Genomic DNA, 113,475 nt, shown 5'->3' with positions numbered 1-113,475 from the left:
AAGCGTGACGAAACGTGCGGGGGGTCAGACCCCGACGTGCTTCTGGAAGCGGATGATCGCCGAGAACTCATCCACCAGCAGACTGGCGCCGCCGACGAGTGCACCGTCGACGTCGGGCTCGCGCATGAAGCTCGCGATGTTGCCTGATTTCACCGAGCCGCCGTAGAGCACACGCGTGCGCTGTGCCGCGTCGGCCCCGAGCTTGGCAGCGATGACGGCACGAAGCTTCGCGCAGACCTCCTGCGCCTGCTCCGGGGTGGCTGCCTGGCCGGAGCCGATGGCCCAGACCGGCTCGTAGGCCACGACGATGTCGGCATCCGCCGGGAGCGACTCGAGCGCGACCTCGAGCTGACCGACCGGCACCGCACTGGCGCCATGGGTCTCGAGGTCCTCGGCCGTCTCGCCGACGCAGATGACCGGGACCAGCCCGTGCCGCAGCGCCGCCTTGACCTTCGCCGCCACGACCTCATCGGTCTCGGCGTGGTACTGCCGGCGCTCCGAGTGGCCGATGATGACGTACCTGCAGTCCAACTTGGCCAGGAATGCGCCCGAGATCTCCCCGGTGTATGCCCCGGAGTCGTGCGCGGACAGGTCCTGTGCACCCAGCTGGAAAGCGATCTTGTCGGCATCCAGCAGCGTCTGAACGGCGCGCAGGTCGGTGTACGGCGGGAAGACCGCCACCTCGACGCTGCCGTCCTCGTGCTTGGCGTCCTTCAACGTCCACGCAAGCTTCTGCACGAACGCGATCGCCTGCAGGTGATCGAGGTTCATCTTCCAGTTGCCTGCGATGAGGGGCGTACGGTTCACTGCCATCCGAGGATCTCCAGTCCGGGCAGGCGCTTGCCCTCAAGGAACTCCAGGCTCGCCCCACCGCCGGTGGAAATGTGCCCGAACTCGTCGTCGGCGAAGCCGAGCTGACGCACTGCCGCAGCCGAGTCGCCGCCGCCGACGACCGACAGGCCCTCGACTTCGGTGAGCGCCTTGGCGACGGTCTTCGTGCCGGCGGCGAATGCCGCCATCTCGAACACGCCCATGGGGCCGTTCCAGAACACCGTCTTGCTGCTGCGGATCGCGTCGGCGAACAGCTCCGCGGTCTTCGGTCCGATGTCCAGACCCATACCCTCGGCACCGAACGGGGTGTCCTCGAGCGAATCGGCGTCGGCCACGACGTGGTCGGCGTCTGCCGAGAAGGATGCCGCCACGACGGCGTCCACGGGCAGCACGATCTCCACGCCGCGCTCGGCGGCCTGCGTGAGGTAGCCGCGGACGGTTTCGAGCTGGTCCTGTTCCAGGAGGCTCTTGCCGACCTTGTGGCCCTGTGCGGCCAGGAAGGTGTACATCATGCCGCCGCCGATGCACAGCTTCTGCACCCGAGGCAGCAGGTGCGCGATGACGCCCAGCTTGTCGCTGACCTTCGACCCGCCCAGCACGACCGTGTAGGGCCGTTCGGGGTTCTCGGTGAGGCGGTCGAGGACGTCGACCTCCTTCTCGATGAGGTACCCGGCCGCGGACGGCAGGATCTCGGCGAGGTCGTAGACCGAGGCCTGCTTGCGGTGGACGACGCCGAACCCGTCGGAGACGAGCACGTCGCCCAGTTCCGCGAGCTCCTCGGCGAAGGCGCGGCGAGCCGCGTCGTCCTTCGCCGTCTCACCCGGGTTGAACCGCAGGTTCTCGATGATCGCGACGTCGCCGTCTTCCAGCGCCGCGACGGCGTCGTGCGCCGACGGGCCGACGGTGTCGCGAGCGAACGCGACGGGCTTGCCCAGCAGTTCGGACAGCCGCTGTGCCACCGGGGCCAGCGTGTACTTGTCGTCGGGGGCGCCGGCGGGGCGGCCCAGGTGCGAGCACGCGATGACACGCGCGCCCTGGTTGATCAGATGGTTCAGCGTGGGGAGCGCGGCCCGCACGCGGCCATCGTCCGTGATGACTCCGTCCTTGAGAGGAACGTTGAAGTCAGCACGAACGATGACGCGCTTGCCAGCGAGCGAACCCAGCGAATCGAGGGTGCGCAGAGTCATGATCAGAGCTTGTCGGCGACCAGCTTGGTGAGGTCGACCAGGCGGTTCGAGTAGCCCCACTCGTTGTCGTACCAGCCGACGATCTTGACCTGGTTGCCCATGACACGGATCAGGCCGGCGTCGAAGATGCACGAGTGCGGGTCGGTGACGATATCGCTCGAGACGATCTCGTCCTCGGTGTACTTCAGGATGCCCTTGAGGGGACCCTCAGCGGCGGTCTTGAATGCAGCCTTGATCTCCTCGACCGTGACACCATCGCGGGTCTCGATCGTGAGGTCGGTGGCCGAACCGGTGGGCACCGGCACGCGCAGCGCGAAGCCGTCGAGCTTGCCCTTGAGCTCGGGCAGCACGAGGCCGATGGCCTTGGCTGCACCGGTCGAGGTCGGCACGATGTTCACGCCTGCGGCGCGGGCGCGGCGCAGGTCCTTGTGGGGACCGTCCTGCAGGTTCTGGTCCGCGGTGTACGCGTGGATGGTGGTCATGAGACCACGCTTGATGCCGAACGTGTCGTTGAACACCTTCGCCATGGGGGCGAGGCAGTTCGTGGTGCACGAGGCGTTCGAGATGATGTGGTGGTTCGCGGGGTCGTAGTCGCCCTCGTTGACGCCCATCACGAACGTGGCGTCTTCACCCGATGCCGGTGCCGAGATGAGCACCTTCTTGGCGCCGCCGGCGATGTGCTTGCCCGCATCCTCAGCGTTGGTGAAGCGGCCCGTCGACTCGATGACGATGTCCACGCCCAGCTCGCCCCAGGGGAGGTTCGCAGGGTCGCGCTCTTCGAAGACCTTGATCTTCTTGTCGCCGACCGTGATGGAATCGGCGTCGTACGACACGTCGGCGTCGAGGCGGCCGAGGATGGAGTCGTACTTCAGCAGGTGCGCCAGAGTCTTGTTGTCGGTGAGGTCGTTCACCGCCACGATGTCGAGGTCAACACCCTGCGCCATTGCGGCGCGAAGGTAGTTGCGTCCGATGCGGCCGAAGCCGTTGATACCGATCTTGACAGACACGATGTCTCCCGTTTCCGTCGCGCCGGCCGCGCCTTGTCGGCGCTCCAGTCACGCGATCTCTCTAGACAGAAAGGATGCCCTCTCCAGACAGAGAGGATGCCGGAATCCCGCCCCGTTCCCAGGAGGATTCAGGCATCCTCACCTGTCTTCGACACTACAGCAGACCGGCGGTCTTCTCACGAGCAGTCGTGAACCGCTCGGCCACGTTGGCCCAGTTCGCGATGTTCCAGAACGCCTTGACGTAGTCGGCGCGCACGTTGCTGTAGTCGAGGTAGTACGCGTGCTCCCAGACGTCCAGCAGCAGCAGCGGCACAGTTCCCGCGGCCAGCTGGTTCTGCTGGTCGAAGAACTGCTGGATGATCAGGTTCTCACCCAGCGAGTCCCAGAACAGCCCCGCCCAGCCCGATCCCTGCACGCCGAGCGCGGCAGCGGAGAAGTGGGCCTGGAACTTGTCGAACGAGCCGAAGTGGTCGTCGATCGCGGAGGCCAGATCGCCGACGGGCTTGTCGCCACCGTCCGGCGAGAGGTTCGTCCAGAAGATCGAGTGGTTGACGTGTCCGCCGAGGTTGAACGCGAGGTCCTTCTCCAGCTTGTTCACGTTCGCGAAGTTGCCGGTCTCGCGGGCCTCCGCGAGCTGCTCGAGCGCCGTGTTGGCCCCCGTCACATAGGCCTGGTGGTGCTTGTCGTGGTGCAGCTGCATGATCTTGCCGCTGATGCTCGGCTCGAGCGCGGCATAGTCGTAGGGCAGCTCGGGCAGGGTGTATTTCGCCATGTTCGCTTCTTCCTGTCGGCGCCGCGCCGAAGTCCTCAGCGCGGAGTGGGGACGTGGATCATCCTAGTGAGCGGCAACACCGCGGGCACGGGGTTGCTTCCCGGTGCGACAGGGGGTAACGAAAGGTCAGTCTTCGTCGCCGGCCGGCACAGCCGATTCGGTGTCGGGGATGCCGTCCACTTCGGCCTTCTTGTCCGCCATGGCCAGCAGGCGCCGGATGCGGCCGGCGACGGCATCCTTGGTCAGCGGCGGGTCGGCGTGGTGACCCAGTTCGTCCAGGCTCGCGTCCCGGTGGGCCAGGCGCAGCTCGCCGGCCTGCTTCAGGTGCGGCGGGACCTCGTCTCCGAGGATCTCCAGCGCGCGCTCGACACGTGCGCACGCAGCGACTGCGGCCTGCGCGGAACGGCGCAGGTTGGCGTCGTCGAAGTTGACGAGCCGATTGACCCCGGCGCGCACTTCGCGGCGCTGACGCAGCTGCTCCCACTCGCCGGCGGTGCGCACGGCACCCATCTCGGCCAGGGCGGCACGGATCGCTTCGCCGTCACGCACCACCACACGCGGCACGCCGCGCACTTCGCGCGCCTTCGCCGCGATGCCGAGCCGGTGTGCGGCGCCCACGAGCGCCATGGCAGCTTCGCCGGACGGGCAGGTGATCTCCAGCGCCGCGGAGCGACCCGGGTCGCTCAGGGTGCCTGCAGCGAGGAACGCACCGCGCCAGATGGCGGCGAGGTCCGGACGGGCACCGGTGGTGAGCTTGTTGGGAAGACCGCGCACCGGACGGCGGCGCTGATCGAGCAGACCCGTCTGGCGTGCCAGTGTCTCGCCGCCCTCGATGACGCGCACGGCGAAGTGCCCACCGGCGCGACCACCGGAGGCCTGCACGTGGGCGAGCTCGGGGCGCACGCCGTAGATCTCCATGAGGTCACGAGCCACCCGACGGGCCAGGCCGTCGGACTCCAGTTCCGCCTCGACCGCGACACGGCCGGCGATGGAGTGCAAGCCGCCGGAGAAGCGGAGCAGCGCCGTCAGTTCGGCAACGCGCGCCGTGGGGCGCGGATCGCGGATGGCGGCCAGCTCGGCCTTCACGTCAGCGGTCAAAGGCACGGGATTCCTTCCAAGAGAGCGCAGGGGACGATCGTCCAGCCTACTCCCGGCCGAGGTCCCGATGCTTCACACGTACCGCGACACCGGGCAACGAAGCGAGCCGGCGCGCGAGTTCTTCGGCGGTCGCGACCGACCGGTGCTTGCCGCCGGTGCACCCCACCGCGATCGTGGAATGCGGCTTGTTCTCCCGCTGAAAACCGGCGAGGACAGGCTTCAGCGCGGTGGTGTACGCATCGAGGAACTCCTTGGCGCCGTCCTGCGAGAAGACGTAGTCGCGCACCTGCTCGTCCTTGCCGGTGAGCGCCTTGAGATCTTCCACCCAGAACGGGTTCGGGAGGAACCGCATGTCCGCGACCAGATCGGCATCCGCCGGTAGCCCGTACTTGAAGCCGAAGCTCATGACGGTGAGGGTGTGCCGCGCGGCGCCCTCCGCGGAGAAGAGATCCACGATGCGCGTCGCGAGCTGGTGGATGTTGTTCTGCGAGGTGTCGACGATGAGATCGGCACTCTCCCGCACGCGCGCCAGACGCACCCGCTCGCGATGGATGCCGTCCAGCAGCGTGCCCTCGCCCTGTAGCGGGTGGGGGCGGCGAACCGATTCGAAGCGTCGCACCAGCACGTCGTCGGAGGCGTCGAGGAACAGCACGCGCAGGTGACGGCCGTCGCGCAGCGCCTGGGTGATGCGAGGCAGCTCCGTGAACAGGTCGCGGCCGCGCACATCGACGACGGCGGCGACCTTCGGCAGGGAACTGCCGGCCAGCTCGCTGAGCTCCAGCAGCGGCCGCAGCATCTGCGGCGGCAGGTTGTCCACGACGTACCAGCCGAGGTCCTCGAGCGCGTTCGCGGCGGTCGTGCGACCCGCCCCGGACATGCCCGTGACGATAAGGACCTCACCCGCGTCCTGCGTGCCCGCCATCAACCGACCCCCGTCGTCGGTACCAGCCTACCGGCGGGCAAGGTGCTCGTGGACCGTCGCGGCGAGCTTGGGACCGATGCCGGGCAGCTCGGCGATCTCCTCCGGGGTGGCATTGGTGAGGGCTGCGACGGAGCCGAAGTGACGCAGCAGCGACTTGATGCGCGTCGCTCCCAGCCCTGGAACCTCGCTGAGCACGCTCTGGATGTCGCGTCGGCGGCGTTTGCGCTGGTGCGTGATGGCGAACCGGTGCGCTTCGTCCCGCAGCCGCTGCAGCAGGTACAGCGCCTCGGAGGTGCGGGGCAGGATCACCGGGAACTCCTCCCCCGGCAGCCACACCTCCTCGAGGCGCTTGGCGATGCCGCACAGCGCGATCTCCTCGTGCCCGGCATCGGCCAGCGCCCGCGCGGCGGCTTCCACCTGCGGCTTGCCGCCGTCGACGACGAGCAGCTGCGGGCGATAGGCGAACCGCGGCTTCTTGCGCGCCGGCGCGACCACTTCGCCGTCCGCCGTCGGCTCCGGCTCGGGCTCGTCCTGTTCCTCGGGCCGGTCCAGGTAGGCCACGCGGCGGGTGAGCACCTGGTAGATCGAGTCGGTGTCGTCGGTCGTCTCCGGCACGCCGAACGTGCGGTACTGGTCCTTGCGGGGCAGGCCGTCCTCGAAGACGACCATCGAGGCGACGACGTTCGTGCCGCCGAGGTGCGAGACGTCGAAGCACTCGATGCGCAGCGGCGCCTCGGTCAGCTCCAACGCCTCCTGCAGGTCGGTCAGCGCCTGCGAGCGGGCGACGTAGTCGCTCGTGCGCCGGGTCTTGTACAGCATGAGCGCCTGCTGCGCGTTGAGCGTCGCGGTCTTCATCAGGTCGGCCTTGCGGCCGCGCTGGGCCACCTGGATCGACACGCGCTTTCCTCGCCGGTCCTGCAGCCACTCCTCGAGGTCTGCCGCGTCTTCCGGCATGGTCGGCACCAGCACCTGGCGCGGGATGTCTGCGGGCGCGGCATCCCCGTAACTGCGCTGCAGCACCTGATCGACCAGGTCGGCGCCGGAGATGTCGATCTCCTTCTCGATCGTCGTGGCGCGCACGCCGCGCACGCGCCCGCCCCGGATCACGAAGTGCTGCACGGTGGCGGCCAGTTCGTCCTCGGCGATGCCGAACAGGTCGGCGTCGGTGTCGTCCGCCAGCACCAGGGCGCTCTTGCCCAGCACCGCCTCGATCGCCTGCAGTTTGTCGCGGTACACGGCAGCCGCTTCGTAGTCCATCGCCGCGGCGGCTTCCTTCATGCGGGCCGTCAGCGACCGCGCGAAGCGCTGGTCGCCGCCCGACATGAACGCGACGAAGTCGTCGACCATCGCCCGATGCTCTTCGATCGTCACCTTCATCGAGCAGGGTCCGCCGCACCGCCCGATCTGCCCCGGGAAACACGGCCGGCCGCTGGCCATCGCCTTCTTGTACGACGAATCCGAGCAGGTGCGGATCGGGAAGACCTTGATCATCAGGTCGATCGTGTCGTGCACCGCCCACACCTTGGGGTAGGGCCCGAAATACTTCGCCCCCGGGATGCGACGGTTGCGCGTGACGATGACCCGCGGGGCCTCGTCGGCGAGGGTGACCGCCAGGAACGGGTAGGACTTGTCGTCCCGGTAGCGCACGTTGAACGGCGGATCGAACTCCTTGATCCACATGTACTCCAGCTGCAGCGAGTCCACGTCACTGGCCACCACCGTCCACTCGACGGATGCCGCGGTGGTGACCATGCGTCGGGTGCGCTCGTGCAGGGTGTGCAGCGGGGCGAAGTAGTTCGACAGCCGGGCGCGCAGGTTCTTGGCCTTACCGACGTACAGCACCCGGCCCGCGGCGTCACGGAAGCGGTAGACGCCGGGGTTGGTGGGGATCTCCCCCGGTTTCGGTTTGTACGCGACGGTCGGAGCAGAGCGCGCCATGCGCTCAGCCCGCCTTGCGGACCGCCTGCGCGTCCCCGAGCACTTCGGCCAGGAACGTGCCGGTGTGGCTGCCCGCGGCACGAGCGACCTTCTCGGGCGTGCCGGTGGCGACGATCTGACCACCGCCGGACCCACCCTCGGGTCCCAGGTCGATGACCCAGTCGGCGGACTTGATGACGTCGAGGTTGTGCTCGATGACGATGACCGTGTTGCCCTTGTCCACGAGACCGTTCAGCACCTCGAGCAGGCGACGCACGTCCTCGAAGTGCAACCCGGTGGTGGGCTCGTCGAGCACGTAGATGCTGCGGCCGCTGGAGCGGCGCTGCAGCTCGGTGGCCAGCTTCACGCGCTGCGCCTCACCGCCGGAGAGGGTCGTGGCCGACTGACCGAGCCGCACGTAGCCGAGCCCCACCTCGACCAGGGTCTTCAGGTACCGGTGGATCGACTGGATCGGCTCGAAGAACTCGGCGGCCTCGGAGATCGGCATCTCGAGCACCTCGGCGATGTTCTTGCCCTTGTAGTGCACCGCGAGCGTGTCGCGGTTGTACCGCTTGCCGTGGCACACCTCGCAGTCGACGTACACGTCGGGGAGGAAGTTCATCTCGATCTTGATGGTGCCGTCGCCGGAGCACGCGTCGCAGCGGCCGCCCTTGACGTTGAAGCTGAACCGGCCGGGCAGGTACCCGCGCACCTTCGCCTCCGGGGTCTCGCTGAAGAGCGTCCGGATGCGGTCGAACACACCGGTGTAGGTCGCCGGGTTCGACCGCGGCGTGCGACCGATGGGCGCCTGGTCCACGTGCACGACCTTGTCGAGGTCGTCCAGACCGGTGACGCGGGTGTGCTTGCCTGCCACGCGACGCGCGCCGTTGAGGCGGGTCGCGAGCACTTCGTAGAGGATGCCGTTGACCAGCGAGGACTTGCCGGATCCGCTGACGCCGGTCACGGCCGTCATGACACCCAGCGGGAACTCCGCCGTGACGTTCTTGAGGTTGTTCTCGCGCGCGCCGACCACCGAGATCATGCGCTTCTTGTCGATCGGGCGCCGCTTGGTGGGCGTCGGGATGAAGCGGCGTCCGGACAGGTAGTCCGCCGTCAGCGACGAGCGGTCCTCCAGGAGGGATGCCAGCGGGCCGGAGTGCACGACGTAGCCGCCGTCCACGCCGGCGCGCGGGCCGATGTCGACCACCCAGTCGGCGGCGTGGATGGTCTCTTCGTCGTGCTCGACGACGATGAGGGTGTTACCCAGGCCCTTCAGCTTCAGCAGCGTCTCGATCAGTCGGCGGTTGTCCCGCTGGTGCAGGCCGATCGACGGCTCGTCGAGCACGTACAGCACACCGGTCAGGCCCGACCCGATCTGCGTGGCGAGCCGGATGCGCTGCGCCTCACCGCCGGAGAGCGAGCCCGCCGCACGGCTGAGCGTGAGGTAGTTCAGTCCCACCTGGATGAGGAAGTCCAGCCGCGCACGGATCTCGCGCAGCACCGCCGCGGCGATCTGCGCCTCGCGTTCGGTGAGCTCGAGCGTGGCGAAGTACTCCTGCGCCTCGGCCAGGCTCAGCCGCGATGCGTCGGCGATGGAGTGGCCGTGCACCAGCACCGCGAGCACCTCGGGCTTGAGCCGGTCGCCGTTGCAGACCTGGCAGGGCACCTCGCGCAGGTACTCCGACCAGCGCTGGCGCTGCGAGTCGGTCTCGGCCTGCGCGTACTGGCGCTCGATGTAGGGGACGACACCCTCGAAGCCGGAGGCGTAGCGCATCTCACGGCCGTAGCGGTTCTTCCATGAGACGGTGACCTTGTAGTTCTCCCCCCGCAGCACGGCATCCTTGATCTCCTGCGGGAGCTTGCGCCACGGCGTGTCGAGCGAGAACTTCAGGTCGCGGGCGAGACCCTCCAGCAGGCGCTCGTAGTACTGGTAGAGCCCCTTGCCCTGCGTCGTCCAGGGGATCAGCACGCCCTGACTGATCGACAGGTCCTCGTCGCCGACCATGAGGTCGACGTCGACAGACATCTTGGTGCCGAGCCCGGAGCAGGCCGGGCACGCACCGAACGGCGCGTTGAAGGAGAAGGTACGCGGCTCGATCTCGGTCAGCTGCAGGGCGTGCCCGTTGGGGCACGACAGCTTCTCGGAGAAGGACTGCCAGGCGTCGTCGCCCTCGTGGTCGACGAAGTTGACCTGCATGATGCCGCCGGCCAGGCGCAGCGCGGTCTCGACGGAGTCGGTGATGCGGCTGAGGATGTCGGGGCTGGCGACCAGGCGGTCGACGACCACGGCGATGTCGTGCTTGTAGCTCTTCTTGAGCTTCGGCGGCTCGGCCAGCTGCACCAGGTCACCGTCGACCACGGCGCGGGCGTAGCCCTTGGCGCTGAGCTCTTTGAAGAGGTCGGCGAATTCGCCCTTCTTCTGCGTCACGACGGGGGCGACGATCTGGTAGCGGGTGCCGTCGGCGAGTTCCATCAGCTGGTCGGCGATCTGCTGCACCGTCTGTCGCTGGATGCGTTCGCCGCACTCGGGGCAGTGCGGCACCCCGATGCGCGCCCACAGCAGTCGCATGTAGTCGTGGATCTCCGTGATCGTGCCGACCGTGGACCGCGGGTTGCGGTTGGTCGATTTCTGATCGATCGACACCGCCGGGCTCAGCCCCTCGATGAAGTCGACGTCGGGGCGGTCGACCTGGCCCAGGAACTGCCGCGCGTAGGAGCTCAGCGATTCGACGTAGCGACGCTGACCCTCGGCGAAGATCGTGTCGAATGCGAGGCTGGACTTACCCGACCCCGACAGCCCCGTGAACACCACGAGCGCATCGCGAGGGATGTCCAGGTCGACGTTCTTCAGATTGTGGACGCGGGCGCCGCGAACGCTGAGCGTTCCGCTGGAGTTTCCGGGCGCGGGGACAGAGACGATGGGCACCATCCAAGTCTAGGTCGGGCCTCGGACACCGGCTCGGAAACCCCTGGAAGCCTCAGCCCCGCCCGGCCGCGAAGGGTGCCAGGCCGTCGCGCAGTGCCGTGAGCTGCGCGGCATCCATCCCCACCCGCGCCATGATCTGCTCGGGGACGCGCAGCGCGTCGGTTCGCAGCGCGCGGCCGGCATCGGTGAGCGCGATGTCGAGCACCCGCTCGTCGTCGCGGCGGCGCGTGCGGCTCACCCGCCCCTGCGCCTCCAGCCGTTTGACGATGGGCGACAGCGTCGCCGGTTCCATCGCCAGCTGGTCGGCCAGCTCCCCCAGCGACTGCGGTGCGCTCTCCCACAGCGCGAGCAGCACGAGGTACTGCGGGTGGGTGAGACCGAGGGGCTCGAGCACCGGCCGGTAGATCGCGATGACGTTGCGCGCCGCCGTGACGATCGCGAAGCACAGCTGGTTCTCGAGCTTCAGCGGGTCTGTGCCGACGTCCATGCGGTGCAGTCTACCGAATTGCTTTGTACACTAATGATCATGACGCAAAGCAACCCGGAGCGGCCTCCCCTGCGCGAGCGTGTGCGTGAAGCCGGCGGGTGGTACGCATACCTCAACTCGCGTCTGATCAAGGTCGCCGGCCCCGCGTCGGTCGGTCCCTACGACGTGGACCCCGAACCGTCGCGCACCGAGCGCGCGTGCCCGCTGTGCGGTCACCCGATGTCGCAGCACACGTTCGACCGGAGCGGCCCCAAGCCCCTCATGACCTGCCCCTGACGGAGACGCTCAGCCCAGCCGCACCGAACCGTCGGGGCCGAGCGGCCACCCGGAGTTCACCGCGATCTCCCACGGGTGCCCGTCAGGGTCGGTGAAGACCCCGGAATAGCCGCCCCAGTCGGTGGCCGCTGCCTCGCGCACGATGGTGCCGCCGGCGTCGCGTGCGGCGATCAGGATGCCGTCGACGTCGGTCTCGGATTCGACGTTGTGCGCCAGGGTCACCCCGCCCCAGCCGCCGGAGTCGGACACGCCGGAATCCGCCGCCAGCGCGGCGCGTGACCACAGTCCCAGCACCATCCCACCGGCCTGGTAGAACGCGATCTGACCGGCGACGGATGAGGGGTGCGGTTCCCATCCGAGCACGCGGTAGAACGCGATCGACCGCTGGAGGTCCGCCACCCCCAGCGTGATGAGGGACAGTCGCTGTTGCATGATCGCTCCGATCAGGCGTGGCCGGCGCGCTCCATGGCGCGCAGTTCCTTCTTCATGTCCTGCACCTCGTCGCGCAACCGCGCAGCCAGCTCGAACTTCAGCTCGGCTGCCGCTGCGAGCATCTGGTTGGAGAGGTCCTCGATCGTGGACTCCAGCTGCATCGCGCCTTCGGCGGCGATGCCCTCCCGGCGCAGCTGCGGGGTGGGGCTCTTGCCCTTGCCGCTCTTCAGCGCGCCCCTGGACCGCTTCGAGAGCAGTTCCTGGGTGTCGGATGCCTCACGGTTGAGCACATCGGTGATGTCGGCGATGCGCTTGCGCAGCGGCTGCGGATCGATCCCGTGCTCGAGGTTGTAGGCGACCTGCTTCTCACGGCGCCGGTCGGTCTCGTCGATCGCCTTGCGCATGGAGTCGGTCATGTTGTCGGCGTACATGTGCACCTCGCCGGAGACGTTGCGCGCCGCGCGACCGATGGTCTGGATGAGGGAGGTGCCCGACCTCAGGAACCCTTCCTTGTCGGCATCGAGGATCGCCACGAGTGACACCTCCGGCAGGTCGAGCCCCTCGCGGAGCAGGTTGATGCCCACCAGCACGTCGTACACGCCCGCCCGCAGCTCGCTCAGCAGTTCGACCCGGCGCAGCGTATCGACGTCGGAGTGCAGGTACCGCACGCGCACTCCGTGCTCGCTGAGGAAGTCGGTGAGCTCCTCCGCCATCTTCTTGGTGAGGGTGGTCACCAGCACCCGCTCATCGCGCGCGGCCCGCACCCGGATCTGCTCCAGCAGGTCATCGATCTGTCCCTTCGAGGGCTTCACGATGATCTGCGGGTCGACCAGCCCGGTGGGGCGGATGATCTGCTCGACGATGCCGTCGGCGATGCCCATCTCGTAGCGGCCGGGGGTGGCGGAGAGGTAGACGGTCTGGCCGACGCGCTCCTTGAACTCATCCCACCGCAGCGGCCGGTTGTCCATCGCGCTGGGCAACCGGAAGCCGTGGTCGACGAGCGTGCGCTTGCGCGACGCGTCACCCTCGTACATGGCGCCGATCTGCGGCACCGCGACGTGGGACTCGTCGATGACCATCAGGAAGTCGTCGGGGAAGAAGTCCAGCAGCGTGTGGGGAGGATCCCCCGGCATCCGTCCGTCCAGGTGGCGCGAGTAGTTCTCGATCCCGGAGCAGAACCCGAGCTGCTGCAGCATCTCGAGGTCGAAGGTGGTGCGCATGCGCAGCCGCTGCGCCTCGAGCAGCTTGCCCTGCCCCTCCAGCTCCTTGAGTCGCTCGGCGAGCTCGTGCTCGATCGTGCCGATCGCCCGCTGCACGGTGTCGGCACCGGCAACGTAGTGGGAAGCAGGGAAGATCGGGACGCTCTCCATCTTCTGCACGATGTCCCCGGTGAGCGGGTGCAGCATGTACAGCGCTTCGATCTCGTCGCCGAACAGCTCGATGCGGATCGCGTACTCCTCGTAGACGGGGATGATCTCGATCGTGTCGCCGCGCACGCGGAAGTTGCCGCGGGAGAAATCGACGTCGTTGCGGTTGTACTGCATCGCGATCAGCTTGCGGATGAGCGCGTCGCGGTCGTACCGCTCCCCCACCTGCAGCGCCACCATCGCCCGCAGATACTCCTCGGGAGAACCCAGGCCGTAGATGCAGGAGACCGTCGAGACGACCACGACGTCACGCCTGCTCAGCAGCGAGTTGGTCGTGGAGTGGCGCAATCGCTCGACCTCGGCGTTGATCGACGAGTCCTTCTCGATGAAGGTGTCCGTCTGCGGCACGTACGCCTCGGGCTGGTAGTAGTCGTAGTAGCTGACGAAGTACTCCACGGCGTTGTGGGGCATCAGCTCGCGGAACTCGTTGGCCAGCTGCGCGGCGAGGGTCTTGTTGTGCGCGAGCACCAGGGTCGGCCGCTGCACCTGCTCGATGAGCCAGGCGGTCGTGGCCGACTTGCCCGTGCCGGTCGCACCGAGCAGTACGACGTCGGTCTCGCCGGCGTTGATGCGGGCGGTGAGTTCGGCGATGGCCTGCGGCTGGTCGCCGCTGGGAGTGTAGTCACTCACGACCTCGAAGGGCCGGACGGCGCGCGTGGTCTGCATGCTTCCAGCGTAAGCGGCACTCCCGACAGCGGGCCGTGCGTTCGCCTCCGGCATACCGCCCGGAGGTTGATCACGTCAAGCCTGACCGGTCAGCACCCCCCGCTCGCGTACGATGGCCGCGAGAGCGAGGCGAGAGCGTGCATCGGACGGCAGTGGTACTCGAGGACGAAGAAGACATTCGGTCGCTCATCACGACCGTGCTCTCGGGCGCCGGCTACGAGGTCTTCGAGACCGCCAACGGGCTGGACGCCGTGGAACTGGTCAGCATGCACAACCCCGTCCTCACCACGCTCGACGTCAACGTGCCGGGGATCGACGGGTTCGAAGCAGCCCGGCGGATCCGGGCCGTCAGCGACACGTACGTCATCATGATCTCGGCCTTCGTCGAGGAGTCGGATGCCGAGCGCGGCCGGCTCGCCGGAGCGGACGAGTACCTGGGCAAGCCTTTCCGACCGCGCGAACTGCGCGCGCGGCTCGAGATGGTGCCCGACCGGCGCGGCGCCAGCTAGGCGCTCGCGTCCGCCACGAGCACGGCGGACGCCGCGCTGGATGCCGCTCTGGCCGCCGCCGTCCTGGCATCCTGCAGGAGCGCGTCCGGGTCCTGCCGACTCGCCGAAGTCACCGAGACCCCGACGCCCAGCGAGGGCAGCACGCCGCCGCTGACGGCGTTGAACGCGTCGAACAGTTCGCGGTACAAGGTCATGCCCAGGCGCCGAGCCTCGCCGGCGGAGCGCACGGTGGCGATCACCGCGAGGCGTTCGTCGCCGTCGTCGCCCACGACGGCCAGGGGCGGGGCGCCCCTGCGCACGGCGTCGCGGCCCGCCGCGATCAACTGGTCGGCCAGTTCGAGCCCGAACGCGGTCGCGATGTACTCCAGCTCCTCCAGCCGGATGACCAGCACCGCCACGTGATCACCGTGTCGGCGCGCGGCCTTCACGACCTCGTCGAGGGTGCGGGCGAACACCGCGGCCGGCTGGATGTCCCGCAGCGATCCGCCGTCCGCGGGCAGGAGCGTGCGGCCGCGAAGACCCGTGCGGGTGGCGCGAAGTACCGAGGTCGCGACCACCGACGTGATCATCAGGATGACGGTCAGCGATGAGGCCGGCACCGTGCCGAGCCAGACGCTGAACACCGGACTTTCCGGCCCGGCGGCGACGAACACGATGATGCGACCCAAGTAGAACGCCGACTGCAACGCGAACACCAGCGTCAGCATGGTCGCGTTGGTGGCCCGCCGCATCGATCCCCGGCGTGTCTCCACGGCGGCAGCCATCGCGAACAGGCACAGCGGCGTGAACATCCACAGCGCGCCCGCCCACCCCCCGCCGTCGGGGCCGGCGACGATGACGCTCACAATCGCGGCGACCGAGGCTGCGGCCACGAGCACGGCCGGTATCCGCATGGAGCGCTCGTTGAAGCGACGGCATCCCAGCCACATGAAGCCCGTGGCGGACACGAATGTACCGTTGCCCGCCGCGACCGCCCACACCGCGCCGGGGTCGCTCGCCCACACGAGGTAGCTCAGTGTCGTCAGCATGGCGCTGAGGAAGCCCAGTGCCCACAGCCGACCGGCGGCGTCATCACGGCGCAGGAAGGTCTCAGCGATGAACAAGACGCCGCAGACGATGACCACCAGCGCGGTGATGGCTGCGAGGTACCCCTCGGCGGTCATGTCAGGGCCCCCGTACCGCGCGCGGCATCGGCCGCGGTCTGGGTCGCGACCCCCGGACGCACCGCCGGAATCGACACGGTGAAGGTCGAGCCGACGCCCAGCGTGCTGTTCACGTAGATGTCGCCACCGAGGCGGCGCACAATGTCACGGCTGATCGACAACCCCAGACCGCTGCCTTCCACCCCTGCCCGCCGCACGGCTGCACCGCGGTAGTAGCGCTGGAAGACATTCACGAGGTCCTCCTCGTCCAGACCCACACCGGTGTCCTCGACGAGGATGAGGGTCTTTCGCCCGCGTGTCGCCGTCATCAACGACACGCGGCCGCCTTCGCGGTTGTATTTGATCGCGTTCGACAGCAGGTTGTCGACGACCTGGCGCAGCCGCAGCGGATCGACGTAGCCGCGCGCAGGCATGGCCCGCGACAGGTCGATCGTGACGTTCCGGCTGCCGTCCCCTGTCACGATCGACTGCGCAGAGGCCTTGACGATCTCCAGCACGTCCACATCCTCCGGCGTCATCGGCAGCGTGGCGGCATGGCTCGACGCGGCAAGCACGTCGCCGACGAGGGCCAGCAGGCGGTCGGCGTTGCGGTCGGCGATCGCGAGGCTCGATGCCGCGCTCGGCGGCAGGCCCGGGGAGTCCAGCGCCAGCTCGATGTGCCCGATGATCGAGGTCAGTGGCGTGCGCAGTTCGTGGGATACCGACGAGACGAGCAGGTCGCGCGCCTGCAGCGCCGACATCTCCGCCGTGACCTCTCGGCAGACCACCACCGCACCGGCGTGGGATTCCGAGTCTGTATTTGCCAGCCGGTGGGCGGTGACGCTCAGTGCGCGCCGCTCCCCCGCGACCGGCTCGATCCACACCCGCTCATCGTCGAACTCCTCGCCGCGCAGCGCCCGTGCCAGCGGAAGCTGGTCGGCGGAGATGCGTGTCCTGCCGTCTCTTTCGTACGCCGTCGGCGCTGCGCCGTCGGGGTCGGTCAGGAGGTGCTGCAGGTGCCCCTCGCCGTCGTTCAGGATCGAGATGGCACCGCCGTGTTCGATGTGCAGCACGCCGAGGTCGGCGGTGTCCAGCACCTCTGACAGCAGCTGCTCCTGGTGGCGCGACCGTTCCAGCGCCTGGGCGAGGATCTCGGCCTGCCTGCGCAGCAGGCGTCGTTGCGCAGCGGCCCGCCGCGCACCGGTGTACGCCGTCGCCCCGATCGCGATGAGCATGACCGGCAGGAGGAAGACACCGAAGTTGGTGAACTGACGCGGTTCCACCGCGACCGATGCCGAGAAGCCGACGACTGCCATGCTCACCCCTCCGGCGAACCCGGCAAGGCCGAAACTCGCCGACAGCCACAGCACGGGGAACGCGAAGAGCATACCGGTGCCGGCTGCGGGGTCGGCGAAGCGCATCAGCGAGATCGCGATGATGTCGCCCACCGGAACGACGGCGGTCCATGCGAGCGGGACCCTGCTCCAGGGCGCAGCGATCGCGACCGCGGTGAGCACGAAGACGATCACGACGCCGGCGAAGAACAGCGGCACGTTGCCGGTGAATCCGTGGTGGAACATCAGGAAGGTGAGAACGAGCACCACGCCGGCCAGCACCAGCTGACTCAGCGCGGCACTGCGCATCTCCGCTCGGTCGGCGAACGCGGCGTCCAGCCGGGGCCACCGCGTGGAGCGAGTGCGCACGCCGCGCGTCGGGGAGGGGAGCGACTGCATGTCTCGACGTTATCGTTCCTGCGGGCCTGCCCCGTTGCGGCTGGCCGCACCGCCCTGCAGGTGGGTCACGGTCTCCCAGAGGGCATCGGTCTGCGCCAGGGTGGATGCGAGTGTCCCGGACGTGTCCACCACGACGTCGGCTATCGCCAATCGCCGCTCGTCGGGCACCTGCGAGGCGATTCGCGCCTGCGCGTCGGCCTCGGTCATCCCGCGTAACTCCACCAGACGTCGCGTGCGCAGCGTCGCCGGGGCGTGTGCGACGACGATGAGGTCCCAGGGATCGTCCACCCTGGCCTCGACCAGCAACGGGACGTCGTAGACGATCACGGCGTCGGGATCGGCTCGCAGCGCCTCGGCGAAACGACGGGCCGATTCCGCCCGCACCGCGGGGTGCACGATCGCGTTCAGCCGGGCGATCGCGTCGTCGTCACCGAAGACGACGGATGCCAGCCGGGCGCGGTCCAGCGCGCCGTCCGGCGTGAGCATGTCGGCGCCGAACGCGGCGGCGATGTCGGCAAGCACCGGCGAACCGGGCGACTGCACCTCTCGGACGATGCGGTCCGCATCGACCACGGTGGCGCCGTGCTCGGCGAGACGGTGGGCGATGGTCGACTTGCCCGACGCGATTCCGCCGGTGAGTGCGATGAGCGGCATGTTTCGAGCATGCCAGATCCGACGTCGCCGAGAGCGCGCCGGGTACGGCGAAGGGCCGCCACTGCGAACAGTGGCGGCCCTTCGCTGCGGATCAGCGGCCGGAGAGCTTCTCGCGGAGAGCCGCGAGTGCCTCGTCGTCGGCCAGCGTGCCTGCGGAGCCACTCTCGGACGAGTAGGTACCCGCACCGGAGTCGACACCGGCAGCGGCTTCGGCCTCGAGAGCCTTCGCCACGGCGGCCTTGTGAGCCTCCCAGCGACCCTGGGCAGCGGCGTACTCGGCCTCCCAAGCAAGACGCTGCTCGTCGAAGCCTTCCTTCCACTGGTTGGTCTCGGCGTCGAAGCCCTCGGGGTACTTGTACTCCCCGTTCTCGTCGTACTCCGTGACCATGCCGTACAGCGCCGGGTCGAACTCGGTGCCGTTGGGGTCGACCGACTCGTTGGCCTGCTTCAGCGACAGCGAGATGCGGCGACGCTCGAGATCGATGTCGATGATCTTCACGAAGACCTCTTCACCGACCGAGACGACCTGCTCAGCGAGCTCGACGTGCTTGCCGGACAGCTCCGAGATGTGCACGAGGCCCTCGATGCCGTCTGCGACGCGAACGAACGCACCGAACGGAACCAGCTTGGTGACCTTGCCCGGAGCGACCTGACCGATCGCGTGGGTGCGGGCGAAGACCTGCCACGGGTCCTCCTGCGTCGCCTTCAGCGACAGCGAGACGCGCTCGCGGTCGAGGTCGACCTCGAGGATCTCGACGGTGACCTCCTGGCCAACCTCCACGACCTCCGAAGCGTGCTCGATGTGCTTCCACGAGAGCTCGGAGACGTGCACGAGGCCGTCCACGCCGCCCAGGTCGACGAACGCACCGAAGTTGACGATCGACGAGACCGTGCCCTTGCGAACCTGACCCTTGTGCAGGTTGTTGAGGAACGTGGTGCGCGACTCGGACTGCGTCTGCTCGAGCAGGGCGCGGCGCGAGAGCACGACGTTGTTGCGGTTCTTGTCGAGCTCGAGGATCTTGGCCTCGATCTCCTGACCGAGGTACGGCGTCAGATCACGGACGCGACGCAGCTCGATCAGCGATGCCGGCAGGAAGCCGCGCAGCCCGATGTCGACGATCAGACCGCCCTTGACGACCTCGATCACCTGACCGGTGACGACGCCGTCGCTTTCCTTGATCTTCTCCACATCGCCCCACGCACGCTCGTACTGCGCGCGCTTCTTGGACAGGATGAGGCGGCCTTCCTTGTCCTCCTTCTGGAGAACCAGGGCCTCGACGTGGTCGCCCACGTTGACGACCTCGTTGGGGTCGACGTCGTGCTTGATCGAGAGCTCGCGCGAAGGGATGACGCCCTCGGTCTTGTAACCGACGTCGAGGAGCACCTCGTCACGGTCGATCTTGACCACGGTGCCTTCGATGAGGTCGCCGTCGTTGAAGAACTTCAGGGTCTTTTCGACCGCGGCCAGGAAGTCTTCGGCAGATCCGATGTCGTTGATCGCGACCTGCTTGGTGGCCGGGGCGGTCGTTGCGGTAGTCATGTAGTGGGTTGTCCTTGTTGGGGTGGGTATCGGGCCTAGACCTGTCACAGGCACCCGTGCGCGCAAAGGCGAACGGAAACCTCCAGCCGAGGCGAAAGCGGATTGTTGTGCGATGCCACTCGCGGGCGCCGAAAGATCGGCCACACGAATGACACTTCAGAATACCAGAGAACCGGCCGTTTCGTGGTGGTCGGGCGGGACCTCAGCCCTGCGCCGCCGCGGCGCAGGCGATGCAGCGATCGGCCGTCGGCCGCGCACGCAGCCGCTCGAGTGGAATCGCCGCACCGCAGGACACGCACACCCCGTAGGTGCCGTCCGCCGTGCGGGCCAGGGCCGCATCCAGCTCGGCCCGCTCGACGAGGGCGGCCCGGCGCAGCGCATCCAGCTGCAACCACTCCCCACTGAGGGTGGAACCCTCGGGGTCGTGCTCGTCATCCGCCGTGCCGTCGGCCCGATCGCGACGCAGCAGCGCGTCGTCGCGATCGAGCCGGTCGATGCGGTCGTCGATGTCGCGTCGGCGCCGCGCGAGCTCGTCCGCCAATGCGGCCAGCGCCGCGGCGCGCCCGCTCACCGCGCGTGCAGGGCCTCGGCGATGGGCACGTCGCCGCCGCCGAACCGGATGGTGCGCCCGACGGTCGCATCGTCGGTGAGGGATGCCGCGATGACCGCCGCGACATCGGCGCGCGGGACGGCGCCGTCGCCCTGGGGGTCCACTTCGATCCGCCCGGTGGGCGCGTCGAGCGTGAGCGCCCCCGGCGCGACGATCGTCCAGTCCAGTCCACTCGCGCGCAGGTGCTCGTCGGCGGCCCACTTCGCGTCGGCATACGCGAAGAACCCGTTGTCGGGCGAGACGCCGTGGTCGGCGCGGGACCCGATCCACGACACCATCACGAAGCGACGCACCCCGGCGGCGACGGCCGCGTCGATCGTGCGGATCGCGGCGTCGCGGTCGACGGCATACGTGCGCTCAGGGCTGCCACCCCCGGCACCCGCCGCCCACACGATCGCGTCGTTGGCGCTGACGAGGTTTGTCAGCTGGTCGAGATCGAACGTCTCGATGTCGGCGACGACCGGCGCGGCACCGGTGGCCGCGACATCGCCCTCGTGATCGGCGTTGCGGATGACGGCGCTGACGGTGTCACCCCGCTCGACGAGGAGGGGTTCCAGGTGCAGCGCGACCTTGCCGTGTCCGCCGATGATCAGAATGCGGGCCATGAGAGGTTGTCCTTCCGGTGACGAGCTTCCACGCTACCTCCGGTCGCAGCCTCAAGCGCCGGCAGCATCCTTCACGTCGTTCTTCGCCAGCGCGCTGTGCTGCCGCCCCCACAGCAGGTAGAACGCCAGCACGACGGCGATCCAGGCGCCGAACCACACGTAGGTCGACCAGCCGAGGCCGCTGATGAGGTAGATGCAGGCCAGGATCGACAGCGCGGGGGTGACCGGGTAGCCGGGCACCTTGAAGGCGCGCGGAAGGTCGGGGCGCGTGCGGCGCAGCACCACGACCCCCACCGACACGACGATGAACGCCACGAGCGTGCCCATCGAGACGAGGTCCCACAGGCTCGTCAGCGGTACCAGGCCCGCCAGCAGCGCGACTGCCGCCGACACCACGACGGTGGAGAACACCGGCGTCTGGGTGCGGGGGTCGACGCGTGCGAACGCCGACGGGATCAGACCGTCGCGGCCGATCGAGTAGAGGATGCGGGTCTGACCGAACAAGATCACCAGGGTGACCGAGAAGATCGACACCACCGCACCGGCGGCGAGCACGGTCGCCGGCCACGAGGCGCCCAGCACGTCGGAGAGGATCACTGCCAGACCGGCGCTCTGCTGCGCCGGGTCGGAGAAGTCGCCCCACGGCTGGGCGCCGACGGCGGCGACGGCGACGAACAGGTACACCGCCACGACGACGGCCAGGGCGATGAGGATCGCACGCGGCAGCGCGCGCTGCGGGTCCTTCACTTCGTCGCCCGCCGTCGAGACGGCATCCAACCCGATGAACGTGAAGAAGATCGTGCCGGCGGCCGCGGTCACCCCTGCCGCACCGTGCGGGGCGAACTCGGCGAAGTGGTCGACGCTGAACGCCGTGATCGCGATCCCCGCGAACATCAGGAGCACGGCCACCTTGATGACGACCATGACGGTGTTGACCGCCGCCGACTCACGGGTGCCGCGAACCAGCAGCACGGCGCACATGGACACCAGCAGCACGGCGGGCAGATTGATGATGCCGCCCTCCATCGGTCCCGCCGTCAGCGCGGGCGGCAGATTGAAGCCGAACAGCGCGCCCAGCAGGTGATCGAGGTACCCGCTCCAGCCGGAGGCGACGGCGGCGGCGGAGACGCCGTACTCGAGGATGAGGCACGCGGCCACGCCCATCGCGACGATCTCGCCGAGCGTCACGTAGGCGTACGTGTACGTCGAACCCGAGATCGGTACAGCCGAGGCCATCTCGGCGTAGCAGACCGCCGAGAGCCCCGCGGCGATCGCCGCGATGAGGAACGAGACCAGCACCGCCGGGCCGGCAAGGGGGACCGACTCGTGCATCACGAAGAAGACGCCGGTGCCGACGGTGGCCCCGACCCCGAGCATCGCCAGCTGGAAGGTGCCCAGGCGCCGCGGCAGACCGCCCTCAGTCGGGGTCTGCGCGTTGATCGGCTTGCGCCGGAAGAGTGTGCGGACCGCGCTCATGCGAGGCGGCATCCGGGAGTCTGACAGTGGAAGAGCACTAAGAGATTCTAAGCCGCGTCGACTGCGACGGCCGACGTGATGCATTCACAGGAATAGACCGCGCGACCCGGCGTTGCACCTGGGGATCGCGTCGACCGCAGGAGCCTTGATGACCACGCACACAGAGGAACGCCACCTCAACGCCGCCACCTCGATGGGCGCCGTGACGCTGCGCGTCTCGGACCTCGAGTCGATGAGCGGCTACTACGCGAACGCGTTCGCGATGGCGCCGATTCAGGAGCGCACCCGTGGGCGCGAGGTGCACCGCGTGCTCGGCCTCGGCGAGACCCCGCTCGTCCGGCTCGTGCACACCCCGGGTCTTCCCGCCGCCGATCGGCGTCAGGCGGGACTGTTCCACACCGCGTTCCTCTTCGACGATGCCGAGGGCCTGGCGGCGACGGTCTTCCGCGCGGCGCAGGACCCGCGCAGCCGCTTCACCGGCTCCGCGGACCACCTCGTGAGCGAGGCCTTCTACTTCACCGACCCCGAGGGCAACGGCGTCGAGCTGTACACCGACCGTGACCGCGACCTGTGGGTGCATGTCGACGGCCAGGTGCAGATGGACTCGCTCGCACTCGACCCCAACGAGTACCTGCGCCGCCACCTCACTCAGGATGCCATCGACACGGCGCCCGCCCGCGCCGGCACAGTCGGGCACGTCCACCTGCAGGTCGGCGACGTCGCCACCGCGCAGGCGTTCTACGTCGACGCTCTCGGTTTCGAAGCGACCCTCACCGGCTACCCCGGCGCGATCTTCGCGTCGGCCGGCGGCTACCACCACCACGTCGCGATGAACTCCTGGAACAGCCGGGGCGCCGGCCCCCGCGCCGCGGCGCTCGGACTCGGCGACGTGTCTATCACCGTGCCCGATCGCGAGGATCTCGACGCGCTCATCGCACGGCTGCGCGAGCGCGGCCTCAGTTACGACAGCGACGGGCGGTCGGTACGCCTCACCGATCCCTGGGGCACACAGGTGACCGTCGCACTGCCGGACCTCTCCCCCGACGAGTTGCTGTCCCGCTGACCGGCCGCGTGTTTCCCCGGCCGACCCGCTGACGCTGCCGCGTCCTGCGCCGTAGCGTGGAACATATGGCCCTCACCGCCGCCGTCCGCGCCGACCGCCGCCTGCCCCTGCTGCAGGTCGCGAAGTCGGCGCTGGCCACGATGCTCGCCTGGCTCGTCGCCGGGTGGCTGCTGCCGGGGCCGCCGCCGGTGTTCGCCGCCATTGCGGCGCTGCTGGTCGTGCAGCCGAGCCTGAACCAATCGGTGCTGAAGGCGATCGAGCGCAGCGTCGGCGTCATCGCCGGTGTCGCGATCGCGTCGGCGCTGGGATTGCTGTTCGGCGCGGCGACGTGGGTGGTGCTGACCGCGATCGTCGTGTCGCTGGTGGTCGCGTGGGCCCTGCGCATGACCACCGGCGTGAGCAACCAGGTCGTCATCAGTGCCCTGCTGGTACTCGCCCTCGGCGTCAGCACCCCCGGATACGCCGGCGCCCGCATCATCGAGACGATCATCGGAGCGGCGCTGGGACTGGCCGTCAGCGTGCTGCTGGCCCCGCCGGTGCACGTCGCTCCGGCGCGGGAGCGGGTCGACGCGCTGGGGCGGGAGACCGCCGCCACCCTCGACCGGCTCGCCGGTGCGTTCGTGGAGCACCGCACCGCCGGAGAGCTGGAGGAACTGCTGCTCACGGCACGCCTGCTGCGCCCGATGCGCGACGCCGCGGCATCCGCCCTTGCCGCTTCCACCGACTCGCTCGAGCTGAACCCGCGCGCGCCGAAGTTCCGGCCGCAGATCGATGAGCTGGAGCGGCTGCTCGAGCGGTTCGACGGAATCGTCACCCAGGTGATCGGAATGACCCGGGCGGTGCGCGACTACGGGACGGACGAACTCGTCGATGAGCCGTCGGCGCCCGCGATCGCGGAGCAACTGCGCCGCGCTGCCCACGACCTACGGTTGCTGACCACCGCCAGCGTCGGCGAGGTCGTCGTCCACGATGAGCCGGCGCTGACGCGGCCGCTGGAGATCCATTCGCCTTCGTCGCTGAACTGGGTGCTGATCGGCTCGATCCTCGTCGACCTGCGACGCGTGCACGAAGGCATCACCGAGCCGCTCTGACTCACGGGTCGATCACACCGTCGAGGTACCACCACCGCCCGCTCTGCCGCACGAAGCGACTGCGCTCGTGCAGCACGCCGCGCGTGCTCCCCTCGGCGAAGCGGGCGCGGAACTCGACGTACGCGCGCTTGTCGCCTTCGTCGGCGGCGACGATCTCCAGGCCCTGCCAGCGCATTCCCGGGTCGAGGTCGAGGTGCTCGGGACGGGTGCCCGGGTGCCACGTCTGCTCGAGATACCGCGCGTCGCCGATCGCGAACGCGGTGTACCGCGATCGCATGAGCGCCTCGGCGGTGGGAGCGGGGTCGCCGGCGAGGTAGCGACCGCAGCAGTCGGCGAGCGCGGCGGGCAATCCGCAGGGGCAGGCGTCGTCGGGCATGGTTCCGCCAGTCTCGCACCCCGCGTTCGCCCGCGAGTGAGTATTCGCGGTGCCGAGTGAGTATTCACGGTCTCGAGTGAGTATTCATTCTTCGCCAGGCTGTGCACCGCGTTGCCGGAACGAGGGGATCTGCCCGAATGCGGTGCCGTACCGGCATCCGATCCGCATTCCGGCAGATCCCCGCAGCACGGGCGACGGATGCCGGGCGCGCGGCGGGCAGCGAGGCCTTCGACCCGGACGTGGCTTTGACACTGCCCGTTTGCCGATCTAGCGTTCAGGGGCCGCGCGAGAGGAGCCCTGATGACCGCAGCGCCTGGTGCCCGCGTCGCCGGCACGCCCCAGTTCTGGTGGCGCGTCGCGATCATCGTGGTGTGCCTGGTGGGGCTGTCCAGCGGCAACCACCGCTTGGTCTTCTTCACCACGCAGAGCAACGTGATCGTCTTCGCCTACTTCGCCGGAGCGCTGTACTGGATGCTCCGCCGGGGCACCTCGGATGCTCCGGCCCCGCGACTGCGCGGGGCGATGACCGCGTGGATCCTGACCACCGCACTGGTGTCGCACGTGCTGCTCAACTACGGCGCGAGCCCGCTTCCCGGCCTCTTCGTCACCGATCCCGCCGAGGCGCTGGCCAACCGGTCGCTGTTCATCCTGCACTACGTCGTGCCTGGGATGGTGCTCGTTGATTGGCTGGCGTTCGGCCCGCGGCGCGCGGTGCGCTGGCGCGACGGCCTGGTGTGGCTGCTGTACCCGTTCCTGTACGGCGTCATCACGCTGGCTCGTGCCATCGCGTTCCCCACCATCGCCGACCGGTTCCCGTATCCCTTCCTCAACATCGACTATCTCGGCATCGGCGGCGCCCTGCTCGGCCTGCTGCAGGTCGTCGCGGTCATCGCCGTCGTGGCCGCGATCGTCATCGGACTCGACCGCGCCGTCGCGGCGCTGAGCGACCGGCGGCGTCGGGCGCGGACCGCACCGGGCGCATAACTCAGGAGGAACGGCCTGTTTGCCCGGGCCCAAGCCCGTGCCGGCGGTGTTCTTCCTGAATTGTGCGCCGGGCCGCGTGCGTTGTGGATAACCGGATGCCGCGCAAGGACCGAGCGGTAGCGTGTGCGCATGATGTCACGGCGAGCGGTCGGGGCCGTCACTGCGGCCCTCCTGCTCCTGCTTGCCGCCAGCACCACCGGTTGCGTGCCCGAGCCGGCGCCGAGCCCCACTCCCGCGGGGTTCGCGACCGAGGAAGAGGCATTCGCCGCCGCCGAGGAGACGTATCGCTCCTACGTCGACGCACTCAATCAGGTGGACCTCAGCGACCCGGACACGTTCGAGCCCGTCTTCGCCTGGACCAGCGGCGAAGCGAACGCGAATGAGCGAGAGACGTTGTCGCAGATGCACGCAGAAGGCTGGGAAGTATCGGGGCTAACACAAGCTCCCGTCGTCGAGTTGGGCCGCGTTGAACTCCCGAGCAGTGTCGAGCTTCTGGTGTGCCAGGACGTTAGCGACGTGGACATCGTGGACACCCGTGGCAACTCGCAGGTTTCCCCTGGGCGACCCGGGATTCAGTCGATGTCGATATTGCTAGACAGCTCACGCTCCACAGCGACTGGCCTAGCGATCTCGAAGATCAGCGGCAGGGAAGGAGATCCGCCATGCGCGGAGGGCTAGTAGCCGCGGCTGTTGTGTTCACGGCGCAATTAGCGATGGCCGCGGGTGTGCTCCCCGGTTCGGCGTGCGCTGGCGGGGCGTGGCTCGACCACTGCACGGTAGAAAACATCGGTTCCTCCGTCGAGATCGGCGCAGACTACACGGCACCGGGCGGAAACAACGGCGGTGGCGGCGGAAACGACCGGGGCTCCGACCGTGAACCGCAATCCGACGCAGGCCCGGCGCCGGACGAGCAGTGCAACCCGGTCGTCGGATGCCGCGGCAACTACCAGGTCTGGACCATCCCCGAGGTCACGCTGGCCGACATCGCGTCGTTCACGCCCGCCCGTCCCTCGTTCACGGGCGAGCCGGACGGCGTGGCAGTGGTCGGGATGCCGGCGAACTTCGTCGCCGCAGCCACCGAGCAGCACATCGCGGGTGAACTGTTCGGTTACGCCGTCGTGGTGCACTTCACCGCGGCCTCTTACGTCTTCCGCTACGGCGACGGCAGCAGCCGCACGTCACCCACCGGCGGCGCACCCTGGCCCTCGCTCGGCCAGGCGCAGTTCACGGCCACGCCTACGAGCCACGCATACGCGGCCCGCGGCACCTACCGCGCCTCGGTGACGGTGCGCTACTCCGCCTGGGTCGAGTTCGACACCGGAGCGCGGCGCGACGTGCCCGGCTTCGTGGAGGCGACCACCGAGGGCTACGGCATGCGGGTAGTCGAGGTGCACACGGCACTGGTCGACCGCACGTGCCTGGAGGATCCGACCGGCCCGGGCTGCTGACGGCGGAGCAGGAACCGGCAGCGTCAGCCCTGCGCGCCCTGGCTCAGCCCTTCGCGCCGCAGCCGCAGCGCGTTCCGCCATGACCTGACCGCGAGGACTCCGAAGGCGAGGAGGGTCGCTGCCCCCGTGAGGATCCCGAAGCCGCTGTCCCCCTTGACGACGTGAGTGACCAGGATCGTTGCACCGGAGGCTGCGGCCAGCACGAAGACGATCGTCGTGCCGAGCGCGACCCGGAAGCTGGTGGTCGTCATCTCGAACATTCCGTCACTGTATCGGCACCGATGGGGCGGACAGTACCCTGTCGAGGTGTCCTCACGTCCAGACCGCCTCATGCTCCTCGACACCGCGTCCCTGTACTTCCGCGCCTTCTACGGCGTCCCCGATACGGTGCGCTCCCCCGACGGCGCTCCGGTCAACGCCGTGCGCGGGCTGCTGGACATGATCGCCAAGCTCGTCACGACGTACGAGCCGACCGACCTGGTGGCCTGCTGGGACGACGACTGGCGGCCGCAGTGGCGGGTCGACCTCATCCCCACCTACAAGACGCACCGCGTCGCCGAGGTCGTGCCAGGCGGCTCGGACGTCGAGGTCGTGCCCGACCCGCTCGAGGCTCAGATCCCGATCATCCGCGAAGCGCTCGGCCTGCTCGACCTCACGATCGTCGGGCGCGCCGATCACGAGGCGGACGACGTCATCGGCACGCTGGCGACCCGAGCACGGATGCCGGTGGACATCGTCACCGGAGACCGCGACCTGTTCCAGCTCGTGGATGACGCGCGCGACGTGCGTGTGATCTACACCGCACGCGGCATGAGCAACCTCGACGTCGTCACCGAAGCGACCGTCGTCAAGAAGTACGGCGTGCTTCCCTCGCAGTACGCCGACTTCGCGACCATGCGCGGCGATGCTTCCGACGGCCTGCCTGGCGTCGCGGGCATCGGCGAGAAGACCGCAGCCACGCTCCTCGCCGCCCACGGCGACCTGGCCGGCATCCTGGCCGCCGCCGAATCCGGTGACGGGATCTCCGCCTCCGTGCGCGCCAAGATCCTCGCGGCCAGCGATTACCTCGCCGTGGCACCGACCGTGGTGGCGGTGGTCACCGACCTCGACATCGACCCGCCGGCTTCGCGCCTGCGCGCACTGAACGACGTCGAACGCACCGCCGCGGCGGAATTCGCCGAACGCTGGGGGCTCGGCACCTCCATGGCGCGGGCGGTCGACGCCCTCGCTGCGCGCGCCTGACCGGGCAGCGCCGCGGCATCCGCCCAGCCGGCTCCGAGCCACCGGCCACGTAGGCTTGTTCGGTGATTCGCAGCCTCGCCGCGGTTGCGCTGGGGATCGTTCTCGCCGTCACGGCGACCGGCTGCTCCTCGCCGTCCTCTGCCGCCCCCATGCCCACGCCGACACCCAGCGCGGGACTGCCGGTGGCCGCACCGTCCGAACCGGTCTACATCATCGGCGACTCCTGGGCCGCGGGTGTCAGCGCCGACCCGGGTGCCGGATGGGTCGACCTCGTCGACGCCCACTACGGCTGGGACACCACGCTCAACGCGCAGCCGGGCACCGGGTACGACGCCGTGCTCAAGGCGGGCGAGCCCTACATCGAGCGGGTCGACGACCTCCCACCTCACCCCCCGGCACTGGTGATCGTGCAGGGCGGCGTGAACGACAAGCTGGCCGGCTGGATGAACCTCCAGGACAACGCCGGCGCCACGATCGCCGCGATCGAACACCGCTACCCCGGCGTCCCCATCCTCATGGTCGGTCCCGCCACGGCAGCCCTCCCCGCCGCACAGTCACTGTCCACGATCGACCAGCACCTCGCCGAGGTCGCCCGCACCGCCGGCGCGTTCTACATCTCCCCGATGCAGGGCGAGTGGGTGGGCGCCGACAACGTGCAGACCTTCATCGACCCCGACACCGATCACCCCAGCAATGCGGGACACGCGGAGTACGCCGCACGCCTGATCGCAGCGATCGACGCAGCGGCGCAGTAGGGACGGATGCCACCGGGACGCTCACGTGCGGCGCGCGGTCCACTCCCGCAGCTGCTTCAGCGGCCAGGTCGTCACGATCCGCTCGGCAGGCACGCCGGCCCGCTCGGCACGGGCAGCGCCGTGGTCCAGCAGTGACAGCTGCCCCGGCGCATGCGCGTCGGAGTCGATCGCGAACAGGCATCCGGCGTCCAGCGCGATCGCGATGAGCTCATCGGGCGGATCCTGCCGTTCCGGCCGGGAGTTGATCTCCACCGCGACACCGTGTGCGGCGCAGGCGGCGAACACGGCGGCGGGGTCGAACTGCGACGGCGGACGCGTGCCGCGGGAGCCCTCCACGAGCCGGCCGGTCACGTGGCCGAGCACGTCCACGTGCCGGTTCGAGACGGCGGTGACCAGCCGCCGCGTCATCGGCCGGGGCTCCATGCGGAGTTTGGAGTGGACGGATGCCACGACGATGTCGAGTTCCGCCAGGAGATCCTCCTGCTGGTCCAGTCCCCCGTCGTCGAGGATGTCAACTTCGATGCCGCTGAGGAGGGTGAAGCCGTCTCCGGTGAAGCCCGGGACCAGCGTGAGCTGTTCGCGCAGCCGTTCCGGCGACAGTCCGCGAGCAACGCGCAGCCGCGGGGAGTGGTCGGTGAGGGCGAGGTATTCGTGGCCGAGCGCCCGCGCCGCATCGACCATGAGCTCAATCGGGGTGTATCCGTCGGACCAGTCCGAGTGGCTATGCAGATCACCGCGCAACTGCGCTCGCAGTGAGGAGCCGACCGGGGCGACCCCGGCGCTTTCGCGCAACTGGGCGAGGTAGGCGGGCACCTCACCGGCGAGGGTCTCTTGGATCACGGCGAACGTGGAGTCGCCGATCCCCTTGCGACGGCGTAGCGCCGCGGTGTCCCGCAGCTGCGTCTCGCTGAGTCCTTCGATGGCCGTGGCCGCGGCGCGGAAAGCCTTGGAGCGGTAGCGCGAGGCGCGCTCGCGCTCCAGCAGAGTCGCTATCTCGCTGAGGGCGTCGAAGGGATTCATGGCATGAAGAAAAAACGGGCCCGCACCGGAAGGGTGCGGGCCCGTTTGATCAGGAGGTGGTGACGGTGGACCGCTTCACGACGACCGGGATAGAGGCGAGGCGATGAATCGCCCAGCCGAAGACGATCGAAAGGACTCCGACGCCCATCGCGAAGACCGCGACGCCGAAGGACACGACCGAGGTGAACAGCGAGGCCCGAAGGAACGACGCGTTCATCATCGTGGCGCGCACCGGGTCGTCCTGCTCCAGCTCGGCGTAGGTCTTGCCCTCCGAGGAGTGCAACGCGTGCTGCTGGATGATGTCGGCCTGGACGAAGGCCGTGAACGGACCGGAAACGGTCTGGCCCTGGAACGCCATGGCGTCATCGGGGACCGTGATGTTCTCGGCGCGAAGCTGGGAGGACACCATGATCCACACGACGATGCCGACGATGATCAGGACTACACCGCCCAGGATGCCGATGATGCCGGCGGCCTTGATGAGGCCCACCTTGCGTGAGGGGGATTCAATGGTGTCAGCCGTGTTGGCCGGTGCTTCCGACATGTGGCGTCGCTCCTTGGGTTGGACTTTGGTTTAAAGCTAGCGGGGCGCTTGCCCGCCGGCCATGGCGCCCGCCGTGAATAATCAATAACGTGAAAATTCGCCTACGTGAATAGGTCAGATGACTGTTTCGCCGCCGAGTTGCTGGGTGGTCGTCACCCATGCGGTCAGCGTCGCCGCAGCCGCTCCGGTGTCGATCGCCACCGCCGCGGCATCCTTCGCTTCGGCAAGTCGCTCCAGGATCGGCCGCTGCGCCTGACCGGGATCCTGCGACAACCGGTACGCCACGATGCCGGCGGCCGTGTTCAGCAGCACGATGTCGCGCACCGCACCGGCTTCACCGTCGAGGACGCGCCGCACGACAGCGGCGTTGTGAGCGGGTTCACCGCCGAGCAGATCGTCGATGTCGGCCAGCGCAATGCCGAGGTCACGCGGATCCAGGTCGTGTTCGTGCACATCGCCGAGGCTGATCTCCCACAACCGGCTGTGCCCCGTGGTGGTCAATTCGTCCAGCCCGTCGTCACCGCGGAACACCAGTGCGGTCGCGCCGCGGGTGCGGAACACGCCGGTGATCAGTGGCACGCGATCCAGGTGCGCGACGCCGACGGCGTTGGCCTCGGCGCGAGCCGGATTGCACAGCGGTCCCAGGAAGTTGAACACCGTCGGCACGCCCAATTCGGCGCGCGTCGCCCCGGCGTGACGGAACCCGGGGTGGAACGCCGACGCGAACGCGAAGGTGATGCCGGTGCGCGCGAGCGTCTCGGCCACGGCCTGCGGTGACAGCGCGAGGTCCACGCCGAGTGCCTTGAGCACGTCGGATGATCCCGACTTGGAGCTGGCTGCTTTATTTCCGTGTTTGACCACCGGCACCCCGGATGCCGCGGCGACGATGGCCGACATCGTCGACACGTTGACGGTGCCGAACCGGTCACCCCCGGTGCCCACGATGTCGAGCACGTGGGCGGGAACCGGCAACGGCACCGCTGCTTCCAGGATCGCATCGCGGAACCCGACGATCTCATCGATCGTCTCGCCCTTGGCGCGCAGCGCCACGAGGAATCCGGCCAGCTGCGACGGGGTCGCCGCACCGGTCATCACCTGCCGCATCGCCCACGTCGACTCCGACACGCTGAGATCACGCGCATCCAGGAGAGTGGTGAGGATTTCGGGCCATGAGTAGAGCTCCGCCATGAGCGTCGATCCTATCCCGGGCCGATCAGCAGATTCCCACCAGATTGTTAGGGTCCCCTAAGTCGGATGCCAGTGATCACCGGTCGCCTGATGCGAAAATCACAGCCCACTTTCAGCCATAATGAATGTGTGACGAGCACTCCAACGACCTATCCCCAGGCCATGCGGTCGGTCAAGCGACCCGACCCGGTCGCTGTCGGCACCATCGTCTGGCTCGGCAGCGAGGTCATGTTCTTCGCCGGCCTCTTCGCGATCTTCTTCACCCTCCGCAGCACCTCGCCCGAGTTGTTCGCCGAGCGGTCCGAGGTCCTGAACGTCCCGTTCGCGGCGATCAACACCCTGATCCTGATCCTGTCATCCGTCACGTGCCAGGCGGGTGTCTTCGCGGCGGAGAAATTCCGCCCGTACCGCACCGGCAGCATCTGGAACTTCCGCCAGTGGGGCATGGTCGAGTGGCTCTTCCTCACCTTCGTCATGGGCGCCGTGTTCGTCTCCGGGCAGGTCTGGGAGTACGCAACGCTCGTCGCCGAGGGGCTGCCGATCAGCGAGGATTCCTACGCCTCGGCCTTCTACATCACCACCGGCTTCCACGCCCTGCACGTGACCGGCGGGCTCATCGCCTTCCTGATGGTCATCGGGCGTGCGTACGCCGTCAAGAACTTCGGACGCAAGGAAATGACCACCGCGATCGTCGTGTCCTACTACTGGCACTTCGTCGACGTGGTCTGGATCGTGCTGTTCGCCGTCATCTACCTGCTGCCCTTCGTGAGCTGAGAGCGAGCTGAAACCCGACATGGCACGACACACTCCTCGCCGCTCGAACGGACGCCGCAGCCCCTGGGCTGCGGCGGCCCTCATCGGTATCGGCCTGCTGGTCACCGGCGGCGTCTACGCCGGCGCGTCCGCGGCCGTCGCCGCTTCCGAGCCGCAGACCGTCGCCTCCGCCCTCACCGTCGAAGACGGCAAGAAGCTGTTCCAGGCCAACTGCGCCACCTGCCACGGCCTGGACCTGCAGGGCACCGACAACGGGCCGTCGCTGTACGGCGTCGGCGAACTCTCGGTCGAGTTCCAGGTGGCCACCGGCCGCATGCCGCTGCAGATGCAGGGGCCGCAGGCTCCGCAGAAGCCGGTGCAGTTCACCCAGGAGCAGATCGACGCGATCGCCGCCTACACGCAGTCGGTCTCCCCCGGTCCCACCTACCCGGACGCGCACGTCCTCGACGGCGAAGGCGACGTGTCCAACGGCGCCGAGCTGTTCCGCATCAACTGCGCGATGTGCCACAACGTGGCAGCCGCCGGCGGTGCCCTCACCGAGGGCAAGTACGCGCCCGCGCTGACCGGCACCAGCGCTCTGCACATGTACGCCGCCATGGTCACCGGCCCGCAGAACATGCCCGTCTTCAACGACTTGACCCTCACCACCGAAGAGAAGCGCGACATCATCTCTGCGCTCATCTACATGCAGGAGAACGAGTCGGCCGGCGGATTCTCGCTCGGTTCGCTCGGCCCTGTCTCCGAGGGCCTCTTCATCTGGATCTTCGGTATCGGCAGTCTCATCGCCCTCACCGTGTGGATCACGGCGAAGTCGAACTGATCGATCACTGACACAGCATTACGGAACGTACGAGGAGCACCATGACACACGAGGACGACGCGCTCGAGCACGAGAGGGCTTCTTGGAAGCCTTCCCCGGGGCTCGCAGTCGCGGTATCCGACCCCGTGCACAACCCGGGTCTGCCCCCGCATCGCGCGCGCATGACGGACAAGGATCCGGCGGCGATGAAGCGCGCCGAGCGTACGGTCTACACGCTGTTCTACCTCTCCCTCGCGGGTAGCATCTGGGCGGTCGCCGCCTACATGATCTTCCCGATCGAGAGCGGTCGGATCATCGACATCCGCCACAACAACCTCTTCATCGGTCTCGGCATCGGGCTGGCACTGCTGGCGATCGGACTGGGTGCGATCCACTGGTCCAAGGCGATCATGTCCGACAAGGAGTTCACCGAGCCTCGTCACGCCACCCGTGGCCGCGATGCCACCCGTGCAGCCGCGGTGCAGGGCTTCCGCGAAGCCAACGAGGAGTCCGGGTTCGGCCGTCGCACCATGATCCGCAACTCGCTCTTCGCCGCCCTCGCGGCGTCGGTGATCCCCGGCATCACGCTGTTCCGCGGTCTGGCCCCGGAGAACACTCCCGAGCACCCGCACGCCGGCGATCCGGTGTACCTGCTCAGCCACACCATGTGGAAGGAAGGCGAGCGTCTCGCGCACGACCCCAGCGGTCTGCCGCTCCGTGCCGCCGACATGACCCTCGGCTCCGCTGTGCACGTCATCCCCGCGTCGCTTGCCGAGCTCAGCCACCACGACGGTTACCTCGAAGAGAAGGCCAAGGCCATCGTGCTTGCCGTGCGGCTGCTCCCCGAGCAGCTCAAGGAATCGGCCGATCGGGCCGACTGGTCATACGACGGCATCGTGGCCTACTCCAAGGTCTGCACGCACGTCGGCTGCCCCGTCGCCCTGTACGAGCAGCAGACCCACCACCTGCTGTGCCCCTGCCACCAGTCGCAGTTCGACGTGTCGGACGGCGCGGCGGTCATCTTCGGTCCGGCAGCCCGCCCGCTGCCTCAGCTGCCCATCACCGTCGACGACGAGGGTTACCTCGTCGCCCGCAGCGACTTCACCGAGCCGGTCGGCCCGAGCTTCTGGGAGCGCCATTGAGCACCGCAACTGTCACCGAGGCAACGGCCGAGGAGCCGAAGTCGTCGAACGAGAAGCCGCTCGGCGGCAAGTTCGTCGCCGGCGCCGCGAACTACATCGATGAGCGCACCAGCCTCTCCGGGTTCGTCAAAGAGCTGGGCCGCAAGATCTTCCCCGACCACTGGTCGTTCATGCTGGGTGAGATTGCGCTGTGGAGCTTCGTCGTCGTGCTGCTGTCCGGCACGTTCCTGACGTTCTTCTTCCAGGCGTCGATGACCGAGACGCACTATTACGGTGCGTTCGCCCCGATGCGCGGCATCGAGATGTCTGCGGCGCTGGAATCCACGCTGCGGATCTCCTTCGACGTCCGCGGTGGCCTGCTGGTGCGCCAGATCCACCACTGGGCCGCGCTCGTGTTCATCGCGGGCATCGGCGTGCACATGCTGCGCGTGTTCTTCACCGGCGCGTTCCGCAAGCCCCGCGAGCTGAACTGGGTCATCGGCTTCGTGCTGTTCATCCTGGCGCTGGGCGAGGGCTTCACCGGGTACTCGCTTCCCGACGACCTGCTCTCGGGCAACGGCCTGCGCATCATCGACGGCATGGTCAAGGGCATCCCGCTGGTCGGAACCTGGATCTCGTTCCTCCTCTTCGGCGGCGAGTTCCCGGGCACCGACATCGTGGGACGGCTCTACACACTGCACATCCTGCTCCTCCCCGCGATCCTCGTGGCGTTGCTGGTCGTGCACCTCATGCTGATGGTCATCAACAAGCACACGCAGTTCGCCGGCCCCGGCCGCACGAACAGCAACGTCGTCGGTTACCCGATGATGCCGGTGTACATGTCGAAGATGGGCGGGTTCTTCTTCATCACGTTCGGCGTGATCGTCTTCATCGCGGCACTGTTCACGATCAACCCGATCTGGAACTACGGCCCGTACGACCCGTCGCCGGTGTCGGCAGGTACGCAGCCTGACTGGTACATCGGCTTCGCCGATGGTGCGCTGCGCCTGGTGCCACCGCACCTGGAGTCGGTCTTCCTCAACCACACCTGGTCGTGGAACATCCTGCTGCCCCTGGGCGTGCTGGGACTGTTCATCGTGCTCGTCGCGATCTACCCCTTCATCGAGGCGTGGATCACCGGCGACAAGCGCGAGCACCACATCGCCCAGCGCCCCCGCAACGCCGCCACCCGCACCGCCATCGGCGCGGCCGGCGTCACGTTCTACGCGGTGCTGTGGGCTGCGGCATCCTCGGACATCATCGCCACACACTTCTTCCTCACCATGGAAGGCGTCATCCACGCCCTGCAGGCGCTGCTGATCGTCGGCCCGGTCATCGCGTACTTCGTCACCAAGCGCATCTGTCTCGCGCTGCAGAAGAAGGATCGCGAGATCGTGCTGCACGGCTACGAGTCAGGTCGCATCGTGCGCCTGCCCGGCGGCGAGTACATCGAGGTTCACCAGCCCGTCGACGAGTACGAGCGCGTCAAGCTGGTCAGCACCGAGACCGACGCACCGCTGGTCGTGCGGCCCAACGCCAAGGGACGCATCCCGTGGCACGAGAACCTGCGCGCGAGCCTGTCGCGCTGGTTCTTCGAGGACCGCCTCACTCCGCTGACGCAGAGCGAGCTCGACGCGGCCGTGGCGCACCAGCACCACTCGCTGGACGAGATGGCCCAGGAAGAGGCCGCAGAGATCCAGGGCGCCCACGAGCGCGCCGGTGTCCCCAACGCTCCCCTGCACCCGATCGACGACGGTCACAACAGTGAGACGGCCAACCGCCCCTCGAACGTGATCATCCCCGACGAGGGCGACGAGAAGAAGAACTCCACGGACTCCTGAGTCCGGCAACGAGGAACGGCCCCGGCGATCATCGCCGGGGCCGTTCCTCGTTGCGGCGGGGGTTCCTGCGGGGGCTACCGCCGCGTGGGGCTGTCTCGCGCGGTGAGCACCGCAGCGGCCGTGAGCGCCACGCCGCGGTCGGGATCCGCCGCCAGCGTCGACAGGATCCCTGCCGCCTCCGACCCTGGGAGGGCCGCGAGCGTCGCGGCGATGCGTCGTCGATCGGGCGCCGTGGCCGTCGTGGCAGCATCGCGCAACACGCCCGCGATCGTGCGCGCAGTGCTCTCCTCGCCCGCGAGCATCGCGAGCAGGTCGCCGGCCTCGATGTCGTGCTCACCCACGACGACGTGGGCCACGAGAGCGTCGATCGCACCCGTGTCCCCACCGCGAGCTCGCGCGAACTGAGCACGTGACCGTACGCGCGGGTCCGCGTGCTCGGACTGGCCCACCAGGACGGCGCGAGCCGCGGGCGAGTCGATCTTCTCCAGGGCTTCACGCGCACGACGTCGATGATCCGGCACGGGCGACGTCAGGGCAGCGGCGAGCAGCGGCACCGCCGCCGCGTGCGCTCGGGCAAGGGCCCACTGCAGCGCACCGGCCGCGTTGGCATCCCGTTCACGGACCATCGCATCCACCAGCACCGCGGCGTCGCGCTCCTCGACGTGCACGAGCGACAGGGCCAGCCGCTGGCGCTCGGATGCTCCGCAGCCATTCGACACCCTGTCACAGTGTCAAGGTCAAGCGGAACGCTTCGGCAGGATTACGACGGCGCTTGTCCGCCGCCGGCTCGTGCGGCTGCGGCATCCGTCCCTAGCGTGAGGATATGACTGACGCCCAGACCTTCTTCGCCGCAAAACTGCGTCACGAGACGGACCCGTCCGACGTGTACGCAGCCCAGCAGGCAGGCGACGCGTTCGTCCTCGTCGACGTGCGTAGCGCCGAGGCGTGGGAGCAGGGCCGCATTCCGGGTGCCGTGCACCTGCCGCACCGACAGATCGCCCGGCGCGCTCGCCAGGAGCTGGATCCGGCGGTGCCGGTCGTGGTCTACTGCTGGAGTCCCGGATGCAACGCCGGCGCCAAGGGCGCGCTGGCGTTCGCCGCCGCCGGGTATGAGGTGCGGGAGATGATCGGCGGTTACGAGTACTGGGCGCGGGAGGGCCAGCCGATCGAGAACGAGTATGGACCGCTCCCCCGCACCTTCGACCCGCTGGTGATGCGCGTGCACTGAGCCGGCGGGGGTTCAGGCGGTGTCGAGGCCCTCGAAGAAGCGCTGCGCCGCGGCGCCGGCGAACACCGGAGCCTCGTCGAACTGCGCGGGCCCTGCGACGACATCGCACACGACCGCCGTAGCGTTGTCCCGGGTGCCGGCGTCAAGCGCCACGCGCACCACCCAGTCCGCCGCGCGCTCGGGCGACGGGGCGAGGGCGAGCAGACGCTCGAGCTCGTCGCGCGGGACGTAGTCGCTCACGCCATCGCTGCACAGCAGCCACCGGTCCCCCGGCATCGGCTGCAGCTCGGCGACGGAGACGACATCCTCCTCATCGCCACTCAGCGACGCGGTGATGATGTTGCGACGGGGGTGGACTGCGGCCTCCTCGGGGCTCAGCAACCCCTGGTCAACGAGCGCCTGCACCAACGAGTCGTCGCGGGTCTGCAGGCTCAGCGCCCCGTCACGCAGCAGGTACGCGCGCGAATCGCCGGTGTGTGCCAGCAGCAGCGCCCCGTCGTGCCCGAACCACAGCCCGGTGAAAGTCGTCGCCATGCCCGCAAGGGTGGGGTCGCGGCGGGCGTGTGCGCCGATGTCCCAATTGGCCCAGCGGATGCGGGCGGCCAACTGCTCCGCGTCGCGCATCACCGGGCGGCCGGACACGAGCCGGTGCAGGAGCGCGGACGACGCCAGGTCGCCGGCCGGGCCGCCTCCGACGCCGTCGGCGACGGCGGCTGCCCAGGGCGCGGCGAACGCGGCATCCTGATTGATGGTGCGGAACTCGCCGACGTGGGAAACGGCGGCGGCTCTCAGTCGAGCCGTCATGGCAGGATCAGCGCGCGAAGTACCCGCGGTAGTACTCGAACACCCACCCGACCAGAGCGATGACGAACACACCGATTCCGATCGGGATCATGAACGCACCGACCGCGAAGCCGATCATCGCCAGTGCAGCCGAGAACGCGAGCACCAGGGGCCACCAGGACCACGGGCTGAACTCCCCCATCTCGGGGTCACCGTCATCGATGTCCGCCGTGAGGATGTCCTCGGGCAACTCGCCGCCCTGCGCCCGGTGCACACGGTCCACGTAGAAGCCGATGAGACCGGACATGAAGACGGTGAAGAACAGCGCGACCGAGCCGACCCATTCGATGGCCTGGTACCAGGCCAGCTCGGGGTACGCGATGATGTTCCACCACGTGTAGACGATGCCGACGATCAGGAAGAAGACGCCGAGGATCCACCACAGGTTGACGTTGGTCTTCACTTACTTCACCTCTCCTTCGGCGACGTCGACAACGGGGGCGTCTGGGGCGTCCTTTGCAGGACCCACGCCCACCGGGACGGCGGCTTCGGGGTGATTCAGGTCGAACGCCGGGCGCTCACTGCGGATACGCGGGATCGACGTGAAGTTGTGGCGCGGCGGCGGGCAGCTGGTGGCCCACTCGAGCGAACCGCCATAGCCCCACGGGTCGTTCACGGTGACCGTCTTGGCCTTGCGCGAGGTGATCCACACGTTCAGGAAGAACGGCAGCATCGATGCGCCCAGGATGATCGCGCCCACGGTGGAGAGCTGGTTGCCCCAGGTCCATCCGTCCGCCTCGGAGTAGTCGGCGTAGCGGCGCACCATGCCGTCGACACCGAGCCAATGCTGGACGAGGAAGGTCATGTGGAAGCCGATGAACAGCATCCAGAAGTGCACGTAGCCGAGACGCTCGTTGAGCATCCGACCCGTCCACTTCGGCCACCAGAAGTAGAACCCGGCGAACATCGCGAACACGACCGTGCCGAACACCACGTAGTGGAAGTGCGCGACCACGAAGTACGAGTCGGACAGGTGGAAGTCCAGCGGCGGCGAGGCGAGGATGACACCGGTCAGGCCACCGAAGACGAACGACACCAGGAAGCCCAGCGCGAAGACCATGGGGGTTTCGAACGTGATCGACCCGCGCCACATGGTGCCGATCCAGTTGAAGATCTTCACCCCGGTGGGCACCGCGATGAGCATCGTCATCAATGCGAAGAACGGCAGGAGCACGGCTCCTGTGACGTACATGTGGTGCGCCCACACGGCCACCGAGAGTGCGGCGATCGCGATCGTGGCGTACACGAGGGTCTTGTACCCGAAGATCGGCTTGCGGCTGAACACCGGGAAGATCTCCGAGACGATGCCGAAGAACGGCAGCGCGATGATGTAGACCTCGGGGTGACCGAAGAACCAGAACAGGTGCTGCCACAGCAGCACACCGCCGTTCTGCGGATCGAAGATGTGCGAGCCCAGCACGCGGTCGGACGCGGCCGAGAGGATCGCCGCGGCCAGCACCGGGAAGGCCATCAGGATCAGGATGCTCGTGATGAGCGTGTTCCAGGTGAAGATCGGCATGCGCCACATCGTCATTCCGGGGGCACGCATCGTGATGATCGTGGTGATGAAGTTCACGGCGCCGAGGATCGTCCCGAAGCCGCTCATGCCGAGGCCGAGCATCCACAGGTTTCCGCCCGCACCGGGCGAGAACGTGGCATTGGCCAACGGCTGATAGGCGAACCAGCCGAAGGCGGCAGCGCCCTGCGGGGTGAGGAAGCCGGAGATCGCGATCAGCGACCCGAACAGGAACAGCCAGAAGGCGAAGGCGTTCAGACGCGGGAACGCGACGTCGGGCGCACCGATCTGCAGCGGCAGGATCGCGTTGGCGAACCCGGCGAACAGCGGCGTCGCGAACATCAGCAGCATGATCGTGCCGTGCATCGTGAACAGCTGGTTGTACTGCTCCATGGTCGGCACGACCTGCATGCCGGGCTGGAACAGCTCGGCGCGGATGATCAGCGCCATGACGCCACCGAGCAGGAAGAACAGCACCGAGGAGATCAGGTACATGTACCCGATCGTCTTGTGGTCAGTGGAGGTGATCCACTTGACGATCAGGTTGCCCTTCTGCTCGACGCGGGACGAGCTCAGGAGCGCGGCCTGTCGCGGCGGAAGGGTGGTGGGGCGGGCGTGTTCGGTGCCCTCCAGTAGCGTCGCCATATTCAGTGGTCTCCCTGGGACTCGCTGGTCCCCGTACCCGGCAAATTCTGCAGTCGGTCGTATGCGTCGTTGATGTCACCCGTCTGCCCGGCTTCACGCAGGGAGACGAGGTATTCCTCGTATTCGGCTTCGCTGACGACCTCAACGTTGAAGAGCATCATCGAGTGGTATTCGCCGCACAGCTCGGCGCACTTGCCGGCGTACGTGCCTTCGCGGGTGGGCGTGAAGGACCAGTAGTTGTCCTGCCCGATGTACATGTCCTTCTTGTAGAGGAAGTCGATGATCCAGAAGGAGTGGATGACGTCGCGCGACTGCAGGTGGATCTTCACCGTCTGGTCGACAGGGAGCACCAGCGTGGGGAGTTCTTCCTGGTTCACGTCGCCGTTGGCTGCGGCCTCGGCCTGGACACCCATCGTCCAGACGGCGTCGTCCGCGTCACCGTCTTGGTCGTTGTACTGGAAGTCCCACGACCACTGCTTGCCGATGGCGGTGATGGAAACGTCGGGGTCGTCGTACTGCGTCTCGAGGATGGACTGGTCACGTGCGGTGAAGGCGAAGAACCCCACCACGAGGATCAGCGGCACGACCGTGTAGAAGATCTCGATCGGCATGTTGTAGCGCATCTGCACCGGCAGGCCGGTCTGGCCGCGGCGACGACGGTAGGCGATGGCAGCCCAGCCCATCAGGCCCCACGTGATGACACCGACGGCCAGCAGCACGATCCATGAGTTGACCCACAACCCCGAGACCATTTCGGTCCGGTTGGTGGTCGGGGTACCGTCCTCCACGAAGCCGGGAAGGAAGCCGTTCAATTCCGTCGGGGTGCATGCGGCAAGGGAGACTGCCGTGGCGATCCCCAGAGGGATGATTGCCCAGCGGAGGCGGCGTTTCGATCGCACGGTGGACCTTTCCGGGACGCGGATATGACATCGGCCAGTCTAGGGCAACGTCACACCGCATTCAGGCCATCTATTCAGGTTTGAAAACGCATCGTCCGGCGGTTTTCCCTGGCTGATCAGCCAGGGAACCGCCGGACGAGAGGCCGCGAAACCTTCAGATCAGTGGAAGCTGTCCCCGCACGCGCAGCTGCCTGCGGCATTGGGATTGTCGATCGTGAAGCCCTGTTCGGAGATCGTGTCCTTGAAGTCGATCATCGCGCCGTCGAGGTACGGAACGCTCATGTCGTCGATGATCACCTCGACGCCGTCGAAGTCGACGGTCTTGTCGCCGTCGAGGAAACGCTCGTCGAAGTACAACTGGTAGATCAGGCCCGAGCATCCGCCGGGCTGCACCGCGACGCGCAGTCGCAGATCGTCGCGGCCCTCCTGTTCGAGCAGGTTCTTGACCTTGGCGGCGGCCGCGTCGGTGAGCGCCACCCCGTGGTCGCGAACGGCCTCGGTGACGGGCAGTGCGGTGTCGGTCATAGACTCTCCCGGTGTTCGGGCCGCCGGCGGGCGGCTGGATGCCACGATTCTACCCGCGCCGCCTGGGTGCGGCTCGAAATCACACCGTCCTGGCGTCGAGCCGCTCCAGCAGGAGCGCCTCGGAGACGAGCGCGTTGCGGAATGTCTCCAGATGCAGCGACTCGTTCGGGCTGTGGGCGCGGGCGTGCGGGTCCTCCACACCGGTCACCAGGATCTGAGCTGCCGGGAACTCGGCGACGAGGTCGGAGATGAACGGGATCGAGCCACCGACCCCGATGTCCACCGGCGTCACGCCGTAGCCGTCCGCCAGCGCGGCGCGCGCCTCGGCGACGGCCCAGCCTGCCGTGTCGACGAGGAACCCGTCGCCGCAGTCGACGTCGGTGAAGGTCAATTGTGCGCCGAACGGCGCGTGTGAGCGCAGGTGGGCCTCGATCGCCTCGTAGGCCTCGCGCGCCGACTGTCCGGGGGCGACACGGGCGCTGATGACCACCGACACCTCGGGGCTGAGCGTGTTCGACGCGTTCGCGACGGTGGGCGCGTCGATGCCGGTGACCGTCAGCGAGGGCTTGTTCCAGATGCGGCTGAGGATGGTGCCCGAGCCGACCGGCGAGACCTCAGCGGGCAGGCCTGCCTCGTCGCGGAGGGTCTCCTCGCGGTACTCCGGGGTCTGCGCATCGCGCTGCGTGAGCCCGGCCACCGCAACGGCGCCGTCGTCGCCCCAGAGGGTCGACAGCAGTTTGATGGTGGCCATCATCGCGTCGGGCACCGCACCGCCGAACATGCCGGAGTGCGACGCGTGCTCGAGGGTGCGCACGGTGAGGGTGAACCGGGCGTTGCCTCGCAGCGACACCGTCACGGCGGGAGTGGTGGCATCCCAGTTGCCGGAGTCGGCGACGACGATCACATCGGCGCGCAACGCGTCGGCGTTGTCGTGCAAGAACTGCGCGAACGAGCGGGAGCCGGCCTCTTCCTCCCCCTCGATGAACAGCGCCACCCCCAGGTCGAAGTCCGCTCCGAGCGCCTCGGTCAGTGCGCGCAGCGCGCCGATGTGCGCCATTACACCGGCCTTGTCATCGGCGGCACCACGGCCGTACACGCGGCCGCCGCGCACCGTCGGCTCGAACGGCGGGGAATCCCACAGCGCTTCATCCCCGACCGGCTGCACGTCGTGGTGGGCGTACAGCAGGATCGTGGGTCGGCCGTTGCGCGCAGCACGTGTGGCGAGCACCGCGGGCATGCCGCGCTCGTCGGTGCCGGGGATCGCGGCATCTCGGATCTCGACCCGGTCGAAGATGCCGAGACCTTCGGCGAGCTGTTTGACCGCCTCGGCGCTGCGCAGCACCTGGGCCGGGTCGAAACCGGGAAACGCGATAGAGGGGATGCGCACCAGCGTTCCCAGGTCGGCGAGTGCGGCGGGGACGGCGGCTGCGGCAGCAGCGCGCACCGCCTGGGGGCGGGACAGCTCGGAGGTCATGCGGGTAATCTTAGGCTCAACCCCTTTTTCTGCTATTCAGAGGATCCAGCCGTGGCACACACCCCCGCTCCCGCGCCGAAGGACGCGTCCACCGAGACGTCCACCGAGCAGGTGGGGCAGCGCAAGGGCCGTCCGACCCCGTCCCGCTCGGAGCGCGAAGCCGCCCGCAAGCGTCCCTTGGTGGCCGACACCAAGGAAGCCCGTGCCCGCGCGAAGGCCGAACTGGCCACCGCACGCGAGAAGGCCCGCATCGGCATGGCCAACGGTGATGAGCGTTACCTGCCGGCCCGCGACAAGGGCCCGCAGCGCAAGTTCGCGCGCGACTTCGTCGACGCCGGGTGGCACCTGGGCGAGATCGTCATGCCGATGATGCTGTTCGTCATCATCCTGACTTTCGTTCCGATCCCCGCGATCACCTACTGGTCGTTCGTCGGCCTGTGGATCTTCATCCTGTTCGTCATCGGCGACATGATCCTCACCTCGATCCGCGTGAAGCAGGCGGCGAAGGTGCGCTTCGGCGACCGTCGCGAGAAGGGCCTCGGCTGGTACGCGGCGATGCGCACCATCCAGATGCGCTTCATGCGCCTGCCCAAGGCCCAGGTCAAGCGCGGCACCAAGATCGCGTAAGGGCCCGCCGCCTCAGCGCGGGGGTCAGCGCGCTGCGGCCAGCCCGCGGTTGATCTGCCGCGCCCACAGCGGGCCGCGGTACAGGAACCCGGTGTAGCCCTGCACCAGATCGGCGCCGGCATCGAGGCGTTCGCGGACGTCCGCGGCGGTCTCCACTCCCCCGACCGAGATGACGCAGAACTGCGCGGGGACGACGTTGCGCAGGACGCGTAGCACCTGCAGCGACCGGGCCTTCAGCGGAGCGCCGGACAGTCCACCGTCACCGGCGGCCGCGACGACGGCGGCATCCGTCACGAGGCCCTCGCGCGAGATGGTCGTGTTGGTGGCGACGATGCCCGCCAGGCCGGCGTCGACGGCGAGGCGTGCGATGGCCTCGATCTCGTCGTCGGGCAGGTCCGGGGCGATCTTCACCAGCAGCGGCGTCGCACCGGCGGCCTGGTGCACGGCGTCCAGCAGCGGGCGCAGCGTCTCCACGGCCTGCAGTCCGCGCAGCCCCGGCGTGTTCGGTGAGGACACGTTGACCACGAGGTAGTCGGCCAGCGGCGCCAGCAGCCGGGTGCTGGTGACGTAATCGGCGGTGGCATCGGCGACGTCGACGACACGGCTCTTGCCGATGTTCACGCCCAGCACCGGCCGCTGGGGCCGGCGGCGCAGCTCTCGCAGGCGCGCGGCGGCCGCCTCGGCACCGCGGTTGTTGAAGCCCATGCGGTTGACCACGGCGCGGTCGGGCACGAGCCGGAACAGCCGCGGTCGGGGGTTGCCCTCCTGCGAGATCGCGGTGAGCGTTCCCACCTCCACGTGGCCGAAGCCGAGCGCCCACAGACCGGTGGCCCCGATCACGTCCTTGTCGAATCCGGCGGCGACGCCGAACGGCGAGTCGAACGTCAGCCCCAGCGCCTGGGTACGCAGTTGCGGCGCAGGCCGGGTGAAGCGGCGCACGAGCGCGGCGAACGGACGGGCGCCGAGGGCGCGGATCACGAGCATGGCCGCATGGTGGGCCGTCTCGGGGTCCATGCGGGTGAGGACGGTGCGAAACAGGAACGGATACATCGCATCCAGCCTAGGCCCGCGCCCGCGGGGAGCTCAGTCGGATCGGGCTGCTGCGGCGTGATCGGCGCGCAGCTGTGCGATCGCGGCGTCGAAGTCGTCCAGCGAGTCGAACGCCTGGTACACACTCGCGAAGCGCAGGTAGGCCACCTCGTCGAGGTGGCGCAGCGGGCCGAGAATCGCCAGCCCGATGTCGTTCGTGTCGATCTGTGAGGACCCGGTCTGCCGGATCGACTCCTCGACCGACTGCGCGAGGACGGCGAGGTCGCCCTCGGTCACCGGGCGCCCCTGACAGGCTTTGCGTACCCCCGACATGACCTTCTCGCGGCTGAACGGCTCGATGACGCCGGATCGCTTGATGACGTTGAGGCTCGCGGTCTCGATCGTCGAGAACCGGCCGCCGCACTTCGGGCACTGCCGGCGACGGCGGATGCTCAGGCCGTCGTCGCTGGTGCGCGAGTCGACGACGCGGGAATCGGGATGACGGCAGAAGGGACAGTGCATGGCACCCGCAAGACTAGCGCCCGAAGCGGGCGGTGACCGCTTCGCCGTGCGCGGGGAGCACTTCGGCGTTCGCGAGCGCGACGATGTCGTCGGCCACGGCGGCCAGCGCATCGTGGTCGTAGGCGATGATCTGCTGCGGCCGCAGGAACGTCGACGCCGACAGACCCGAGGCATACCGCGCCTGCCCGCCGGTGGGGAGCACGTGGTTGCTGCCGGCAAGGTAGTCCCCGAGGCTCACCGGCGATGACGCGCCCACGAACACCGCGCCGGCGTTGACGAAATCGTCCACGCGGGGACCTGCCAGGTGCAGCTCGAGGTGCTCGGGCGCGTACGCGTTGCTGAACGCGGTGGCCGCGGCGATGTCGTCGACGAGCACGATGGCCGACTGCGGCCCCGAAAGGGCCTGTGCGATGCGGTCGGAGTGCAGGGTGCGCGCGGCGCGGTCGGCGACCGCGGCGCCCACGGCGTCGGCCAGTGCCGTCGAGGTGGTGACCAGTACGGCGGATGCCTGTTCGTCGTGCTCGGCCTGGCTGATGAGGTCCGCGGCGACGAGCACCGGGTCTGCGGTATCGTCCGCGACAATGAGGATCTCGGTCGCGCCGGCCTCCGAGTCGGTGCCCACGGTGCCGGCGACGGCGCGCTTGGCGGCGGCGACGAAGTTGTTGCCGGGTCCGGTGACGATGTCGACGGGGGTCAGTTCCAGCGACGGCACGCCGTAGGCGAAGGCACCGATCGCGCCGGCGCCGCCCATCGCGTACACCTCGGTCACCCCGACCAGCCGCGCCGCGGCAAGGATCACCGGGTGCACTCGGCCGTCGTGGTCGCGCTGCGGCGGGGACGCCAGGGCCACCTCGGTGACGCCGGCGACCTGCGCCGGGACGACGTTCATCACGACGCTGGACGGGTAGGCGGCCTTGCCGCCGGGCACGTAGACGCCGGCGCGGCGCACCGGACGCCAGCGCTGCTCGATGCGGGCACCCGGGGCCAGTTCCACCACGGCCGGGGGCGGGACCTGCGCGGCGGAGGCCTTGCGCACCCGCCGGATCACCTCTTCGAGGGCGGCCCGCACCGTCGGGTCGAGCCCAGCGAGGGCCTCGTCAAGGTGAGCGTCGGGAACGCGGATGGCGTGACCGGTCGCACCGTCGAAGCGGGTGGCCTGGTCGCGCAGCGCGTCCTCGCCGTGGGCGGCGACGTCCTGCACGAGTTGCGCGGCCGTGGCCAGCGCCTCGGCGCGTGCGGCTTGGGCGCGCGGGACGGATGCCAGAAGCTCGGCCGCCGTGAGGGCGCGGCCGCGGAGATCGATGGTGCGGAGCATCAGTCCAGATTACCGCCCGCCGATCGGCCGCCCGCGCGCGGCGGGCGGCCGATCCGGGTCAGCCGCGGGTGATGCCGGTCACGTCGTGCAGGTAACCGACCCGACCGTCTTCGTGACGCACGACGAAGATCTCGTTGCGGTCCTCGATGACGAGGGTCCACGCCTCCGGGCCCACGCGGAACAGCGGCACACCGTACTCGTCGACGACGTCGCGCTCCACCGGCACGAGCGCCCAGAACGCCTGGCTCGCCACCGGGGCGGCGGTGGTCTCGGCATCCGTCTGCTCGATCGGCTCGACGTCGGTGGTCTCGGCTTCGGTCGGCTCGATCGGCTCGATCGGCTCGACCTCGACGGTCTCGGCGAACGGGCGGTCATCGTAGGAACGCTCCACGTCGGGGTTCTCGCCGTAGGCGCTCTCGGCGTAGGGCGTCTCACCGTAGGCCGGCTCGGCAACGGGAGCCTGGGCGTAGGGGGCCGCTCCGTAGGGGGCAGCGCCATGCGAGCCCTCCGGGGCGGTGGCCGCTGCGGGCGCGGGGGCGGGACGCTCGGGGGCGGGGCGGGCCGTCACGGGACGCAGCGGGCGGGCGTTGCGGTGCGCCACGACCTCGCGGCGGTGCTGGAAGTCTTCAGCCAGCGTTGGGATGAGGGGTGCGAACACCGTGAGCACCACGCCGGCGAGCATGAGGAAGAACTCCACCCACACGACCCAGCTGCTCACCCAGACACCGTGCTGGATGCCGCGGACGACGTTGGTCCACAGCGCCGTCAGCCACACCACAGCCGAGACCGAGAAGGCCACCGAGGCGAACTGGTCGATCGCGAGCGAGCCGACCCGGCGGATGCCGTCGGGCGAGAAACGGCGCAGCACCACGAGGAACACGGCCACCGTCGGCACGCCGATGGTGAGGATCCAGTCCAGTCCCGCGCTCCACACCGAAGCGCCCAAGCCCAGCGTCTGTCCGATGCCGATGTCGGTGTAGAGCGAGAAGAACGACACGACGAATGCAACGACCCACACCCCGATGAGCGCTACTTCACGCACCGAGAACGGTCCGACGCCGTACTGCGGGGGTACCGCGTCGCCGGCCGGCTCGGCCGAAGCCGTGGCATCCGCTGCTTCGGGCCGGACACCCGCCGTGTTCACTGTGTTTTCGTCGAGCCGCTCGTCGGTCACGTTGTTCCCCTTCGCCGTCGCGCCGAGGCGCGTCATCCGATGGTACCCGGCTCAGCCAAGGCAGTGGGGACCGAGCAGCCCCTTCAGTTCGCCGTAGAGGTCGGCGGTGACCTGCACGTGCATCGGCACGTCGAACACCTTCGACGTCCCGCCCTTGTGCACCTTCAGCGTCACTTCAGTGTCACCGCGATGCCGGGTGAGCACCCGCGCGAGTTCGCCGATGAGGCTCTCGGTCGCCCGGTGTTCGGGCATCGTGAGGGTCAGCGGGCCCGCGGCGTCGGTCGTTCCGAGATCGGGTGAGAACGCGGTCTGCCCGTGCAGGTTGAGCCCGTCGTCGCGGCGGGACACCCGGCCGCGGACGACGAGGATCGAGTCGGCCACGAGCATCGACTGGAACTCGGTGTAGGTCTTCCCCATGAACATGACGGTCACTTCACCGTTGAAGTCCTCGACGGTGATCATGCCGTACGGGTTGCCGCTCTGCTTGGCCACGCGGTGCTGCACGCTCGTGACCAGCCCGGCGATGGTGACCTGGTCGCCGTCCTGCACGTCCTCGCTGGAGAGCAGGTCGTGGATCGACATCGAGGCGTGCTTGGCCAGCGGGATCTCCAGTCCCGCCAGCGGGTGGTCGGAGACGTAGAGCCCGAGCATCTCGCGCTCGAAGGCCAGCTTGTCCTTCTTGGTCCACTCCGGCCGGTCGGGCACCTTCGCCGGCATGATGTCTTCGGTCTCGTCGTACAGGCTGTCGAAGTCGAAGCCGATGGCGCCGGTCGCGGCCTTGCGCTTGGTCTCGACGGCGGCTTCGGTGGCATCCTCATGGATCTCCATGAGTGCCCGGCGCGTGGAGCCGAGCGAGTCGAACGCGCCGGCCTTGATGAGCGATTCGACGGTGCGCTTGTTCGCCACGTGCATCGGCACTTTGGTGAGGAAGTCGTGGAAGCTGACGAAGCTGTCGTCGGCGCGGGCGGCCACGATCCCGTCGACCACGTTCGTGCCGACGTTGCGCACCGCCCCCAGGCCGAACCTGATGTCGTCGCCGACGGCGGCGAAGTACCGGATCGACTCCCCCACGTCCGGCGGCAGCACCCGGATGCCCATGCGGCGGCATTCGTTGAGGTAGACGGCGAGCTTGTCCTTGGCATCGCCGACGCTGGTCAGCAGCGCGGCCATGTACTCGGCCGGGTAGTGCGCCTTCAGATACGCCGTCCAGTACGACACCATGCCGTAGGCGGCGGAGTGGGCCTTGTTGAACGCGTAGTCCGAGAAGGGCAGCAGGATCTCCCACAGCTTCTGCACCGCGGCATCCGAGAATCCGTTGGCGTGCATGCCCGCCTGGAAGCCCGCGTACTGCTTGTCCAGCTCGGACTTCTTCTTCTTGCCCATCGCGCGGCGCAGGATGTCGGCCTGCCCGAGGCTGAACCCGGCGACGCGCTGCGCGATCGCCATGACCTGCTCCTGATAGATGATCAGGCCGTAGCTGGTGCTGAGGATCTCGGCGAGCGGCTCTTCCAGTTCGGGATGGATGGGAGTGATCTCCTGCATCCCGTTCTTGCGCAGGGCGTAGTTGGTGTGGGAGTTCGCCCCCATCGGGCCCGGCCGGTACAGCGCGATGACGGCGGAGATGTCTTCGAAGTTGTCAGGCTTGAGCAGGCGCAGGAGCGACCGCATCGGCCCGCCGTCGAGCTGGAACACGCCCAGCGTGTCCCCGCGTGCGAGCAGGTCGTAGGCGGGCTGGTCGTCGAGGGTGAGGTCTTCGAGCACGACCTTCTCACCACGGTTGGCCAGGATGTTGTCGAGGGCGTCGTCGATGATCGTGAGGTTGCGCAGCCCCAGGAAGTCCATCTTGATCAGCCCCAGCGCTTCGCACGCCGGGTAGTCGAACTGCGTGACGATCTGGCCGTCCTGCTCGCGCTTCATGATCGGGATGATGTCGATCAGCGGTTCGCTGGACATGATGACGCCGGCCGCGTGCACGCCCCACTGGCGCTTGAGGTTCTCCAGCCCCACCGCGGTGTCGAACACCGTCTTGGCCTCGGGGTCGCTCTCGATGACCGTGCGGAACTCGGATGCCTCTTTGTAGCGGGGGTGCTTGGGGTCGAACATCCCGCCCAGCGGCATGTCCTTGCCCATGACGGCGGGCGGCATGGCCTTGGTGAGCTTCTCCCCCATGCTGAAGGGGAAACCCAGCACCCGGCCGGCATCCTTCAGCGCCTGCTTCGCCTTGATCGTGCCGTAGGTGACGATCTGCGCGACGCGCGCGTCGCCGTACTTCTCGGTGACGTACTGGATCACCTCGCCGCGGCGACGATCGTCGAAGTCGACGTCGAAGTCGGGCATGGAGACGCGGTCGGGGTTGAGGAACCGCTCGAAGATGAGGCCGTGCTGCAGCGGGTCGAGGTCGGTGATACCCATCGCGTATGCGGCCATGGAGCCGGCGCCGGAGCCACGGCCGGGGCCGACGCGGATGCCGTGGCGCTTGGCCCAGTTGATGAAGTCGGCGACGACGAGGAAGTAGCCGGGGAAGCCCATCTGCAGGATGACGCCGGTCTCGTACTCCGCCTGCTTGCGCACGGCGTCGGGAATGCCGGCCGGGTAGCGGACCTGCAGGCCGTTCTCGACCTCTTTGACGAACCAGCTCTGCTCGGTCTCGCCGTCGGGGACCGGGTACCGCGGCATGTAGTTGGCCGACGTGTTGAATTCGACCTCGCACCGCTCCGCGATGAGGAGGGTGTTGTCGCACGCGATCTCGTGGTCGCGGAAGATCTGCCGCATCTCGGCCGGCGACTTGACGTAGTACCCGTCGCCGTCGAACTTGAACCGGTTGGGGTCGTCCAGCGTCGACCCGGACTGCACGCACAGCAGCGCCGCGTGGCTGGTGGCGTCGTGCTGGTGGGTGTAGTGCAGGTCGTTGGTGGCCAGCAGCGGAATGCTGAGGTCCTTCGCGAGCCGGTGCAGGTCGGTCATGACCCGGCGTTCGATGGACAGCCCGTGGTCCATGATCTCGGCGAAGTAGTTCTCCTTGCCGAAGATGTCCTGGAATTCGGCGGCGGCGGCGCGGGCGGCGTCGTACTGACCGAGCCGCAGCCGGGTCTGCACTTCGCCGGAGGGGCAGCCGGTGGTGGCGATGAGTCCCTTGGAATACGTCTGCAGCAGTTCCCGGTCCATGCGCGGCTTGAAGTAGTAGCCCTCGATGGAGGCCTTGCTCGACAGCCGGAACAGGTTGTGCATGCCCTCGGTCGTCTCCGACAGCAGGGTCATGTGGGTGTAGGCGCCGGAACCGGAGACGTCGTCGCTGTTCTGGTCGGGCGTGCCCCAGCGCACCCGCGACTTGTCGCTGCGGTGCGTGCCGGGCGTGACGTAGGCCTCGATGCCGATGATCGGCTTGATGCCGGCATCCTTCGCGGTCTTGTAGAACTCGTACGCGGCGAAGGTGTTGCCGTGGTCGGTCACGGCGATCGCCGGCATCTCCAGGCGGGCCGCCTCCTGCACCATCGCGCCGATCCGGGCGGCACCGTCGAGCATCGAGTACTCGCTGTGGACGTGAAGATGAGCGAAGGAGTCGGATGCCACGGGCTCCAGTCTACGAGGGCTCCCGACATCGTCGGTCTGGTCCCGGGCGCGCCGCCTAGGCTGGACGCCATGCCCACCCCCGAGTTCGTCCTGTCATTGCGCGAGCGCATCGGACACGATCCCCTCCCCCTCATCGGGGTCACCGCGATCGTCTTCAAGGACGAGAAGGTGCTGCTGGGAAAGCGGGCCGACAACGGCTCGTGGCAGTCGGTGTCAGGCATCGTCGACCCCGGCGAAGAGCCGGCGGATGCCGCCGTGCGTGAGTGCCACGAGGAGGCCGGTGTCGTGGTCAAGGCCACCCGGCTGGCACTCGTGCAGCAGGTGCCACGGATCACGTACGCCAATGGCGATCAGGCCGATTATCTCGACCTGGTGTTCCGCTGTGAGTGGGTGTCGGGCGAGCCGCACCCCGCCGACGGCGAGCTGACCGATGTCGGCTTCTACGGCCTGGGCGAGCTGACCGACGTCACGCCGGAGCATGTACGCAAGATCGCTCTCGCGATGGCCGAGGACGACCCGGCGACGTTCCGCGGCGGTCGCTAGACGGCGCGGCTCTCCGCCTGCGCGCGGCGGCGGTCCGCGCGCGTCACGATAACGGACCACGGGATCATGATCAGCAGCAGCAGGAACCAGGAGCTCGCCGACAGCCATGCGCCCAGCGGTGTGGCTGTCGCACCGGTGACGTCGAGGGTGAGCCCGATGAGGAACCAGCCGCCCACGAAGTAGGCCAGCGGTCCGCCGAACAAGCTCCACAGCGAGATGCGCGAGCGGTTCTGCTCGATGAACCGCTGCTGCCGCGCCGCGAGGTCTGCCTGGCGACTGCGCACCTGCGCGCTGCGCTGTGCGTCGGTCAGCGCCGCGCCGATGGTCGACAGGTCCGCGGTCCACGGGATGTCGCGCTCCGCGCGGGCCAGGCGCCGCCGCGCGCGGATCGCGCCGATCACCGTGAACAGCACCGGCACGGCGAGCACAAGGCCGGCGATCCACCAGGCATCCGCCGCCGCGAAATCCCAGCGGAAACTCGACCCCGTGCCGTTGTAGTACACCGCGCCGCCCATGACGATCGGCTCGTCGCGGACCCACAGCGGCAGGGTGGCGGCGAAGGCCACCAGGGCCACCGTGAACGACACCGTGATGGCGGCGGTGCGCATGGCGCCGCGGTCGGTGTGCAGCCAGCGGTGCAGGACGACGTCGCGATCGGCGGTCATGGATCTGACGCTACGGGATGCGACCGGCCGGGACGCGCAGCCGGTGTGCCGCTAGAGATCGAGCCGCATCAGTACGCGCGGGAAGCCGCCCGCGATTGCGTCGGTGTCGGCGGCCTTGCGGAAGCCGGCCCGCTCGAACAGCGCGCGGGTGCCGACGTACGCCATGGTCAGGTCGATCTTCTCGCCGTGGTTGTCCAGCGGATACCCCTCGATCGCGGGGGCACCTCGGTCGCGCGCGTAGGCCACGGCGCCATCGATGAGGGCGTGCATGACGCCCTGTTTGCGGTGCCCCGGGCGTACCCGGAAGCACCACAGCGACCACACGTCGACATCGTCGAGGTGCGGGATCCTGCCGTTGCGGGCGAAGGACGTCCCGGCGCGCGGGTAGACCGCCGCCCACCCCACCGGCTCATCGCCGTCGTAGGCGAGCACCCCCGGCGGCGGGTTCTCGGCGCACAGTTCGCGTACCCGCGCGGCGCGCTGCGGTCCGCGCAACGCGACGTTCTCGCGCGAAGGGACCCGGTAGCTCAGGCAGAAGCAGACGTTCGACGCCGGATTCTTCGGACCGACGATCGTCGCGACGTCGGCGAAGACCGTGGCCGGGCGCACCTCGATGACCATGACGGCATCCTGCCCCCTCCCGCAGACAGGAGGAATCCCCTACGCAGGACGATCCGGCGGGAAGCAGCCTGTTGCGGTGAGTTCTCCTGTAGCGGGGAGATGCCGGGGTCAGTCGCCGCGCAGCACGTCGAGCGCGTGCTGCAGGTCCGCCGGATACGGCGAGGTGAAGGTGACCCAATCGGTCGTGGCGGGGTGCGTGAACGACAGCTCACGCGCGTGCAGCCACTGCCGCGTGAGTCCCAGGCGTGCGGACAGCGTGGGATCCGCGCCGTACAGCGGGTCTCCGACGCAGGGATGCCGGTGGGCGGCCATGTGCACGCGGATCTGGTGCGTCCGTCCGGTCTCCAGGTGGATCTCCAGCAGCGACGCACCGGGGAAAGCTTCGATCGTCTCGTAGTGGGTGACGGAGTCCTTGCCGTCGGAGATGACGGCGAACTTCCACGAATGTGAAGGATGCCGACCGATCGGCGCATCGATGGTGCCTGACAGCGGGTCGGGGTGGCCCTGCACGACGGCGTGGTAGATCTTCTCCACCTCGCGCTGCTTGAAAGCACGCTTCAGCGCGGTGTACGCGCTTTCGGTCTTGGCGACGACCATGAGGCCGCTGGTGCCGACGTCGAGGCGGTGCACGACGCCCTGCCGCTCGGCCGCGCCGGTCGTGGCGACGCGGAACCCCGCCGCTGCCAGCGCGCCCAGCACCGTCGGCCCCTCCCACCCCACCGAGGGGTGGGCGGCGACGCCGACGGGCTTGTCGACCACGACGATGTCGTCGTCGTCGTAGACGATGCCCAGGTCCGGCACTGCCACCGGCACGATGCGCGGCGGCTCCTTCTCGGCCCAGGAGACCTCGACCCAGCCCCCGGCACGGAGTTTGTCTGATTTGCCGAGCGTGCGCCCGTCGAGCACGACGCCGCCGGCTTCGGCGACTTCCGCCGCGAACGTGCGAGAGAAGCCGAGGAGCTTCGCGAGGGCGGCATCCACCCGCACTCCATCGAGCCCGTCGGGGACGGGAAGGCTGCGATTGTCCACGATCAGGCCTTCGCGGCCTCATCGGGGGCGGAGGCGTCGACGGCACCGGATGCCGGGTCCGCCGCGGCCGTGTGCTTCTCGCGGGTGCCGTCGAAGCGCATGCCGATGAGCACGAGCACGGCGACGGACAGCATCATCGTCACGATGAAGATGTCGGCGACGTTGTAGATCGCCGACGGCAGCCCGAGCCACATCCACGGTGTGTGGATGAAGTCGACCACGTGGCCGACCAGGAATCCGGGTTCCCGGAACAGCCGGTCGGTGAGGTTGCCGAGGATGCCGCCGAGCAGCAGCCCCAGCACGACTGCCCACCAGCGGGACCGCACGACGCGCACGGTGAGGACGACGATCGTGACCGCCGCGGCGGCCAGCACGATCGTGAAGATCCACGTGACGCCCTCGCCGAGCGAGAACGCCGCCCCGGGATTGCGGGTCAGGTACAGCTGCAGCGCCTCGCCGAAGACGGGAACCGTCTCCTGGTAGGGGAGGTTCTCGAGGGCGAGGTACTTGGTGAACTGGTCAGCGGCCAGCACCGCCACCGCGAGAATCGCGGTGATGGTGCCGGCCGCCGCCGTACGAAGGGGGGTCCGGCCCGTCAATGACCCGGCCTAGTGGCCGACGGCCGAGACCGGCGTCGAACCGGACGAGGTGCCGGTCGAGTCGAGATCCCGCAGCTGGCCCTCGATGTAGCCGCGCAGCTGGGTGCGGTAGTCGCGCTCGAACTGGCGGAGCTCGGCGATGCGAGTCTCCAGCGAGCCGCGCTCCTTCTCCAGGCGCGAGATCTCCTCGCGACCGCGGGCTTCGGCCTCGGCGACGATGGATGCCGCCTGCGACTGAGCCTCTGCGATGAGCTTGTCGCGCTGGGCCTGGCCCTCGGCGACGTGCTCGTCGTGCAGACGCTGCGCGAGCTCGATGATGCCGGCGCTGGCTGCAACCGGAGCGGCAGCAGGCTCGGCGACGGGCGCCTCGGTGACGACCTCTACTGCCTCGACCTGCTCGACCTCGGCGGGGGCCTCGGCGGCGGCGGGGGTCTCGCCCGACTCGTAAGCGGCGAGCTTCGTCTTCAGCTCTTCGTTCTCAGCGATCGTCTTGCGCCATTCGACGACGATCTCGTCGAGGAAGTCGTCGACCTCATCGGGGTCGAAGCCTTCCTTGAAACGCACGTGCTGGAACTGCTTGGTGACGACGTCATCGGGGGTCAAAGCCATTGTCTGGTCCTCTTTCGGAGCTCACGTCGCGGGCCGATCGGGAGCGGCCCGCACGTGCGGGCCGATCCTCTCAGCATAGTCCGACCCGCCACGGGTCGCGAGGCGGTGTCAGCCTGCGATGGTACGGGTGATCGACAGCAACACGAAGCAGATGAGCATCGTGAGCGGGAATGCGAAGTCGATGGCCACTGCGCCTACGCGCAGCGGAGGAATGAAGCGGCGGATCAGCTTGATGGGCGGGTCGGTGACCGTGTAGACGATCTCCGCCGCAATCAGGCCGGCACCACGGGGGCGCCACGACCGGTTGAACATCGGAATGTACTCGAGGATCAGCCGCACGAGCAGCAGCAGAACATAGACGAGTAGAAGCGTGTTGACGATCGCGGCGACGAGGCGAAGCACGTCCACGGCGGATTACTGCGCGAAGGCGGGTGCCTCGGGGTCGGCCTGGGCCACAGCACCGTCACCCGACACCGCGACGTTCTCGGGCGAGAGCAGGAAGACCTTACTCGTGACCCGCTCGATACGTCCGAACAGACCCAGCGACAGACCGCTCGCGAAGTCGATGAGGCGGCGCGCGTCGGCGTCGCTCATCTGCGAGAGGTTGATGATCACGGGGATGCCGTCACGGAAGTTCTCCGCGATGATCTGCGCGTCACGGTACTGCTTGGGGTGCACCGTGAGGATCTCGCTGATCGCGCTGGGCGCCGGCTGCCGCACGACGGCGGGACGGTGAATGGGGGTCACAGGAGCGGTCACCTTCTCGATCTGCTTCTCGCGGCGCGGGGGCTGCGCGACAGGCTCCTCGTAGGCTTCTTCCTCGTCGGCCAGGCCCAAATACACCATGGTCTTCTTGAGCGGGTTCGACATCGCATCCTCCGTGGTTCGCTCGTGTGTTCCGAGGCTATCCGTGCACGGGCCTCGGGCCCGTGATTGCCGAACCGATCCGCAGGTGTGTCGCACCTGCATGAATCGCTTCGGGAAAATCGCCGGTCATTCCGGCAGAGATCCAGGTGGCATCCGCCACCACACCGCGCACCAGGTCCGCGCTGTCGGCCAAGCGCGCAAAGGCGGCGGCGGCCGGTTCGTCCAGCGGGGCGACCCCCATCACGCCGCGGACGCGGAGCGTGGGACACCTCGCGATGACGTGCTCGGCCAGGGCCGCCACGTCCGCCGGTGCCACCCCGCCGCGACCGGGGTCAGCGGTGAGATTGACCTGCAGGAGCACATCCAGCGGCGCCGCTCCCGGTTCGGCTGCCGCGTCCAGCGCGTCGGCCAGCCGGGGCCGGTCGACCGAGTGGACGGCGGATGCCGCGGCGCGGATCGCCCGCGCCTTGTTGGTCTGCGCCTGGCCGATGAAGTGCCACCGCAGTTGCGCGAGGTCAGCCGTTTCCGCTGCCTTGGCGGTGAACTCCTGCTGGCGGTTCTCGCCCACGTCCCGCACGCCCAGGGCGTAGAGGTCCCGCACCAGCTGGGCGGGATGGAACTTCGTCACGACGATGCGCGTGATCCCCGCCGGATCGCGGCCCGCCGACACCGCGGCATCAGTGATGCGCGCGTCGATATCGGCGAGCCGCGATTGCAGATCCACCGTTACTTCAGGAAGTCGGGGATGTCCAGGTCGTCGTCGCCGAAGGCCGACTCGTACGAGTCGGTCGAGGCGGCAGCGGTGACCGAGACCGATTCGCGCTCGCGGGCGGGCTCGGCGGGTGCCGGGACCTCGCGGGCGGCGTCGGCGGCGGGGATCGCCGGGAGCACCGGCGCGGACGTGGAGCGCAGCGTGCTCACCGGGTCCAGCCGCAGCGCGGGCTCGCCCCCGTCGAAGCCTGCCGCGATCACCGTGACGCGCACCTCGTCGCCGAGGGTGTCGTCGATGACCGTACCGAAGATGATGTTCGCTTCGGGGTGGGCCGCTTCCTTGACCAGCTGTGCGGCGTCGTTGATCTCGAAGATACCGAGGTTGGACCCGCCCTGGATCGACAGCAGCACACCGTGCGCACCCTCGATGGACGCCTCCAGCAGGGGCGACTCGACTGCCAGTTCGGCCGCCTTGATGGCACGGTCGGCACCGCGTGCCGAACCGATGCCCATGAGCGCGGAGCCCGCGCCCTGCATGACCGACTTGACGTCGGCGAAGTCGAGGTTGATCAGACCCGGCGTGGTGATGAGGTCGGTGATGCCCTGCACACCGGCCAGGAGCACCTGGTCAGCCGTGGCGAACGCCTCGATCATCGAGATGCCACGGTCGCTGATCTCCAGCAGACGGTCGTTGGGCACCACGATGAGGGTGTCGACCTCTTCCTTCAGCTTCGACACGCCGGTCTCGGCCTGGCTCTGCCGACGGCGGCCCTCGAAGGAGAACGGCTTGGTGACGACACCGATCGTGAGTGCACCGATCGACTTCGCGATGCGTGCGACGACGGGGGCACCACCGGTGCCCGTGCCACCGCCTTCACCCGCCGTGACGAAGACCATGTCGGCGCCGGTGAGAGCCTCTTCGATCTCCTCGGCGTGATCCTCAGCGGCACGACGGCCGACCTCGGGGTCGGCGCCTGCGCCGAGCCCGCGTGTCAGCTCGCGACCGACATCCAGCTTGACATCGGCGTCGCTCATCAGCAGCGCCTGTGCATCCGTGTTCACCGCGATGAACTCCACACCGCGCAGGCCAAGATCGATCATGCGGTTGACGGCGTTCACGCCGCCGCCTCCCACACCCACGACCTTGATCACCGCGAGGTAGTTCTGGTTCTGGCTCATGCGCCGGCCTCCGTATCGTCCCGAACCCTAAACCTTCAACCTCATGTAGAGGTTTAAAGAATTGCTGGGTATGCAATTCCCGCTGTGTCCGAAGGTATGCGGAGGGGCCGCCGCGACGTGCAGCGTTACGGGCGTGTCGCGAGATGCGATCGCCAACCCGCGATGCATCGGGTCAGCGGACCACGATCGCGTTCGGGGAGGACACGTCGTAAGCGCTGACGGTCTCGGGCGGGCGGGTCCTCATGATGCTCTCCAGCGCGAGCGCCTTCATCGCGGAATCGTCCGCACCACCCCAGACGATCTTGGTGCCGGTGCCACCGAGGGTCAGGGTGACGTCGTTGGGCGTCGTGGCCGCGACCTCTGTCAGCTGCGCACGGATCCCCGCCGGCAGCGACCGCACCACATGGCCGACCGCCTCGAACGCGTCGGACTGCACGCCGCCGGTCACCTCGATCAGCGGCTCGCCTGCGGGCGGCGTGCTCGTGGTCGACAGCCCGACGCCTGCGGCATCCACCAGTGTGAATCCGGCGGGCGAGGACAGCACGCCGATCGGAGTGCGCTCGACGATCCGCACGATCAGCTCGTGCGGCGGGCGCGCTTCCAGCGAGTACGACTCCACGAGCGGGAATCCCACCAGCGCAGCCTTCACCTCGCTCGAGTCGACCAGCGGCATGGGGGTGCCCAGCTGATCCGACAGGGCCTCTGCCACGGCGGTGGCATCCAGGCGACTGGTGCCCTCCACGGTGATCGACTGCACCGCGAACAGCGGACTGTACGCGGCACCGAGCGTTCCGAGCACGAGCAACGCCACCGCGCCGATACTGCCGAGCCAGACCATCCGGCGGCGGCGCTGGCGGGAGGTGAACCGGCGCACCTCCGCGCGCAGCGTCCGGCGGCGGGCGCGGGCGGCGCGCAGCACATCGCCCAGACCGACCTCTGCGACCGGCTCTGCGGTGTGGTCAGGGGCCGCGGGCGGCAGGCCGGGACGGGTCGGGACGGCCGAGGCCGGTGAGTCGGATGCCGCGTGGTCGTCACGGAAGTGGAAAGGGATGACCGGCGCGAGGGGCACGGTCTCGGCCTCGTCCGGCGCCGGTTCGTGCTGGCTCTCACGCCGTCGCGGCGGGTCGACCGACCGCGGCGGCTCCACCGGCTGCGCCTGGACTGCGGCATCCGGCTCCTCATCGGGGCGCGGCTCCGTCGGCGGCGGCAGCGGGCTGGGCCGGCGCACGGTGACTACTCCCCCGGCCGATCCGGTGCCGCGGCGAGGGCGTCCAGCAGCTGCGGGATGATGAGGTTCACGTTGCCGCAGCCGAGGGTGACGACGTAGTCCCCTTCGCGGGCGACGGCGGCGGTGTAGTCGGCGGCCTGCTGCCAGTCGGCGACGAAGTGCACGCGCTGCGGGTCGCTGAACGCGGTGCTGACCAGTTCGCCGGTGACGCCGGGCACGGGATCCTCGCGTGCGCCGTAGACGTCGAGCACGACGGTGTGGTCGGCGAGCTGTTCGAGCACCTCGGCGAACTCGCGGAACATCTCCTGCGTGCGCGAGTAGGTGTGCGGCTGGTGCAGCGCGATGATGCGCCCGCTGCCCACCACGGTGCGCGCCGCCGACAGTGCGGCGGCGACCTCGGTGGGGTGGTGGGCGTAGTCGTCGTAGACGCTCACGCCGCGCTGCACGCCGTGCAGCTCGAAGCGACGGGCCGTGCCGCCGAACGCTTCGACCGCGCGCAGCGCCGGCTCGAGCCCGTAGCCCAGGGTCAGCAGCACCGCGACCGCGCCGGCGGCGTTGATCGCGTTGTGCGTGCCGGGTACGGTCAGCCGGCCCTGCACCGAGACGCCGTCGTGGGTGAGCGTGAAGGCGACCGGGCCGTCGGTGCGGACGCCGGTGACCCGCACGTCGGCATCCGGGTGCTCACCGAACGTGACCACGTTCGGGTGGCTGACCGCTGCGGCCACGCGTCGGGCACCGGGGTCGTCGCTGGAGATGACGACGGCCTCCCGGGCACCGTCGGCGAAGCGCACGAACCCGTCGTAGAAGGCATCGGCGGTGCCCCAGTGGTCGAGGTGGTCGGGGTCGACGTTCGTGATGAGGGCGATCGAGGTGTCGTAGAGCAGGAATGTGCCGTCGGACTCGTCCGCCTCGATCACGAACAGCTCGTCGGAGCCGGTGCCGCTGGACACGCCCAGCTCGGCGATGACGCCGCCGTTGACGAACGTCGGATCGGCGTCCAGGCGCTGCAGGGCCGTGACGATCATGCCCGTCGACGTGGTCTTGCCGTGGGCGCCGGCCACCGAGACGAGCCGGCGCGAGCCGATCAGCCAGTGCAGCGCCTGCGACCGGTGGATCACGTGCAGGCCGCGCTGCTTGGCGAGCAGGAACTCGGGGTTCTCAGGCCAGATCGCGCCGGTGTGGATGACGGTGTCGACGTCGTCGGCGAGGTTCGCCGCGTCGTGCCCGACGTGCACGGTGGCGCCGCGGGCTGCCAGCGCCCGCAGCGACGGGCTGTCGGCGCGGTCGGAACCGGACACGCGGATGCCGCGGTCGAGGAACATGCCCGCGAGTCCGGACATGCCGGATCCACCGATGCCGATGAAGTGCGCGGCGGAGATGTCGTCGGGTATGGGCAGACTCAGGTCGGGTCGGATCATGGCCCGACAAGTCTAGGTCGCGTGCCCGGTGGGTCGGCTGTGCGGCGCGCGGCGTCAGCCGGCCAGGGCGGCGTCGATCAGAGCGATGACATCCTCGGTGCCGGTGCGGCTGCCGACCGATGCCGCCGCCTTGCGCATGCCGGCCAGCGCCTGGTCATCGCGCAGCAGCGGTACGACCTCGCCGCGCACCCGCTCCGCGGTGAACTCGGCGTCGGGGATCAGGCGCGCCGCCCCGGCGTGGACCGCCGATGAGGCGTTGAGCGCCTGCTCACCGTTGCCCACGGCGTACGGCACGTACACCGCGGGGATTCCCAGGGCGCTGATCTCGCTGACGGTGGCCGCACCGGCGCGCGAGACGATCGCGTCGGCCAGCGCGAAGGCGAGGTCCATGCGGTCGATGTACGGCCGCAGCGCGTAGCCGGAGACGCCCGGGTCGCGCAGCTCGTTCTTCTCCCCCGCCGCCTGCAGCAGCTGCCAGCCGGCATCCACCACGTCCTGCCAGGCGCCGGCGAACGCCTCATTCAGGCGCTGCGCACCCAGCGATCCACCGAAGACGAGCAACGTGGGCCGGGCCGGATCCAGACCGAAGTACGCCGCGGCCTCGGCGCGCAGCGCGTCGCGGTCGAGGTCGACGATCTCGCGCCGCAGCGGCATGCCCACCACGTGGGAGCGCTTCAGCGGCGTGCCGGCGAAGGCCACGCCCACCTTGGCGGCCCGGCGCGCACCGAGCACGTTCGCCAGGCCCGGTCGGGCGTTGGCCTCGTGCACGACGAACGGCACTCGCTCGCGCGCCGCTGCGACGTAGGCCGGTGCCGACGCGTAGCCGCCGAACCCGGCGACAACGTCGACCCGGTGGGCACGGATGTGCGCACGCACCTGCGCCACCGCACGCTGGAACTGTGCCGGGAAGGCCGCCGCGGCGGCGTTCGGCCGACGGGGGAAGGGCACCTTGTCGACGATCAGCAGCTCATACCCGCGCTCGGGCACCAGCCGGGCCTCGAGCCCCTCCCGCGTGCCGAGGACCAGCACGGTGGCCTCGGGGTCGCGGGTGCGCAGCCCGTCGGCGACCGCCAGCAGCGGATTGACATGGCCGGCGGTGCCGCCGCCGGCGAGGAGGTACGTCGTCACCAGACGACCCTAACCCGCGGGTCAGGCCGACGCGGGTGGCTTGACGGGGAGGCTCCGAGCGAACGACAGCAGCACGCCGCACGCCATGAGCACCGACAGCAGCGCCGTCCCACCCTGCGACATGAACGGCAGCGGCACGCCCAGCACCGGGAACACCCGCAGCACGACGCCGATGTTGATCAGCGCCTGCCCGACGATCCACACCGTGATCGCGCCGGCCGCGATGCGCACGAACGGGTCGTCGGTCTTGCGGACCACGTGGAAGGCACCGACGGCGAACAGGGCGAACAGACCCAGTGCCACGACGCATCCGATCAGTCCGAGCTCTTCACCGACGATCGCGAAGATGTAGTCGTGCGCGGCGGCCGGCAGCCACGCGTACTTCTCGCGCGAGTTGCCCAGCCCCAGCCCGAAGAACCCGCCGGCGGCCAGACCCCACACCCCATGCAGCGGCTGATAGCAGCTGTCCAGGTAATCGGCGATGCAGTTGGGGTCGAGGAAGCTCAGGATGCGGGCCATGCGGTTGGGGCTGGTCACCGCCAGCGCGGCAACGGCGACGACCGCACCGATGAGCGGGATGACGAACAGCCGCAGCTTCACACCGGAGAAGAACAGCGCCGCCAGCAGGACGAGCACCAGGATCATCGCGGTGCCGAGGTCCCGGCCGGCCAGGACCGTCCCGATCACCAGCACGCCCACGGGGACGACCGGGATGAACACGTGCTGCCATTTCGTCAGCAGCATGCGCTTACGGAACAGCACCAGCCCGAGCCACAGCGCCAGGGTGAGCTTGAGGAACTCCGACGGCTGCGCCTGGAAGCCGGCGATCGCGATCCAGTTGCGGTTTCCGTCGTTCTCGATGCCGATGCCGGGCACGAATACCAGCAGCTGCAGTGCGGTCGCCCCGATCAGGGCGGGCCAGGCGATCTTCTTCCAGAACCTCACCGGGAAGCGGCTGAGGACGAACATCAACGGGATGCCGATGAGGGCGAACACCGCCTGCTTGATGAGGGTGTCGTAGGGCCCGAGACCGGCGGCGGTGGAGGTCGCGGAGGTCGCGGAGAGCACCATCACCAGGCCAAACCCGGTCAGCAGCAGCGCCGCCGACGAGATCAGCAGGAACTCGCTCGGCACCGGCGCGAACACCTTGCCCAGCGAGACGCGGGCGGCAAGTCCTCCGCGGCCGTCGCCCTCAGCGGGGTCCGTCGGGGGTGTCGTGCGGCTGCTCGTCGTGTTCGCCACCACGTCCCCTCCCGATTCGTTCACGTACCGCCGCCGCGAAGCGGTGGCCGCGGTCTGCGTAGGACGCGAACTGGTCGAAGGATGCTGCGGCGGGGGCCAGTAGCACCACGTCCCCGTCCCGGGCGATTCCCGCCGCCAGTTCCACGACCCGCGTCATGACCTCTTCAGTGTCCGTGTCGTCCACCTCGAAAACCGGGACCGCCGGGGCGTGTCGCTCGAACGCCGCCGTCACGGCGGTGCGGTCGGCGCCGATCACGATCGCCGCTTTCGCGCGCGCGCCGCGACCGGCGACGAGGTCGGAGATGTCCACGCCCTTCAGCAGTCCGCCCACGACCCAGACCGCCCCCGGGAAGGCTGCCAGCGACGAGGCGGCGGCGTGGGGGTTAGTCGCCTTGGAGTCGTCGACCCAGGTGATGCCACCGGCGACGGCGACAACTTCGATGCGGTGCGGATCGAGCCGGAACTCCTGCAGCGCCGCGGCGATCGCCGCCGGCGGCACATCGAGCGCGCGGGCCAGGGCACTGGCGGCCAGGATGTTCGCCACGACGTGCGGGGCGGCAAGGCCATGCTCTGCCAGTTCGGCGACCGTCGTCAGTTCCAGCGCGGTGGTGTGCCGTTCGTCGAGGAACGCACGGTCCACGAGGATGCCGTCGACGACGCCGAGGTCACTGGGGCCGGGCACGCCGAGATCGAATCCGATCGCGCGGCAACCGTCCACCACCTCGGCCTCTTCGACCATCTCGCGGGTGGCGATATCGGCCTTGTTGTAGACGCAGGCGATGCGGGTGTGGTTGTAGACGACGGCCTTGGCGTCGCGGTACGCCGCGAACGAGCCGTGCCACTGCAGGTGGTCGTCGGCGAGGTTGAGGCACACCGCCGCGGCCGGCGACACCGGCTGCGGACCCTGCTGCAACCCGAGGTACCACAGCTGATGGCTGGACAGTTCGACCACGAGCACGTCGAAGCCGGCCGGGTCGCGCACCGCGTCGAGCACCGGAACGCCGATGTTGCCGCAGGGCGCGGCGCGCAGCCCGCCCTCGGTCATCATGGTCGCGGCGAGACGGGTCGTCGTGGTCTTGCCGTTGGTCCCGGTGACCAGCACCCAGTCGGCGGGGCGGCCGTCGGGGCGCAGGACCTTGTCGCGCACCCGCCAGGCCAGTTCGATGTCACCCCACAGCGCGATGCCGGCATCCTGCGCCCACCGGATGACCGGGTGGTGCGGGGCGAAGCCCGGCGAGGCGACGATGACGTCGGGGGCGAACGAGGCCAAGTCCGCAGGCACGTCGTCAAGCGCACCGGTCCACAGGTCCGCTCCGATCACCGGCAGCAGCCGGGCGTACTCCTCGGCGGCGGTCTCGGTCACCACGAGCACCCGTGCGCCGAGTTCCGCGAGCGTGTCGGCGACCGAGAATCCCGTCACCGACAGCCCCAGCACCGCTACGCGCAGTCCCCGCCAGTCGGCGTGCCAACTGGTGAGTGCGTCCAGGCGATCGCTCATTGTGCTGCGAGCCACTCGACGTAGAACAGTCCGACGCCGGTCACCGCGAGCATGCCGGCGATGATCCACATGCGCACCACGATGGTGATCTCCGGCCAGCCGCGCAGTTCGAGGTGATGGTGGAACGGGCTCATCAGGAAGATGCGTTTGCCACCGGTCGCCTTGAAGTAGTAGCGCTGCAGTACGACCGAACCCGGCGCGATGACGAAGACGCCGGCGATGAGCACGGCCAGCAGCTCGGTGCGGGTCAGCACCGACATCGCGACGATGACGCCGCCGATGGCCATGGAGCCGACGTCACCCATGAAGATCTTCGCCTTCGGGGCATTCCACCACAGGAACCCGACCAGCGCGCCGACGAACGACGCGGCGACGATCGTGAGGTCCAGCGGATCGCGGGTGTTGTAGCAGGCGTCCGCGTAGGCCGGCACGAGGGCGGCGCTGGTGCACCGCTGCTGGAACTGCCAGAACGCCACGAGCGCGTAGGCCGAGACGGTGAAGATGCCGGCACCGGTGGACAGGCCGTCCAGTCCGTCGGTGAGGTTGGTGGCGTTGGACCACGCGACGGACAGGAACGACACCCACGCGAGGTACAGGACCCAGCCGATGATCGCGCCGAGCGCCATGAACGACAGCACCGGGATGTCGCGGAACAGCGAGATGTGCGCCGAGGCGGGGGTGAACCCGTGGATGTTGGGGAAGTTCAGGGCGAGGATGCCGAACGGCACTGCCACGAGCACCTGCCCCAGCACCTTGCGCCAGCCGGACAGGCCGAGGCTGCGCTGGCTGCGCACCTTCATCATGTCGTCGACCAGGCCCACGGCGCCCAGGCCCACCATCATCCACAGCACCAGCAGGCCGGACGGGGTGGGCGGGCTGCCGCCGGTGTAGGTGCCGGCGAAGTACCCGATGAGTGCACCGAGGATGAAGATGATGCCGCCCATCGTGGGCGTGCCGCGCTTGGCGGCGTGCTGCGGGTTGTTGCCGTCCTCGGGGGTGCGGATCACCTGACCCCAGCCGAGCCGTTCGAACAGTCTGATGAACAGCGGCGTGAGGAACAGTGTGAACGCGAGTGAGATCGTCGCGGCTACCAGGAGGGATCTCACGAGAACGATTCTCCCAGACGATCGCCCAGATGCCGCAGGCCCGCGGCGTTGGAGGATTTGACCAGCACGCGGTCGCCGTCGCGCAGCTCCGACATCAAGTAGTCGTACGCCTCGTCGGCGGTGGCGAAGAACACCGCCTCACCGTCCCACGAGCCTTCCGAGATCACCGAGATGAACAGCCGGCGCGCTTCGGGGCCGACCACGACGATGCGGCGGATGTTCAGGCGCACCGCCAGCAGGCCGATGCGGTCGTGCTCGTCGCCGGAGAACTCCCCCAGCTCGCTCATCGCACCCAGCACCGCGACGGTGCGTTCGCCGGGAGCGGCGATCTGCGCGAGGGTGCGCAACGCTGCCGCCATCGAATCGGGGCTGGCGTTGTACGCGTCGTTGATGATGCGCACCCGGGCCGAACCCAGCGGCTGCATCCGCCAGCGCTCCGCCAGCTCGAGGGTCTCCAGCCGGGCGATCGCGACGTCGGGGGCGACGCCGAGCGCGGTGGCGGCGGTGATCGCGGCGAGGGCGTTCATGACGTGGTGCTCCCCCAGCACCTGCAGGCGCAGCGGCAGTCGCTCCCCGTCGACGATGACCGTGCACGTCGTGCCGTCGGCATCCACTTCGACCTCTTCCGCCCGCACGTCCGCGGTCGGGCCCCGACCGAACCAGCGCACGGCCTCGTGGCGTTGCGCGGCGATCTGCGCCATCGTGACCACCCGCGGGTCGTCGGCGTTGAGCACCGCGATGCCGCCGGGGCGGACGGCGTGGATCAGCTCGGACTTGGCCCGCAGGGTCGCCTCCACGCCGCCGAAGCCGCCCGCGTGGGCCATGCCCACCATCAGCACGACGCCGACGTCGGGATCGACCAGTCCTGCCAGCCGCGCGATCTCGCCGGGTCCGCTCGCACCGAACTCGCTGACGAGGTAGCGCGTGTCGTGGGTGACCCGCAGCATCGTCAGCGGGGCGCCGACCTCGTTGTTGAACGAGGCGCGGGGGGCGATCGTCTCCCCCTCGCCCTCCAGGATGCGGGCGAGCATGTTCTTGGTGGTGGTCTTGCCGTTGGAGCCGGTGATGCCCACCACGAACAGGTTCCCGTGCGCGCGGACGCGCGCGACGACCTCGCGCGCGAGGTCGGCCAGCGCGGTGACGACGTCGGCGACCACGACCTGCGACACGGCGGCGGCGACCGGGCGTTCCACGATCGCCAGCGTCGCGCCGCGCTGCACGGCGGCGTCGACGAATTCGTGGCCGTCAGTGGTCTCGCCGGGTTTGGCGACGAAGATGCCGCCCGGCTCGATCAGCCGCGAGTCGGTGTCGACGGCGCCGGACACGACGGTGTCCGGGCCGGCGCCTGCAGCCGGGCGCAGCTCACCGGAGGTGGCTCGCGCCACCTCGGCAAACGTCAAGGCAATCATGGGTGTCCGTTCTCGATCACGAGCACGCGCGCGCCCGCGTCGGGGGCGGCGATCACTGCGTCTTGGGAAGAAGTGGCGTCTGCGATTCAGACGGCAGGACGCGGTAGTTCTTGAGCACCTGCGTCATTGCCTTCTGGAAGGCCTGGCGGTTGGCGGCAGACGACTTAATGGTAGTCGGCTCGTCGAGCGTGGTGAGAACGATGTACTGGGGGTCGTCCGCCGGGACGATGCCGATGAGCGACGTGAAGTACACGCCCGCCTTGTACCCGTTCTCGCCGGCGACCTGGGCCGTACCGGTCTTCGCAGCGATGCGGTAGCCGTCGACGGCGATGAACTCGGCCATCTGCGCCTGGACGGCGACGTTTTCGAGCATGAGGGTCACGGCATCCGCCGCTTCCTTCGACACGACCTGCTCGGGCTCGGGGAGGTCGGGCTTGACGACCGTGCCGTCGGCGAGCGTGCAGGACTCCACCAGCGACAGCGGCATCTTCAGGCCGCCGTTCGCGAGCGCCTGGTAGGCGCTGGCGACCTGCGGGGAGGTCATCGTGTACCCCTGCCCGAACGTCGTGGCGTAGAACTGCTGGTTGTCCCAGTCGGATGCCGGGGCGAGGTCGCCCTTCGGCTCGGACGGCCAGCCGATCGCCGTGCCGTGACCCACGCCGAAGCGCTGCAGGTAGTCGTACCGGGCCTGTGCCGACAGCATCTCGCCGAACTTCGACAGCGCGACGTTCGAGGAGTCCACGAGCGCCCCGGTCAGGGTGTAGTTGAGCACGGGGTGCGACTCGAAGTCACCCACCCGCGCGCCGTTGGGGAAGGTCTCGTAGTCGCCCGCGGTGACCGTGGTCAACGGGGTCGCCACCCCGGCGTCGATGACGCTCGCGGCGGTGATGGCCTTGAGCGTCGAGCCGGGCTCGTACGAGTTGAGGAACAGCCGGGAGCCGCGGTCCTCAGCTGCGGACGCTGCGACGTTGTTGGGGTCGACGGTCGGGTACTCGGCGGCGGCGCGGATCTTGCCGGTCGCGACCTCGAGCACGAAGATCGTGCCGCTCTTGGCCTGCTTGTTCTGCACCTCTTCGGCGATGAGCTGCTGCATGTACCACTGCAGGTCGCGGTCGATCGTCAGCTGCAGGGTGCCGCCGTTGACGGCGGGGGTCTCCACGGCGGTGCCGGGGATGACGACGCCGTCCTTGCCTCGTTGGTAGGCCAGCTCGCCGTCGGCCGAAGCAAGGCAGTCGTTCTCGATCTGCTCGATCCCCGCCAGCGGCTCACCGTCGGACCCGACGAAGCCGACCAGGTTCCCGGCCACCGCCCCGTCGGGGTAGGTGCGCTGCGGGTGCATGTCGAAGCTCAGGTACGGGGCGCGCAGATCCGCCAGGGCGCGGTACTGCTCGGTCGTCAGCCCCTTCTTCAGGTAGGCGAACCGGCTGCCGGCATCCTGGGCGAGGGCGTCATCGACGATCTTGATGATCTCGTCGGCGCTCTGCCCGGTGATGGCGCCGATCTCGGCGGCCACCTGATCCCAGGGCACCTCCACCTCGACGCCGTCGACCTCGCGCTCGACCGCCCCGACATTGACGGGGTCGAGCTTGCCGTCATACATCAGGATGCTGGTGGCCAGGGCCTCGCCGTCCGCATCGACGATCTCACCCCGCGCGCCGTAGAGGTCTTCGGTGGCACCCAATGCGAGCGCCTGCGAGTCGGCGATGTGCTCGTCGGCGTTGACAACCTGGATGTCCACCAGCCGCACGATGAATCCGGACAGCACGGCGAGTACGACAGCGAGCGCGACGACGGTACGTCGGCGGGGACTGCGGGTGGCTCGTGTCGTCATGGCTCTCAGTGGGTGCGCGGTACGGGCAGGCCGTCTGTGACGGGCGGAGGCGTGGGGGATTCCGGCGCGGCGGCTACCGGTGCGGTGGCGTCCGGCGCGGTGGCGGCGGATTCCTCCGCCTCGACGGGGGCGCCCCCGATGGTCGTGGACGGTGCGGTGACCAGCGGGGCCTCGGCGATGAGGGCGTTGGGGACGGACGCACGGCCGAGGGCGTCGATGGTCGATCCACCGAGGGAGGCGGCGCCCGTGCCGAGCACGGCGCCGTCGCTGAGCCGCAGGTAACTCGGCGACTCGGCGATGACCATGCCCAGGGCGGAGGCGTTCGCCGCCAGGAACTGGGGCGAGTTCAACCCGGCGACGTCGTCGGTGAGGATCTGCTTCTGGTACGTCAGGTCGCGCTGCTCGCGGGTCAGCTGCGCCACTTCGTACGACCCCTGGGTCGTGAGGATCGACAGGCCCATCTGGACGGCGCCGATGGCGACGGCGCCGGCGACGGCGATGATGCCGTAGAGCCGGCGGGGACGGCGCCGCGGTTGCGGGGCGGCGACGACCTCGAGCCGACGGGTCGGCCGCGGCGTGTAGGACGGGAGCGCGGTGGCGGTGGCCACGGAGCTCAGGGGCAGGGCGTTCATATGTCCTCACGCAGACGTTCGGCGGCGCGCAAGCGCACGGGCGTCGCTCGGGGGTTGCGGGCGCGCTCCTCGGCGGAGGCGAGTTCGGCGCCCCTCACCAGCAGCCGGAACCGCGGCGCATGTTCGGCGAGCTCCACCGGGAGTCCGGCGGGAGCGGTGGAGGCGGATGCCGCGGCCAGTTCGCGCTTGACCAGGCGGTCCTCGAGGGATTGGTAGGACAGCACGACGATGCGCCCGCCGACCGGCAGCAGGCGCAGCGCGGCCGGTACGGCCCGCTCCAGCGCGGCCAGCTCGGCGTTGACTTCGACGCGCAGGGCCTGGAACACCCGTTTGGCGGGGTGTCCGGCGGCCTTCAACGCGGCGGGGGTCGCCTCCTGGAGGATGTCCACGAGGTGTCCGGACCGCTGGATCGGCGCGGTGCCGCGCGCGGCGATGATCGCGCGGGCGTAACGGCCGGCCAGCTTCTCCTCGCCGTAGCGTTCGAAGATGCGGCGCAGGTCGCCTTCGCCGTAGGTCGCGAGGATGTCCGCTGCGGTGGTTCCGCTGCTCTGGTCCATCCGCATGTCCAGCGGCGCGTCCCGCGCATAGGCGAAGCCGCGGTCGGCTTCATCCAGCTGCAGCGAGGACACTCCGAGGTCGAACAGGATCGCGTCGGCGGCGGTGGCGCCGGTGGAGGCCACGGCCTCGGCGATGCCGTCGTAGACGGTGTGGACGAGGCTCACGCGGTCGCCGAAGCGGGCCAGCCGCTCCCCCGCGATGCGCAGCGCATCGCGGTCGCGGTCGAGGCCGATCAGGCGTGCCTGCGGGAATCGCTCCAGCAGCGCCTCGGAGTGACCGCCCATGCCGAGGGTCGCATCGACGAAAACGGCTCCCTCGTGCTGGAGGGCAGGGCCGAGCAGCTCGAGGCAACGCTCGAGCATGACGGGGGTATGAATGTCGCGGAGGTTCATAGTGCGGGGGCCCGATCCTCGATCCTGATCCCCATCCGCTCCGACCTGACGCCGGGGAAGTGCGTCAGGGCAAGCGGCTGGGAGTCACGATCGAGGCTCAGAAGAGGCCCGGAATCACCTCCTGCTCCATGTCCGAGTAGCTGTCTTCGTTTCCTTCTGCGTACGCGTTCCACGCGTCCGCGTCCCAGATCTCCGCGTGAGCGCCGACGCCGGTGAGGATGAGCTCGCGCCCGAGGTTGGCGTAGGTGCGCAGTGGTGGCGGGATCGTGATGCGGTTCTGGCCGTCCGGCTTCTCGGCGCTGGCCCCCGAGAGGAACATGCGCTGGAAGTCGCGGGACTGCTTGTTTGTCAGGGGCGCTTCGCGGATGCGCTCGTACACCCGCTCGAACTCGGCAGTGCTGAACACATACAGGCAGCGCTCCTGCCCGCGGGTGATCACGACGCCGCCGCCGAGATCGTCGCGGAACTTCGCGGGAAGGATGACCCGACCCTTGTCGTCGAGTTTGGGAGTGTGCGTGCCCAACAACATCGCAGTCCACCCCCTTCATCCGGCCCCGCCAAGGTAGCGCCACTTTACTCCACTTCCCTCCACTTCACTACACTCCGTGGCGAAATACCCTCTTGCGCCCCCCACCGCACCCCGGGCGCACGAAAAAAGAGCACCGACCCTGAGGTCGGTGCTCTTGCTTTCGTGCCGGTCAGCGGCCGTCTTGGCGGCGATCCCAGCGATCGTTCATGCGATCCATGAAGGAAGTGGAGGAAGGTGGAGCGGTCGGGCGCGGGCGGTTGCCGCTGGCAGGTGCGCGACCGGCTCCGCGGGTCGGTGTGACCGCGAGCACCACTCCGCCCAGCATCACGATGAACGCGATGACGCCGATGGCGACGAAGCCCGTCGATACCCCAGCGATGAGACCGCCGAGGCCGAGGAGCACGAGAACCGTGCCGTAGACGATGTTGCGGTAGCTGAGCGTCCGCCCATCGCGGGGCGCGCTCACCACGTCTGCGTCGTTTCGCATGAGATGGCGTTCCATCTCATCGAGCAGGCGCTGCTCCTGTTCGGACAGTGGCATGCATCCCCCTTGTCGAGGTCCCAATAGGGGACGATTCTAACCGTCCCGGTCAGAACTAGGCTAGGCCCGTGTCGCCCATCCCGGATCCCATCGAGGCTGTTTCACAGCGACTCATCGCATTCTTCGCAGAGCAGCGCGACGTCGCCCGAGCGGAGGGCCCCGAAGCGATCTCCTTCGTCGAAGCCGGCGCGCGCGCCGTCGGCGGCGGAAAGCGGTTGCGCGCCCGCTTCTGCGTGACCGGCTGGCGAGCCGTCGCCGAAGCCGGCGGCAGGCGCCCTGGCCCCGTCCCGCCGGAGGTCATCGCCGCCGCCGCCGCGCTGGAGATCTTCCAGGCCGCCGCCCTGGTGCACGACGACCTCATCGACAACTCCGACACCCGCCGCGGCCGGCCGTCTGCCCATCGGGCGCTGGAGGCAGGGCATCAGGATGCCGGCTGGATCGGCGATGCCGCGACGTTCGGCCGCTCAGCGGCGATCCTGCTGGGCGACCTGCTGGTGGCCTGGAGCGACGATCTGCTCGAAGGGGGCCTGGCCGGCGTCGCCGACACCGCGCGCGCGGCGACCGCCCGCCGCGACTACGCCGTCATGCGGCGCGATGTCACGGTCGGCCAGTTCTTGGACATCGCCGAAGAGGCGGCGTTCCGGCAATCGCCCGACAGTGAGCACGCCGCCAGAGCGCTGCGGGTGGCATCCCTCAAATCCGCCCGCTACAGCGTGCAGCAGCCGCTGCTGATGGGGGCCGCTCTCGCCGGCGCCGACCAGGAGCAGCGCGACGCCCTCGCGGCCTTCGGGCACCCGGTGGGGCTGGCCTTCCAGCTGCGCGACGACGTGTTGGGCGTCTTCGGCGACGCCGCGGTCACCGGCAAGCCGTCGGGCGACGATCTGCGCGAGGGGAAGCGGACCGTGCTCATCGCGTACGCCCGGGAGTCCCTGCCCGCCGGTGCACGGCACACCATCGACGAACTCGTCGGCGATCCGCTCCTGGACGACGACCAGGTCGCCGCCCTGCAGCGCACGATCGTCGAATCCGGCGCGCTGGCACGGGTGGAGAAGCTCATCGCCGGCTATGCCGCCGACGCCGACCGCGCGCTGCGCGGGGCACGCCTCGGCGACGCCGCGGTGGGCGAGCTGCGCGATCTGACCCGCGCGGCGACTAACCGCTCGTCCTGATCAGTCGACGGTCAGCGCGACGCGACGAACTTCGCTCTTGCGACCCTGCCGCAGCGCTTCGATGGGCGCCAGGCCGATCGAGTCCTCGTAGTCCAGCAGCCAGTCGATAGCCTCGTCGTCGCTCAGGCCGGCGTCGTGCAGGACGATGACCGTGCCGCGCAGCGAGGACAGCGGGTGCCCGTCGACGATGAACACCTCCGGAACGGCCAGCTTGCCGGTGCGTCGGGAGGCGACGAGGTGGTACTCGTCGATCAAGCGCCGCACCCGGCCCAGCGGCTCGCCGAGAACCTCGACGAGTTCGGGCAGTGTCAGCCAGGCGGTCTCGGTACGCGAAGGGGTGGTGTCGCCGGTCACCCTCCCATGATTGCATCCGTGCGCGGCTGGCCCGACCGGTTTATGAGAATCTCATCATTCACACAAGCCACTTACGCCTCTTCCGTTGACGCCTGTCCCACTTCCGTGACAGCGTGACGAGGTCGAAAGGAGGCACCCGACATGCGATCACCCCACGCATTCGCGACGGCACGAGCCGCCGCACACACCCTCGCGCCCGCCTCCAGGCCGAGGTCCGCGACATCGTTCGCAAAGAACTGGCCGGCCGCCGTGGCCGGTTCGGTGGCGCTGCTGCTGGCATCCGCGCCGGCAGCGCACGCCGCCGAGCCGCAGCGCGGCGCGGCAGGCATGCAGCCCACCGCACAGCAGGGCAGGAGCGCCGCCACGCACGTGGCGCCGGCATCCGTCACCCCGCCGACGACGCACGTCGTGCAGCCCGGTGACACGATCAGCGCGATCGCCGCCGCTCACGGCCTGCGCGTGGCCGAAGTGCTCGCGCTGAACGGCCTCTCCTGGTCGTCGGTCATCCAGCCCGGCCAGACGATCCAGCTCGCGGCCACTCCCGCTGCCGCTCCCCCGGCTGCAGCGCCTCCGGCACCCGCCGCGGCGTACACGATCGCCGCGGGCGACACCATGAGCGCCATCGCGTCGCGTCACGGCGTGGCCACCGACGCGCTGCTGGCCGCCAACGGGATGGACCGGTCGTCGATCATCTACCCGGGCCAGAGCATCGCCCTTCCCGGCGCGGGCATGGAGCTCGCGGCATCCGTCGCCCCGGCAGCTCCCGCCCCGACTCCGGTCGTCACGGCCGGTTCCTACCAGATCGCCGCCGGCGACACGATGACCGGCGTCGCCGGGACCCACGGCGTGTCCTTGGATGCGCTCCTCGCCGCCAACGGCATGGATCGCTCGTCGATCATCTATCCCGGCCAGTCCATCGCGATCCCCGCCGCCACGACCGCCGGGCTCGACGCGGAGCAGGCCGACAACGCCCGCACCATCATCCGCATCGGCCGGGAACTGGGTATCTCGGACCGCGGCATCGCGATCGCGCTGGCCACCGGCATGGTCGAATCGTGGCTGCGCAACCTGGATTGGGGCGACCGCGATTCGCTGGGCGTGTTCCAGCAGCGGCCCAGCCAGGGCTGGGGCACTGCGGAGCAGGTCCGAGACCTCGACCGCGCGACCCGCGTGTTCTTCGGCGGCGCGGGCGACCCCAACGGCGACGCGAGCCGCGGCCTGCGCGATATCGCCGGGTGGGAGTCGCTCGGCTTCAGCGACGCCGCTCAAGCCGTGCAGGTCTCGGCCTATCCCGAACGCTACGGCGAGTGGGAAGACGAGGCGTACGCGTGGCTGGCGGCGCTGGACTGAGCACAAACGGAGGCGGCCGGGGGTGAGCCGCTACGCGGTGAGCACCGGCACCGTCCGTAGACTCTCAGCGTGAGCACGAGCCAGCAGACGGACCCGCTGATCGGCCGTCTGGTCGACGGCCGGTACCGCGTGCGCGCTCGCATCGCCCGTGGCGGCATGGCCACGGTGTACGTCGCGACCGATCTCCGCCTCGAGCGGCGCATCGCCCTGAAGGTGATGCACGGGCATCTTTCCGACGATTCGATCTTCCAGAGCCGGTTCATCCAGGAGGCCCGCGCGGCCGCCCGCCTGGCCGACCCGCACGTGGTGAACGTGTTCGACCAGGGCCAGGACGGCGACATGGCGTACCTCGTCATGGAGTACCTGCCGGGCATCACGCTGCGGGAGCTCCTGCGCGAGCAGCGCCGCCTGACGGTGCCGCAGACCATCACGATCATGGATGCCGTCCTGTCGGGGCTGGCTGCCGCTCACCGCGCCCACATCGTGCACCGCGACGTGAAGCCCGAGAACGTGCTGCTGGCCGAGGACGGTCGCATCAAGATCGGCGACTTCGGCCTTGCCCGCGCCACGACGGCAAACACCGCGACCGGCCAGATGCTGCTGGGCACGATCGCCTACCTCGCGCCGGAGCTGGTCACCCGCGGCAGCGCCGACGCCCGCAGCGACATCTATGCGCTCGGCATCATGCTCTACGAGATGCTCACCGGCGAGCAGCCCTACAAGGGCGAGCAGCCGATGCAGATCGCCTACCAGCACGCCACCGACTCGGTGCCGCGCCCCAGCGCCAAGAACCCCGGAGTGCCCGAGCCGCTGGACGAACTCGTCCTGTGGGCCACCGAACGCAATCCCGACGAGCGTCCCGACGACGCCCGGGTGATGCTCGACCGGCTGCGCGAGATCGAACGCGACCTGGGCGTGAGCCCGCAGGTCGTGCGCACCGCGCCGGTGGGAGTGCTGCCCGAGGACGACGGCATGGACTCCGGCGAGGTGACGAAGGTGCTGCCGGGTGCCTTCACGGCGCCCACGGTCACCCCCGAGGTCGACAACACCACGCGGCTGCGCCGCCGCACCAAGCGCAACGCCACCAAGGGCGCCTGGATCATCGCCGCCGTCCTGCTGCTGGCAGGACTCGCCGCCGGCGTGGGTTGGTGGTTCGGGTCAGGTCCCGGGTCGCAGGTGGCCGTACCAGGCGTGGCGGGGCTCTCCTTCGCCGAGGCCGAGGCGCAACTGGCGGAGCTGACCCTGCAGGCCGTGGAGCAGGGCGAGAACAACCTCGAGGTGCCCGCCGGAGAGGTGATCCGCACGGATCCCCCCGAGGGCTCCCGCCTCGACCAGGACGAGACGGTGACTGTCTTCGTCTCCCTCGGCCCCGCCGAGGTGTCGCTCAACGCGCTGGCCGGCATGTCCGAGGCGCAGGCGCGCGAGTACCTCGAGCAGAACATCGTCAATGTGCCGGAGGAAGCAGCGCGCGAATTCCGCGACGACGTCGAGCGGGACGTGGTCATCGCGGCATCCGTCACGCCACGCGCCGGCGGGGATCCCATCGACTGCACTTCGGGCTGCACGGTGCACGCCGATGACAGCGCGAGCCTGCTGGTGTCGGCGGGCGCCGTGCCGGACGTGAGCGACACCACGGTGGAGTCGGCCACGCGTACGCTCGACGAGGTCGGGCTGCTCGTGGCATCCGACACCATCGGCGAGTGGAGCAGTGACATCGACAAGGGCCGGGTCATCGGCATCGCCGGCACCGATGGTCCGCTGCGACCCGGCGACACCGTGACCCTCGTGGTCTCGGACGGCCCGGAGCTGTTCGAGATCCCCGACGTCACCGGAATGACCCGCGAGGCCGCGGCCGGCGCGCTGCGCGATGCCGGGTTCGAGCCCAGCTACCAGGCGTTCTGGAACGCCGTGCCGGACGGGCTGACCGAGGTCACCGACATGTCGCCCGGGGCCGGCGAGTGGTACCCGCGCGGGACGCGCGTGGACCTCACGATGAACCTCACCGGCTGACCGCCGCTCGCCTGTCACGAATGGCGCCGCCGCCGATATGCGACAGGCGAGCCCTGGGGTGAGTCGCCGCGGCGCGTGGCGGGGCGGCGTGGCATCCCCCGTTGCCGGAGTGAGGAGATCTGCCGAATCGAGGGCCGGATGCCGCACACGCACCGCGCCCGGGCAGATCCCCTCACCCGGGCAAACCCCCACCCCGCTCCCCTGTCACCAATAGGCGACAGGCGAGCGGGGGCGGCAGAAGCGGCTCAGAGCTTCGCGAGCTCCTCGGCGACGAGGAAGGCCAGCTCGAGGCTCTGCATGTGGTTCAGGCGCGGGTCGCACAGCGACTCGTAGCGGGTGGCGAGGGTGGCCTCGTCGATCTTCTCCGACCCGCCCAGGCACTCGGTCACGTCGTCGCCGGTGAGTTCGACGTGGATGCCGCCGGGGAACGTCCCCACCGCGCGGTGGGCGTCGAAGAACCCGCGCACCTCGTCCACGACGTCGTCGAAGCGACGCGTCTTGTACCCGGTCGGGGTCGTGATGCCGTTGCCGTGCATCGGGTCGGTCACCCACAGCGGGGTCGCGCCGGAGTCCTTCACGGCCTGAAGCAGCGGCGGCAGCGCGTCGCGGATCTTGCCCGCACCCATGCGCGTGATGAACGTGAGGCGTCCCGGCTCCCGCTCGGGGTCGAGCTTGTCGATGAGTTTCAGCGCGGTGTCGGTCGAGGTCGTCGGTCCGAGCTTGACCCCGATGGGGTTGCGGATCTTCGAGAAGTACTCGACGTGCGCACCGTCCAGATCGCGCGTTCGCTCCCCGATCCACACGAAGTGCGCGGAGGTGTTGTACGGCGTGCCGGTGCGCGAGTCGATGCGCGTCATCGGCCGCTCGTAGTCCATCAGCAGGCCCTCGTGGCCGGTGTAGAACTCCACGCGGCGCAGCTCGTCGAAGTCGGCGCCCGCGGCCTCCATGAAGCGGATGGCCCGGTCGATCTCGCCCGCCATGCGCTCGTACCGCTGGTTGGCGGGGGTCGCGGCGAACCCCTTGTTCCAGCTGTGCACCTCACGCAGGTCGGCGAAGCCACCCTGGGTGAACGCGCGGATGAGATTGAGGGTGGATGCCGCGGTGTGGTAACCCTTCAGCAGTCGCTGCGGGTCGGGCTGGCGGGATCCGGCGGTGAAGTCGTAGCCGTTGACGATGTCGCCGCGGTACGCCGGCAGCGTCACGTCGCCGCGCGTCTCGGTGTCGCTGGAGCGCGGCTTGGCGAACTGGCCCGCCATGCGGCCCATCTTCACGACCGGCATCGACGCGCCGTACGTGAGCACGACCGCCATCTGCAGCACGGTCTTGATGCGGTTGCGGATCTGCTCCGCGGTGGCACCGGCAAACGTCTCGGCGCAGTCGCCTCCCTGCAGCAGGAAGGCCTGGCCGGATGCGGCGCGGGCGAGCCGCTCCCGCAGGATGTCGACCTCACCGGCGAAGACGAGCGGGGGCAGCGTCGCGATCTCGCTGGAGACGGCGGCGACGGCATCCGGATCGTTCCATAGGGGTTGCTGCTTGATGGGCAACCCACGCCACGTGTCGAGGGGGTCGGTCTGCTGGAGCATCCCGCCAGTCTACCGAGCGCGGCGAGGGCGCCCGCGCCGCGTGACGGCCCGACGCGCGGTCAGGACGAGGCGGCGCGGTCCTTCACTGTCGAGGCGTAGACATCGTCGTATCGCTGCTCGCCCAGCCGCTGCAGGGCGACCATGATCTCGTCGGTCACCGACCGCAGCACGTAGCGATCGCTTTCCATCCCGCGGAAGCGGGAGAAATCCAGCGGCTCGCCGATCACCATCCCCACTCGCCCCACGCGCGGGATGCTGCGCCCGATGGGCATGACCGTGTCGGTGTCGACCATCACGACGGGCACGACCGGGACGTGCGCCTCCAGCGCCATGCGGGCAAGCCCCGTGCGACCCCGGTAGAGCTTGCCATCGGGGCTGCGGGTGCCCTCCGGGTAGACGCCCAGCAGGTCGCCGCGGCCGAGCACCTGCAGTCCGGTGTTGAGGGATGCCTCGGACGCCTTGCCTCCGGTGCGGTCGATGGGGATCTGGCCGGTGCCCTTCATGAACATCCGGGTCGCCCACCCCTTGATGCCCTTGCCGGTGAAGTAGTCACTCTTGGCGAGGAAGGACATGCGCCGGTCGATCATGAGCGGCAGGAACACCGAGTCGCTCACCGAGAGATGGTTGCTGGCGAGGATCGCCGCCCCCTCGGCGGGGATGTTCGCCCGCCCGACGATCCACGGCCGGAAGATCGCCTTGACGAACGGACCGACCACGATGTACTTCATCAGCCAGTAGAACACCCCTACACGCTCCGCCCCGCGAGGTCGGCGACGCCGATCATGCCGGCATCGTTGCCGAGTTGGGCGATGACGAAGTCGGCGACGGGCCGGTCGCCGTACCCGGGCAGTGACGTCTCGTACGCGATGCGCACCGGCTCGAGCAGCGTCTCGCCCAGTTGCGCCACTCCCCCGCCGATGACGAACACCTCCGGATCGAGCACCGCCTGGAAGCCGCCGCACGACTCACCCAGCGCGGTCGCGACACGACGGAGGGCCTCGATCGCACCGGGGTCACCGGCGAGGATCAGGCGGGAGATCGCCGGACCGGGGATCGCGCCCTTCTCGGCACGGACCTGCGCCAGCGCCGCGCCGATGCCACCGCGGTCGGCGATGTCGCCGGCTTCGCGCTGCAGCGCCCGACCGGATGCATACTGCTCGAGGCATCCGCTCTGGCCGCAGCCGCACAGCCGCCCGTCGCGCATGAAGCGGGTGTGCCCGAGCTCGCCGGCGATGCCGTGGCCGCCGTGGGCCAGTTCGCCCGCCGTGATGATCGCACCACCCACGCCGGTGCCGAGGGTCAGCATGACCATGTCGCCGACGCCCCGGCCCGCGCCGAAGCGGTACTCGCCCCAGCCGGCGGCGTTGGCGTCGTTCTCGATCGTCACCGGCCGGCCGATGCGTCGCTCCAGGTTCGCGCGCAGCGGTTCGTTGCGCCAGGCGATGTTGGGAGCGTGGATGACCACCGAGCGCGACTTGTCGATGAACCCGGCGGCGGCGACGCCGACCGCGACCACATCGTGGGTCTGCGCGAAGTGGTGCGCCATGTCGGAGACGGCATCGGCAAGTGCCTCGGTGTCCAGGGGGGTGTCCACCCGCAGCTGCTCGATCACCGTGCCGTCGTCATCGACGACGCCCCCGGCGATCTTCGTTCCACCGATGTCGATCCCGACCTTGAGCACGCGGCATCCCTCCCGCCGCTGCGACGCGCAGGGCCGCCTGAAAGTCTAGTGCGACGGGCACCAGACCACCGGGGCACCGGCGCCGTGCCATTACACTCGGTTTCGACGCAATAACCCGATTTCCCGACCGGTACACAAAGGAGTTGCCGTGGTTCAATTCGAAGTACCCGCGATCGTCCCCGCCGATCCGCAGGCCAACATCAGCGATCTGCTCGCCGAGCGAGTCAAGGCCACCCCCGATCTCGCCCTGTTCGCGGTGCCCGACAACGGCGGCTGGCGCGACATCACCGCCATCGAGTTCGAGCGCGAGGTCATCCGCCTGGCGAAGGGCTTCGTCTCCGCGGGCATCGAGCCGGGCGACAAGGTGGGCTTCCTCGCACGCACCACGTACGCGTGGACGCTCGTCGACTTCGCGCTGTTCTATACCGGCGCTGTCATGGTGCCGATCTACGAGACCAGCTCCCCCGCGCAGATCCAGTGGAACCTCACCGACTCCGGCGCGATCGCGTGCATCGTCGAGTCCGAGGAGCATGTCGCGCGCCTCGCCGAGGTGCAGGGCCAGCTGCCGCTGGTGCGCAGCACCTGGTCGATCGCGGCCGGCGACCTGGACACCCTGCGCACCGAGGGCGTGCCGGTGCCCGACGAGGAGATCCAGCGCCGCCGGAACCTCGCCAACGGCGCCGACATCGCCACCCTCATCTACACGTCCGGCTCGACCGGACGCCCGAAGGGGTGCGTGCTCACGCACAGCAACTTCGTCGAGCTCACCCGCAACTCCGCCAAGGCGCTGCAGGAGGTCGTCTCCTCCCCGGGGGCCTCGACGCTGCTGTTCATCACCACCGCGCACGTGTTCGCGCGGTTCATCTCGATCCTCAACGTGCACGCCGGTGTGAAGACCGGCCACGAGCCCGACACGCGGCAGCTGCTCAGCGCGCTGGGCAGCTTCAAGCCCACGTTCCTGCTGGCCGTGCCCCGTGTGTTCGAGAAGGTCTACAACTCCGCCGAGCAGAAGGCCGAAGCCGGCGGCAAGGGCAAGATCTTCCGCGCCGCCGCCAAGGCAGCGGTGGAGCACTCGTCGCTGCTGCAGGACGGCAAGAAGGTGCCGCTGGGCCTGAAGGTCAAGTTCCGCGTTTTCGACAAGCTCGTCTACGGCAAGCTGCGCACCGCCATGGGCGGCCGCGTGGTCTACGCCGTCTCGGGCTCCGCTCCGCTGGGGCACCGACTGGGCCACTTCTTCCACAGCCTGGGTGTGACGATCCTCGAAGGCTACGGCCTCACCGAGACGACTGCTCCGGCGACGGTGAACCTGGCGAACAAGTCGAAGATCGGCACGGTGGGCCCGGTGCTGCCGGGAGTCGGCGTCCGTCTCGGCGAAGACGGCGAGATCGCCGTGCGCGGCATCAACGTCTTCAAGGAGTACTGGCGCAACCCCGAGGCGACCGCGGAAGCGTTCGACGACGGCTGGTTCAAGACCGGCGACATCGGCTCGTTCGACGACGACGGCTTCCTCACGATCACCGGCCGCAAGAAGGAGATCCTCGTCACCGCCGGCGGCAAGAACGTCGCACCGGCGGCGCTGGAGGACCCCATCCGCGCGAACCCGATCATCGGGCAGGTGGTCGTCGTGGGTGATCAGAAGCCGTTCATCGCCGCGCTGGTCACGCTGGACGCGGAGATGCTGCCCACGTGGCTGGCGAACAACAATCTGCCTGCCGACCTGTCGCTGACGGATGCCGCGAAGGACCCGAAGGTGCGCGCCGAGGTGCAGAAGGCCGTCGACGTCGCGAATTCGCAGGTCTCGCGCGCGGAGTCGATCCGCAAGTTCACGATCCTCACCTCGGAGTGGACCGAAGCCAGCGGCCACCTCACCCCGAAGCTGTCGATCAAGCGCAACGTGATCATGCAGGACTTCGCCGCCGACGTCGACGAGCTCTACAGCGTCCCCGTCGCCACGACGAACGTCCCGCTGGGCTGACCCGCGACGCCACGAAGGCCCGGAGCTGATGCTCCGGGCCTTCGTGCATCCGCACGGTGAAACCGCAGCTGGTGGCCGAGACAGGGGGAAACGACCACGGTCTCGGCCACCAGCTACGGTCTCAGCGATTTGGGGTCAGAACCACGCGGACTCGCGGACCTCGCGCATCGCGGTTCGGCGGTCCTCGGGGGTGAGCCGGTCAAGGAAGAGCTTGCCGTCGAGGTGATCGGTCTCGTGCTGCAGCGCCTGGGCGAGCAGCCCGTCGCCCTCGAGTACCAGCTCGTTGCCGTCCAGGTCGATGCCGACGACCTTCGCGTGCGGATGCCGGATGGCGTCATGCCAGAGGCCGGGAACCGACAGGCATCCCTCCCCCATCGGCACCGGGTCTCCGGAGACCTCCACCAGCGTCGGATTGAGGATGTACCCGATGTCGCCGTCGATGTTGTAGCTGAAGGCGCGCAGGCCCACGCCGATCTGGTTCGCCGCCACGCCGGCGCGGCCGGGCAGCGCGACCGTCTCGAGCAGATCACGCACCAGCGCGCGCACGCCGTCGTCGATGTCGTCGATCGGCGCGCACGCCGACCGCAGCACGGGGTCGCCGAACAGGCGGATGTCGCGGACGCTCATCAGGCGGCCGGTGCCCCGTCGCGCAGACCCTCGACGACGATGGCGGCCAGTTCCCGCGCCGCCTGGCGCGTCGCAGGCTGCAGCTCGCGGAACGAGATCGCGCTGCCGGCGGCGATGAGCGGGTCGTACGGCATGCGCACGACGGCACGCACGCGCGTCTTGAAGTGCGCCTCGAGCTCGTCGGCGCGCACCAGCGGTGCGCCGGGGCGGCTCGCGTTGAGCACCACCACGGCACCGCGCGCCTTGTCGGCGTAGCCGTTGGATTCCAGCCAGGTGAGGGTTTCGGATGCCAGCCGGGCCTCGTCCACGCTCAGCCCGGTGACCACGATCAACTCGTCGGCGAGATCCAGGGTCGCCCCCATCACGGAGTGGACGATGCCGGTGCCGGTGTCGGTGAGCACGACCGAGTAGTAGTGCCCCGCGAACTGCGCGACCTCGTGGTAGTCCTCGTCACTGAATTCCTGCGACACGTGGGGGTCGGCGTCGGAGGCCAGCACGTCCAGCCGCGTCTCGTCGCGCGCGACGATGGCCGACAGGTCGTGGTAGCCGGAGATCTCGCCGCGGCGGCGCACGAGGTCCCGCACCGTCTTGCCGCTGGGGTTCCCGATGCGCTCGGCGAGGGTGCCGCGGTCGGGGTTGGCGTCCACGGCGATGATGCGGTCATCGCGCGCGTCGGCCAGCGCCATGCCCAGCAGCGTCGTGATGGTGGTCTTGCCGACCCCGCCCTTGCGCGAGAGCACCGGGACGAACTTCGCGCCACCGTGCAGCCGCGCCGCGATGCGCCGATCGAGCGCCTTGCGAGCACGGGCGCGGCGGCCGTCGCCGAGATTGATGCGATGTCCGGAGATCGAATACAGGAAGTGCCGCCACGCACCCTCGGGCTCGGGCTTGATGACGTGGTGCGGGTCGAGCAGGCGGTCCGCGGTGAGCAGATCGGCCGATTCCCGGCCCGACTCGAACTCGCCGAGCCGGCGCGGGGCCAGTTCGCCGGTGCGTGCGCGCACCCGCCCGGCGGCGCGGGGGTGCAGGTCTGCGGCGACGGATGCCGTGCGGCTCGTGCCCGCGAGCGCGACGTCGGTCGCGGGGGTCGGCGCGGGCGCAGGTGCGGATGCGGGCTGCTCCGGGGCGGCCGCAGGGGCGTCCCGAGTCAGCGCGGGTGTCGGCCCGGCGTGCGAGGCGGGCACGCTCGCCGCGGCATCCGCCACCGGCTCGTGGTCCGCCGCCGGGTCGCCGACTTCCTCGGCGAGCTCCTCGTCGTCGGCCAGCTCCTCGCCGGCGTGGTGGGCGTCGGCGGGCTCGTCATCAACGGTCACGTCCTCGGCCGCGACGACCTCGACGCCGTCTGTGGTGGCGGCGCCGAACCCGACCGGCACGAAGCCCTCCGCGGGGAAGCCGTCATCGACGGCCTCATCGTGCGCGTCGTCATCTTCGTCGGAAGCCATCGGCAGCGTCACGTCGACCTGAGCGGTGGCACCCCCGAGGATGCCGATCCCGGTCGTGTCGAGGCTTCCGCCGTCGGCGAGCATGCCGTTCTCGGGCTCGTCGTGCGTCGGTTCGTTGCGCTCGGGCGTCACAGCTCTCACTCCAAGTTCGGGATGGGTGCCTGGGCACCCATCCCTCCAGGTTACTCGGAGGGGCGCACGACGGCCAAAAGGTCCCCTGCCTCCACCTGCTGCGTCCCGGTGACCGCCAGTCGCTCCACGACGCCGTCGACGGGTGAGGTGATCGCCGCTTCCATCTTCATCGCCTCGATCGAGGCGACCGGCTGACCGGCTGCGACGGTGTCGCCCACCTCGACCTTGATCGTCGCGACTCCGGAGAAGGGAGCCGCCACCTGACCGGGCTTGGACGTGTCTGCCTTCTCAGCCTGACGGTGGGCGACATCGATCGCGCGGTCGCGCACGAACACCGGCCGCAGCTGACCGTTGAGTGTGGTCATGACGGTGCGCATGCCCTTGTCGTCGGCCTCGCCGATCGCCTCGAGCCCCACGTACAGCTGCACGCCCCGCTCGATCTCCACGACGTGCTCGGTACCCGAGGCGAGCCCGTAGAGGTAGTCGACGGTGTCCAGCACGCTGAGGTCGCCGTAGGTGTCGCGCACCTCCTGGAACGCCCGGGTGGGAGCGGGGAACAGCAGCTCGTTCAACGTGCCCCGGCGGGTGGTGGAGTCGCCGTCGAGCGCCGCGGCATCCTCGTCGGAGAGTTCGGTCATTCCCTCCCGCACTTCGCGGCCGGCCAGCACCTTGGTGCGGAACGGCTCCGGCCAGCCGCCGGGGAGATCCCCCAGCTCGCCTGCCATGAAGCCGACCACCGAGTCGGGCACGTCGTATTTGTGCGGGTTCTCGGCGAAGTCGGCCGGGTCGGCCTTGACCGCCGCCAGGTGCAGTGCGAGGTCGCCGACCACCTTCGACGACGGCGTCACCTTGGGCACGCGGCCGAGGATGGCATCCGCTGCGGCGTACATGTCCTCGATCAGCTCGAAGTCGTCCGCCAGCCCCAGCGCGATCGCCTGCTGGCGCAGGTTCGACAGCTGTCCGCCCGGGATCTCGTGCCGGTAGACGCGGCCGGTGGGGCCGGGCAGACCCGACTCGAACGGACGGTACAGGGCGCGCACCGCCTCCCAGTAGGGCTCGAGGTCGGAGACGGCGTCAAGGTCGAGCCCGGTGTCGCGGTCGGTGTTCGCGAGCGCCGCGACCAGGGCGGACAGCGACGGCTGGCTGGTCGTGCCGGACATGGGGGCGGCCGCGGCATCCACGGCATCCGCCCCGGCGGCGCTGGCAGCCAGCAACGTCGCGAGCTGTCCGCCGGCGGTGTCGTGCGTGTGCACGTGCACCGGCAGGTCGAACCGGTCGCGCAACGCCGAGACCAGACGGCCGGCGGCGGCGGGGCGGAGCAACCCGGCCATGTCCTTGATGGCCAGCACGTGCGCCCCGGCATCCACGATCTGCTCAGCCAGGCGCAGGTAGTAGTCGAGCGTGTAGAGGTCCTCGGCCGGGTTGAGCAGGTCGCCGGTGTAGCAGACGGCCACTTCGGCCACGGCGGTGCCGCTGGCCAGCACCGCGTCGATGGCGGGGCGCATCTGGGACACGTCGTTGAGCGCGTCGAAGATGCGGAAGATGTCGACGCCGGATGCGGCGGCCTCGCGGACGAAGGCATCGGTCACCTGCGTCGGGTACGGCGTGTAGCCCACGGTGTTGCGGCCGCGCAGCAGCATCTGGATCGCCACGTTCGGCAGTGAAGTGCGCAGCGCATCGAGGCGTTCCCACGGGTCCTCACCGAGGAAGCGCAGCGCGACGTCGTAGGTGGCGCCGCCCCAGGCCTCGACCGACAGCAGCTGCGGGGTGAGCCGCGCGACGTAGGGGGCCACGGTGACGAGGTCCTTCGTGCGCACGCGGGTGGCCAGCAGCGACTGGTGGGCGTCGCGGAAGGTCGTCTCGGTGACGGCGAGGGCCGTCTGTTCGCGGAGGGACTTGGCGAAACCGGCCGGGCCGAGCTCCTGCAGGCGCTGCCGCGAGCCGGCGGGAGCGGGGGCGGTGAGATCGACGGTGGGGAGCTTGGATGCCGGGTCGACCGTCAGCGGGTTGGAGCCGTTGGGCCGGTTGACGGTGGTGTCGGCGAGCCAGCCGAGGATCTTCGAGCCGCGGTCCTTCGACTCGCGCCCGTTGGCCAGGTGCGGCCGCTCGTCGATGAACGCGGTGGACAGGTCACCCGCGACGAACGCCGGGTCCTCCAGCACGCTCTGCAGGAACGGGATGTTGGTGGATACGCCGCGGATGCGGAACTCGGCCAGTGCGCGGCGGGAGCGCACCACGGCGGCCTGGAAGTCGCGGCCACGGCAGGTGAGCTTGGCGAGCATCGAGTCGAAGTGCGGGCTGATCTGCGAGCCGGCGGCGGTCGTGCCGCCGTCGAGGCGGATGCCGGCACCACCGGGCGAGCGGTAGGTGGTGATCTTGCCCGTGTCGGGCCGGAAGCCCTGCGACGGGTCCTCGGTGGTGATGCGGCACTGCAGTGCGGCGCCGCGCAGGTGGATGTCCTCCTGGCGAAGCCCGAGCTCCTCCAGGGTCTCCCCCGCGGCGATGCGCATCTGCGACTGCACGAGGTCGACGTCGGTGACCTCCTCGGTCACGGTGTGCTCCACCTGGATGCGCGGGTTCATCTCGATGAACACCACTTCGCCGGTGCGGGGGCCGGCGGTTTCGAGGAGGAACTCCACGGTGCCGGCGTTCTGGTAGCCGATGGACTCGGCGAACGCGACCGCGTAGCGGTGCAGCGCATCGCGGGTGTCGTCGTCGAGGTTCGGCGCAGGGGCGATCTCGATGACCTTCTGGTGGCGGCGCTGCACCGAGCAGTCACGCTCGAACAGGTGCACGGTGTGGCCGGCGGTGTCGGCGAGGATCTGCACTTCGACGTGCCGAGGCCGCAGGACCGCCTGCTCGAGGAACATGCGCGAGTCTCCGAACGCACTCCCCGCCTCGCGCATCGCCTCGGCCAGTGACGGCGCGAGCTCTTCGGCCCGGTCGACGCGGCGCATCCCGCGGCCGCCGCCGCCGGCGACCGCCTTGGCGAAGAGCGGGAAGCCGATGTCCTCGGCCTGCGCGACGAGCGCGTCGATGTCATCGGATGCCTCGGTCGAGCGCAGCACCGGCACGCCGGCGGCGATCGCGTGGTGCTTGGCGGTGACCTTGTTGCCGGCCATCTCCAGCACCTTCGCGGGAGGGCCGATGAACGCGATGCCGGCCGCCGCCGCCCTTGCCGCAAGCTCCGGGTTCTCCGAGAGGAAGCCGTAGCCGGGGTAAATGGCATCCGCCCCGCTCTCGGTGGCCACGCGGATGATCTCGTCGACATCGAGGTAGGCGCGCACCGGGTGGCCCTCTTCGCCGATGCGGTAGGCCTCATCGGCCTTCAGCCGATGAAGCGAATACCGGTCCTCGTAGGGGAAGACCGCGACCGTTCGGGCGCCGAGTTCGAAGGCGGCGCGGAAGGCTCGAATAGCGATCTCGCCGCGGTTCGCGACCAGGATTTTGCGGAACATGCTCACCTCACGTGGGATGACCGGAGCGTGCGTCGTCGTACGCCCGAAGTGCCTGAGTGTGCTCCCAGCCTAGGGGACGGTAACGTAGACCTCTGTGCACGTACTCTCCGTCAGCTCACTCAAGGGCGGGGTCGGCAAGACGACGGTCACACTGGGGCTCGCATCCGCTGCGTTCGCTCGCGGTGTTCGTACCCTCGTCGTCGATCTCGACCCGCAGTCCGACGTGTCGACGGGGATGGACATCCAGGTGGCCGGCCGGCTGAACGTCGCCGATGTGCTGGCCAACCCGAAGGAGAAGGTCGTCCGTCAGGCGATCACCTCCAGCGGCTGGGCGAAGGTGCACCCCGGCACAATCGACGTGATGATCGGTAGCCCCTCGGCGATCAACTTCGACGGCCCGCACCCGAGTGTGCGCGACGTCTGGAAGCTCGAAGAGGCACTCGCGACGATCGAGCCCGACTACGACCTCGTGCTGATCGACTGCGCGCCGTCGCTGAATGCCCTCACGCGCACCGCGTGGGCGGCATCGGACCGTGTGATCGTCGTGACCGAGCCCGGACTGTTCTCCGTCGCCGCCGCCGACCGCGCGTTGCGTGCGATCGAGGAGATCCGCCGCGGGTTGTCCCCGCGCCTGCAGCCACTGGGCATCGTCGTCAACCGGGTGCGCCCGCAGTCGATCGAGCACCAGTTCCGCATCAAGGAGCTGCGCGACATGTTCGGCCCGCTCGTGCTGTCGCCGCAGCTGCCGGAGCGCACGTCGCTGCAGCAGGCGCAGGGTGCCGCGAAGCCGCTGCACATCTGGCCGGGCGATTCCGCGCAGGAGCTCGCCGCCGACTTCGACGCGCTGCTCGACCGCGTGATGCGCACCGGCCGGATCCCCGACCCCGCCGAAGCCCGCGCCTGACCCACTGCCGAGTGAGTATTCACGCTGCCGAGTGAGTATTCACGCTGCCGAGTGAGTATTGCTCGCGTCGAGCGAGTATTCGCTGCACCGCTGGACGGTCCGACCCGGCATCCGTCCACCGTCGCGAGTACTCACTCGAGGGCACGAATGCTCACTCGAGGGCACGAATGCTCACTCGAGAGCACGAATACTCACTCGCGAGCAGGAATGCTCACTCGCGGGTCAGGCGGTGCGCTGGGAGCGGCGCGCGGCGAGCTCGTCCACCGGGTCCGGCGGCTGCCCGTCGAAGTCCACGAGCGTCGACTCCACCTCGCGAAGCACCTTGCCCACGGCGATGCCGAAGACGCCCTGTCCGCGGCTGACCAGATCGATGACCTCGTCGTTCGACGTACACAGGTACACCGAGGCACCGTCGCTCATGAGCGTCGTCCCGGCGAGATCGCGGATGCCCGCGGCCCGCAACTGGTCGACCGCGGTGCGGATCTGCTGCAGCGAGATGCCGGTGTCCAACAGCCGCTTGACGAGCTTGAGCACGAGGATGTCGCGGAAGCCGTAGAGGCGCTGCGAACCGGATCCGGAGGCGCCGCGCACGGTCGGCTCGACCAGCTCGGTGCGCGCCCAATAGTCCAGCTGACGGTACGTGATGCCTGCTGCGCGCGCCGCCTGGGCGCCACGGTAACCGACTTCATCGTCCATCTGGGGCAGGCCATCGGTGAACAGGAGGTCAGCTGAGAAGGGCTGGCCGTCGGCCAAGTCGCCAGCGGTCATGCTCACCTCCTCACTGTTCGGGCAGTACGTCAACGCTAGATGAGCAATCGGGCAGCGGCAATGACATCCGCGTATGGGCGGCGGCGTGTCGCGCTACGGGGTGATTCTCTCGAGCGCCGTCAGCACGAATGCGGTGCGCAACTCGTCCAGTCGTCGCACGAGTTCGGGTGCCAGCTCGCCGGCGCGGGCGCGCGCGGTGGCATCCGTTCGTCGCAGCATCGGGGCCAGGGCGGTCTCCACGAGCGCGACATCACGTTCGGCGCTCTGGCGCAGCGAACGCAGGTGACGGGGCTGGATGCCGTGTTCGGCAAGTCCCGCGAGCGCGCGCAGCAGGGTCAGCGCCCGCTCGTCGTACGAGTCCGCGCCGGCGAGCAGGCCCGCCGTGATCGCGTCCCCGAGCAGGCTCGACTCGGCACCGGCGGCGAGGATGAGCTCGTCGCGACGGTACCGGCGCGGCGTCGACGTGATCGACGGCGGCATGAGCGCACCGATGTCGTGGCCGGCGTCGCGCTCGTCGAGCACCTCGCGGATGCGCTGCAGCGGCATGTAGTGGTCGCGCTGGAGCGACAGTGCCAGGCGCAGCCGTTCGAGGTCGCCGCCAGAGAACTTGCGGTACCCCGACTCGGTGCGGGTGGGCGTGACGATGCCCTGCACCTCAAGGAAGCGCAGCTTGCTGCTGGTCAGTGAGGGGAATTCGGGGGCCAGTCGCGCAAGGACCTGACCGATGCTGAGATAGCCCGCCGGCGTGGAACGCCCGCGGGGTGCGACCTGCGCCATCAATCCCCTGCCGCGCGGTCAATCGGCGAGACGAAGTAGTTGAGTCGGAACTTTCCGATCCGCACTTCGGCACCATCAGTGAGCACGGCGCGGTCGACCCGCTCGCCGTTCACGTACGTCCCGTTCAGCGAGCGCTGGTCGACGATCTCGAACACCAGACCGGTGCGAGTGACCTCGGCGTGACGACGCGAGACGGTGACGTCGTCGAAGAAGATGTCGGCTTCAGGATGCCGGCCGATCGTGGCGACATCGTTGTCGAGCAGGTACCGCGCACCGGCGGTGGGGCCCGAACGCACCATGAGCAGTGCGGACCGCGACGGGAGCGAGGCGATGGCCTCAAGCTCCGCCTCGGTCAGGTCACTGCCGAAGGGGATGAAGGAGAGGTCGGAATCGTGCCCGAAAGTCTGCGTCGTGTCGGATCCGCCCGCAGGCGTATGCGCATCCCCCGCGTCGCGATGGATGCTTCCGTGCTCTCGCCGGCTGTTCTCGTCCACGCTGCCTCCTCTCCTGTTCAGCCTAGTGGATGCGCCGCCCCACGCGACTGCGGATTGGCGACTTCGCTCCCACCGGGTGCCGCCCGTGTTTCGTCATGTGTCACGTCGGGTGCAGTGAACGGGCGCTGAGACGTACCGTAGCCTGACCAACCGCGAAAGGACTCCCCCGTGTCGATCCACAGCAGCCGCAGTCAGCCCCTCGAGGTGCGCGACCAGGCCGTCTGCATGTGCGTCCACGGTCAGTCCTGCTCGGTGTTCGCGCCGGGCCATGCGGTGCACCTCATCCAGGCCCGGCTGGCCTCGGCCACGCCCCTGGAGTGGGCCGACGCGATCGTGACGGACGCGGATGCCGCAGCCGGCACGCTGACCGTGCACACCGTCACCGACGGCGAGTCACTGCAGGTGTGGAGCGGTGCGGGCGCGGCCCACGTCGCTCCCGCCGGCACCCCGGTCGCGGTGCACCGGCGCTACCACGTGCTCGCCGTCGGCACGCGCTGGTTCAACATCGCCGCACTCGACACAGACGCGGCGTAACCCCGCTCGACTCAGACGGCCATCGACTCCTTCATGGCCTGGCAGGCGTCGGCGCACGCACGGCACGACTGTGCGCACATCTTGCAGACTTCGCTCGTCTCGGCGTGAGGCAGGCACATGTCCTCGGTTGCCAGGCACATCGCGATACAGGCATCCAGCATCGCCATCATCGCCGCGGGGGTCATCCCCTGCATGCGCAGCATCGAGCGCATCATCGTGTTGCACATGTCGGCGCAGTTCATCGAGAACGGCGCACAGTCCATCATCTGCATCGAGCAGACCGTGCAAGCCTGCTCACAAGCCGCGCACGCATCCAGACACGCCTGCATCAGCGACATGTCCATCGTTTCCATGCCGGGCATCGACATCATGTCCGGGGACATGGCATCCATCATTCTGGCGTCCATCCCGCACCTCTCTTCATCCGAGTCGAGCGGGCAGGTGACCCGCCTGCCGTCATGGTAGGACGGCCGCTGGTCGCGCGGTACCCCCCAGGTAGGCTCGGGCGGGTGATGTCACCAGGAATTTACGCATCGCTCACGCGTCGTGCCGCCCTCATCGCCGCCGCCGCCGGACTGGCCCTGATGGCCGTGCTCGGCTCCGCCGGTGCGGCGTCCGCCCACGACGGGCTCATCGCCAGCGATCCCGCGATCGGCGCCACGGTGGATGCACTGCCCGAACAGGTCACACTCACCTTCAGCAACTTCCCGATCGACGAGCCCGGGGCCACCCTCATGGCGGTGACGGATGCCGCCTGCACAGACCTCACCGCCGGCGATCCCGTCGTCGACGGCACCGATGTGACCCAGGCTCTGCAGGGAACGGCGACCGGTGTGATCACGGTGACGTGGAAGATCACTTCCAGCGACGGCCACCCCACCGAGGACCAGTTCACGTTCACCGTCGGCGCCGGCGACGCCGCGGCCACCCCCGCACCGGCCGACTGCGACGGCACGGCCGCGGAGACCTCGACGGCAACGCCGGAGACCGGCAGCACTCCCCCCGCCCTGCTGTGGACGATCGCCGGTGTCGTGCTGGCCGCGGTGATCGCGGTGGTCGCGTACCTGCTGATCTCCCGCGCCCGCCGCCGGCGCGACCTGCAGCGCACCCGCGAGGCCGCCGCCGACAGCGGGGACCGGCGCCCCGACGAGGACTAGGCTTGGATTCATGCCTCATTACGACGTCGTCATCCTCGGCGCGGGCCCCGGCGGGTATGTCGCAGCGGTTCGCAGCGCCCAGCTCGGCCTGTCCGTTGCCATCATCGAAGAGAAGTACTGGGGCGGTGTCTGCCTCAACGTGGGCTGCATCCCCTCGAAGGCTCTCCTGAAGAACGCCGACCTCGCGCACACGTTCCTGCACAAGGCCGATCTGTTCGGCATCTCCGGTGACGTGCACTTCGACTTCGGCACCGCGTGGGACCGCAGCCGCAAGGTTGCCGACACCCACGTCAAGGGCATCCACTTCTTGATGAAGAAGAACAAAGTCACCGAGTACCAGGGCCGCGGCACGTTCGCCGACGCCCACACCATCGACGTGGCGAAGTCCGACGGCTCCACCGAGCGCGTCACCTTCGACAACGCGATCATCGCCACCGGCTCCAAGGTGCGCCTGCTTCCCGGCGTGCAGCTGAGCCAGAACGTCGTGACGTACGAAGAGCAGATCCTCGACCGCGACCTGCCCGGCTCCATCGTCATCGTCGGCGCCGGCGCGATCGGCATGGAGTTCGCCTTCGTCCTGAGCAACTACGGCGTGAAGGTCACCATCATCGAGTTCCTCGACCGGGCACTGCCCAACGAGGACGTCGAGGTGTCCAAGGAGATCCAGAAGCAGTACAAGAAGTACGGCATCGAGATCCTCACCTCCACGAAGGTGGAGTCGGTCACCGACGACGGCTCGAAGGTGACGGTCGCGTACAGCGCGAACGCCGACGGCGCGCAGGGTTCGATCGAGGCCGACCGGGTGCTCATGTCGATCGGGTTCGCCCCGAACATCGAGGGCTTCGGCCTGGAGAACACCGGCGTCAAGCTCACCGACCGCGGTGCGATCGACATCGACGACTACATGCGCACGAACGTCGAGGGCATCTACGCCATCGGCGACGTGACCGCGAAGCTGCAGCTGGCCCACGTGGCCGAGGCGCAGGCCGTGGTCGCCGCCGAGACGATCGGCAAGGCCGAGACGATGACCCTCGGCGACTACCGCATGATGCCGCGCGCGACGTTCTGCTCGCCGCAGGTGGCCTCGTTCGGACTCACCGAGCAGCAGGCGCGCGACGCCGGCTACGACGTGAAGGTCGCGAAGTTCCCGTTCAGCGCCAACGGCAAGGCCAACGGCCTGGGCGAGCCGGTCGGCTTCGTCAAGCTCATCGCCGACGGCGAGCACCTCGAGCTGCTCGGCGGCCACCTCATCGGCCCCGATGTCTCGGAACTGCTGCCCGAGCTCACCCTCGCGCAGAAGTGGGACCTCACCGCGCTCGAGGCGGCACGCAACGTGCACACCCACCCGACGCTGTCCGAGGGCCTGCAGGAGGCCTTCCACGGCCTCGCCGGTCACATGATCAACCTCTGACCTCAGCGTTAACGCACTGACGCCGCCCCCACGATCGGGGCGGCGTCGGTGCGTTAACGGGGTTCGAGCGTCAGGCGCCGAGTGCTCGGGCGAGCTTGGAAGCGGATGCCGCGGGGCGCCCGCCCATGGCTGCGACCAGCGCGTCGGCCGCCGCGAACAGCGCGGCCCGTTCGGTGGGATCGGTCGGGGCGGCGGGGCCGAGTTCCAGCTCCCACTCCCGCCACGACGCCTCGGTGCCGGCCCGCTCATCGCGGGCCGTGACGCGGTCGTCGACGAACTCCGCCACCACGGCACCGGCGGCGTCGCGCAACGCATAGGCGACCCGGGCGTTGCGGATGCGGGCGAGCGCGGTGAACGGCGGATGTGCCCACGCCGCGAGAGCGTCGACCACGGCCGCGGGAACCGTCACGTCTATCGCGTCGGCGTCGGGTTCGGCGTCGAGGGGCCACGCCCACTCGTGCTTGCCCTCGGGGCTCGAGATCTTGATATGCCAGCCGGCATCGGGCCCGCCGGTGCGACGGCGTACCGCGACACCGCCGAGGGCCAACTGCCGCTCGGCGGTGTCGAGGTACCGCGCGTCAAGATCTCGCCGTTCGGCGTCGCCGATCGTGGCGACACCGGGTAGCGACGTCCAGTCCGGAAGCGGGGTGCTCTCGTCGACGTCGTAGGTGCGCTCGACCTCGAGGGAACGGGTCGGTTCGTCTGCGCTACCGGATTCGGGGGTGGAAGCCACCCCTTACGGCTCGTCCTGGTCGTCGCGGTCGGGGTCGATGTCGTCCTGCGCCTCGACGTAACGGAACGCGGCCTCGGTAGGGCCGTCGTCGTCACCGGTCTTGTCGAGCGATCCTTCGCGCGCGTAGACGACCTGCGTCTCGCTGTACGGCAGGATCAGCTGGTCCAGTGCGGGATCTTCCAGGGGAAGAATCTGCCCGTCCAGCGGACCTCCGTGCATTCGTGCAATAGCCATGAAATGACCTCCTGATCCGACCCTAACCCGCCCCGCGGGACTCTCCCCCGCCGTTGCCCCCAGTCGCCGCGGATGCTAGGCCGACTCACCGCCCCACCCGCGCAGGGTGCCGTCGGGCGAGGCGAACTTCGCCACGAGCGTGCAGTCCTTGTGGCCGAGCCCTTCGGCGGCGAGGCGGTCCAGCTGGGCCAGCGCCAGCCGGGCGGCGGGCAGGTTGACGCCGGTGGCCTCCGCCGCCTGTACTGCAAGCCCGCAGTCCTTGCGGGCCAGGTCGGCGGAGAAGGTGGCATCGAAGTCGTGGTTGGCCGCGGCGGTGGGCACGACGCCGGGCACGGGATACCAGGTGCGCTGCGCCCACGACTGCCCCGACGAGGCATCCACCACCTGCCAGAACACCTGCGGGTCCAGCCCCAACCGCTCGGCCAGCTGCGAGCCCTCCGACATCGCCATCACGCTGATGAACAGCATCATGTTGTTCGCCAGCTTCGCGGCGATGCCGCTGGTGGCCTCGCCGCAGGCGATCACCGCCCGTGCCATCGGCTCCACGACGGCGCGCGCCCGCTCGATGTGGTCGGGGTGACCGCCCAGCATGACCGCCAGGGTTCCGGCTTCGGCTCCGGCGGTACCGCCGGAGATCGGCGAGTCGACGAAGGGGAGTCCGCGCGCGTCGGCTTCGTCGTGGCACCACCGCGACGTGCCGACGTCGACGGTGGAGGTGTCCAGCAGCAGCGTCTCGGATGCCGCCAGGGCGAAGACGCCGCCCACTCCCCCATACACCTCGCGCACCTGACCGGGTCCGGGCAGCGACGTCAGGCAGGCATCCGCGCCCGCCAGCGCGTCTGCGACGGTGTCGACGACCTGGATGCCGCGTCCGGCCGCCGCCTCGCGCGCGGCGGGCACGGGGTCGACGCCGCGCACGGTATGCCCGGCCGAGACCAGGTGGGCGGCCATCGGCGCGCCCATGTGGCCGAGGCCGATGAAGGCGATGGTGGACATGGGGTTCTCCCTGCGACGTCGCTGTCGCGGCCGCGAGGCGAGCGGCCGTCACCAGTCAGGATAGGCCGCGGGTGTCCCGTTCCGGCAAGACCACGACCGGGCAATAGACTCGGGCGCGATGAAGCCCTTTCTGCTGTTGGCCACGCGACCCGAAGATGTCCCCGCCGACGATGAGTACGCACTGTTCCTCCGATACACCGGTCTGGACGAGCGCGACCTCGTGCGCGTGCGGCTCGAAGCCGGCCCGCTGGGGGATGTCGACCTCGACTCGATCTCGGGGATCTTCGTCGGCGGCGGGCCGTTCAACGCCTCCGATCCCCCGGCGAAGAAGTCGGCCGTGCAACGCCGCGCCGAAGCCGACTTCGCCCGCGTGCTCGATGAGGTCGTGGCGCGGGACTTCCCTTTCCTGGGCGCCTGCTACGGCATCGGCACGCTCGGGGCGCACCAGGGGGCGGTCATCGACAGCACCTACCGCGAACCGATCAGCGTCGTGACGGTGCAGCGCACCGAGGCCGGCGCCGCCGACCCGCTGCTGGCCGGGCTGCCCGACGAGTTCGCCGCGTTCGTCGGCCACAAGGAGGCGATCACCCAGCTGCCGGCATCGGCCACGCTGCTGGCGACGTCAGCGGCGTGCCCGGTGCAGATGTTCCGCGTGGGTCAGAATGTCTACGCGACCCAGTTCCACCCGGAGTGCGACGTGGAAGGCATGTCCACCCGCATCCGTACGTACGCCGGCCACGGGTACTTCGCCCCCGACGAACTGGATCTCACCCTCGACGCCGTCAGGCGTCTGCCGGTGACCCACCCCGGCAGCATCCTGCGCGCGTTCGTCGAGCGCTACGCCCGCTGAGGCCCGCTGATCAGAACGCCGGCGGCGTGTGCCAGATGCGGTCGATGTAGTCGCGCATCGAGCGGTCCGAGGAGAAGTACCCGCAGCGTGCGACGTTGAGGATCGCCGATCGCGTCCAGGCGTCGCGGTCCGCGTAGGCGGCATCCACCTTCGCCTGCGTGTCGATGTACGACCGGTAGTCGGCCAGCACCATGAAGCGGTCGTCGTAGAGCAGGTTCGACACGATCGGCTCGAACACCGACCGGTCGCCGCCGGAGAACGCCCCCGAGGCGATGAGGTCGATCGTGCGACGCAGATCGTCGTCGGAGCTGTAGAACTCGCTGGGACGGTAGCCGCGCGCCCACAGCGCCTCGACCTCGGGCTCGGTCATGCCGAAGAGGAAGAAGTTGTCGTCGCCGACGAGCTCGCGGATCTCCACGTTCGCGCCGTCGTCGGTGCCGATGGTGAGTGCACCGTTGAGCGCGAACTTCATGTTGCCGGTGCCCGAAGCCTCCTTGCCTGCCAGGGAGATCTGCTCCGACAGGTCGGCGGCCGGGACCACTCGTTCGGCGAGCGTGACGTTGTAGTTCGGCGGGAACAGCACCTGCAGGCGCCCTTCGACGCGCGGGTCGTTGTTGACGACCGAGCCGACGGCGTTGATGAGGTGGATGATGCGCTTGGCCATGACGTAGCCGGGCGCTGCTTTCGCGCCGAAGATGAACGTGCGCGGCTGCACGTCGGCGGCGGCGATCCGCCCCGACACGATGTGCTCGTACGTCGTCACGATGTGCAGGAGCTTCAGCATCTGGCGCTTGTACTCGTGCAGCCGCTTGACCATCACGTCGAGCATGTGGTCCTCACCCAACTCGAATCCGTCGCGGGCACGCAGCACTTCGTTCAGCCGGCGTTTGTTCCCCGCCTTCACCTGGGCGAAGGCGCTGCGGAACTCGGGGTCCTCGGCGAACGGCTCAAGTTCCCGCAGGCGCTCCAGGTCGGTGACCCAGCCGCGGCCGAGCGCCTCGGTGATGAGGGCGGACAGGTCGGGATTGGCCAGGCGCAGGAAGCGGCGCGGCGTCACGCCGTTGGTGACGTTGATGAACTTGCCGGGGAAGAACTCGTCGAAATCCGGCAGCACCTTCGTGCGCAGCAGCTGCGAGTGAAGCTCCGCCACACCGTTGACCTTCGCCGCGGCGACGGTTGCGAGATACGCCATCCGCACCGAGCGCTCCGGGAACTCGCCGATGATCGACATGTCGCGGATGCGCATCTCGTCGTCGCCGAACCGCTCGCGCACCTCGGCGAGGAACTCGTCGTTGATGCGGTAGATGATTTCCAGGTGACGCGGCAGCAGCCGTCCCAGCAGCTCCACCGACCACACTTCCAGCGCCTCGGGCAGCAGGGTATGACACGTGTACGCGAAGCACTGGCGGGTGATCTGCCACGCGGCATCCCACGCCATGCCCTTCTCGTCCACGAGCACGCGCATGAGCTCCGGCACGGCGATGACGGGATGCGTGTCGTTGAGCTGGAAGATGACCCGCTCGGGCAGGGTGCCGAGGTCCACATCGTCGGGCAGCTGGTCGATGAAGTCGGCGATGGATGCCGCGACGAAGAAGTACTGCTGCTGCAGGCGCAGCTCCTTGCCCTGCGGCGTGGAGTCCTCCGGATACAGCACCTTGGAGATGTTCTCGGCGTAGGTCTGCGCCCGGACGGCCTCTTCGTAGTCGCCGGAGTTGAAGATGCGGAGGTCGAACGCGTCGGTGGCGACCGCGCTCCACAGCCGGAGCGTATTGACGCGGCCGTTGTGGTAGCCGGGAACCATGTAGTTGTACGGCACTGCGCGCACGTTCCAGCCCGGAACCCAGCGCGAGCGGGTGACGCCGTCGTCGTCGTAGGTCTCGGTGTGTCCGCCGAACGCGATCGTCTGTGCGGCCTCGGGGTGCGGGAACTCCCACGGCGATCCCAGCGCGAGCCACGCGTCGGGCTGTTCGCTCTGCTGTCCGTCCTCGAACGTCTGGCGGAAGATGCCGTATTCGTAGCGGATGCCGTAGCCGGTGTTGGGGACGCTCATGGTGGCGAGCGAGTCGATGAAGCACGCCGCCAGGCGTCCGAGGCCACCGTTGCCGAGGCCCGGCTCGACCTCGAGGTCGCGCAGCTCGTTGATGTCGATCCCGCACTGTGCGAGCGCCTCTGTGGCGACATCGGTCAGGTCGGTTGCGAGCAGGTTGTTGTCCAGTTGCCTGCCCAGCAGGTACTCCGCCGACAGGTAGCAGACCGTCTTGGCCTGCGTCTCACGCAGGTGCCGGCGGTCTTCCAGCCAGCGCGCGATGAGGTAGTCGCGCACCGTGTACGCCAGGGCCACGTATCGGTCGTTGGGGGTGGATGCCGAAAGCGTCACCCCCCGCTCGAGGTTGAGGTTCTGCAGGAACTCCGCCACGAACCCGTCCACGGTGCTGGCGGGCGCCGCAACCGGGGCAAGGGCGAGCGGATGCGTCGCTGCAAGCGGGTGGTTCGGGACGGATTCGTTTTCGAGCTGACTGGCCACAGTACGACGCTACCGACTGCGGCAGGGCGCGAATACCACGGTGCCCGATTCGCAACGCCTGCGCGGCGGAACGCAATCAGAACGTCACTCGCGCGTCACGCAGCAGCGCGGAACGTCTCCACCTCACCCGCCGCCACCGGCGGCACGTGAGAAAGATCGAGCCCGAGGTCGACGAGCACGACGCGGCCGGCAAGCCCGACGCCCGCTGCGCGCACCAGGCCCGCCTTCACCGCGCCGAACGTGACGGTGACGAATGCCGGCAGCACCAGGTCGTCGGCGACGGTGCCGTCGTCGGGCTGCAGACCGCTGGGAACGTCGACGGCAACGACGCGGCTGCGGCCCGCGCGCACCGCCGGCAGCAGCGCGGCGACGGCGTCGCGCGCGCCTCCCCGTAACGCGGGGTTGTGAGAGGCGCCGATGCCGACGATGCCGTCGACGATCAGGGCATAGGCGGGATCGGCCGTGGCGGCCTCGTCGAGGGTGACGTCGCGCGCTCCGGCGGCGCGAGCGGTGCGCAGCCCTCGTTCGTGCGCGGCATCCGCCGTCTGCAGCACGTCGACCGCCGTGCCGTCCGCCGCGAGAGCGGCACCGGCCAGCAGCGCGTCGCCGCCGTTGTCGCCGCGCCCGGCGACGACCAGCACCCGCCCACCCGGATCCAGTTCACGCCGCAGCACCGCGGTCAGCGCGGCCGCAGCGCGATCCATCAGCGGCTCCCCCGCCGCCAGCAGCGGCGCCTCGGCGGCGCGCACCTGCGCTGCGGTGTAGGCGGGGGCTTGGGTCATGCGTTGACCTTCTCGGGCTTCTCCTCGGCCTTTTCCTCGGCCTTGTCCTGGGCCTTCTCGCGCTCGGCGGCTTCGGCGTCCCGGGCGTGGGTGAGCTCGTCGGAGGCGACCATGACGGCGTTCTCGGCCCGGCGCACCCGGCGCTGCGCGAACGTCTTGGCGCCGTAGCGGGCGCGCACCCGGTCGGATTCCTCTTCGACGCCGGTGACGATGTAGGCGCTGGCGATGAGGATGACCTGCGCGGACAGGTTGAACCACAGCAGCAGCGCGATGAGCGAGGCGAATGACGCGAGCAGCGGGTTGGACGACGCACCGCCGACGAACAGGCCCGACAGCAGCTGCAATATGGTGAGCCCCACGGCGCCCAGCAGCGCTCCGCTCCACAGCGCCCGGGCGGAGGCGCGGACCCCGGACAGCACCCGGAAGGCCCCCGCGATGATCGCGGCATCCAGTGCGAAGACCACGACGATCGTCAGCACTCGACCGCCGATCTCCAGCACGGGAGAGGACGCCGACATCCCGAGCCAGCCGCCCACGATGCCGAGCCCGGCAGTGCCGAGGAAGGTGACGGCGGCGGAGGCAGCCAGGCCCACGCCGATGCCGATCGCCAGCGCCAGGTTGCGCAGCAGCACCCACACGATCATGACGTCTTCCGTGATGCGGTCGGCGATCATGCGCATAGCCGTGCGGAGGCTGCCGATCGCACCGATCGCGGCGCCGACCAGACCGACGAGCGAGACGATGCCGGCGACGGTGAAGCCGGTGGGCACGGCGACCGACTGCGGGTCCTCGATGATGCCGTCCTCGCCGACGATGCCAGGGATGGTGTTGTCGACGGCGGCGATGAGGGCATCGAATGCGGCAGGGTTGCCGGCGAGCCAGAGACCGGCCATCGAGAACCCCAGCAGCACGGCGGCGAACACACTGAACAGCGTGCGGTAGGTGACACTGTCTGCCAGCACCGGTCCGCGGTGCTCGCTGTAGAGCAGCAACGCTCGCACGGGTTTGGTCGACAGAGCCCAGGCCGTGATCCGTTGCAGGTTCATCGCGCCAGCGTATCGGGCGGGCCGACTACTCCCGCGGGGCTTGACAGGGGGTGGGCGGCGTTCGGGTCGCCGCCCACCCCGGCTCATGTCAGGACCCCGGCATCAGCACCCAGGTCACGCCGGAGATCACCAGCGAGCTTTCCTCGCCCGCGGTGAACTGACTCGTCACGATCGTGATGATGCGCGCGGAGTTCTGCAGGTTCGCGGTGAACGCCTCGAGGTTCGCCCGATCGCCCTCTGCGGTGAGATTCAGCGGAACCCCGATGAGGGTGCCACCGGCAGGTGCGTCGGCGGTGACCCCTTCGGGCGCGCTGAAGCCGAGGGCCGCGTCGAACGTCAACGTACGGATCGTCACTCCTGCGCCGGCGGCTGCGGCATCGATCTGGTTGATGAGCTCCTGTTGCGCGCGAGCGGGCGGAATCCGCTCCTGCTTCGCGGCGAGCTGCTGTTCGTAGGCCCCGAGGTTCAGATTGTCCGCGGCCAGCGCCACGTTCCGCTCCTGCTGGACGTCGTTCGTCTGCCGGAGCGATTCGGTCTGCTCGCTCGCTCGAGCGGAGCGATCGAGCTGCGGCTGCACGCCGATGAAGAACCCACCGAAGACGATGGCGACGGCGAGCACGCCGATGACGATGAGGCTGAGCCGGTGCTTGTCCATCCGTCACTCCCCCGTCTCGGTGGCGTCTGTGGCGTCGGCCGTGTCGGCCGCCTCGTCTGCTGCTTCCGGCGGCGCGCCGGTTGCGGCCCCTTCGAGCTCGGCCTGCAGCCGGGCGATCAGTTCGGCCTCGAGCGCCTCCACACGCGCGGTGCCGCCGAGCGCATCGGACCCCAGCTGGATGGCGCCGGTGACGACGTACCCGCCCTCGCCTGTCGCAGACACGGCGTCCACGGTCGCGCTGACATATCCGGTGAGGTCCCGCAGGGCGTTCAGCAATGGCGTAGGCGAGTCGAAGCGGTCCGCCGTGGCGGTGAATGCGATCTCGATGACACCTGGCGCATCGAGGCCAGTGCTCTCCACGGCGCCCGCGGCGTCCACGCCCTTGATCGTGATCGATTCCGATCTGAGAGCGAAGTCATCGGGCAGAGCGTTGTCGAGTTCAGTCATGAGCCGGGACCAGTCCGCCTCGGGGTAGAGCGCAGCTACCTCGGCGACCGCAGCGTCGTCGAGCTGGGACTTGACGCTCGAGAGCAGGCTGTACTCCCGCTGCTCGATGAGAAGCAGTTGACTGCGCGTACGTTCCGCGGCGAGCTTTTGCTCAGCTGTGACGGCCAGAAATGACACGGCGACACCGGCCATCGCGACGATGATGACGAGTCCGACGAGGCCGAGCGCGAGCAGCCGGATGGTCCGTCCCTGTCGGCGCCGGGCTTCGACGATCGGTGGCACCAGATCGACCCGCGCCACCGAGAGCGTGGAGCCGGTCGGCCAGGTCATCGGCGGCTCGGCGTGGCTGCGCTGGCGGCGTTCCAGCACCTCGGTCATTTCCGTGCCCCCTTCGCCTTGACCTCCGCGGTGCGGCGGCCCTTGGCCGCCTTTCCAGCCTCGGCCTCGGTCTTCGTCTTCGCCTTCGCCTTCGTTCGCGTCTTGTCCTCTTTGTGCGCGCCGGTCTTCGCGCCGACGGCGACCCCCAGCGGCGCTGCCAGCTCCAGCGCCCAGTTGTCCAGGCCGGAGTCGCGCAGTTTCGGCGAGACGGTGAACCCGGCGAACGGATCGCCATGGCTCGTGGGCACGCCGAGCGCGCTCGTGAGCACCGGCGCGAGCCCGGTCAACCGGCTCCCGCCGCCGGTGAGCACGACGCTTGAGACGGGGTGTTCAGGGTGGGCGTTCGCCCAGAAGTTCAGCGTGTTGCGGATGCTGTCGATGAGGTTGGCGACGTTCTCCCGGAGCACGGTCTCGGCCTCGATGTCGCGCGTCGTGGTCGCCCCGCCCTGCAGCCCACGGGCGATCTTGTTCTGCTCGGCTTCGACGAAACTGACCCCGAGGGCGCGCTCGAGGCTGCGCGTGACATCGTCGCCGCCGCTGGGCACGATGCGGACGAACTGCGGGCTCGCGGCAGCGGCGATGACGACGGTAGTGCAGGAGGCGCCGACGTTCACGATGGCCTGGATACCGCGCAAGGGCCCCGGGAGCAGGCGGAGGAGGGAGAACCCGGCGAAGTCGACCGCGTCGACGAACCGGCCGGAGCGCTCGATCGCGTTGACGGTGGATTCCAGGCTGCTGCGAACGGTCGCCACCAGCAGTCCCTCCTGCCGCATCTCGTCCGTGTCCTTGTCGTGGACATCGCGCAGCGGCAGGAAGTCCAAGATCGCATCGTCGAGGTCGATGGGGACCTGACCTTCGACGACGAATCGCAGGCCGGCCTTGCGGCGCGGCCCGGTCAGCTCCGGCAGCGTCACCTCACGCACCACGACCTTGCGGTTGCTGAGACCGAACACCACTTTCTTCGTCGTGAAGCCGCCGACCTTCCACAGCTGCTTGATCGCGGCGATTCCGCGCCGCTGATCGATGATCTCGCCATCGAAGATGGTCCCCTCCGGCACCTCGACCGCGGCGAACCGGGTGAGCTTGGGGCGGGCCGTGTAGGGGGCGTCCACCTGCACGCCGCGCAGCCCGCCTCTGCTGAGGTCGAGCGCGACTACTGCTGCCATGTGTGTCCTCCGTGGGGTGTCATGCGAGTCCCGTCGCGGTGAGGTAGACGTCAGCGATCGCCGGGCCGGCGAAGACGCCGACCCAGGCGCCGACGAGCATGAAGGGCCCGAACGGCAGCCGTGACTTGCGGCCCGCCCGCCCGGCAATCATGAGCGCGATGCCGACCAGTCCGCCGATCACGAAAGCGCTGAATGCACCGACGAGCAGCTGCGACCAGCCCAGCCAGCCGAGCATGAGGCCCAGCGACCCGGCAAGCTTGACATCGCCGAATCCCATCCCACCGCGAGAGCCGAGGGCGAGGGAAAGATAGAACACGCCGAGGATGGCAAGGCCGGCCGCCGCGATCAGCAACCTCCCGTGTTCGCCGGTGAGCACGGATGCCAGCACGAGCAGGACCGCGGTGACGGGATAGGCCGGTAGCGTGAGCACGTTCGGCAGTCGGTGGTGATCGAGGTCGATGAGCGCCAAGGCGATGCCGATTGCGACCCAGTACAGCAGCAGCGGCACGATCGCGATCGGGTACCTCCCCGCGATCGCCCCCCACACGACGATCGCGAAGCCGAGTCCGGTGCCGAGTTCCACGAGCGGGTAGCGAACGGAGATGCGCGCCGAGCAGTGGCGGCAGCGGCCCCGCAGTGCGAGGTAGGAGATGATCGGCAGGTTGTCGTACCAGGCGATCGGCCGCCCGCATTGGGGACACGCGCTGCCGGGGCGCACGATGCTCTCGCCGCGCGGCACCCGCCAGATCACGACGTTGAGGAAGGAGCCGATCACGGTGCCGAGCAGGCCGGCGAGGATCAGGCTGGCGGTGGTCTCCACGGTCATCGCGCCGCCCCGTCCGCTGCCCAGACGGCGCCGATCTCCACCCAAGTGGTCACTCCGTACGTCGTCGTGACGGGGTTGAGGAACTTGGGCGGCGCCTCCACTTTGAATCGGTCGTCGTAGAGGTAGTTCTTTGCGTACCCGTGGGTAATGGTGCCGCCACTTGACATCGCCACCGTCCCGCGGAACTTCTGCGCGATGGCACCCCTGACGTTGAGCGTGCCTTGCGTTCCCCCCTTGTCGTAGTTCTGCACTTGAAAGGTGTGCGCGACGGAGAGGATCGCCGCGTGAATCGTGCGGTTGTTGCCGAGGAGGGTGTTGTTGCTGCTGTTGACCGGGTTCCATACCCAGACGGCGTTGTTCCCGACGATCCCCAGAATGTCCTCCACGATGTCGACGTAAGTGATGTCGCCCACGATGAAGACATAGTTCTCGGCCGCAATCGTCGCGGCGCCGCTGAACCGGCCCTTGACGAAGATGTCCCCGGCCCGGCAGCCGTACGTCGTGGCCGTGGGTGCCACCTCGGTCGTCGATGTCGTCGAGGTCCTGACGGGGTAGCCGCTCTTGGCCGTATCGGTGCCGATGGACCAGCCCCGCTCGCCGCTGGCACCGCTGCTCTTGCAGGAGAAACCCGTCGGGTTGGACGCCCAGAAGTTGACGTCGCTGCTCACGGCCGGCACGTTCTGCACATACAGCACGTTGTTGTCGGGCACGACGATCGTTGCGCCCGCGGGCGATTGCAGCTGCGCGATCAGCCCGCACGCCACTGGCGCGGAGCCGACGGTGGCCGCCTCGTTTCCGATGCGGGTGAACTTCGTGAAGGGCGACTTGATGTTGACCTTGCCGTCGTCGGTGAAGGTGAACTGCGTGGGCCCGGTGTAGAGGCATCCTGGCCGCGGCACGTCGGCGGTCAGGTCGGTGCGGGCCTCCTTCTTTAGCTGGGAGTTCGTGGCGGGGAACTTCTTCACCCCCCCGCTATACGCCGGATAGCCGGGTGCGAAGCTTGGGTCGTCGCAGTCGGTCGAGTTGTTCGAGTTGCGTTTCCGGTAATACGGGCTGGTCGCATTGCCCGTCGTGACGATGCCGGTGAAGGTCGTGCCGCATGCCCGGATCGTATCGTTCGAGTGCACGGGGCCGTCATTGAGGTCCTGTTCGCCGAAGGCGAGGTCTTTGCACACGCTCCGACCAGCGGAATCGTTGGCTGTCGTGCGGCCCTGCCAGCTGTACTTGAGCGTCGTCTTCGTGCTGTCGGTGAAGCAGCCAGAATTCGTCGTGCCGGTCAGGCTCGGGTCCTGCACCTCGTAGTCGGTGAAGTACAGGAAGTCGATGAAACCCTCCTGCTTGAGGTCGGCGACCACGGTGCGCGTCGCCTCGCCCACCTTTCCTGTGGCGCGCACCCTGATGCGGCCGGAGTTGGCGTAATGGGAGTTGTCCACCTCATAGCGGAACATGGCACGGTCGCCGCTCAACGCGACCGTGGCCCAACTGCCACCCGCGCCGACGCCAAAGGCCGGGTTCGGCACGGGAGGCGGATTCACCGTGCTCGTGCTGCTGAAGGCGGAGGTCGAGTTGCCGTAGCGCCAGTAGCTCGTGTCGGCGGAAAGCCTGCTCTGGTACTCATCCACTCCGGCATAGGCGGCCGCCAGCGCTGCGTTCCAGTTCGCATCGCCTCTGGCTTGCTTCGTGCCGTTGACAGAAACAGTCACGAGCAGGGTCATGAGCAGCGCCACCACCGCGCCGACCGCGATGACGATGACCAGGGCAGCGCCCTCGTCGCGCCGCGTACGTGTCGTGGTGGCGATCATCCGTGCACATCCACGCGTGCGACGCCGAGGTTGGGAATGCCGACCATGTTCTGGATCGAGACGGGTTCGACGCGCCCGCTCGCGTCGGCCTGCACCCGCATCGTCACCTGCACACTCGCGATGGTGCGGATCTGATCGATCGTAAGGCTGGCACCGGCGGGCGGCGAGAGCACCCCGCCATTCTGGTCGTAGTAACGAAAGAGCGGTGCGCCGGCTGTGACGGGGGTGAGCGATCGCGCGATCGGACGCGAGGACGTCGCGGCGGACGCGAAGGCCCAGTACGTACTGCCCACAGGCTCGTGGTGCGCGGCCCAGCGGGTCTCAATCAATTCGTTCCCGGAGTTGCGCGCGAACTCCACTCTTACCGGCGGCGGGTCCGCCGAGGTTCCCGCGTCGATGAACGAATGGATGATGATCTTCTCCGCGCCCGCATAGGCGAAGACGGGCTTCTTGACGGTGCTGCCGGGCACCGGGATCTCAGTGCCAGCGCGGATTATGCGGGTCACCTCGTTCATCGAAGTGGATGCCAGGCGGCTGTTGTCGATTGCCCCCTGCTGATCGCTGAACAAGCGCGCTGCGCCGACGAACATCGACACCACCAACGTGAGCAGAATGCCGAACACGCCCATCGCCACGACGAGTTCGATGAGCGTCATCCCGTCGTCGTGGTGGTGGCGGGCGCGCCGGCTGCCGCGCGGGAAGCGACGCATGGTTCCCGCCCTCATGGCGCCACACGGGGGTCGAGTACCACGGCCCCTGCCGCGACGCTGCCGCTCGAGGGAACGGTGAGGCCGCTCATGATCGGATTGTTCTGCGACCCGGAGTTGCCGCGGTACAGCTTCCATGTGCCGTAGGGCAGGAGGATGGTGGCTGCATCCGAGCTAATGATGTTGCCGAAGGTGTAGGTCATTCCGGCGGAACAGCCGGGGTCGCCAGAGCCGCCACCGACGTAGACGGCCTTGAGGTAGGAACCGCTTCCGCTCACCCCGGAGAGACGTACTTCAGCCATCGACGCCGTGGTGTTCACGGTGGTGCCCGCTGAGTCGCCCACCGCCGCCGGGCGCATGCCCACCTTGCCGGGCGCGGGTAACCACTCGCCGGGATCCGGTGCAAGGCAACTAGTGGCGGGGTTCTCGGGTGTTTCGGCGTAGGCACCGGCCACGATGCTGTATCCCGATGAGACGGGGTAGAGCGAGAACGTCTTCGTCCTCGCGTTGGTGGTGGCTGCCATCTGAAAGTTGCCGTAGGTCGACACGAACGTGGTGGTCAGATTGTTCGGGATGCGCACGCCTGCGGGCAGCCCGGATCCGTAGGAGACTGTGTAACTGGTCGCACGGTCGTAGGCGAAACTGACTCGGGACGATCCCCCGGCTGTGACCGGGACCGTCGCGGTCGGTTCGGCGATCTGCTGCTCGCTGACGTGCCCGACCTTGGAGACGGTGACGGTGTAGTCGCCGGGCGGCACCTTGAGGAGGTAAGCGCACCCGTCGCTGCCGGTGGTGACAGCGGCGACTCCCGCGGGGGTCAAGCTCACCGTGGCGCCGGCGACGGCCGTGCCGGCGGCGTTGACCACGCCCACGAGCACGGTGCCGAGCGCGGGGTCATTGATCTTCGTGCGCGGGGTGAGGCTCGTGTCGCTGTAGACGGGCTGGGCACCTTCGCGCATGTTGTCCCAGGTGACCTTGACCGTGACATGGTTGTAGGCCAGTGAGGCGATGGGGAGTCCTGCTTCACAGCTCGCGGCCGCTCCGGTGGTGGTCACCCACTCGGTCTCCACCCAGACTTGGAAGGTGTCGCCGTTGAGTTCGATGTCGAATGGCGGGGCGGTGGTCACACCGAAGGCATCGGCCGCGGAGCGGAGCACGTCGATCTGCTGCGACGCGAGGTTCGCCGCGACGATCCGAGCCCGGGTGTCGCGCGTCGCGGTGAGGCTCGCGGTCATCGTGTAAAGGAAGCCCGTCAGGATGATCGTGAAGATGAGCATGGCGACGATCACTTCGACGAGGGTGAAGCCGTCGTCGTCCACGGACGATTGCGCGCGCACTGCAACCCACTCCCTGGTCCCGCGGGTTTCTACACGGTGGGGCCTGCGCGGAAGCCGCGCAGGCACAACGTTCGGGTGTTGCTGAACGGGTTAGTCGTCGGTGGGGGTGGGGTTGGGCTCCTCGTCGTCGTCGCCGCCGTCGTCGTCGCCGGCTGCCCAGGTGCCGGCGCCAGTCGCGCTGTCATACGTGTACGTGTTCGCGCCCTCAGTTCCGAGATCCGAGTTCGTGCCAGTGATCGTGTACGTGTTGGCTTCCTGATTGATCACGATCGTGATGGTGTTGTTGTCGCTGACCGTGCCCTTCGCCTCACCCAAGTCGTAGGTGCCGGGACCCGTTGTTGCGGAGGGCGCGATAAGCCCCTCGAAGCCGCCGTTGTTGGCGGTGGTCGCCTGTTCGACCACGAGCACGGCGTTGCTGACGTCGGTCTCAACGGTCGACTTCCAGGCACCTTCACGCATGTTAAGGAAGATCGGGATGGCGACGGCGGCGAGAATGCCGATGATGATGACGACGACGAGGAGCTCGATCAGGGTGAAGCCCTTTTCGCCCTCTTCCTTCTTCGCGAGTGCACGCGAGACAGAGTTGATCATGCTGAATTCCTTTTAATTGGGGGGAGTCAACTCCGGAGTCGTCGTCGACGAGGCTGACGCTAGCAGTCCGCCGAAAAAATGAGAAGACTCTAATGTAAAGAATTCCCCAGTCGTTACATGGATTGAATCGACTGGAAGATCGTGAACATCGGCAGGTACAGCGCGACGATCATGAATCCCAGCAATCCGCCCATGAAGACGATCATCAGCGGCTCGAGCATCGCGGTCAGTTGCGAACTCATGGTCTCGACTTCGTCGTCATAGAAGTCGGCCGTCTTTTCCAGCATTGTGTCGATTGCGCCGGATTCCTCGCCGATGCCCACCATCTGGATGAGCATTTCCGGGAAGATGTCCACCTCGGCCAGCGACTCGGCAATGGGGCGCCCCTGGCGTACGCCCTCCTGCACGCCCTCCAGGGACGAAGCGATGACGTGGTTGCCGCTGGTGGCACCCACGATCGCGAGCGACTGCAGGATCGGCACGCCGGAGGCGAGCATCGTGGAGAAGTTGCGCGTGAAGCGCGTGAGCGCGATCTTCGTGTTGAGCTGTCCGAAGACCGGAACCTTGAGCTTGAGGGGGTCAACGACCCGGCGCACCGCCTCGGTGTTTTTGTTCCTTCCCCACCAGATCGCGGAGACGACGCCTACGACGAGGATGATGGGGCCGGCGACCGGCATGGCGTTGGACATGTCGACGAGCAATTGGGTGACGGCGGGAAGTTCGCTCCCCAAATCGGTGAACATGGCGTCGAACACCGGCACGATGAAGATCAGCATCGCGGCGACCGCCACCAGCGCGATGACGAGCACGACGGCGGGATAGGTCAGCGCCGCCTTCACTTTGCTGCGCAGCTTGTTCTCCGACTCGAAGTTGTCGGCAACCATCAACAGCGACCGGTCGAGGAACCCGCCGGTCTCCCCCGCACGGATCAGGTGCACCATGATCGGCGGGATGATGCGCGGGAACTCCTCCAGGGCCGCCGACAGCGCGGTGCCGCTCTCGACCTTCGCGGATGCCTCCTCGAGCGTGCGCCGCAGCTTCGCGTTGTCGGTCTGCGCCGTCACGATCGACAGCGCCCGCAGGATCGAGACACCGGCGTTGACCATCGTGGCCAGCTGACGGGTGAGGATCGCCAGGTCCTTGAGCGACGGGCTCCGCTCCAGGCCGGGGATGTTGATCTCCTGCTGCAGACCGGTGCCACCGCCCTTCTGGGCCAGCTTGTCGGGCATGACGCCGCGCGCCTTCAACTGCTGGATCGCCTGCGCCTCGCTGGAGGCCTCCAGCACGCCCTTGACCGACTTTCCGGTACGGTCCAGCCCTTTGAAGCTCCACTGGGCGGACTTCGCCTTGGTCGCCATACTCAGAGCCCTCCCGCGACCTGGCGGGTACCTTCGGGCACGACGGCATCCACCGCGGTGCGAGAAAGGCCGCGGTTGCGCACCAGCTGCTCGAACTCGGCGGCATCCTGGGCCAGCTCGATCGCCTGCGAGTGTTCGATCTGCCCCGACAGCACGAGACGGGCCAGATCCTGGTCGAGCGTATGCATGCCGATCGACTCGCCGGCCTGGATCGCGGTGCGCATCTGATGGGTCTTACCCGCGCGGATCAGCGCCTGGATCGCCGGCGTGGAGAACATGACCTCGGTCGCCACGGCGCGCCCCTTGCCGCTGGAGCGGCGGATGAGCGTCTGCACGACGACCGCGCGCAGCGTCGCGGCGAGCTGTGTGCGCACCTGTGACTGCTGATGAGACGGATAGACGTCGATGATGCGGTCGATCGTCTGGCCGGCATCCTGCGTGTGCAGCGTCGCGAACACGAGGTGACCGGTCTCGGCAGCGGTGAGGGCGGTGGAGATGGTCTCGAGGTCCCGCATCTCCCCCACGAGGATGATGTCGGGGTCCTGGCGCAGTGAGTGCTTGAGCGCCTCGGAGAAGCTGTGCGTGTCGGCGCCCACTTCACGCTGGTTGATGATGCCGCGCTTGTGGTGGTGGAGGAACTCGATGGGGTCCTCGACCGTGACGATGTGCGCGGCGCGCGAGGAGTTGGCCTTGTCGATGATCGCGGCGAGCGTGGTGGATTTTCCCGAGCCGGTGGGGCCGCACACCAGGACCAGTCCGCGTGGCAGGTGCGCCAGGTCGACCAGCTGCGGGGGCAGACCCAGGTGCACGACCGACTTGATCTGGGTCGGGATGATACGCAGGGCCGCACCGAGTCCGCGCTGGTCCTGGAAGATGTTCACGCGGAAGCGGGCGATGTCGCCCACCGAGTACGCGAGGTCGAGCTCCAGCGCCTTCTCGAACGTCTGCATCTGCTCGACCGAGACGAATCCCTCGATGACCCGGCGCACGCGCGCACGATCCCACGTCGTGGTACCGGGCACCGTCTGGAGTTCGCCATCCACGCGGATGACCGGGGTCGACTCGGCCACGAGGTGCAGATCGGAGGCGCCGAGGTCCAGCACCGCCTTGATCGAGGCGATGAACTCCGGGTCGACCTCGGGGTGCTGCGCACGCAGCACGTGCGGGATATCGCCTGAGCGGGATGCCGGATCGGTCGGCGCCTGCGGCTGTGCGGCGCGGCGCGTGGTCGGTGCTGCCACCGGCGCCGTACCGGGAAGCGTCACCCCCGGCACGCCGTCGAGGAACGACCGCAGCTCCGGGTCGACCTCGTCTGCCCGCATCAGCGCGTCGAAACGCGAACCAGCCGCCGTGGACATCACACCGTCGTCGTCCGCCACCATGCCTGCTTTCTCTTGTCGTCTTCGTTGTCGGGTGCGACCGCTAGACGGTCACCCGCAGAATCTCATCGACCGTGGTGTGCCCGAGCAACGCCTTCGCCCAGCCGTCCATGCGCAGTCGCATCATGCCGTTCGCCTCGGCGTGCGCCGCGATCTGGGCCGTCGGGGCGTTCGCGACCGCGAGGCGTTCGATCTCGTCGTCGACGGCCATCACCTCATGCAGCGCGATGCGGCCGCGGTACCCGGTGTTGGAGCACTGCGAGCAGCCGGCCGCCCGGAAGATCCGCGGCGGCCCGACGTCGGGATCGACCGGCACCCCCAGGATCGCCAGTTCCAGCGCGGTCGCCACCGACGCGGTCTTGCACTTTTCGCACAGCCGGCGGGCCAGTCGCTGCGCGACCACGGAGTCCAGGGCCGATCCGACCAGGAACGGTTCGACTCCCATCTCGATGAGACGGGTCACCGAGCTCGGGGCGTCGTTCGTGTGCAGCGTCGACAGCACGAGGTGACCGGTCAGCGACGACTCGATGGCGATCTTGGCCGTTTCCTCGTCGCGGATCTCACCGATCAGGATGACGTCGGGGTCGGAGCGCAGGATCGACCGCAGCGCCGCAGCGAAGGTCAGGCCGGCTTTCACGTTCACCTGCACCTGATTGATCCCCGGCATCCGGTACTCGACCGGATCCTCCACCGTGATCACGTTGACGGTCGGCTTCGAGATCGTCGCCAGGGTCGTGTACAGGGTCGTGGATTTGCCTGACCCGGTGGGGCCGGTGACGAGGATCATCCCGTAGGGCTTGGAGAAGCTCGCCTGGAAGACGCCCATGTTGCGTTCGAGCATGCCCAGGTCGCTGAGGTTGAGGCTCGCGACCGGGGAGTCGAGCACACGCGCGACGACCTTTTCGCCCCACACGGTCGGCATGGTCGCGACGCGCAGGTCGATGGAGCGCCCGGCGTGGACGACGGAGATGCGACCGTCCTGCGGCTTTCGCCGCTCCCCGATGTCGAGTTCGGCCATGACCTTGAGCCGGCTGATCACGCCCGGGATCATCGACCGCGGCACGCGCTGGACGGTCGTGAGCACGCCGTCGATGCGGTAACGCACCCGCAGCTCTTCACGGCCCGGCTCGATGTGGATGTCGGAGGCGCGGTCCATGATCGCCTGGCTGATGAGGACGTTGACGAAGCGGATGATGGGGCCCTCGTCAACGGCGGCCTCGCCGACGTCCTGACCCCACGCGGCCTCTTGGTCGTTCGCCCCTTCGAAGGAGGAGGTCAGCTCGTCCATCTCGGAGTCGACCCGGTGGTAGCGGTCGATCGCCGCGAGGATCGCCTCAGGCTCGGCGACAGCCGCCACGATCGGCGCCCGCACGACGGCGGCGACGTCATCGAGGACGACGACGTTCGTGGGATCGGAGACGACGACCATCAGCCGGTCGCCGACGCGCGAGATCGGGAGCACGATGTGCCGTCGGCACATCTGGTCGGGGATGAGGTTCACGACGGCCAGGTCGACCGTGAACTCAGAGAGGTCGACGTAGGCCAGGCCGAGGCGGGCGGCCAGCGCGACGGCCCTCTCCTGTGAGGTCTGCGGCTCCGGTTCCGGCTCGGGTTCGGGTTCCGGTTCGGGGTCGGGCTCGGGCTCGGGCGGCGGTGCGGGGGCGGGCTGGGGT

Annotated in this window: 109 protein-coding genes; 25 read left to right on the top strand and 84 right to left on the bottom strand. The window is 68.9% G+C overall.

What is annotated here, in order from left to right; genetic code table 11:
- Positions 1-24: 24 nt before the first annotated feature.
- The 9 genes from tpiA to NQ151_RS00505 form a co-directional block, all read right to left on the bottom strand.
- Positions 25-813, bottom strand: coding sequence for a triose-phosphate isomerase (gene tpiA / locus NQ151_RS00545; protein ID WP_257509974.1), 789 nt, complete (start codon positions 811-813; stop codon positions 25-27).
- Positions 804-2,018: a phosphoglycerate kinase gene (locus NQ151_RS00540; RefSeq protein WP_257526685.1), complete on the bottom strand. Its 1,215-nt coding sequence runs from the start codon at positions 2,016-2,018 to the stop codon at positions 804-806. The genes tpiA and NQ151_RS00540 overlap by 10 nt, the downstream gene beginning before the upstream one ends.
- 2 nt (positions 2,019-2,020) lie before the next feature.
- On the bottom strand, positions 2,021-3,025 hold the full coding sequence (gap, locus tag NQ151_RS00535; protein ID WP_257526684.1) for a type I glyceraldehyde-3-phosphate dehydrogenase: 1,005 nt from the start codon (positions 3,023-3,025) through the stop codon (positions 2,021-2,023).
- Positions 3,026-3,179: 154 nt separating this feature from the next.
- Entirely contained in the window at positions 3,180-3,797 is a 618-nt protein-coding gene (locus NQ151_RS00530) for a superoxide dismutase (protein WP_257509977.1), read from the bottom strand.
- 126 nt (positions 3,798-3,923) lie between these two features.
- Positions 3,924-4,901, bottom strand: a complete 978-nt coding sequence (gene whiA / locus NQ151_RS00525) for a DNA-binding protein WhiA (RefSeq protein ID WP_257509978.1) — start codon at positions 4,899-4,901, stop codon at positions 3,924-3,926.
- 40 nt (positions 4,902-4,941) lie between these two features.
- On the bottom strand, positions 4,942-5,817 hold the full coding sequence (gene rapZ / locus NQ151_RS00520; protein WP_257509979.1) for an RNase adapter RapZ: 876 nt from the start codon (positions 5,815-5,817) through the stop codon (positions 4,942-4,944).
- Between the two features lie 27 nt (positions 5,818-5,844).
- Positions 5,845-7,755: an excinuclease ABC subunit UvrC gene (uvrC, locus tag NQ151_RS00515; protein ID WP_257509980.1), complete on the bottom strand. Its 1,911-nt coding sequence runs from the start codon at positions 7,753-7,755 to the stop codon at positions 5,845-5,847.
- Between the two features lie 4 nt (positions 7,756-7,759).
- Positions 7,760-10,663, bottom strand: a complete 2,904-nt coding sequence (uvrA, locus tag NQ151_RS00510) for an excinuclease ABC subunit UvrA (RefSeq protein ID WP_257509981.1) — start codon at positions 10,661-10,663, stop codon at positions 7,760-7,762.
- Positions 10,664-10,712: 49 nt separating this feature from the next.
- Entirely contained in the window at positions 10,713-11,147 is a 435-nt protein-coding gene (locus tag NQ151_RS00505) for a MarR family winged helix-turn-helix transcriptional regulator (RefSeq protein ID WP_257526683.1), read from the bottom strand.
- 33 nt (positions 11,148-11,180) lie between these two features.
- On the opposite strand from NQ151_RS00505, the gene NQ151_RS00500 reads away from it, so the two are divergent.
- A complete protein-coding gene (locus NQ151_RS00500) occupies positions 11,181-11,423 on the top strand; it encodes a hypothetical protein (RefSeq protein ID WP_257509983.1) in 243 nt (80 codons plus the stop codon).
- A 9-nt stretch (positions 11,424-11,432) separates the two neighbouring features.
- Here the strand turns inward: NQ151_RS00500 and NQ151_RS00495 are convergent, their stop codons facing one another.
- Both NQ151_RS00495 and uvrB read right to left on the bottom strand, forming a co-directional pair.
- The gene (locus tag NQ151_RS00495) at positions 11,433-11,855 is read right to left on the bottom strand and encodes a VOC family protein (protein WP_257526682.1); all 423 of its coding nucleotides are present in this window, start codon (positions 11,853-11,855) and stop codon (positions 11,433-11,435) included.
- A gap of 11 nt (positions 11,856-11,866) precedes the next feature.
- A complete protein-coding gene (gene uvrB, locus NQ151_RS00490; RefSeq protein ID WP_257509984.1) occupies positions 11,867-13,948 on the bottom strand; it encodes an excinuclease ABC subunit UvrB in 2,082 nt (693 codons plus the stop codon).
- Positions 13,949-14,085: 137 nt separating this feature from the next.
- Between uvrB and NQ151_RS00485 the strand changes: the two genes are divergently transcribed.
- Positions 14,086-14,457, top strand: a complete 372-nt coding sequence (locus tag NQ151_RS00485; protein WP_257509985.1) for a response regulator transcription factor — start codon at positions 14,086-14,088, stop codon at positions 14,455-14,457.
- Here NQ151_RS00485 and NQ151_RS00480 read toward each other — a convergent pair.
- The 7 genes from NQ151_RS00480 to NQ151_RS00450 all read right to left on the bottom strand — a co-directional run bounded on the left by NQ151_RS00480 (position 14,454) and on the right by NQ151_RS00450 (position 22,217).
- Complete coding sequence (locus tag NQ151_RS00480) at positions 14,454-15,620, bottom strand: GGDEF domain-containing protein (protein WP_257509986.1); 1,167 nt, start codon at positions 15,618-15,620, stop codon at positions 14,454-14,456. The genes NQ151_RS00485 and NQ151_RS00480 overlap by 4 nt on opposite strands.
- A complete protein-coding gene (locus NQ151_RS00475; protein ID WP_257526681.1) occupies positions 15,617-17,332 on the bottom strand; it encodes an ATP-binding protein in 1,716 nt (571 codons plus the stop codon). Before NQ151_RS00475 ends, NQ151_RS00480 begins: the two co-directional genes overlap by 4 nt.
- 9 nt (positions 17,333-17,341) lie before the next feature.
- Complete coding sequence (coaE, locus tag NQ151_RS00470; protein WP_257509988.1) at positions 17,342-17,986, bottom strand: dephospho-CoA kinase; 645 nt, start codon at positions 17,984-17,986, stop codon at positions 17,342-17,344.
- Between the two features lie 91 nt (positions 17,987-18,077).
- Positions 18,078-19,526 (bottom strand): 30S ribosomal protein S1, encoded by a 1,449-nt coding sequence (rpsA, locus tag NQ151_RS00465; protein ID WP_257509989.1) that lies wholly within the window; start codon positions 19,524-19,526, stop codon positions 18,078-18,080.
- Positions 19,527-19,728: 202 nt separating this feature from the next.
- Positions 19,729-20,097: a TraR/DksA family transcriptional regulator gene (locus NQ151_RS00460; protein ID WP_257526680.1), complete on the bottom strand. Its 369-nt coding sequence runs from the start codon at positions 20,095-20,097 to the stop codon at positions 19,729-19,731.
- Entirely contained in the window at positions 20,094-20,741 is a 648-nt protein-coding gene (locus NQ151_RS00455; protein WP_257526679.1) for an SDR family oxidoreductase, read from the bottom strand. The genes NQ151_RS00460 and NQ151_RS00455 overlap by 4 nt, the downstream gene beginning before the upstream one ends.
- Before the next feature lie 51 nt (positions 20,742-20,792).
- A complete protein-coding gene (locus tag NQ151_RS00450) occupies positions 20,793-22,217 on the bottom strand; it encodes an amino acid permease (protein WP_257526678.1) in 1,425 nt (474 codons plus the stop codon).
- A gap of 148 nt (positions 22,218-22,365) precedes the next feature.
- Here NQ151_RS00450 and NQ151_RS00445 point away from each other — a divergent pair, with 148 nt between their 5' ends.
- Together NQ151_RS00445 and NQ151_RS00440 are read left to right on the top strand one after the other, a co-directional pair.
- The gene (locus NQ151_RS00445) at positions 22,366-23,280 is read left to right on the top strand and encodes a VOC family protein (protein WP_257526677.1); all 915 of its coding nucleotides are present in this window, start codon (positions 22,366-22,368) and stop codon (positions 23,278-23,280) included.
- Positions 23,281-23,345: 65 nt separating this feature from the next.
- Positions 23,346-24,371 (top strand): FUSC family protein, encoded by a 1,026-nt coding sequence (locus tag NQ151_RS00440; protein WP_257526676.1) that lies wholly within the window; start codon positions 23,346-23,348, stop codon positions 24,369-24,371.
- Between the two features lies 1 nt (position 24,372).
- Here NQ151_RS00440 and NQ151_RS00435 read toward each other — a convergent pair whose 3' ends face one another.
- Positions 24,373-24,747, bottom strand: coding sequence for a YchJ family protein (locus tag NQ151_RS00435; RefSeq protein ID WP_257526675.1), 375 nt, complete (start codon positions 24,745-24,747; stop codon positions 24,373-24,375).
- A 300-nt stretch (positions 24,748-25,047) separates the two neighbouring features.
- On the opposite strand from NQ151_RS00435, the gene NQ151_RS00430 reads away from it, so the two are divergent.
- The 3 genes from NQ151_RS00430 (at position 25,048) to NQ151_RS00420 (ending at position 27,179) form a co-directional block, all read left to right on the top strand.
- On the top strand, positions 25,048-25,731 hold the full coding sequence (locus NQ151_RS00430; RefSeq protein ID WP_257526674.1) for a Pr6Pr family membrane protein: 684 nt from the start codon (positions 25,048-25,050) through the stop codon (positions 25,729-25,731).
- Positions 25,732-25,860: 129 nt separating this feature from the next.
- Positions 25,861-26,409: a hypothetical protein gene (locus tag NQ151_RS00425; RefSeq protein WP_257526673.1), complete on the top strand. Its 549-nt coding sequence runs from the start codon at positions 25,861-25,863 to the stop codon at positions 26,407-26,409.
- Between the two features lie 35 nt (positions 26,410-26,444).
- Entirely contained in the window at positions 26,445-27,179 is a 735-nt protein-coding gene (locus NQ151_RS00420; protein WP_257526672.1) for a hypothetical protein, read from the top strand.
- A 23-nt stretch (positions 27,180-27,202) separates the two neighbouring features.
- Here the strand turns inward: NQ151_RS00420 and NQ151_RS00415 are convergent, their stop codons facing one another.
- Complete coding sequence (locus NQ151_RS00415) at positions 27,203-27,439, bottom strand: hypothetical protein (RefSeq protein ID WP_257509999.1); 237 nt, start codon at positions 27,437-27,439, stop codon at positions 27,203-27,205.
- Between the two features lie 70 nt (positions 27,440-27,509).
- Between NQ151_RS00415 and NQ151_RS00410 the strand changes: the two genes are divergently transcribed.
- Together NQ151_RS00410 and NQ151_RS00405 are read left to right on the top strand one after the other, a co-directional pair.
- The gene (locus NQ151_RS00410) at positions 27,510-28,421 is read left to right on the top strand and encodes a 5'-3' exonuclease (RefSeq protein ID WP_257527798.1); all 912 of its coding nucleotides are present in this window, start codon (positions 27,510-27,512) and stop codon (positions 28,419-28,421) included.
- Positions 28,422-28,483: 62 nt separating this feature from the next.
- A complete protein-coding gene (locus NQ151_RS00405) occupies positions 28,484-29,176 on the top strand; it encodes an SGNH/GDSL hydrolase family protein (RefSeq protein ID WP_257526671.1) in 693 nt (230 codons plus the stop codon).
- A 21-nt stretch (positions 29,177-29,197) separates the two neighbouring features.
- Here NQ151_RS00405 and NQ151_RS00400 read toward each other — a convergent pair whose 3' ends face one another.
- The 3 genes from NQ151_RS00400 to trpD all read right to left on the bottom strand — a co-directional run bounded on the left by NQ151_RS00400 (position 29,198) and on the right by trpD (position 31,928).
- Positions 29,198-30,196 (bottom strand): PHP domain-containing protein, encoded by a 999-nt coding sequence (locus NQ151_RS00400; protein ID WP_257526670.1) that lies wholly within the window; start codon positions 30,194-30,196, stop codon positions 29,198-29,200.
- A gap of 49 nt (positions 30,197-30,245) precedes the next feature.
- Entirely contained in the window at positions 30,246-30,740 is a 495-nt protein-coding gene (locus tag NQ151_RS00395; RefSeq protein ID WP_257510002.1) for an aromatic ring-opening dioxygenase LigA, read from the bottom strand.
- 114 nt (positions 30,741-30,854) lie between these two features.
- Positions 30,855-31,928 carry an anthranilate phosphoribosyltransferase gene (gene trpD / locus NQ151_RS00390; protein ID WP_257510003.1) on the bottom strand — a complete coding sequence of 358 codons (1,074 nt, stop codon included), beginning with the start codon at positions 31,926-31,928 and terminating at the stop codon, positions 30,855-30,857.
- A 162-nt stretch (positions 31,929-32,090) separates the two neighbouring features.
- Between trpD and ctaE the strand changes: the two genes are divergently transcribed.
- The 4 genes from ctaE to qcrB are packed head-to-tail and all read left to right on the top strand — an operon-like array spanning position 32,091 to position 36,463.
- On the top strand, positions 32,091-32,702 hold the full coding sequence (gene ctaE / locus NQ151_RS00385) for an aa3-type cytochrome oxidase subunit III (RefSeq protein ID WP_257510120.1): 612 nt from the start codon (positions 32,091-32,093) through the stop codon (positions 32,700-32,702).
- 19 nt (positions 32,703-32,721) lie between these two features.
- On the top strand, positions 32,722-33,522 hold the full coding sequence (gene qcrC / locus NQ151_RS00380; protein ID WP_257510004.1) for a cytochrome bc1 complex diheme cytochrome c subunit: 801 nt from the start codon (positions 32,722-32,724) through the stop codon (positions 33,520-33,522).
- A 41-nt stretch (positions 33,523-33,563) separates the two neighbouring features.
- Complete coding sequence (gene qcrA, locus NQ151_RS00375) at positions 33,564-34,643, top strand: cytochrome bc1 complex Rieske iron-sulfur subunit (RefSeq protein ID WP_257510005.1); 1,080 nt, start codon at positions 33,564-33,566, stop codon at positions 34,641-34,643.
- Positions 34,640-36,463: a cytochrome bc1 complex cytochrome b subunit gene (qcrB, locus tag NQ151_RS00370; RefSeq protein ID WP_257510006.1), complete on the top strand. Its 1,824-nt coding sequence runs from the start codon at positions 34,640-34,642 to the stop codon at positions 36,461-36,463. The genes qcrA and qcrB overlap by 4 nt, the downstream gene beginning before the upstream one ends.
- A 74-nt stretch (positions 36,464-36,537) precedes the next feature.
- Here qcrB and NQ151_RS00365 read toward each other — a convergent pair whose 3' ends face one another.
- Positions 36,538-37,182, bottom strand: a complete 645-nt coding sequence (locus NQ151_RS00365; RefSeq protein WP_257526669.1) for a HEAT repeat domain-containing protein — start codon at positions 37,180-37,182, stop codon at positions 36,538-36,540.
- A gap of 104 nt (positions 37,183-37,286) precedes the next feature.
- On the opposite strand from NQ151_RS00365, the gene NQ151_RS00360 reads away from it, so the two are divergent.
- On the top strand, positions 37,287-37,691 hold the full coding sequence (locus tag NQ151_RS00360; RefSeq protein WP_257510009.1) for a rhodanese-like domain-containing protein: 405 nt from the start codon (positions 37,287-37,289) through the stop codon (positions 37,689-37,691).
- 12 nt (positions 37,692-37,703) lie between these two features.
- On the opposite strand, the gene NQ151_RS00355 is transcribed toward NQ151_RS00360, so the two are convergent.
- From NQ151_RS00355 to NQ151_RS00330, 6 genes are all read right to left on the bottom strand, one after another.
- The gene (locus NQ151_RS00355) at positions 37,704-38,495 is read right to left on the bottom strand and encodes a PP2C family protein-serine/threonine phosphatase (protein WP_257510010.1); all 792 of its coding nucleotides are present in this window, start codon (positions 38,493-38,495) and stop codon (positions 37,704-37,706) included.
- Between the two features lie 7 nt (positions 38,496-38,502).
- Entirely contained in the window at positions 38,503-38,937 is a 435-nt protein-coding gene (locus tag NQ151_RS00350; RefSeq protein WP_257510011.1) for a cytochrome c oxidase subunit 4, read from the bottom strand.
- The gene (gene ctaD, locus NQ151_RS00345) at positions 38,938-40,695 is read right to left on the bottom strand and encodes an aa3-type cytochrome oxidase subunit I (RefSeq protein ID WP_257526668.1); all 1,758 of its coding nucleotides are present in this window, start codon (positions 40,693-40,695) and stop codon (positions 38,938-38,940) included.
- A 2-nt stretch (positions 40,696-40,697) separates the two neighbouring features.
- Positions 40,698-41,594, bottom strand: a complete 897-nt coding sequence (ctaC, locus tag NQ151_RS00340) for an aa3-type cytochrome oxidase subunit II (RefSeq protein WP_257510013.1) — start codon at positions 41,592-41,594, stop codon at positions 40,698-40,700.
- Positions 41,595-41,753: 159 nt separating this feature from the next.
- Entirely contained in the window at positions 41,754-42,119 is a 366-nt protein-coding gene (erpA, locus tag NQ151_RS00335) for an iron-sulfur cluster insertion protein ErpA (RefSeq protein WP_257510014.1), read from the bottom strand.
- Positions 42,120-42,198: 79 nt separating this feature from the next.
- Positions 42,199-43,593, bottom strand: a complete 1,395-nt coding sequence (locus NQ151_RS00330; protein ID WP_257510015.1) for a dipeptidase — start codon at positions 43,591-43,593, stop codon at positions 42,199-42,201.
- A 51-nt stretch (positions 43,594-43,644) separates the two neighbouring features.
- Between NQ151_RS00330 and NQ151_RS00325 the strand changes: the two genes are divergently transcribed.
- Positions 43,645-44,220 carry a DUF3043 domain-containing protein gene (locus NQ151_RS00325; protein ID WP_257510016.1) on the top strand — a complete coding sequence of 192 codons (576 nt, stop codon included), beginning with the start codon at positions 43,645-43,647 and terminating at the stop codon, positions 44,218-44,220.
- A 24-nt stretch (positions 44,221-44,244) separates the two neighbouring features.
- Here the strand turns inward: NQ151_RS00325 and NQ151_RS00320 are convergent, their stop codons facing one another.
- From NQ151_RS00320 to dnaE, 5 genes are read right to left on the bottom strand one after another with little or no spacing between them, the layout of a single operon-like run.
- Positions 44,245-45,270 (bottom strand): quinone-dependent dihydroorotate dehydrogenase, encoded by a 1,026-nt coding sequence (locus NQ151_RS00320; protein WP_257510017.1) that lies wholly within the window; start codon positions 45,268-45,270, stop codon positions 44,245-44,247.
- A 33-nt stretch (positions 45,271-45,303) separates the two neighbouring features.
- Positions 45,304-45,771, bottom strand: coding sequence for a transcriptional regulator NrdR (gene nrdR, locus NQ151_RS00315; RefSeq protein ID WP_257510018.1), 468 nt, complete (start codon positions 45,769-45,771; stop codon positions 45,304-45,306).
- 13 nt (positions 45,772-45,784) lie between these two features.
- Positions 45,785-47,086: a histidinol dehydrogenase gene (gene hisD, locus NQ151_RS00310; protein ID WP_257510019.1), complete on the bottom strand. Its 1,302-nt coding sequence runs from the start codon at positions 47,084-47,086 to the stop codon at positions 45,785-45,787.
- 58 nt (positions 47,087-47,144) lie between these two features.
- Complete coding sequence (locus tag NQ151_RS00305) at positions 47,145-48,296, bottom strand: hypothetical protein (protein WP_257526667.1); 1,152 nt, start codon at positions 48,294-48,296, stop codon at positions 47,145-47,147.
- A gap of 15 nt (positions 48,297-48,311) precedes the next feature.
- Positions 48,312-51,782, bottom strand: coding sequence for a DNA polymerase III subunit alpha (gene dnaE / locus NQ151_RS00300; RefSeq protein WP_374113825.1), 3,471 nt, complete (start codon positions 51,780-51,782; stop codon positions 48,312-48,314).
- Positions 51,783-51,899: 117 nt separating this feature from the next.
- Here dnaE and NQ151_RS00295 point away from each other — a divergent pair, with 117 nt between their 5' ends.
- Positions 51,900-52,373 carry an NUDIX hydrolase gene (locus tag NQ151_RS00295; protein WP_257526666.1) on the top strand — a complete coding sequence of 158 codons (474 nt, stop codon included), beginning with the start codon at positions 51,900-51,902 and terminating at the stop codon, positions 52,371-52,373.
- Here the strand turns inward: NQ151_RS00295 and NQ151_RS00290 are convergent.
- The 21 genes from NQ151_RS00290 to NQ151_RS00190 all read right to left on the bottom strand — a co-directional run bounded on the left by NQ151_RS00290 (position 52,370) and on the right by NQ151_RS00190 (position 72,165).
- Positions 52,370-53,038 (bottom strand): hypothetical protein, encoded by a 669-nt coding sequence (locus tag NQ151_RS00290; RefSeq protein WP_257526665.1) that lies wholly within the window; start codon positions 53,036-53,038, stop codon positions 52,370-52,372. The two genes, NQ151_RS00295 and NQ151_RS00290, sit on opposite strands and share 4 nt — an antisense overlap.
- Positions 53,039-53,089: 51 nt before the next feature.
- Positions 53,090-53,659 (bottom strand): GNAT family N-acetyltransferase, encoded by a 570-nt coding sequence (locus tag NQ151_RS00285; protein ID WP_257510024.1) that lies wholly within the window; start codon positions 53,657-53,659, stop codon positions 53,090-53,092.
- Between the two features lie 108 nt (positions 53,660-53,767).
- The gene (locus NQ151_RS00280) at positions 53,768-54,688 is read right to left on the bottom strand and encodes an RluA family pseudouridine synthase (RefSeq protein WP_257510025.1); all 921 of its coding nucleotides are present in this window, start codon (positions 54,686-54,688) and stop codon (positions 53,768-53,770) included.
- A gap of 2 nt (positions 54,689-54,690) precedes the next feature.
- Positions 54,691-55,287, bottom strand: a complete 597-nt coding sequence (lspA, locus tag NQ151_RS00275; protein WP_257526664.1) for a signal peptidase II — start codon at positions 55,285-55,287, stop codon at positions 54,691-54,693.
- 9 nt (positions 55,288-55,296) lie between these two features.
- Positions 55,297-55,896 carry a DivIVA domain-containing protein gene (locus NQ151_RS00270; protein ID WP_257526663.1) on the bottom strand — a complete coding sequence of 200 codons (600 nt, stop codon included), beginning with the start codon at positions 55,894-55,896 and terminating at the stop codon, positions 55,297-55,299.
- Between the two features lie 108 nt (positions 55,897-56,004).
- Positions 56,005-56,304 (bottom strand): YggT family protein, encoded by a 300-nt coding sequence (locus NQ151_RS00265; RefSeq protein WP_257510028.1) that lies wholly within the window; start codon positions 56,302-56,304, stop codon positions 56,005-56,007.
- A gap of 6 nt (positions 56,305-56,310) precedes the next feature.
- Positions 56,311-56,766 (bottom strand): cell division protein SepF, encoded by a 456-nt coding sequence (locus tag NQ151_RS00260; protein ID WP_257510029.1) that lies wholly within the window; start codon positions 56,764-56,766, stop codon positions 56,311-56,313.
- Between the two features lie 34 nt (positions 56,767-56,800).
- Complete coding sequence (locus NQ151_RS00255) at positions 56,801-57,487, bottom strand: YggS family pyridoxal phosphate-dependent enzyme (RefSeq protein ID WP_257526662.1); 687 nt, start codon at positions 57,485-57,487, stop codon at positions 56,801-56,803.
- Between the two features lie 2 nt (positions 57,488-57,489).
- Positions 57,490-58,653 (bottom strand): cell division protein FtsZ, encoded by a 1,164-nt coding sequence (ftsZ, locus tag NQ151_RS00250; RefSeq protein ID WP_257510031.1) that lies wholly within the window; start codon positions 58,651-58,653, stop codon positions 57,490-57,492.
- 172 nt (positions 58,654-58,825) lie between these two features.
- A complete protein-coding gene (locus NQ151_RS00245) occupies positions 58,826-59,881 on the bottom strand; it encodes an FtsQ-type POTRA domain-containing protein (RefSeq protein WP_257526661.1) in 1,056 nt (351 codons plus the stop codon).
- A 5-nt stretch (positions 59,882-59,886) separates the two neighbouring features.
- Complete coding sequence (gene murC, locus NQ151_RS00240) at positions 59,887-61,299, bottom strand: UDP-N-acetylmuramate--L-alanine ligase (protein WP_257526660.1); 1,413 nt, start codon at positions 61,297-61,299, stop codon at positions 59,887-59,889.
- Between the two features lie 54 nt (positions 61,300-61,353).
- The gene (locus NQ151_RS00235; RefSeq protein ID WP_257526659.1) at positions 61,354-62,427 is read right to left on the bottom strand and encodes a UDP-N-acetylglucosamine--N-acetylmuramyl-(pentapeptide) pyrophosphoryl-undecaprenol N-acetylglucosamine transferase; all 1,074 of its coding nucleotides are present in this window, start codon (positions 62,425-62,427) and stop codon (positions 61,354-61,356) included.
- Positions 62,428-62,448: 21 nt separating this feature from the next.
- Positions 62,449-63,669, bottom strand: a complete 1,221-nt coding sequence (gene ftsW, locus NQ151_RS00230; protein ID WP_257526658.1) for a putative lipid II flippase FtsW — start codon at positions 63,667-63,669, stop codon at positions 62,449-62,451.
- The gene (gene murD, locus NQ151_RS00225; protein WP_257526657.1) at positions 63,620-65,167 is read right to left on the bottom strand and encodes a UDP-N-acetylmuramoyl-L-alanine--D-glutamate ligase; all 1,548 of its coding nucleotides are present in this window, start codon (positions 65,165-65,167) and stop codon (positions 63,620-63,622) included. The genes ftsW and murD overlap by 50 nt, the downstream gene beginning before the upstream one ends.
- Positions 65,164-66,273: a phospho-N-acetylmuramoyl-pentapeptide-transferase gene (mraY, locus tag NQ151_RS00220; RefSeq protein ID WP_257510037.1), complete on the bottom strand. Its 1,110-nt coding sequence runs from the start codon at positions 66,271-66,273 to the stop codon at positions 65,164-65,166. The genes murD and mraY overlap by 4 nt, the downstream gene beginning before the upstream one ends.
- Positions 66,270-67,682 carry a UDP-N-acetylmuramoyl-tripeptide--D-alanyl-D-alanine ligase gene (locus tag NQ151_RS00215; protein WP_257526656.1) on the bottom strand — a complete coding sequence of 471 codons (1,413 nt, stop codon included), beginning with the start codon at positions 67,680-67,682 and terminating at the stop codon, positions 66,270-66,272. Before NQ151_RS00215 ends, mraY begins: the two co-directional genes overlap by 4 nt.
- A 52-nt stretch (positions 67,683-67,734) precedes the next feature.
- A complete protein-coding gene (locus tag NQ151_RS00210) occupies positions 67,735-69,513 on the bottom strand; it encodes a peptidoglycan D,D-transpeptidase FtsI family protein (protein ID WP_257510039.1) in 1,779 nt (592 codons plus the stop codon).
- Between the two features lie 5 nt (positions 69,514-69,518).
- Positions 69,519-70,145, bottom strand: a complete 627-nt coding sequence (ftsL, locus tag NQ151_RS00205) for a cell division protein FtsL (protein ID WP_257510040.1) — start codon at positions 70,143-70,145, stop codon at positions 69,519-69,521.
- On the bottom strand, positions 70,142-71,095 hold the full coding sequence (rsmH, locus tag NQ151_RS00200) for a 16S rRNA (cytosine(1402)-N(4))-methyltransferase RsmH (protein WP_257510041.1): 954 nt from the start codon (positions 71,093-71,095) through the stop codon (positions 70,142-70,144). The genes ftsL and rsmH overlap by 4 nt, the downstream gene beginning before the upstream one ends.
- A 97-nt stretch (positions 71,096-71,192) precedes the next feature.
- Positions 71,193-71,624, bottom strand: a complete 432-nt coding sequence (gene mraZ / locus NQ151_RS00195) for a division/cell wall cluster transcriptional repressor MraZ (protein ID WP_257526655.1) — start codon at positions 71,622-71,624, stop codon at positions 71,193-71,195.
- 169 nt (positions 71,625-71,793) lie between these two features.
- Complete coding sequence (locus NQ151_RS00190; protein ID WP_257510043.1) at positions 71,794-72,165, bottom strand: SCO2097 family morphological protein; 372 nt, start codon at positions 72,163-72,165, stop codon at positions 71,794-71,796.
- 68 nt (positions 72,166-72,233) lie between these two features.
- Here NQ151_RS00190 and NQ151_RS00185 point away from each other — a divergent pair, with 68 nt between their 5' ends.
- Positions 72,234-73,334, top strand: coding sequence for a polyprenyl synthetase family protein (locus NQ151_RS00185; RefSeq protein WP_257526654.1), 1,101 nt, complete (start codon positions 72,234-72,236; stop codon positions 73,332-73,334).
- Here NQ151_RS00185 and NQ151_RS00180 read toward each other — a convergent pair whose 3' ends face one another.
- A complete protein-coding gene (locus tag NQ151_RS00180) occupies positions 73,335-73,688 on the bottom strand; it encodes an Rv2175c family DNA-binding protein (protein WP_257510045.1) in 354 nt (117 codons plus the stop codon). It abuts the gene before it with no gap.
- 141 nt (positions 73,689-73,829) lie between these two features.
- Between NQ151_RS00180 and NQ151_RS00175 the strand changes: the two genes are divergently transcribed.
- Both NQ151_RS00175 and pknB read left to right on the top strand, forming a co-directional pair.
- Positions 73,830-75,038 carry a lytic transglycosylase gene (locus NQ151_RS00175; RefSeq protein WP_257526653.1) on the top strand — a complete coding sequence of 403 codons (1,209 nt, stop codon included), beginning with the start codon at positions 73,830-73,832 and terminating at the stop codon, positions 75,036-75,038.
- A gap of 69 nt (positions 75,039-75,107) precedes the next feature.
- Positions 75,108-77,048 carry a Stk1 family PASTA domain-containing Ser/Thr kinase gene (pknB, locus tag NQ151_RS00170; protein ID WP_257526652.1) on the top strand — a complete coding sequence of 647 codons (1,941 nt, stop codon included), beginning with the start codon at positions 75,108-75,110 and terminating at the stop codon, positions 77,046-77,048.
- Positions 77,049-77,293: 245 nt separating this feature from the next.
- Here pknB and NQ151_RS00165 read toward each other — a convergent pair whose 3' ends face one another.
- Genes NQ151_RS00165 through NQ151_RS00155 form a run of 3 tightly spaced genes read right to left on the bottom strand, consistent with a single transcriptional unit; the run spans position 77,294 to position 80,312 of the window.
- Positions 77,294-78,631, bottom strand: coding sequence for a class II 3-deoxy-7-phosphoheptulonate synthase (locus tag NQ151_RS00165; RefSeq protein WP_257510048.1), 1,338 nt, complete (start codon positions 78,629-78,631; stop codon positions 77,294-77,296).
- Between the two features lie 59 nt (positions 78,632-78,690).
- Positions 78,691-79,374 (bottom strand): lysophospholipid acyltransferase family protein, encoded by a 684-nt coding sequence (locus tag NQ151_RS00160; protein ID WP_257510049.1) that lies wholly within the window; start codon positions 79,372-79,374, stop codon positions 78,691-78,693.
- Positions 79,375-79,376: 2 nt separating this feature from the next.
- Entirely contained in the window at positions 79,377-80,312 is a 936-nt protein-coding gene (locus NQ151_RS00155) for an ROK family glucokinase (protein WP_257510050.1), read from the bottom strand.
- 148 nt (positions 80,313-80,460) lie between these two features.
- Between NQ151_RS00155 and NQ151_RS00150 the strand changes: the two genes are divergently transcribed.
- Positions 80,461-82,287, top strand: coding sequence for an AMP-dependent synthetase/ligase (locus NQ151_RS00150; protein WP_257526651.1), 1,827 nt, complete (start codon positions 80,461-80,463; stop codon positions 82,285-82,287).
- Between the two features lie 135 nt (positions 82,288-82,422).
- Here NQ151_RS00150 and def read toward each other — a convergent pair whose 3' ends face one another.
- From def to NQ151_RS00135, 3 genes are read right to left on the bottom strand one after another with little or no spacing between them, the layout of a single operon-like run.
- Entirely contained in the window at positions 82,423-82,914 is a 492-nt protein-coding gene (gene def, locus NQ151_RS00145; protein ID WP_257526650.1) for a peptide deformylase, read from the bottom strand.
- Positions 82,914-84,488, bottom strand: coding sequence for a MinD/ParA family ATP-binding protein (locus NQ151_RS00140; RefSeq protein ID WP_353477552.1), 1,575 nt, complete (start codon positions 84,486-84,488; stop codon positions 82,914-82,916). The genes def and NQ151_RS00140 overlap by 1 nt, the downstream gene beginning before the upstream one ends.
- Before the next feature lie 50 nt (positions 84,489-84,538).
- Entirely contained in the window at positions 84,539-87,946 is a 3,408-nt protein-coding gene (locus tag NQ151_RS00135) for a pyruvate carboxylase (protein ID WP_257510053.1), read from the bottom strand.
- 94 nt (positions 87,947-88,040) lie between these two features.
- Between NQ151_RS00135 and NQ151_RS00130 the strand changes: the two genes are divergently transcribed.
- On the top strand, positions 88,041-88,850 hold the full coding sequence (locus NQ151_RS00130) for a ParA family protein (protein ID WP_257510054.1): 810 nt from the start codon (positions 88,041-88,043) through the stop codon (positions 88,848-88,850).
- 222 nt (positions 88,851-89,072) lie between these two features.
- Here NQ151_RS00130 and NQ151_RS00125 read toward each other — a convergent pair whose 3' ends face one another.
- The 3 genes from NQ151_RS00125 to NQ151_RS00115 all read right to left on the bottom strand — a co-directional run bounded on the left by NQ151_RS00125 (position 89,073) and on the right by NQ151_RS00115 (position 90,889).
- On the bottom strand, positions 89,073-89,618 hold the full coding sequence (locus NQ151_RS00125; RefSeq protein WP_257526649.1) for a MerR family transcriptional regulator: 546 nt from the start codon (positions 89,616-89,618) through the stop codon (positions 89,073-89,075).
- A 93-nt stretch (positions 89,619-89,711) separates the two neighbouring features.
- Positions 89,712-90,395: a transcriptional regulator FtsR gene (gene ftsR / locus NQ151_RS00120; RefSeq protein WP_257510056.1), complete on the bottom strand. Its 684-nt coding sequence runs from the start codon at positions 90,393-90,395 to the stop codon at positions 89,712-89,714.
- Positions 90,395-90,889, bottom strand: a complete 495-nt coding sequence (locus NQ151_RS00115; protein WP_257510057.1) for an FHA domain-containing protein — start codon at positions 90,887-90,889, stop codon at positions 90,395-90,397. Before NQ151_RS00115 ends, ftsR begins: the two co-directional genes overlap by 1 nt.
- 168 nt (positions 90,890-91,057) lie before the next feature.
- Here NQ151_RS00115 and NQ151_RS00110 point away from each other — a divergent pair, with 168 nt between their 5' ends.
- A complete protein-coding gene (locus NQ151_RS00110; RefSeq protein WP_257526648.1) occupies positions 91,058-91,423 on the top strand; it encodes a hypothetical protein in 366 nt (121 codons plus the stop codon).
- Positions 91,424-91,434: 11 nt separating this feature from the next.
- Here the strand turns inward: NQ151_RS00110 and NQ151_RS00105 are convergent, their stop codons facing one another.
- Positions 91,435-91,830 carry a four-helix bundle copper-binding protein gene (locus tag NQ151_RS00105; RefSeq protein ID WP_257526647.1) on the bottom strand — a complete coding sequence of 132 codons (396 nt, stop codon included), beginning with the start codon at positions 91,828-91,830 and terminating at the stop codon, positions 91,435-91,437.
- A gap of 105 nt (positions 91,831-91,935) precedes the next feature.
- Between NQ151_RS00105 and NQ151_RS00100 the strand changes: the two genes are divergently transcribed.
- Positions 91,936-92,580 (top strand): copper resistance CopC family protein, encoded by a 645-nt coding sequence (locus NQ151_RS00100; RefSeq protein WP_257510122.1) that lies wholly within the window; start codon positions 91,936-91,938, stop codon positions 92,578-92,580.
- Positions 92,581-92,590: 10 nt separating this feature from the next.
- Positions 92,591-93,991, top strand: a complete 1,401-nt coding sequence (gene lpdA / locus NQ151_RS00095) for a dihydrolipoyl dehydrogenase (protein ID WP_257510060.1) — start codon at positions 92,591-92,593, stop codon at positions 93,989-93,991.
- Positions 93,992-94,061: 70 nt separating this feature from the next.
- Here the strand turns inward: lpdA and NQ151_RS00090 are convergent, their stop codons facing one another.
- The 3 genes from NQ151_RS00090 to NQ151_RS00080 all read right to left on the bottom strand — a co-directional run bounded on the left by NQ151_RS00090 (position 94,062) and on the right by NQ151_RS00080 (position 95,954).
- A complete protein-coding gene (locus NQ151_RS00090; protein WP_257510061.1) occupies positions 94,062-94,724 on the bottom strand; it encodes a CYTH domain-containing protein in 663 nt (220 codons plus the stop codon).
- Positions 94,725-94,727: 3 nt separating this feature from the next.
- Positions 94,728-94,958, bottom strand: a complete 231-nt coding sequence (locus NQ151_RS00085; RefSeq protein ID WP_257510062.1) for a response regulator — start codon at positions 94,956-94,958, stop codon at positions 94,728-94,730.
- 75 nt (positions 94,959-95,033) lie between these two features.
- Complete coding sequence (locus NQ151_RS00080) at positions 95,034-95,954, bottom strand: NAD(P)-dependent oxidoreductase (RefSeq protein ID WP_257526646.1); 921 nt, start codon at positions 95,952-95,954, stop codon at positions 95,034-95,036.
- A 118-nt stretch (positions 95,955-96,072) separates the two neighbouring features.
- On the opposite strand from NQ151_RS00080, the gene NQ151_RS00075 reads away from it, so the two are divergent.
- Complete coding sequence (locus NQ151_RS00075) at positions 96,073-96,804, top strand: glutamine amidotransferase (protein ID WP_257526645.1); 732 nt, start codon at positions 96,073-96,075, stop codon at positions 96,802-96,804.
- Positions 96,805-96,814: 10 nt separating this feature from the next.
- Here NQ151_RS00075 and NQ151_RS00070 read toward each other — a convergent pair whose 3' ends face one another.
- The 14 genes from NQ151_RS00070 to NQ151_RS00005 all read right to left on the bottom strand — a co-directional run.
- Positions 96,815-99,328, bottom strand: coding sequence for a glycogen/starch/alpha-glucan phosphorylase (locus tag NQ151_RS00070; protein WP_257526644.1), 2,514 nt, complete (start codon positions 99,326-99,328; stop codon positions 96,815-96,817).
- Positions 99,329-99,423: 95 nt separating this feature from the next.
- Positions 99,424-100,110 (bottom strand): NAD(P)H-hydrate epimerase, encoded by a 687-nt coding sequence (locus NQ151_RS00065; protein ID WP_257526643.1) that lies wholly within the window; start codon positions 100,108-100,110, stop codon positions 99,424-99,426.
- On the bottom strand, positions 100,107-101,156 hold the full coding sequence (locus NQ151_RS00060) for a YihY/virulence factor BrkB family protein (protein ID WP_257526642.1): 1,050 nt from the start codon (positions 101,154-101,156) through the stop codon (positions 100,107-100,109). The genes NQ151_RS00065 and NQ151_RS00060 overlap by 4 nt, the downstream gene beginning before the upstream one ends.
- Positions 101,157-101,244: 88 nt before the next feature.
- Entirely contained in the window at positions 101,245-101,811 is a 567-nt protein-coding gene (locus NQ151_RS00055) for a type 4a pilus biogenesis protein PilO (RefSeq protein ID WP_257526641.1), read from the bottom strand.
- 3 nt (positions 101,812-101,814) lie between these two features.
- Positions 101,815-102,636, bottom strand: coding sequence for a hypothetical protein (locus NQ151_RS00050; protein ID WP_257510069.1), 822 nt, complete (start codon positions 102,634-102,636; stop codon positions 101,815-101,817).
- Complete coding sequence (gene pilM, locus NQ151_RS00045; protein WP_257526640.1) at positions 102,633-103,802, bottom strand: type IV pilus assembly protein PilM; 1,170 nt, start codon at positions 103,800-103,802, stop codon at positions 102,633-102,635. Before pilM ends, NQ151_RS00050 begins: the two co-directional genes overlap by 4 nt.
- 19 nt (positions 103,803-103,821) lie before the next feature.
- A complete protein-coding gene (locus NQ151_RS00040; RefSeq protein WP_257526639.1) occupies positions 103,822-104,628 on the bottom strand; it encodes a prepilin peptidase in 807 nt (268 codons plus the stop codon).
- Positions 104,625-106,430, bottom strand: a complete 1,806-nt coding sequence (locus tag NQ151_RS00035; protein ID WP_257526638.1) for a hypothetical protein — start codon at positions 106,428-106,430, stop codon at positions 104,625-104,627. Before NQ151_RS00035 ends, NQ151_RS00040 begins: the two co-directional genes overlap by 4 nt.
- A complete protein-coding gene (locus tag NQ151_RS00030) occupies positions 106,427-107,086 on the bottom strand; it encodes a PilW family protein (protein ID WP_257510073.1) in 660 nt (219 codons plus the stop codon). The genes NQ151_RS00035 and NQ151_RS00030 overlap by 4 nt, the downstream gene beginning before the upstream one ends.
- Positions 107,087-107,151: 65 nt before the next feature.
- Positions 107,152-108,474, bottom strand: coding sequence for a carboxypeptidase regulatory-like domain-containing protein (locus NQ151_RS00025; protein WP_257526637.1), 1,323 nt, complete (start codon positions 108,472-108,474; stop codon positions 107,152-107,154).
- Between the two features lie 90 nt (positions 108,475-108,564).
- Positions 108,565-109,065, bottom strand: a complete 501-nt coding sequence (locus NQ151_RS00020) for a type IV pilin protein (protein WP_257526636.1) — start codon at positions 109,063-109,065, stop codon at positions 108,565-108,567.
- A gap of 113 nt (positions 109,066-109,178) precedes the next feature.
- Positions 109,179-110,423, bottom strand: a complete 1,245-nt coding sequence (locus NQ151_RS00015; protein ID WP_257526635.1) for a type II secretion system F family protein — start codon at positions 110,421-110,423, stop codon at positions 109,179-109,181.
- A 2-nt stretch (positions 110,424-110,425) separates the two neighbouring features.
- Positions 110,426-111,805 (bottom strand): type IV pilus twitching motility protein PilT, encoded by a 1,380-nt coding sequence (locus NQ151_RS00010; protein WP_257526634.1) that lies wholly within the window; start codon positions 111,803-111,805, stop codon positions 110,426-110,428.
- Between the two features lie 40 nt (positions 111,806-111,845).
- The coding region (locus tag NQ151_RS00005) for a GspE/PulE family protein (protein ID WP_257526633.1) at positions 111,846-113,475 on the bottom strand (1,630 nt) is incomplete at its 5' end.

Origin of the sequence: Microbacterium sp. zg-YB36 (genome assembly GCF_024623575.2) — a bacterium.
GTDB lineage: Bacteria > Actinomycetota > Actinomycetes > Actinomycetales > Microbacteriaceae > Microbacterium.
The sequence above is the reverse complement of the archived record's forward strand: the minus strand, read 5'-3'. Positions and strand labels throughout refer to the sequence as shown.

What these genes read in the sequence shown, in the direction of transcription:
- tpiA (WP_257509974.1), bottom strand. Translation starts at nt 813, where the DNA reads ATGGCAGTGAACCGTACGCCCCTCATCGCAGGCAACTGGAAGATGAAC.
- NQ151_RS00540 (WP_257526685.1), bottom strand. Translation starts at nt 2,018, where the DNA reads ATGACTCTGCGCACCCTCGATTCGCTGGGTTCGCTCGCTGGCAAGCGC.
- NQ151_RS00530 (WP_257509977.1), bottom strand. Translation starts at nt 3,797, where the DNA reads ATGGCGAAATACACCCTGCCCGAGCTGCCCTACGACTATGCCGCGCTC.
- rapZ (WP_257509979.1), bottom strand. Translation starts at nt 5,817, where the DNA reads ATGGCGGGCACGCAGGACGCGGGTGAGGTCCTTATCGTCACGGGCATG.
- uvrC (WP_257509980.1), bottom strand. Translation starts at nt 7,755, where the DNA reads ATGGCGCGCTCTGCTCCGACCGTCGCGTACAAACCGAAACCGGGGGAG.
- uvrA (WP_257509981.1), bottom strand. Translation starts at nt 10,663, where the DNA reads ATGGTGCCCATCGTCTCTGTCCCCGCGCCCGGAAACTCCAGCGGAACG.
- NQ151_RS00505 (WP_257526683.1), bottom strand. Translation starts at nt 11,147, where the DNA reads ATGGACGTCGGCACAGACCCGCTGAAGCTCGAGAACCAGCTGTGCTTC.
- NQ151_RS00500 (WP_257509983.1), top strand. Translation starts at nt 11,181, where the DNA reads ATGATCATGACGCAAAGCAACCCGGAGCGGCCTCCCCTGCGCGAGCGT.
- NQ151_RS00495 (WP_257526682.1), bottom strand. Translation starts at nt 11,855, where the DNA reads ATGCAACAGCGACTGTCCCTCATCACGCTGGGGGTGGCGGACCTCCAG.
- uvrB (WP_257509984.1), bottom strand. Translation starts at nt 13,948, where the DNA reads ATGCAGACCACGCGCGCCGTCCGGCCCTTCGAGGTCGTGAGTGACTAC.
- NQ151_RS00480 (WP_257509986.1), bottom strand. Translation starts at nt 15,620, where the DNA reads ATGACCGCCGAGGGGTACCTCGCAGCCATCACCGCGCTGGTGGTCATC.
- NQ151_RS00475 (WP_257526681.1), bottom strand. Translation starts at nt 17,332, where the DNA reads ATGCAGTCGCTCCCCTCCCCGACGCGCGGCGTGCGCACTCGCTCCACG.
- coaE (WP_257509988.1), bottom strand. Translation starts at nt 17,986, where the DNA reads ATGCCGCTCATCGCACTCACCGGCGGAATCGCGTCGGGCAAGTCGACC.
- rpsA (WP_257509989.1), bottom strand. Translation starts at nt 19,526, where the DNA reads ATGACTACCGCAACGACCGCCCCGGCCACCAAGCAGGTCGCGATCAAC.
- NQ151_RS00455 (WP_257526679.1), bottom strand. Translation starts at nt 20,741, where the DNA reads ATGGCCCGCATTCTGATCATCGGCGGACACGGCAAGGTCGCGCTGCAC.
- NQ151_RS00450 (WP_257526678.1), bottom strand. Translation starts at nt 22,217, where the DNA reads ATGAGCGCGGTCCGCACACTCTTCCGGCGCAAGCCGATCAACGCGCAG.
- NQ151_RS00445 (WP_257526677.1), top strand. Translation starts at nt 22,366, where the DNA reads ATGACCACGCACACAGAGGAACGCCACCTCAACGCCGCCACCTCGATG.
- NQ151_RS00440 (WP_257526676.1), top strand. Translation starts at nt 23,346, where the DNA reads ATGGCCCTCACCGCCGCCGTCCGCGCCGACCGCCGCCTGCCCCTGCTG.
- NQ151_RS00435 (WP_257526675.1), bottom strand. Translation starts at nt 24,747, where the DNA reads ATGCCCGACGACGCCTGCCCCTGCGGATTGCCCGCCGCGCTCGCCGAC.
- NQ151_RS00430 (WP_257526674.1), top strand. Translation starts at nt 25,048, where the DNA reads ATGACCGCAGCGCCTGGTGCCCGCGTCGCCGGCACGCCCCAGTTCTGG.
- NQ151_RS00425 (WP_257526673.1), top strand. Translation starts at nt 25,861, where the DNA reads ATGATGTCACGGCGAGCGGTCGGGGCCGTCACTGCGGCCCTCCTGCTC.
- NQ151_RS00420 (WP_257526672.1), top strand. Translation starts at nt 26,445, where the DNA reads ATGGCCGCGGGTGTGCTCCCCGGTTCGGCGTGCGCTGGCGGGGCGTGG.
- NQ151_RS00415 (WP_257509999.1), bottom strand. Translation starts at nt 27,439, where the DNA reads ATGTTCGAGATGACGACCACCAGCTTCCGGGTCGCGCTCGGCACGACG.
- NQ151_RS00410 (WP_257527798.1), top strand. Translation starts at nt 27,510, where the DNA reads ATGCTCCTCGACACCGCGTCCCTGTACTTCCGCGCCTTCTACGGCGTC.
- NQ151_RS00400 (WP_257526670.1), bottom strand. Translation starts at nt 30,196, where the DNA reads ATGAATCCCTTCGACGCCCTCAGCGAGATAGCGACTCTGCTGGAGCGC.
- NQ151_RS00395 (WP_257510002.1), bottom strand. Translation starts at nt 30,740, where the DNA reads ATGTCGGAAGCACCGGCCAACACGGCTGACACCATTGAATCCCCCTCA.
- trpD (WP_257510003.1), bottom strand. Translation starts at nt 31,928, where the DNA reads ATGGCGGAGCTCTACTCATGGCCCGAAATCCTCACCACTCTCCTGGAT.
- ctaE (WP_257510120.1), top strand. Translation starts at nt 32,091, where the DNA reads ATGCGGTCGGTCAAGCGACCCGACCCGGTCGCTGTCGGCACCATCGTC.
- qcrC (WP_257510004.1), top strand. Translation starts at nt 32,722, where the DNA reads ATGGCACGACACACTCCTCGCCGCTCGAACGGACGCCGCAGCCCCTGG.
- qcrA (WP_257510005.1), top strand. Translation starts at nt 33,564, where the DNA reads ATGACACACGAGGACGACGCGCTCGAGCACGAGAGGGCTTCTTGGAAG.
- NQ151_RS00360 (WP_257510009.1), top strand. Translation starts at nt 37,287, where the DNA reads ATGACTGACGCCCAGACCTTCTTCGCCGCAAAACTGCGTCACGAGACG.
- NQ151_RS00355 (WP_257510010.1), bottom strand. Translation starts at nt 38,495, where the DNA reads ATGACGGCTCGACTGAGAGCCGCCGCCGTTTCCCACGTCGGCGAGTTC.
- ctaD (WP_257526668.1), bottom strand. Translation starts at nt 40,695, where the DNA reads ATGGCGACGCTACTGGAGGGCACCGAACACGCCCGCCCCACCACCCTT.
- erpA (WP_257510014.1), bottom strand. Translation starts at nt 42,119, where the DNA reads ATGACCGACACCGCACTGCCCGTCACCGAGGCCGTTCGCGACCACGGG.
- NQ151_RS00330 (WP_257510015.1), bottom strand. Translation starts at nt 43,593, where the DNA reads ATGACCTCCGAGCTGTCCCGCCCCCAGGCGGTGCGCGCTGCTGCCGCA.
- NQ151_RS00320 (WP_257510017.1), bottom strand. Translation starts at nt 45,270, where the DNA reads ATGTATCCGTTCCTGTTTCGCACCGTCCTCACCCGCATGGACCCCGAG.
- nrdR (WP_257510018.1), bottom strand. Translation starts at nt 45,771, where the DNA reads ATGCACTGTCCCTTCTGCCGTCATCCCGATTCCCGCGTCGTCGACTCG.
- hisD (WP_257510019.1), bottom strand. Translation starts at nt 47,086, where the DNA reads ATGCTCCGCACCATCGATCTCCGCGGCCGCGCCCTCACGGCGGCCGAG.
- NQ151_RS00305 (WP_257526667.1), bottom strand. Translation starts at nt 48,296, where the DNA reads ATGACGCGCCTCGGCGCGACGGCGAAGGGGAACAACGTGACCGACGAG.
- dnaE (WP_374113825.1), bottom strand. Translation starts at nt 51,782, where the DNA reads ATGCTCGACGGTGCCGCCCGGATCGGCGCGATGGTGCAGGAGGCGGCC.
- NQ151_RS00295 (WP_257526666.1), top strand. Translation starts at nt 51,900, where the DNA reads ATGCCCACCCCCGAGTTCGTCCTGTCATTGCGCGAGCGCATCGGACAC.
- NQ151_RS00290 (WP_257526665.1), bottom strand. Translation starts at nt 53,038, where the DNA reads ATGACCGCCGATCGCGACGTCGTCCTGCACCGCTGGCTGCACACCGAC.
- NQ151_RS00285 (WP_257510024.1), bottom strand. Translation starts at nt 53,659, where the DNA reads ATGGTCATCGAGGTGCGCCCGGCCACGGTCTTCGCCGACGTCGCGACG.
- NQ151_RS00270 (WP_257526663.1), bottom strand. Translation starts at nt 55,896, where the DNA reads ATGGCTTTGACCCCCGATGACGTCGTCACCAAGCAGTTCCAGCACGTG.
- NQ151_RS00260 (WP_257510029.1), bottom strand. Translation starts at nt 56,766, where the DNA reads ATGTCGAACCCGCTCAAGAAGACCATGGTGTATTTGGGCCTGGCCGAC.
- ftsZ (WP_257510031.1), bottom strand. Translation starts at nt 58,653, where the DNA reads ATGAGCCAGAACCAGAACTACCTCGCGGTGATCAAGGTCGTGGGTGTG.
- murC (WP_257526660.1), bottom strand. Translation starts at nt 61,299, where the DNA reads ATGATCCGACCCGACCTGAGTCTGCCCATACCCGACGACATCTCCGCC.
- murD (WP_257526657.1), bottom strand. Translation starts at nt 65,167, where the DNA reads ATGAGCGATCGCCTGGACGCACTCACCAGTTGGCACGCCGACTGGCGG.
- NQ151_RS00215 (WP_257526656.1), bottom strand. Translation starts at nt 67,682, where the DNA reads ATGATTGCCTTGACGTTTGCCGAGGTGGCGCGAGCCACCTCCGGTGAG.
- NQ151_RS00210 (WP_257510039.1), bottom strand. Translation starts at nt 69,513, where the DNA reads ATGACGACACGAGCCACCCGCAGTCCCCGCCGACGTACCGTCGTCGCG.
- ftsL (WP_257510040.1), bottom strand. Translation starts at nt 70,145, where the DNA reads ATGAACGCCCTGCCCCTGAGCTCCGTGGCCACCGCCACCGCGCTCCCG.
- rsmH (WP_257510041.1), bottom strand. Translation starts at nt 71,095, where the DNA reads ATGAACCTCCGCGACATTCATACCCCCGTCATGCTCGAGCGTTGCCTC.
- mraZ (WP_257526655.1), bottom strand. Translation starts at nt 71,624, where the DNA reads ATGTTGTTGGGCACGCACACTCCCAAACTCGACGACAAGGGTCGGGTC.
- NQ151_RS00190 (WP_257510043.1), bottom strand. Translation starts at nt 72,165, where the DNA reads ATGCCACTGTCCGAACAGGAGCAGCGCCTGCTCGATGAGATGGAACGC.
- NQ151_RS00175 (WP_257526653.1), top strand. Translation starts at nt 73,830, where the DNA reads ATGCGATCACCCCACGCATTCGCGACGGCACGAGCCGCCGCACACACC.
- NQ151_RS00165 (WP_257510048.1), bottom strand. Translation starts at nt 78,631, where the DNA reads ATGCTCCAGCAGACCGACCCCCTCGACACGTGGCGTGGGTTGCCCATC.
- def (WP_257526650.1), bottom strand. Translation starts at nt 82,914, where the DNA reads ATGAGCGTCCGCGACATCCGCCTGTTCGGCGACCCCGTGCTGCGGTCG.
- NQ151_RS00135 (WP_257510053.1), bottom strand. Translation starts at nt 87,946, where the DNA reads ATGTTCCGCAAAATCCTGGTCGCGAACCGCGGCGAGATCGCTATTCGA.
- NQ151_RS00125 (WP_257526649.1), bottom strand. Translation starts at nt 89,618, where the DNA reads ATGACCGCTGGCGACTTGGCCGACGGCCAGCCCTTCTCAGCTGACCTC.
- ftsR (WP_257510056.1), bottom strand. Translation starts at nt 90,395, where the DNA reads ATGGCGCAGGTCGCACCCCGCGGGCGTTCCACGCCGGCGGGCTATCTC.
- NQ151_RS00105 (WP_257526647.1), bottom strand. Translation starts at nt 91,830, where the DNA reads ATGGACGCCAGAATGATGGATGCCATGTCCCCGGACATGATGTCGATG.
- NQ151_RS00100 (WP_257510122.1), top strand. Translation starts at nt 91,936, where the DNA reads ATGTCACCAGGAATTTACGCATCGCTCACGCGTCGTGCCGCCCTCATC.
- lpdA (WP_257510060.1), top strand. Translation starts at nt 92,591, where the DNA reads ATGCCTCATTACGACGTCGTCATCCTCGGCGCGGGCCCCGGCGGGTAT.
- NQ151_RS00085 (WP_257510062.1), bottom strand. Translation starts at nt 94,958, where the DNA reads ATGGCTATTGCACGAATGCACGGAGGTCCGCTGGACGGGCAGATTCTT.
- NQ151_RS00080 (WP_257526646.1), bottom strand. Translation starts at nt 95,954, where the DNA reads ATGTCCACCATCGCCTTCATCGGCCTCGGCCACATGGGCGCGCCGATG.
- NQ151_RS00075 (WP_257526645.1), top strand. Translation starts at nt 96,073, where the DNA reads ATGAAGCCCTTTCTGCTGTTGGCCACGCGACCCGAAGATGTCCCCGCC.
- NQ151_RS00065 (WP_257526643.1), bottom strand. Translation starts at nt 100,110, where the DNA reads ATGACCCAAGCCCCCGCCTACACCGCAGCGCAGGTGCGCGCCGCCGAG.
- NQ151_RS00060 (WP_257526642.1), bottom strand. Translation starts at nt 101,156, where the DNA reads ATGAACCTGCAACGGATCACGGCCTGGGCTCTGTCGACCAAACCCGTG.
- NQ151_RS00055 (WP_257526641.1), bottom strand. Translation starts at nt 101,811, where the DNA reads ATGGACAAGCACCGGCTCAGCCTCATCGTCATCGGCGTGCTCGCCGTC.
- NQ151_RS00050 (WP_257510069.1), bottom strand. Translation starts at nt 102,636, where the DNA reads ATGACCGAGGTGCTGGAACGCCGCCAGCGCAGCCACGCCGAGCCGCCG.
- pilM (WP_257526640.1), bottom strand. Translation starts at nt 103,802, where the DNA reads ATGGCAGCAGTAGTCGCGCTCGACCTCAGCAGAGGCGGGCTGCGCGGC.
- NQ151_RS00040 (WP_257526639.1), bottom strand. Translation starts at nt 104,628, where the DNA reads ATGACCGTGGAGACCACCGCCAGCCTGATCCTCGCCGGCCTGCTCGGC.
- NQ151_RS00035 (WP_257526638.1), bottom strand. Translation starts at nt 106,430, where the DNA reads ATGATCGCCACCACGACACGTACGCGGCGCGACGAGGGCGCTGCCCTG.
- NQ151_RS00030 (WP_257510073.1), bottom strand. Translation starts at nt 107,086, where the DNA reads ATGACGCTCATCGAACTCGTCGTGGCGATGGGCGTGTTCGGCATTCTG.
- NQ151_RS00020 (WP_257526636.1), bottom strand. Translation starts at nt 109,065, where the DNA reads ATGATCAACTCTGTCTCGCGTGCACTCGCGAAGAAGGAAGAGGGCGAA.
- NQ151_RS00015 (WP_257526635.1), bottom strand. Translation starts at nt 110,423, where the DNA reads ATGGCGACCAAGGCGAAGTCCGCCCAGTGGAGCTTCAAAGGGCTGGAC.
- NQ151_RS00010 (WP_257526634.1), bottom strand. Translation starts at nt 111,805, where the DNA reads ATGGTGGCGGACGACGACGGTGTGATGTCCACGGCGGCTGGTTCGCGT.